We start from the raw sequence: 107,108 nt of genomic DNA, 5'->3' as shown, positions 1-107,108 counted from the left end.
CGACGGCCTGAAGGAGCGCTGGACCGAGGATTTCATTTTCTCCTGGCTCAGGATGTTTCCGCGCCTGCCGCGCCGCTATTTCCCGCTGGTGGCCGACCGCGCCGTGCAGGCCGGCGTGCGCCAGCGCGAGTTTGCCCGTTACCTCCTGCGCGAAGTCGCCGATCTGACGCCGCTGATCACGCCGATGCTGACGGCCGGGCCGGAAACCAAACGCCTTGCCGCCGCCCGCTGGCTGGCGGAGCGGCGGGACGCCAATGCGATCGCGCCGCTGCGTGCGGCCCTCGCCAAGGAGAAATCGGTGACGGTCAAGGCGGCGGCCATGTCGGCGCTCGCCGCCTGCGGCGACGATACCTCCGATCTCTTCGCCGAAGAGACGCTGCTGGCCGAAGCCGAAAAGGGGCTGGCCTCGACCAAGGTCGATTATTCCCCGCTTTTCGATGCCGAAAACCTGCCTGTGCTGCACTGGGCGGATGGGCGCGAGGTCTCGGCCAAGCTGGTCAAATGGTGGTTTGCCCGGTCGCATAGACTGAAAATGGCCGGCGGCGATCCGATGATCCACATGGCGCTCGAACGTCTCGACCGCAGGGATGCCGAGCGGCTGGGGGCGGCGGTCGTCTCGGCCTTCATCTCTTACGACACTCAGCGGCCGACCAGCGAAGAGGCCAATGCCTATGCGGCGCAAAATGCCAAGCAGCGCTACGACTATACCAAGAAATGGCGCAAGGATTTTACCGAGGAACTGGCCTTTGCCGAACTGCGCCGCGAAAAGCTCGCCATCTATTTAAACAGCGCGCTCGATCATCGCGGCCTGCTGGCGCTTGCCCGTTTTGCGCCGCCGGCCGAAACCACGCTGCTCGTCAAGCGGTACCTGCGCGAACACGGCAAGCGGCCGAACCAGTGCCGGGCGCTCCTCGACGCGCTGATGGCAAACCCGGTTCCCCAGGTGCTGCAGCTGGTGCTGATCGCCTCGCAGCGCCACAAGCAGCCGGGTATGCGCAAATATGCCGGCGAGGTGATCACCGCCTTTGCCGAGGCCCGCGGCTGGACGCCGGCCGAGCTCGGCGACCGCACCATGCCCTCTGCCGGCATCGACGAGGACGGCATTCTCGAACTGCCGATCGGCGAACGGCTTTTCCGGGCGCGGCTGGTGGCGGAGCGTGCGAAGAACGGCGCGCAGGAACTGAAGCTTGTCCTTGAAAATCCCGACGGCAAGCCGATCGCTTCACTGCCGACCCCGACCGATCCTGAAGAAGCGGAAGAGGCGAAGGAGGGCAAGAAGCTGCTCTCCAACGCCAAGAAGGAGCTGAAGCAGACGGTGGAGCTGCAGAGCGGCCGTCTCTATGAGGCAATGTGTGCGGCCCGCATCTGGCCGCGTGAGGATTTCGAAACCTTCCTGCTCGCCCACCCGATCGTCGGCCGGCTGCTGCGCCGCCTGGTTCTTGCCGGTCATGACGACAAGGGCAAGATCATCGGAAGCTTCCGGGCACTTGATGACGGCAGCTTCACCAATGCCGAGGACGAGCCGGTCAAACTTGACACTTTTGCCGGCATCTCGATCGCCCATCGCGTCAGCCTCGGCGAGGCGGGCGCCAAGGCCTGGAAGACCCATCTCGACGATTACGAGGTCCAGCCGCTGTTCGAGCAGCTCGACCGGCCGGTGCTTTCCGAGGGCGAACCGAACGCCAAGCACATCGACGACCGCAAGGGCTGGATGATCGACAATCTGACGCTGCGCTCGGCCGCCGAGGCCTTGGGCTATGTCAGGGGGCCGGTCGAGGACGGCGCCGGCTTCTACACCTATGAGAAGGCCTTCGGCGATTGCGGTTTTGCCGCCGTCATCGAATTCACCGGCAGTTATATCGGCGAGAACGAACGTGTGCCGAAGGCGCTGACGGACATGCGCTTTGCGAAAATTCTGCCGGGCGGCCGGGTGATCTATGGCGGCGAGACGACGCTCTCCAAGGTGCCGCCGGTGCTGCTCAGCGAAACATGGAACGACCTGCGCGCCATTGCCGACAAGGGCACCGGCTTCGATAGCGAGTGGCAGAAAAAGGGCGGATGGTAAGCATGGATCAGACAGCACTTCGCCCGGCGACGGAAACCCTGCATGCCGCCGAACTCGCCAAGCTCGATCAGGCCGACAAGGGGCTGCGCCCGCCGGGCTGGCGGCTTTCGGCGCGCGCGGTGCGCTCCTTCGTGCTTGGCGATCCCGCGCTCGGCATCTCGCGCAAATTCTATGGCGACGATGCGCTGGTCGAGCGGGCGATCGTCAGCCTGATGGGCGAGCAGGGACTGCTGCTCGTCGGCGAACCGGGCACGGCGAAATCGATGCTGAGCGAGCTTCTGGCCGCCGCCGTCACCGGCTCGACCCGTCTGGTCGTGCAAGGCTCGGCCGGCACCATGGAAGAACATCTGCGCTATGGCTGGAACTACGCGCTGTTGATCGCCGAAGGCCCGAGCGAAAAGGCGCTGGTGCCATCGCCGGTGCTGCAGGCGATGCGGGGTGGCCTGGTCATGCGCATCGAGGAGCTGACGCGCTGCCCGCCGGAGATCCAAGACGGGCTGATCTCCATCCTGTCGGAAAAGATGATCGCCATTCCCGAACTCGGTGATGGCGCGATCGTCCGCGCCGCACCCGGCTTCAACATTATCGGCACGGCGAACCTGCGCGACCGCGGCGTCAGCGAAATGTCGAGCGCCTTGAAGCGCCGCTTCAATTTCGAGACCGTGCATCCGATCACCGACCCGGCCTTCGAACGGGAGCTGATCGAGCGCCGTCTTGCCGACCGCCTGGCGCCCTCCGGCATCAAGCCCGATATGTCGGAGGCAGCCCTTGGCATTCTCGTCTCCTGCTTCCAGGACTTGCGCGCCGGCCGCACGGCCGAAGGCGTGACGCTGCAGAAGCCGACCGCCGTCATGTCCACCGCCGAAGCGGTCAATGTCGCCCATGCCGCCGCCCTCGAAGCCGCCTATCTTGGCGACGGCAGGGTGACGGGCGCCCATCTCGCCCGCCAGATCGGCGGCATCGTCATGAAGGACGATCCGGAGGACGGCCGCAAGTTCAAGTCCTATGTCGATCACATCGTCAAGGATCGCGCCCGCTCGGGAAGCGACTGGCGCTCCTTCTACGAGGCGGCGCGCGCCTTGAGGCTCGACTGAATGGAGGCGGCAGCGGCAGCGGCGGAACGTCAGGACTTTGCTGCCTACGGGCAGCGGCTGACCTCGGGCGAGGGCGGGTTTTTCTTCTTTCCGATCCGCCACCACAGCCCCGCCTGCGCGCTGCATCTTGCCGCAGCCCTGGCCGAGATCCGGCCGCGCGCCATCGTGCTGGAGATGCCGGCGGATTTTGCGCCCCTGCTGCCGCTGCTCTCGCATCCCGACATTCGGCTGCCGATCGCCATCGTCTCGGTGGCCGACGGGGAAAAGACCTCCGACGAGCGCCTCCCTGTCGGATACTGGCCGTTTTCGACGACCTCGCCGGAATGGGCGGCCCTGCGGCTGGCGGGCAAATTCGGCAGCGCCGTCATTCTGGCCGACCGGGAGAGCGGCGCCCGCCTGGCCGCTGCGCGGGCCGAGAAGAAGGGCGAGGCCGGGGAGGACGGCGAGGATGAGCCCAGACAGGACGAGCGAAGACAGGACGAAACGGGGCCGACCCTTTTGACCGATGAGGGCCAGCTTGCCTATTCGCATTATGCCGATGGCCTGGTGAAGCGCTTGGGCGTGCGCGATTTCAACGAGGCCTGGGATAGGCTGTTCGAATCCCGCGCCGCCGAAAAGGACTGGCGCGGTTTCTTCCGTGACGTCGGCATTCATTGCGCGCTGTCGCGCCTTGCCACACCGGCCGAGGAGATCGCCGCCGACGACACGCTGGCCCGTGAGGTCTGCATGCGGGCGGCCATGGCAAAGGCTGAGGCGCTTTCCGGCGACGGGCCGATCGCCGTCATTACCGGCGGATTCCATACGGCTGTGATGATCGATCCCCCGGCAGAAGAGGCTAAGCTCCAGCCGGAGGCGAGGCCGGGCATTCAGACGAAATCCTATCTGATCCGCTACACCCACGACCATCTCGACCGGATCAACGGCTACGGCGCCGGCATGCCATCGCCGCGCTGGTACGAGCGGCTGCAGCAGCGGATCGCCGAGGGCCATGACGATCCGTTCACCGAGGCGGCAACCGATGTGGTGCTCGACCTCACCCAGCGCCTGCGCCGCGACCGGCCGAATTTCACCCCGCCGCTGCCCTCGCTGTCCGCAACTATCGCCCAGGCCCAGGCGCTGGCCGATCTGCGCGGATTGTTTGGGCCCGGGCGGGCTGAGATTCTCGATGCGGCGCGTTCCTGCCTGCTGAAGGGGGAGGACCCGCGAACGGGTTCGCCGCTGATGGACGCGCTGCTGACCGAACTCACCGGCGAAGGCATCGGCGAGGTGCCCAGCGGCGCCGGCGCTCCGCCGCTGGTGGAAGCGGTGCGCCGGCGGGCCCGGGCGCTCGGTTTCCGCATCGAGGACGGCACCGAGCGCAACCGTCTGCTCGATATCCATCGCAAGCCCCGGCACCTTGCCGCCAGCCGCTTCCTGGATGTGATGACCTTGCTCGGCACCGGCTTCGGCCGTTGTCTCAGAGGCCCGGATTGGGCAGGCGGCGTTGCCACCGACGTGCTCTTCGAGGAATGGACCTATCGATGGTCGCCGGCCGTCGAAAGCCGGCTGGTGGCGCTGTCGATCGATGGCGATACGGTGGAGCGCGCCGCCGATGCCGTTTTCGCCCGCCGGGTCCAGGCGCTCGGCGAGGAAGGCCAGGCGAAAAACGCCCATGCGGCCATCCGCCTGCTGATGATCGCAGCCCAGGCGGGGCTGGCCAGATCCTGCGGCGCGCTGATTGCCGCGATCGGTCCGGCCGTTGCCACCGATCCGGATTTCGGACGGGTCGCCGTCTGCCTGTCGATGCTCGATAATCTCCAGCGCGGCCGCAAGGCGCTGGGTTTTGCCGGCATGCCGGGGCCGGATGAACTGCGCCTCATCGCCTATCGCCGGGCGATCGACCTGCTGCCGGACCTCGAGGGCGCCAAGGACGAGGACGTGCCGCGTTATGTCGATGCGCTGGCAACGCTGAACGAGATCGCCGAAGCCGGCGCGCAGGACGCAGAAGACGAACAGCCGCTCGATCTCGATCTGCTCGACGAGGGGGTCGCCGCCCTCATCGACGCCGATCTGGCGCCACGGGCGGCAGGCGCGGTCGCCGCCATCGGGCATATGTCGGGCAGGCTGAGTGCGGAGGCGCTGGCCACCCGCGTCATCGGCCCGCTGCAATTCAGCGTCGGCGAACCGCCCACCCGGGTGGAGGCGCTGGTCGGCCTGCTGGCGGTGCAGCCGGCCCTGCTCAAGCGCACGCCGGCGCTTCTGGAAAGGCTGGATCTGGTGCTCGCCGGCTTCGACGAGGCTGATTTCATCGAGGTGCTGCCGGCGTTGCGCCTTGCCTTCACCGCCCTTGCGCCTGATGAAACCGACGCGCTCGCCGCCATGATCGCGCAAGTGAAGGGCAGCGATCTCGATCTGGCACCGCGTTTCTCCGGCGGCCTGACGGAGGCCGAAATGCTCGCCAATGCCCGCCTCAATGCCAGCTTTGCCGAGCTGATGCAGGCGGATGGGCTGAGCCTCTGGCTGGAGGAGCAGGCGCCATGAGCGACAACAAGCCCGAGGAGAGTCTTCGCCGCTGGCGCCTGGTGCTCGGCCGCTTTGCCGAGCGCCAGCTTGCCAACTGCTGCAGCGGCGCCGATGCCCGCCGTGATGCCGCGCTCGACCGCATCTACGGCGAATCCTACCGCCGGCGCGGCATCCGCACAGGGGGTCCCGAAGGCAACAGGAAGAACCCCAAGGGCGGTGCGGAGCCGCCGCAGATGACGCTGCCGGAATGGTTTGGCGAGATGCGCTCGCTGTTTCCGAAATCGGTGCTGGAGCGGGTCGAAAAGGACGCGCTCGGCCGCTTCGGCATGACCGAGATCCTCGACGACCCGAAGGCGCTCGCCGAGCTCGATCCCGACCCGTCGCTGCTTGCGGCACTGCTTGCCCATCGTGGCCGCTCCGATCCTGTGATCGCCGGGAAAATCCGCCAGGTCGCCAAGCGCGTCGTCGAGGAGCTGACCAAGAAGCTGCGCCTGCAGACGAGCCGGGCGCTATCCGGCGCAAGACGGCGCGGCGAGACCACCGCGCGCCGCTCCAGCGCCCGCGACATCGCCTGGAACCAGACGATCCGCAAGAACCTGAAGAACTGGGACCAGGAGCGGCGTGTGCTGATCGCCGAACATCTGCATTTCCACGCCGCCGCCCGCCGGCACCTGCCCTGGCGGATCGTGCTCTGCATCGACCAGTCGGGCTCGATGGCGACCTCGCTGATCTACAGCGCCGTGATGGCCTCGATCCTTGCGACGCTGCCGGCGGTGACGGTGAAGCTGGTGCTGTTCGACACATCGGTGGTCGACCTCAGCGACGAAGTCGGCGATCCCGTCGATGTGCTGATGTCGGTCCAGCTCGGCGGCGGAACCGATATCGGCAAGGCTGTTACCTATTGCGAGGCGACCCATATTGCCGAGCCGCAGCGGACGATCTTCGTGCTGGTCTCGGATTTCTGCGAAGGCGCGCCGGCCGCCCCGCTGTTTGCGGCGGTGCGGCGGCTTGCCGGCGCCCGGGTCAAGCTGCTCGGGCTTGCCGCACTCGATGAGGCCGCCCGGCCGGCCTATGATCGCGATAGCGCCGCGCGGCTCGTCGATGCCGGAATGGAGATCGCCGCACTGACGCCGGAGCATTTTGCCGATTGGGTTGCGGGGCATATAAGGTGAAGCGGGGCAAGACCGAGAATTCCCAGCGTTTCGACGCCACAGCTGTCAGCGACGAGGTGCTGGAAGCAGCCTCCTCCAAGGGCCTGCTGCGCCGCGCCCGCCGGGATGTGGAGGCCGGGCTCGTGCGCCTCTCCGGCTGGGATGGCGGAACGGCGTTGGCCGAAGCCGACGGCGAGAGCGTGCGGCTCATCGCCGGTCCGCTCGCCTCAGCACGCTGCAGCTGTCCGGCGACCGGCCTTTGCCGGCATATTCTGGCCGGCATTATTTTCATCCGCGAAGCGGAGGAGGTGAGACCGGCCGATGAGCCAGGCGCAGCCGAGACACGGACGCCGATCCGCGCGGAGGCCATTCCGGATCCACATGCGGAAGTGCTTTCGCTCAAGGAAGACGTCATCATCCGCGCCTTCGGCCGCGCCGCTTTTATCCAGGCGCAAACGCTGCTGGCGGCGCTCGAACCGGGTGGGATCAAAATCGAAAGCAGCCCGAATGCCGTCCGCATCGTGCTGGGCGCCCATCCACCGGTGCTTTATCCCGCCGGCGGCGGTCCTGCCGGCATGCTCTCCAAGGCGGCGGCGTCGCAACGCGCCGCTTTGCATGCGGCAGCGCTTCTCGCCGTCCGCGGGCCTGGTGAGACGGCCGCCGGTGCCGAACAAGCGCCGCAAGAGCCAGGCAGAGCCACGTCAGGCACGCTCGAAGACGCGGCCGCATTGCTGCGCGATGCCGCGCGCCAGGCTCTGTCGAAGGCGCCTGCCGGTCTCGAAGAGCGGATCGGCGATCTCGTCCTGTCCTCGCGCACCGAAGCGATGCCGCGGCTGGCTGCCGAGCTTCGCACCATCGCCGCGATGATCCGGCGAAGACGCGAGCGGCTGGATGCGGCCGATCCTGCCGAACTTCTCGTCATGCTGGCGCGCGCCTATGCTTTGACTGAGGCGCTTCGGGCCTCGCCCGATGAACCGTTGCTCACCGGCGCGGCTGCCGAGGCGCCACAGCCGCTGCCGGCGATCGACCTCGTCGGCTGCGGCCTGCGCCTGTGGCAGGCCGACAGCGGCGCGCGCGGGGTGACCGGCTATTATCTCTCCATGGACGGGCGAAGCTTAAGCGCGACGCTGGCGCGCGGGGCCGGCAGCGATCCGGGCTTTGTGCCGCGCCAGGCGGCCACCGCCGAGCCGGTCTTCGGCCGTTCGCTCACGGCGATCGCCGGCAGCGCCTTCCGCCTCGAGGGCGCCTCCGCCACCGGCGATGGCCGGCTGCAGACCGGCAGCGGCCGCGCCGAGCCTCTCAAGGCCGGCTGGAGTGCGGCGGTGCAAGGGATCGAAGGCGCCGTCATCGATGACTGGAAGCAATGCGCCATCCGTCTTTCGAGCGCCTTCCGGCCGAAGCTCGCGACACCGCCGCGCCGCGCCCTGCCGCTGATCCTGCGCCCGGCCGCTTTCGGCTCGCTGCGCTTCGACGGCGTGGCGCAGGTCGGGCGCTGGCCGGTGCGCGACCGCGAAGGGGCCTGGCTGGAGCTGGAAATCGAAGGCGACGAACGGCTGGAGGCCCATTTCGCTCTGCTTGGCTCGATCGGCGACCGCCAGTCGCCGCTGCTCACCGTCCTCGCCGAAGCCCGCGGCGCCGACATCGTGCTCTCGCCGCTCGCTTTCGGAACCGACAGCCTGACCCTCCTCGACCTGCCGCCGCCACCGCCAAGGACGACCGCGCAAAAGCCGAGCCTGCTCTCGCGGCTGACCAAAAGCTTCGCGCTGCCGGGCGTGCCGGAGCGCAAACCGATGCGCTTCGAGGCGCTGGCCCGCCCACAGGCCGCCAGCCAGCGGCTGATCTCCACCGCCTTAGACGAAATCCTGGCACTCGCCGAACTCGGCGGCCGCATGGAGGATCCGGAGCGGCTGCAGCGCATGCAACGCCTCGGGCGCACACTCGATGAGGCCGGCCTGGCGTTTCCAGGCAACCTCGTCGGCCAGCTCGCCGCCGCCTCCGGCCAGACACGCGCCGACCGCCTGCTGCGCGCCGCCTACGCTCTCAATCTGCTAGCCCGCATCGATCCGACTTTGCCCTTCGTGCGCCTGCTGCCTTGAGGCTGAGTCGCCGGTCTTCTTGAAATTGCGCTTGCGCGGTATTTTGAGAGATTATCTACCGCGCTCAGCGGCTCGATATGCGCAGCGCGCCGGCATCTCCGAGACTGCGCTGGACGGCGGCGATTTGGGTGGATGCGATATCCGCCGAGACCTCGATCTCGCCTTCGAGCGGCGCATCGCGTCGGGCGCCGTCGTCATGAGAGACATCCCCGCCTGATGGCGCTGAACCCGCGCTGTTCCGGTCGCTTGCCGACTGGATAAAGATGTCGGGCCTCGAAATTCCATGCTGCTGAACCAGATGTTCGACCGCGAGATCAGCGGCTTCGCGTGTTTCGAACGTGGCTCGGATGGTGGTCGTGCTGTCGTCCGCCATTGGCTGCCTCCTGATATTGATTCCACAGGATGAGAACGCCTTGGGCGGCTGGTAGTTTCGACGGCAGGTCCGAGCTGCCCATTGGAATTGTTGATATCGCGTCCCAAGCCTGCTATGTTCTGTTTTTGTTTCGGCGCGCAATTTCAGATGCCGATCCCATCGCGATCGCTGAAACCGCCATGAACGAGATAAGCTCACCCCCCGTCCGCAAAATCGTCCATGTCGACATGGATGCTTTTTACGCGTCGGTCGAGCAGCGCGATAATTCCGACTTGCGCGGAAAACCGATTGCCGTCGGCGGGTCGGCCGCCCGGGGTGTCGTGGCGGCGGCGAGCTATGAGGCCCGTAAATTCGGTGTACACTCGGCAATGCCGTCGGTAACTGCCAAGCGCAAATGTCCTGACCTGATCTTCGTGCCGCCGCGCTTTGCCGTCTACAAGGCGGTGTCGCAGCAGATCCGTGAGATCTTTGCCGAATACACGCCGCTGGTCGAGCCGCTGTCGCTCGACGAGGCCTATCTCGATGTGACGCAAAATCTGAAAGGCATGACGATCGCCACCGAGGTCGCTCTGGAGATCCGCGCCAAGATCAAGCAGGTCACCGGCCTCAACGCGTCGGCCGGGATTTCCTACAACAAATTTCTTGCCAAGATGGCGAGCGACCTCAACAAGCCGAACGGCCAAGCTGTCATCACGCCGAAGAACGGACCGGCCTTCGTCGAGCAGCTTCCCGTCCGGAAATTCCATGGCGTCGGACCGGCAACCACTGAGAAGATGCATCAACTCGGGATCGAAACAGGCGCCGATCTCAAGGAGAAGACACTCGAGTTCCTCGTGGAGCATTTCGGCAAGTCAGGCCCCTATTTTTACGGCATCGCCCGCGGGATCGACGAGCGCCAGGTCAAGCCCGACCGGGTGCGCAAATCCGTCGGCGCGGAAGATACTTTCTCACAGGACCTCCACGCTTTCGAGCCTGCTCGCGAAGGGCTCCAGCCGCTGATCGAAAAGGTGTGGGCTTACTGCGAGGCCAACGGGATCGCCGCCAAGACAGTGACGCTCAAGGTGAAATATGCCGACTTCAGCCAGATCACTCGCAGCAAGACGGTTCCGGCACCCCTGCCGGCAATCGCGGACCTCGAGGAACTGGTCAACCTGCTGCTCGCACCGATCTTTCCGCCGCGAAAGGGCATACGATTGCTCGGCGTCGCCCTCTCTTCGCTGGAAGGACGAGCGCCGGCCGTGGCGCCGCAGCTGCGGCTGGCTTTTTAGACCGCCAGCATCAGCTGGGCGAAAGCGGCGTGACGCTTGTTGATGCGCTTTCGGGTTCGCCTGGATTGCCGTCATGTGAATCCGAACGCCTCATCGGATTCCCCGCTGACATGCTGAGGTTTGCTCGCTCTCCTCGCGTCATTGCGCCTGGCGTCTTTGATATCGGTCTTCAACGTGACGCGCCGGCCTCAGCGGATGCGCGGCGGGCTTGGTCTTCCAGGGGGCCAGGACCGTTGGCATACCGGCTTCGAGGCAGGCTGCGATAAAAGCCTCCCGCGCGATCATGCTCGGTATGATGCCGTTGAGGGCGCCACGACACGTCTTCACTGCTCGATCATGGCGTTCGCCATGACGCAGCGGCCACTCGTTCTCGAGAAAATCCAGGGCGTCGTAGACGCTTGTGAAGGTGCGCTCCAAACCGCACTGCAACCGGAGTCTCACCGGCCGAACCCATGGGACATCGTTCAGCGGCATTTTTTCCTCCTTTCTTGCCACCAATGATCCTGATCGAAATGATATTGTGGGTGACAGCGCTCCGTTCAAGAGCCGTCAGGACCAGCCCAATTTTTGATCATCCGATGACGCAACCTTGCGTCTCCGGCTGCCGCAGGCGCCCGCTGCACATCCTTGAACGGCCAGGTGTTCCATGGGATCGCATCCGATGTCGAGCTGGGCCGGAACCTCGACGGGCCTCCGAAGTTTGCGGGACGAGGAGAATTCCAAATGCATCTGATACAGTTGTTTATTCCAGCAGCGCCGCAAGCGGCGATCGACATCGAAGACATTATAGCGATGATTCAGCGCGAGATGACGGAGCGCCATGGCGGGGCGACTTCATACCTCAATTCCCCGGCAAAGGGGTTTTGGTCCACTAGCGAGGGCACTGAAGAAGATACGGTCATCGTGATCGAAGTGATGGTGAACAGTCTCGATCGGGCCTGGTGGCGCCAATACCGGCGCAAACTCGAACAGCTGCTCGGGCAGGAAGAATTGCTTGTGCGGGCGCTTCCAGTCGAAACGCTCTGACCGTCTGGAAGCCTCCATGGACACGCAGTTCCGCAATCTTGAAATCTATCGCAGACGCGGCGAGTTCGCAGCCTGGCCGGCAAATTATGGTCTCTGGTCGTGGGGTGACGAAATGGTCGTCGTCTTCGCGCGCGGCAAACTCGGAGCGAAGGGGGAGTTGCACGAATTGGATCATGATTACCCATTCGTACCCTGGCAGGCACGCAGCCTGGACGGCGGACTGACATGGATGGACGAGCCGTTCCGCGGCCACGTGCCGGGCGGGCTCTCGCTTTCGGCCGACGAGCATTTGAACGCCGACCTCAAGGTCCGCCCCCGTCTGTCGGTCCGCGAAGACCTTTGCTCGATTGGCGATCCCATAGACTTCCTCGACGCCGAGACGATCGTCATGTGCGCCAGAACCGATGTGCGGAGCGATGCCGTCAGCTGGTTCTATGTCAGCCGGGATCGGTGCCTGACATGGCAGGGTCCGTTCCGGTTCGCCGGTTTGCACCTTCCGATCTCGGCGCGCACCGATATCGTTCCTCTCGGAAGGGACGATGCGCTCTTCATGCTCAGCACGTCCAAAGAGGACGGCGCGGAAGGAAGAGTATTCTGCGCGCGCACCGTGGATGGCGGGCGCAGCTTCGTCCTGCAAGGCTTTGTCGATCCGGAACCTGAGGGCTATTCGATCATGCCGGCATCGACGGCACTTTCCGGTGGCGCCATCCTGACGCTGACGCGCTGCATGGGCAGAGGCGGTGGCAAGGGGTGGATAGAGGCCTTCACCTCCCATGACCAAGGGAGGACCTGGACGAAGGAAGGCTGCATCGTCGACGACACGGGCAGCAATGGCAATCCGCCGGCGCTCGGGCGGATCGAAGGCATGCTGCTGCTCGTCTACGGCCATCGTGATCCGCCATTTGGGATCAGGATGCGCATGAGTTTCGATGACGGCCGGACATGGGGCGCCGAGAAGATCATCCGGAGCGACGGCGGCACGGCTGATCTCGGCTATCCGAGACTCGTAAAACGCGGCGATGGATCCCTGCTCGCCGTCTACTACTTCAACGACGGCGACCGGGAGGAGCGTTACATAGCCGCGTCTATTGTCACGCCCGCCAAAGGTCAGGAAAGGCTAGGACGGTGCTGCTTCGGGCAGTCGCTGTTCTGAGCCATAGTGAAGGCGAACGTCCCACAGAGCGTCCTGGAACAAAGCGGGCCATCCGTGGTTTGGGGCTTAGGCAGTTGCCGGCACGAATTGGGAGGTTCGAAATGCAAAACGATTTCACAGATCCCGCAGGGCGGAGCGCGTCCGCCCAGACCCCGTCCTCATCCCCAGCTTCCGGTTCTTCGCCGGGAACGCACACGTCCATTTCCGATCTGGAAGCGAAGGTGAGCGCGGATGTTTCCGCCGCCAAGGAAACGATCAGGGACGGTGCCGACACCGCCGTCGAGAAAGCCAAGGAAGTCATTTCCGAACGCACCAGCTTTGCCGCTCGTCAGGTCGGCGGTGTTGCAATGGCGCTCGAGAAGGCTGGCGCCGAAATGGAAAGCTCCGGTCAGGCGGAAGTCGGACGATACGCCAAGCAGATCGGGCGGAGCGTGCAGACTGTTGCTCGGCGGATGGAAGGCAAGGACATCGGGGAAATCGCCACCATGACCGAGGATTTCGGGCGCAAACAGCCGCTCGCCTTTCTCGGCATCGCCGCACTTGCAGGCCTGGCCGCAAGCCGCTTCCTCACAGCGTCGGCGAAAAGGCAAACAACTGCCGCGTCGCGCGAACCATCAATCGGTCGCTCTGGCCCAGCAACGACCGGAGGTGAGAACAATGGCTAAATCTTCAGAGAACACACCCCTCTCCGAACTCGTCAGCGGCCTCGTTGGTGATGTGACGGGCCTGCTCCGCAAGGAAATCGATCTTGCCAAGACGGAGGCTTCGGAAAAACTTTCGCAGGCGCTCAGCGGCGTCGAGATTCTCCTCTTCGGATTGGTCCTGGCAATCGGGGCGGTCGGCGTCCTGCTGAGCGCCCTTGTCGGCGGTCTCGCGGCCTTCCTCGTGAAACAGGGTTTTACCGAAACCACTGCCAGCGCGCTCGCCTCGCTGATCGTCGGCATCATCATTGCCGGCATCGCGTGGGCAATGGTCTCCCGGGGCCTTGCCGCACTTCGCGGCAACAACTTGACACTGGATCGAACTGCGACCTCGCTTCGCCGCGACGTTGATGTTGTGAAGGACAAAATCTGATGGCAAACTCAATGGAGAAAACATCGGCCGAGCTTCAGCGGGAGATCGACCAGGACCGCCGCCGGATCGGCGACCGGATTGACGCTATCCAGGAACGGATGTCGCCAGGCCAGCTGGTCGATGAGGTGATTGCCTACGCCAAGGGAAGCGGCGGCGGAGAATATGTCAGCAATCTTGGCCACGCCCTCAAGGCGAACCCTCTGCCGGTCGCGCTGATGGGCGTGAGCCTGGCCTGGCTGATGGCAAAAGGCAGCCCGTCATCAGGCGACACGGCGACGTGGAGGGAAGATCCTGAATATCCGCTTTATCCGGCGACGGGCATGGTCCGCAGGATTGGTCCGCCGGCAATGGAAAACGGAGCGCGTTACAGCCACTTTGCCGACGAATCCGGCAAGAGGTTGAAAGCCTTGACTGACGAAACAGGGGGGCGTGCCGGCCATTTCATGGACGAGGCAGGCAAGACCTATCGCGGCTTCGCCGACGCTAGCGGAAAACAGCTCAGTCAGATCACCGACGAGACTGGTGCAATGCTCGACGCGGCAACCGGCTGGGCGGCGGAGAAATGGGAGCAGGCGAAAAACGCCGCGAGCGACCTGACCGCCCGTGCGTCTGGCGCGGCGAGCTCGCTTTCCAGCCGATCCTCCTCGGCGGCAACCAGTCTTCAGGAGCAAACGAGCAAGCTCAATGAGGCGATTCTCATCCATTTCCGCGACCAGCCGCTGGTTGGCGGGGCTTTGGCTTTCGCGGTCGGAGCGGCGATCGGCGCGGCGCTGCCCCACACCGACACTGAGGATGAATGGGTCGGGGAAGCCGCAGATAGCGCGAAAGACACTCTCAGCCATCAGGCGGAGAACGTCGTCACGCAGGGTAAAGAGGTAGCGTCGGAGATCTATCAAAAGGCCGTGGATGCTGCGTCCGATGCTCATGATGCCGTCAAGGAACGCGTGGTGGATGAAGCCGAGACTTTCATAAATCGCAAGGACAGCTTAGGCGGAACCGATCGGCGGTAAAGGATCCAAACCGATCGCTTCCGGGCCAAAAGAGGCGCAGGGCCAGACCCAGTCGGCTTCGATGAAATGAATGAACCGGCGCGGTGACCTGCCAAAACAAAAACAGGCGGCATCCGGGCCGCCTGTTCAGCATGTCGGACAAACCGTCCGTTACTTCTGTTCGGGCGCCAAAAACTCTGCGCAATAGGACGGGCCGTTGACGCCGGGGATGTCGGCGACGGTGCGGATGTCGCGGATGGTGTAATCGGAGCTGGTGGTGATTTCGGCCTGGCAGCGCAGATAGGCGGTGCGGGCGGACGCGATCTGCTTGCCGCGCTTGCCGTCGGCGCCTTCGGCATACTTCGCCGGAATGCGCACGGTCTTGTAGCCGCCGCGCCAGGTATAGACAGTGCTCGAGCCTTGCTCGCTGTCGCTGATCGGCGGCCCGTAGGCGGCAAAGAAGATGCCGGCCGATTTGCCGACCCAGCGGGCCTCGATCGGATTGCCGGCGGAAGGTATGGTCGTGCATCCGGCAAGCGCAATGGCAAGCCCGGCCGCGGTCATGGTGCGGAAATTCATCGTGTCGTCCTGATCTCTAGCGCATTGGCTGGCAAGCCCGCCTCGTGAGCGTTTTCGCCTGTCCCGTCTGCCCTTTAGCGCGGAACCCGGCAAAAGAAAATTGCTCTCAAGAGACTTCCGTTCGATTTGCGGCAGGTGTGGCTTTTTGCTGCAGCAGCCCACGCCCGAACGTGTCACAACCCCGTCAAAATTTCCGCCGGCTTTTTGGAATTTGGTGCTTGTGCAACCAGATAGGCTGTTCTATAGAAGCGCCGCTGGTCACGGAGTGTAGCGCAGTCTGGTAGCGCACCACGTTCGGGACGTGGGGGTCGAGTGTTCGAATCACTCCACTCCGACCAGCTAGAAACCCCGCTCCGGCGGGGTTTTTCGTTTCTGGCGCTGCTATGCCGATTTTGCACGGCAATGACTACGGCAACGATTGATCATCTCTAGTGCATAAACTCCGCCCAGGTCCGCGCCGGTCGGGTAGGGGCCATCGAATGGAACCAACCCCGGCCAGGGCCGTTGTACGCGAGGGAGTCCCACCATGAGCAACGCCGGTCAGGCGCAAACGAGATGGTGATGGTCCTCCCAGGAGAACGCACATGGATCTCACAACCCTTCTCATCATCGTTGTAATACTTCTTTTGCTGGGCGGCGGCGGCTGGTACGGCAGGGGACGCTGGTATTAAACGACGGTCGACGTGGCACGCATCACTGGGTTGACGAGCGCTCCGGCTAACTGAGCGCGGCGGGGCGGGGCCATTGGCATTGGCTGCCAGTTCAGGCTGCCGTCCTCTCAGTGTCTTCATCATGAAGTTCCCTCGACTCCGTCGTGGTCCGTTTGAACCCCGTAACGGACGGCGTCTTCGCCATTTTCCACCATGCCTTCGGCGAGAACGGACATGAGCTGTATACGGCGGTCCGGTCGCATGAATGAGAGTCCGCGCCCTATTGCGTCACGCCACGACTGCCCGCGTTCCCACGCCTCGCAATAGGCCAGCGCAATATCGGAATGGCGGCGTGTCGCGCCCATTGCTTCGAAAAGATGGGAGGCCTGTTGCACGTCCTTTTCGCGCTTGAGCACGCCATTGTCGTCGTTCTGGCGCCGCGAGGCGACGATTAGCTTGTGAACTGCGTAGCGCTCCGGAGCAGGAACATTGACCGTAATGCCGCTCTTGTGAAGGATCACGGTCCTGATTGGGTTGTAGATGAGGTAATCGAGGAATCTCAGCGGTTCTGCGGAAATTCCCCCAAGGGCCGGCATGTCGGCGGGTTTGTGCTGATTGTCGTCGCTGCCCGTATTCGGCGTCAGGAATTCGACCTTGTAGTTCTTCGCATTCACGAACTGGGTCGAGCGTGTGGGATGGTTGAGATGCGGGACCTCTCGGAACGTCGGGTCCAGTTTTTCGAGAACCTCTCGAATGGAAGGGATGCTGTCGTTGACCGCCGCCGAGATCGAATGGAACTGGGCGAAGTCGGCATCGCTCGTCTGCATAAGCGACGCCGGCAGTCGAACGCCGAGAACGCCGGAATAGGTCTGGAATGCCACGGTTCCGACGAGAACCGCGCGCAGACGGAAGAGCCCTGCATTGGCAAGCGCCTCGATGACGTCGCCGGTAAACCTGGGCGGTGCGTTCATGCCGCCTTCTCTCGTAAGAGTGGCCACCATTCGCCGGCGGTTTCGGAGATCATCCTTGATCGCGCCGAAGTCGGTCACTCTTTTCGTAAGCTCCTCGTCATTCTTTGGCCCGACATAAGACCGTTTGACGCCGTCTTGGCCCGGATGATCAAAATACCAGTATTCCTTGCCCTTCACGGGGACGGAGACGAACCGACCCTCCAGCGGGAACTCGGCGACAAAACTTCCGTCCAGCGAACGCTGGCCGAGCTCCGCCAGCATGGTCTGGTACATCAAATCGATCTCGCGGATGGGCACGGATCTCTCCGGTTATAACTTTCCTGCAAAAAGATTATAACATCGAGTTCAACCGCTCGAAAGCCCATCCTTTCGCTCGTTATAATTTTTCTGTAGGAAAGTTATAACCAAGGCGCGGCTGAGTGCGCTTAAGGAAACGCGCCGACGGAATCAAGCGGGGGAATTTTCCAAGGGTGCAGCGGCGGCGGCTTAAGGAAACGCATTCGGCAGATAATTGTCCAGAATATAGAAATGTTCGCCGATTTTTCTGACGCTGACGTACTCGCCCGGACCGGGATCGAGATCCACGCATTCCTTCTTTTCCGAGCATGATGTCTGGACACGCTGTTGCCAGGCCGTGGATTGCTCGCCCCTGGGCAAAGCGACTTCATCACTCTCGTCGTAGACGAGCGTCGAGTAGGTTTTCTCGAGGAACGTATCGTCCCATACGAATGTCCTGAATCGTTGCTCTCCGCCCGGCAGATCGGTTCGTTCGATCTCTGCCAGATACGTTTGCTTGGTCAGCGCAAATCGAAGGCTGTCGGACGTTATGCCGACAGCAGCGAGGATACGGAGCAGGACCAGCAACAGAAGGGGTGCGATTAGGAGAGAGACGAGACGCCGCCAGCGTCGCTGCGCCAGATTGATGCAGAGGGAGCCTGCGACGGCGATCAGCGTCATTACCCATATGATCAGGCTGATCGTCCACCAATCCCATTGGGGATGAAGCCAATATAGCCAATTTTGCGCCAGGAATGGCAACGCCCAGAGGGCATACGTCCAAGTAAACTTATCGCTACGTTTTTCTGGCTCTGGCACGTTTTAGCCACCGGCAAATTTCATTGATTCTCTGATCAACAATAACACGCAAGATAGGCGCCTCAACCGGAGCCAGTCCTGCCGTGTTTCGCGCGAGGTGCCGCGTCATGAGCATTGGTCGCGGTCGATCCTATTGGTTCGGAGCCCCGGCGCTCAACAGCGCCCGGACCAATGCCGCCTGGCTGCGGACGCCGGTTTTGTCGAAGATGCGCTGTAGCTGAGTGCGCAACGTGTTGACACTGACCCCGAGCAGATCGGCGGCGGCTGCGAGGTCATGGCCATCGACGATCAGGCGCGCGAGCCGGGTCTGCGCCGGCGAGAGGCCGAAGACCTCCCGCGCGCTCGCGATCCGGCGCACCAGCGTTTCGGCGTCGTCGAAGGAGACCAGCGCCTTGCCGTCCTCAAGCAGAACCCAGCAGTAGAGCGGAATCCCCGCCGCGTCCTCGCCGAGCGCCACCGCCCAGGCCTGCTTCGGCGCGATGTTCAGCGGTCTCTGGCTCTGCAGCTCGCGGAATGCCAGGCGCACCGCCTCGCGCAGTGCAGGGTCGCGTTCGCGCCGCCGGGCACGCAGGCGGCCGGCGGCGGCGACCAGCCCGGGATGGCCATGCATTCGCTCCCGCGCCAACCGGTTCGTCCAGAGAATCCGCCCATCCGCGTCGACCTCGATCAGCGGGCAGTTCGCCTCCTCGACGCTGCTCTCCATCATCACCATGCAGCCGATCTTCCAGGCGCCGTCGATCCGGTGGAGGATCCGGAGCTGGCGCTTGCGATCCTCGCCGGTGTCGCTGCCGATCTGATCGAAGGTCATCCAGGCCATGTTGCCGTCGACGACGATGTTGACCTTTTCCCAGCGGACGCGCTCCGAAAAGGCGTGTTTCTCCGGGAATCGCTCGACGATCTTCTTGATCCGCGCGGCGATCGGGTCCCAGCCTTCGTCCACGCGGACGCCGAGTGAGGCGAAGTATTCCATCCGCCGGGTCTGCGGTGACTGCACCCAGTGGCTCGCCAGCGCCTCGAAGTCGCGCTGCAGCCAGGCCTCGGTTTCGGCGCGGATCACGGCCATGATCGCCGCCCGGTCAGCCTCGCTGTCGTCCATCGCGCGGTCCCCCACAACGGATCGCAGCATAGCATGATCGCTCTGTCGGAGCATGACGGCACCTCATGCCTTGATGACGCCGGCCAAAAACAGCGTCAGGCCGGCGGTCGCGGCAGTCAGCCCGAGAAGCCGAAGCTTCAGGCGCGGCAGGGTGATCTGATTTCGGTAGTATCGGTCCTCGGCCGCGGCGCCCATCGGCGTCGGGCGGCGGCGGTTTGGCATATGCGCGGCGACGAGACTCTGAAGGTCCATTGTGTTGCCTCCTGGTTCGGGCTTCATCTGCCGCATTCTCGCACGCATCCGAGCCGTGCTCTGTCATGCAGGCGGAGGACATCGGGCTCAGCGCCCGGCTGGCGAACAAAGAATCATCTCAACCGGAACGAGTCCCGCGGTGATTCGTTGAGTCGCGTATTTCCAGCGTGGGGGGATGCATCATGAGCAGGCGACGAAGCTTCAAGCCGGTGAAGATCACCATCAATGGCAAGGTGAGGACGGTCTATAATGTCGTTCAGGCCGGCAACACTTTGCTGAATGACTGGCCCGAGCAGACGCCGGCGGCCAAGGTGGCCGAGCGGCTGGTGCTTGATGTGTTCAATGATGCCGCCGGGCCGGAGCAGGTGCGCCGCGCATTCATTACGGCAGCCAAGGCGAGCGACATCAAGTTCAGCTCCTGACCGGCGGTGTCTGGCAATAACCCTGGCTCACTTCCATGATACTTGCTCCTGGTTTCGCAGATCCCGGGTTTTGAACTGCGTCTCCATCCAGCCGGCCGTAACGATCGCCGCGAGGAAGCCGATGGCGAGGCAGGCGATTGCCTGGGTCCGCCACGAGACGAAGGTGACCGGCGCCGGGACGACCGGCTTTTTCGCGCATTCGCCGGGCGGGCAGGCGCAGCCGGAAAAGGCTCTGATGAGGCAATCGCTCATGCTGCACCGCCTTTCACCGTGTCGATGGCGGCGAGGATCTTCTGGTGAAGCGGGTAGCCGTGATCGGCGCTGCCATCGAAAAAGCGTTCGGCCTCCACCAGCGCCGTCAGCAGATCGGGCGCCCCGGCGGTGACACGGGCCTTGGCGCGGGTCTTTTCGGTTGCCCCGGTCCGCCGGGCGGCAGGAAGGGAAGGGCTCTCGGTCGGTGGCTCTGGTGCGGAACTGGCGGCAGACATCTCCGTTCTCCTCAGGCGTAAAGCTGATCGATATCGGTGATGCCCATGATCTCGCGGGCATAGCGGTAATGCTCCTCGACGCTAGCCGCAGCGCCGCGCAGCCAGGACGGGCCGCGGATCGAATGTTCGGGACGGCGCAGGAAGGCAAAGCCGAGGGCGCCCATGCGCTGGGCTTCGTTGGCCATATAGGCGCGGCAATCGCCCATCGTGCGCGCCGCATTCCAGCGGGCATCCCGCTTGCTCTCCTCGGTCTCGATATTGCGGATGTGCTGCATCGCCTGTCCTCTCGCGCCCCTGATCGGCTTATGAGAGAAAGGTATATATCATACCCGATTGCGTCAACGGTAAAAGGTATAAAAAATACCTCGATGCTTGACGAGGTACGAATCGTAGGTCTATGTCTGGGGCCATTGATTGGGCGACCGGGTGCAACTCCCGAGCTGACGAAGCCCAGCGGCGCGGGAAGCGAAAGTCCTTAAGTGCGCTGTCAGAAAATCAGGACGAGGGTGAAGCGAATGGCCCCTCTGGCACGTGTCCCATCCCGGCTCCGGCCTTCAGGACCTGGCCAATGCTCTCCCGGCTTCATGGGCTTTGCTCATGGGGTAGGGGGAAGCTTTGGCCGGAACCCTCCCTCACCAGCCTTCAGGAACCTTCTCCTCCTAAGCTGAAGAGAGAGGATAGAGAAACTGAAGTTGGAGTACATGATGAAAGCAAAAAGGAGGCCGGCCATGCGCATGAAATCGAAAACCCCAACGAGGTGATCGAGGCTGGATGTCATCACCGAGTTTTTAAGATCCATGGAGGAGAAGCTCCCGAAGGACATGTTCCCCGCAGCCATCCGTTCCATCTCGTGGCGGTGACGAGAGTGGTACGCGAATGGCATCCGGAGCTTCCGCAATTTCTGGTTTCAGAGGATGAATCGTCCCGATACCCCTCGTGATCGCAGCTGGGGATTGGCGCGCTTCGAGCTAATCCTACAGGCCGTACATCTCGCGCGCGGCGCTGTAGGCCAGGAGCAACACCGCTAGTGTGACGATATAGAACCAGATTCGGCCGGCGCGTGAGGAAGGGCGGATCATCCTGTTTTCCCTATTGAAATATGATTGATTGGCGGCATTATTTCCGAGCCTTGCGCTCTCATCCCTACATCTCGATGATCGATCGGCGGACGCGGCCGACGATGGTGACGGCGCCTTGGAATTCCGGCGGCGGCACGTCTTCGTAGGAAGCGGGCTGGAAGGGCGGATCGTCGTTCGGGCGATAGCGCTTGTAGGTTGCTGCACCTGTCTCGTCGGCGACGACATAGAGTGCGTTCGGCGCCAGGCGCTTGTCGCGCAGATTGACGAAAATGATCGAGCCGGGCGGCGAGATCTTGTTCATCGAATTGCCTTCGACCTCGAGCGCGATCCATTCGCCATCGGGCAGATCGAGGGCGGCGACCGTCGGGAATTCCGAAAAATCGGTGATCGGCGCCTGCTCGCTCAGCTGCCCGGCGCTGACCCAGGAGATTTTTGGCACATCGGCGACGGAGGCGGGCAGCTCATCCGGATCGAGCGCATTGCCGGCGCCGAACTGCAGCCAGTTGAGATTGACCTTGAAAGCGCGGGCATACTTCTTCGCGTCGGCAATGCCGAAGCCGTTGCGGCCGGATTCATGCGCCTTGTAGACATTGGCATTCCAGCCGAACCGATCGACGATCGCCTTCGGTCCGGCAAAGCCGGCATTCTTCCTGGCCATGACGAGGCGCTTTGCGCGTTCTTCGCGCTCAAATTGTTCCTGATCTTTCAACATGATATAAAAAATACCCTAAATTAAGGTACATGTCATGCCCTAATGTGCTTGACATTGCGGGTATTAATTGTACCCTAATCGCTATGACAAACACCGACATCATCAACAACGGTCGAGCCTTTTCGGACTGGGGAGACGGCGCCATGAGGTTCACCATCTCAAGCGAAGAGAAGCTCGCCATGGACGTCATGCCGACCGGCGTCGTCATTCACCGGCCGCAAGGCCCAAGGGGAGGGCGCATGTCCGTGATTCCCGTTCGCAACGAGGATATCCCCTTCCTCGCCAAGGCCCTGCAGCAGGTGCTGAACGCCAACCGGGAGGTGGAATCGATATGACCATCGCCACCGCAACAGTCGCCCGCTACACCGGCTGCCCCATCTGCGCAAAGGCGCTGTCGATCGCCGAGGTGATCGAGCGCCACTGCGAGAATTGCAATCGGCCGACGCGCCCGGAAGACATGCGGGAAACGATGATCCCGCCCGGCGCTCTGCCGATCTCCAACCCCGATAGCCCAGCCCCTCCCTGACGGCTATCGGCCGCTGGCGTCGTTGCTCCTCCCTCGGCGACGCCAGCATCTCGGACGCGACTCTGTCGCGCCGAGCGGGCGCGGCTCTGTCGCGCCCACCCAGGCGGCGGCCTGGCAGACGACCGGAGCCCTTGTTTCCAAAGCCGGCTCCGGTCGTCATCCACGAATTTGAAAATGAAGCATATGGCCAGCACCCGCTTCGGCGGGAACGGCGGGCTGCGTTCGAAATCGGAAAGAAGGATCAAGCGATGAGCTTCCAGGTCAACGCCGCCCCGGCGCAGCAAGGTGCCCACATGAACGCGCTCGAACTCTTCCGCACCGGCCAGGACTACATCGAGATCGCCGCCCTCCTTGGGACGTCGGTGCCCTCGGTGGAAATCGAGATCCACCGGCTTCGAAGTGCGGAAAAGGGCGACACCGCCCAGCAGAACCATGCCGGCTCAAAGATCCGGGGATTTCCCCGCCTTCCCGCGAGGCCCGGCGCCCCGGTCAATTTTGCTCGACGGGCGACGGAGGCCGCGGGTTTGAGGCCAACCATTCATGCGGCCGTGGCGGCCGCGAGCGGGAAAGGGACATCGCATGGCTAAGGACATGGTGAGTGAGGAGATCATGGAGATCCTCCGCCCGGTGCTGGGCGAGGAGTTGGCGGCGGCAATCATCGAGCATCGCAAGCGCACGCTGAAGAAGCCGCTGACGGCTTATGCAGCACGGATGCAGGCCAGGGAATATCTGATGACCGGCGATCCGGTCGGCGCCGCCGAGATGCAGATCTTCCGCGGCTGGCAGGCGATCAAATGCGACTGGTACCTCAAGGAGAAGGCGAGGGAGGCCGGGTCGATCAACAGCAGCATGAGAAGGACAGCAGTGGATGCCGCACGAGATTTCCCCTCTGGTGAAGATCATTTCGGGGATGCTTTCTGGCTTCCCGGCATCCGCAGGCACTGATCCCGACATGCAGATCCGCGCCTATCTCGTCGCCGTCGAGGGCCTTCCGGCAGAGGCGGTCTGGCGGGCCGCCAAACGCTTCATCTCCGGAAAGGTGAGGGACCATAACCGCGCCTTTGCCCCGAGCAGTGCCAGCTTTGCCGAGGAGTGCCGGCAGCAGCAGGCGGCGATCGAGGCCGAGCGCCGGCCGCGCCTGGAAGCCGAGCCGGAGGTGCCGCGGCCGAAAGTGCCGGCCTACAAGATGCAGCTGCTGCGCGATGCGGCCAATGGCAGCCAGAACGCCAAGCGGGAGCTCGCCCGCATGTTTCCCGACAACCCGATCATCGCCCGCGCCGCGCGGGACGCACAGGAGGCAGCCAAGTGACCATCACCTTTTGGACGGAAGACAAGATCGTCAAGGCGGAAAAGCTTTGGCGGGAAGGGCTGTCGGCCAGAGAAATCGCCAACCTCTTCGGCTCGAAGAAGAACACCGTCATCAACATGGCGCACCGCAACCGCGACAGGTTCCCCTCGAGGCAGGACACCTGGCATCCGCATCCCAAGGCAGGCCCGCCCATCCAGCCGGTCCGCCACCCCGACCGGGTGACGCGGGTGACCCGGTCTGGCGCGCATGTGACGATGCCGCGCGTGCCCAGCATCGATGGGCCTGTGGAGCCATGAGCCAGGTGACCCCACGCGAAACCGAAGTGATCCGCTGGATGGCGGAGGGCAAGACCGCCTCCGAGATCGGCACCATTCTCGGCATCTCGCCGATCACCGTGAACACCCACATCGCCAACGCCAAGATGAAGCTCGGCGTCTTCAAGGAAACGGCGCTGGTCGCCGCGGCACTCAGAAACGGCATCATTCGATAGAAGGACGATCAGCATGGGCGGCAAAGCCACCAAGGTGAAGACAGGACGGGCAAACAAGGGCGCCGGCCGGCCGCGCAAGGAAAATGTCGAGCGTTTTCCCTGCGGCAAGATCAAGCCCTTCGAAACCGAGAAAGACAATATCAGCGTGGCGATATCAGCCCGCCGCCGCATCCACGGCTTCGGCCGGGCGGTTGATGACGAGACGGTCAGGAGCCCCTTTGCCGGCTACACCCTCGGCCGCATGTTCCTCGACGGCCTGATCACCGCCGAGCAGCGCCAGGCCGGCGACGACTATGCCGAGGCGATCGCCCGCTACCACAAGACCACAGGCATCCCGGCCCCGAGCCCAAGAGCGCAATCGCTGTTCTCAGTCAAAGGCCATGAAGGCGAGGTAACCGAAACTTTCGCCGACCGCGCCCGCAAAGCCAGCAACCGCATGATGGCGCTGCAGGGCATTCTTCTCCGCTGCCCGGACGGACCGCAGGTGAGGAGCATGGTCTATAACGTGACGGTGATGGATTACGACCATCTGCGCCAGATGCCGCCGCAGCAATTGCTGTGGCTGCGGCGGGGGTTGACGGCGTTGCGGGGGGCGAGGAATGGGTGATGATGACGGGCGACGGACGCGAAATTCGCCCATATCCCATCCGCCATCGCTGTACTTGCCGCAGAGCTCACCCCACCCTCCGTCGTCCTCAGGCTTGACCCGCGGATCCACGCCGGCCTCCATAAGCAGCGGCCTGGAGACACGGGCGGGAGCGGGGCGAGGGGCATGCTGCGACATCTGTGATTACAGCCGTCTGCCTTCATAGGAAGGCTTCACGAGGCTGAGAATTTCACCATGACACCGCGCTGCCGAAAGTAGGCCTCCATCCGCTTCCTGCCAGAACGGTTATTCTGCACGAGCCTGGCCGGGTCGAATACGGCCTCTTTTAAACCCGCCCGCGTCAACGCTGCCTTGAGGGCCGCGATATGCACGTCGATGTCGGCGTTGTCCGCGTGGAGCGACTCATAAATGCGGTTTGTTGCATCTGCTACGGTCGGTTCGCTCACGATTACACTCCTGTTGTCGTCTGGCTGGCCTGACCGTATTGGGGTGAAACCTGTTCACGTCAATGGGTGACAATGGATTGGAACATTTCGTCCACTTTCGAAGATGAGCCACCAGAAGCAGCCCTGACGCCGGGTTTGCGGTCGAAACGTCACCGCGACAAAGCGCCAGAAGCGGTCAATGCAGACTTGCTTTTTATCCATGTCGTTCACGGGAGTGAAATGGCAGCAGGCCTATCATCCAATCAGCAATGCAGTAGATATCGCCATGACCCGAAACACTGCCGGTGAAGTTTATGAGTAAGTTTCAGGCTTCGCTCGATCTGTTTTTTGGGTACTCGATTTGTGCGCTGATACTATGCGGCGACCTGATTTCCCCGTTGGCCGATGCACCGATCATGGCACCAGGTGGGTCGAGAGATTTCTGGAACTTGTTCTTCATCGGAAGTTTCGTAGCCGCAGCGATAGTCGCATGGCCATCTGTCACTCCTGCAGTTTGGCCAGAATTTCGCCCGGCGCTGTTCATGGCGACTTGGATGTGTTTGGCGGCGATATCGGCAGGCATTTACGGCACGTGGAAAAGAACCGAAGCGATCGCTGCCTTCCATGCAGACAAGGTCATTCAGCACTCATTTTTCATGTCCCTGCATCAGGTCCCGCGTGATCTCCAATTCTATATTCACGCGGCAGTTTTGAAGAACTGCGTGCCGTATTCGTGGAGCTACACCAGTCTGTCTTTCTATCCGCTGGATTCGGGCGTTGCTGTGAACGTGCTACCGCAGGACTGGATAAAGGAGTGTAAAATCAAGCGTAGCTGACTGTTGTCCTGTCGGTGTCGGTCTTCGAAGGAGAACCGTGCCGATCGAGCCGAAGACCTGCGCCGGATGCAGTTGCTCTCCTGGCCGTGCAGGGGGCTTACGGCGGCGCGAGGGCCGGTTGACGCCGGAGCTTCTCAGCCCGACACTCATCCGCGTGAGCGCTGAATCAGGTCCATCGCATGGTCTTCCATCCAGGCGACCTCAAGCATCCCCTCATCAAGCACACCACGGCTGGCCAATTCCATCTCCCATGCGGACCCCGCTGCAGCAAGATTGCGCATATGTTGCTGCATTTGCCGAACCCGTTCGATTCCGGCCTGCATGATGCCGATCTCCGGCGCTATCCCGTAGGCATCGAGCAACAATTGAAAGCGGCGGGCTTTCTCGCGGACGCCCGTTTGCAAGCCATGCGCCTCGCATTTTTCGTCACGCCAGAACGGCACCCAGCGCCAGGCAACAAAGCCGAGGTCCCAGGCGCGCGGTCCCGGCGCTGCCGCGTCCCAATCGATGAAAGCCACGGGGAGCCCTGCTTGGAAGACCGTATTCCACGGCGTCAAGTCATTGTGGCAGACCGTTTCAACAGGGTGCCGGGCGTCAAGACGCCATTCGCGATCTCTCCATAAGAAGCTGGCTGCGGCATCGTGGTAGGATCGCAGCAATTGTCCCAGGCGCTCGAGGACGTTGTCGCGCCAGACATAATCCGGGAGACGGAGGTCGAAGCGACCGCCTTTGTCGGGAAGGAAACCTTCGCCGTTGCCGACTTCACCTTCGATATAGGTGAGGACTTCCCGTCCCTGGTCATCGAGGCCCAGCGCACGCGGCGACCCATCATATCCCTGGCGCTCGACGTGCCGCAGAAGGTCGAGAACGGCGGGGGACCACGCACGTCCGCCACGCCGCACCGTTTCGCCTATGCGCACGACGTTCGAATCCTTGCCGCCGATAAGTGGAATTTCTGTCTCTTCCATACCCCAGCTTAGGCGCGGGCGAACTGACGGGTCAACGGAGAAGATACCCGCAGAGGCGAGGAGCGTCGAACCGACGTCATCGATGATCGCAGCAAGCAATAGCCGCGAAAGCCCGGACTCCCGCGCTGTCCGGTTCATGCCGAGGGCTGCCTCCGCCCTAGCCTTGCCGGGGTCGAGAGCCACTCGTCTCGACCCGCCCTTCGGACCCGCAAACCGGGCGAGGGGATGTGCCATGCATAGGCCATACCCCTTTTCGTTGCCGCTCCATGGGAGTATTTTCCTCCCAAACTGTCTCAACTTGGCGCTGGAGAGTGCAGTGTTTGTGGACGGCAGTCGCACGTTTCTGCTCTTTTTGGCCGTCGCATCGTGTCAGCTGACGTTGGCGCCACGATTGGGTGCGGCAGACGACACCGTTACGATCGACAGCGGAATGCTGAAGGGTGAGAGGGCGGGCACGGTCGTCAGCTTCAAGGGCATACCCTATGCCGCACCGCCGGTGGGCGATCTGAGATGGCGCAATCCGAGACCAGCGGAGACATGGAGCGGTATCAGGGATGCCCGCGATTTCGGTCCGTCCTGCATGCAGACCGATGACCTGCCGAAGTCAGAGGATTGTTTGACCCTCAATGTCTGGACACCCGCCAAGCGTTCCAGAACACCCCTGCCGGTGATGGTTTGGATTTATGGCGGCGCTCTAGCCCAGGGAAACACCCTTCAATATCCCGGTGACCAGCTGGCGGCCCGGAGAGTTGTGTTCGTCAGCATGAACTACCGTGTCGGCCGATTGGGATACTTTGCCCATCCGGCGCTGATGAAGGAATCCCCTGACGAGCCCATCGGCAATTATGGCTACATGGACCAGCTTGCAGCCTTGAAATGGGTCCAGCAAAATATCGAAGCCTTCGGTGGCGATCCGAAGAAAGTGACGATATTCGGAGAGTCGGCCGGTGGCGGCTCGGTGATGGCGCACATGATATCGCCACTGTCACGCGGGCTTTTCCGCGGCGCCATTCTACAGTCGCCTGGTCTGCCTACAGCGCGTGCTGAGAGCACGCCTTTGTCACCTTTGAAAGAAGCGGAGAAAGCCGCGTTGGACTATGCGGCTTCTCTGGGAATCAATGGCAGCGATGCCGACGCTCTCACCGCCCTTCGGGCGCTGCCTGCGGAAAAGCTGACCGAAGGTGCATCGGCACATGACGTGCTGGCGGGAATGTCGACCGGCAAGCCCGTCATCGGCGTCTCAGGCCCGATCATTGACGGACGGTTTTTGCTCGAAACGCCGGAAGCGGCTCTTGCGGCAGGCCGTCAAGCGACGGTTCCCGTCATCGTCGGGGCCAATAATCGAGATCTCGGTCTCGGTCAGGCCACGACGAAAGACGATCTCTTCGCGCTGTTCGGGAAGCATGCCGCCGAAGCCCGCACCCTCTACGATCCGACCGGCCAACAGACACTCGATGAGCTGAAGCAGCAGGTTCTGGCCGATAAAACGCTTGTCGAACCGTCTCGCCACCTCGCTGACGAGATGATCCGCGCTGGTCAGCCGACGTGGTGGTATCGTTTCTCCTATGTCGCCGAGGCCCTCCGCAACGATCCGGCATGGAAAGGCACTCTGCACGGCTTCGAAATTCCCTATACGCTCAACATTCCAGACGCACTGGTGAAAGACAAGGTTACGCCTGCCGACTGGGCCATGGCCACATTGGCGAGTGCCTACTGGGTCCAATTTGCAACGAGCGGTGACCCCAATGGAGGCTCACGGCCAAAATGGCCTCACCACGACCCCTTCGTCCACAGGGTCATCGACTTCACCAATCACGGCGTGACGTTCGGAGCAGATCCGCTGAAACCCAGGCTCGACCTCTGGCAAAGATATTGGCAGGAAAAGGAGTGACGGGGCCGGTGCCTATCGTTTAGCCCGCCATTCGCAAGACTGCAGTCCCGGCCGTAACAGAAAGGCGCTCGTCCTCCACGTCCTCATGCTTTCAACCGCAGGACCATCGCTCCGTCGGCAAAAACCACGCATTCAAGGCGTCGTCATCGGTCCGGTTTGGGCGGCATCAAATTGCCGAACTCCATCGGAAAAGGAAATATGATCGTCGAGGTCTTTTCGCCGGCGATGACGTTCAATGTACTCAAATAACGAAGTTGCATGGCCTCGGGTTGCCTGGCGAGGATTTCGGCTGCTTCAAGCAGTTTGGCTGCAGCCTGCTGCTCGCCTTCGGCATTGATGATTTTGGCGCGCCGCTCGCGCTCGGCTTCCGCCTGACGGGCAATTGCGCGGATCATCGATTCGTTGATGTCGACATGTTTGATCTCCACATTGGCGACCTTGATGCCCCAGGCATCGGTCTGGGCGTCGAGGATTTCCTGAATGTCGATGTTGAGTTTGTCGCGTTCCGCCAGCAACTCGTCGAGGTCATGCTTGCCGAGCACCGAGCGCAGTGTCGTCTGGGCGAGCTGGCTCGTCGCCATCATGAAGTCCTCGACCTGGATCGTCGACCTCTCGGGATCGACGACCCTGAAATAGATCACCGCGCTGACGCGGACCGAGACATTGTCATGCGAAATGACATCCTGGCCGGGTACGTCGAGCACCCGCGTGCGCAGGTCGACCCGCATCATCTGCTGGACATAGGGGATGAGCAGGATCAAGCCGGGCCCCTTGACACCGGTGAAACGGCCAAGCGTGAAAACCACGCCGCGTTCGTATTCCCGCAGGATCTTGATCGCAGATGCGACGACGACGAGCAGAATAAAGATGATCACAAGATAGAAGGCGAGATCTGCAAACACGCCCATGACTTTTCCTCCTGCATCTGAAGGCCGCTAGGCCTCCTGCGAACTGCGAACCACTTCGAGCGTCAACCCGTCCCGGCCGGTCACTTTCACGCGGTCGCCGGCGGCAAGCGGCTCAGTTGAAACGGCCTTCCAGCGCTCGCCATGGGCGATGACGTAGCCTGAGATGCCCGTCCAGCTGTCGACCTTGCCCGAAATTCCGATCATCTGCTCACTTCCGGTGACGACATCGTGCCGACGCGAGATGAAGGCGAGACGGGCAATGATAAGGCTAAGACCGAGGCAGGCGACGGCGATTGCGCCAAGCACCGGCCAGGAAACCTTAAGCCCGGGTATATCCGTGTCGAACAAGATGGTAGCGCCGAGCACCAGTGCGATGCCGCCGCCGACGCCGAGTGCGCCGAAGGACGGCGAATGGGCCTCGACCACCGTCAGACCCACGCCGAGAACGATCAGCCCCAGGCCCGCAAAACTCACCGGCAGCAAGGCCAGAGCATAGAGACCAAGCAGCAGGCAGATGCCGCCGATCGTTCCCGGCACCAGCGTCCCGGGCGTCAGAAATTCAAAGATCAGGCCGTAGATACCGACCATCATCAAGATCAGCGCGATGTTCGGATCGGTGATCACCGAAAGCAGGCGGGTTCGCCAGTCCGGTTCAAGTTCCTGGACGATGAGACCCGATGTTTCGAGCCGGACATCCATTTGACCGGCCCGCACGACCCGGCCCTGCGCCTGTGCCAGGAGATCGTTTATATCGGCCGCCGTGAAATCTATGACCTTCTCACGCAGAGCCGCGGCGGACGAAAGGCTCGCGGCCTCGCGCACGGCGCGCTCCGCCCAGTCGGCGTTGCGATTGCGCAGTTCCGCCAGCCCGCGGATATAGGCCACCGCATCGTTGATCGCCTTCGCCTCGCCGGCATCGCGCGGCACTTGCCGCTGCTTGCCGGTCGTATCAGGGCTGTCGTTTCGGTCACCATCGGATGGTCGGCCGCCAAGTGCGATCGGCGTCGCCGCACCCAGATTGGTGCCCGGTGCCATTGCTGCGATATGGCTTGCGTAAAGAATATAGGTGCCGGCGCTGGCGGCTCGTGCTCCGCTGGGTGCAACGAAACTCGCGACCGGTATCGACGAGGCAAGGATCGCCCGAATGATGTCGCGCATCGACGTGTCGAGACCGCCGGGCGTATCGATCTGCAGGACGACTAGGCTGGCGCCACGTTCATTGGCCCGTTGAAGGCCGCGTCTTACATAGTCGGCCGTCGCCGGGCCAATCGCCCCGTTCATCTTCAGGACTATAGCGACACGCTCAGCTTCGGATGCGGGCGTCGCCAGGCTCAAAGCCGAGAACAACGTCAGCAAAGCAAGGATTGACGGCATCCACCGCCAAAGCTCCAAACGCCACACAATCGTCCGCCGGACTCTCATATTTTGAAATATATGGCAGAACTGCGAAACGGTAAGAGACAAGTCCCTTCTCTGCGCCGCGTCGAGCACGGCTTCGAAATTCCCTATACGCTCAACATTCCAGACGCATTGGTGAAAGACAAGGTTACGCCTGCCGACTGGGCCATGGCCACATTGGCGAGTGCTTACTGGGTCCAATTTGCAACGAACGGTGACCCCAATGGAGGCTCACGGCCAAAATGGCCTCACCATGACCCCTTCGTCCACAGGGTCATCGACTTCACCAATCACGGCGTGACGTTCGGAGCCGATCCGCTGAAGCTGAGGCTCGACCTCTGGCAAAGATATTGGCAGGAAAAGGAGTGACGGGGTCGGTGCCTGTCGTTTAGCCCGCCATCCGTAGGACTGCGGTCGCGGCCGTAACAGAAAGGCTCCCGTCATCCACGTGCTCAGGATTTCACCACTGAAAAGAACAGGAACCGCGGCTTGGTCGTCAGGCTCTGATAGGCCTGCGGAAAAAGCGTGCGGGCTTGCGGATCGGGCTGGGGCTCGCTGACGGTGTCGATTTGAAATCCGGCCGACTTCAGCGCGTCGAACATGGCATGCAGCGGCCGATGCCAGAAGCGCATGGCGATATCCTTTCCGCCGCGCTGCCAGGTCTCATCGAAGCTGTAGGTCTCGAAATAATTGTCCCGGCCGGTCGAGGCGTGATCCATGAAGGGATGATGGGTGGAAAAAACCAGGCGACCGCCTTCGGGCAGCAGGCGGTTGAATTCCGAAAGGGGCTTCGACCAGTCGGGCAGATAATGCATGACCAGCGAGGCAAGGATCAGATCGAAAGCCTTGTCCGCAAACGGCAATGCTTCGTTGAGATCCGCCGGTAGCAGGCGTGCGCGCCCTTGCAGGCGACGTTGCGCGATATCAAGCATGCCGGCACTGGCGTCGATCCCGGTCACGACAGCCCCGCGCTCTAGGAGCGCTGCTGCATGCGCCCCGCCGCCGCATCCGGCATCGAGCACGGAAAGCCCGGCGACATCGCCAACCAGGGAAAGAATGGCCGGCCGCTCGTAATAGGCATTCCAGGCATTGACCTCGTTATCGGCATCATAGGCCGCCGCGAACGCATCATAATCATTCTCGGCCAAGTTTTTCTCCTTTCAGAAGACTGTTCGAAGACGCGTGCTCATCGGCTTCTGATACGATCGATACTTCCATCCTTTGGCCGGGGTCATAAGGAACTCAGGCACTATTGCGTTGTCAGTGATGACCGGCAATTGCTTCCGCCCGGCAATCATCGACGCGCGGGATGCCATTGGCGAAGATCACGCTCAATGCTTCGTGTCATCATCTCCCTCCCGCAAGGCACTGTGGAGGGTATGCAACGACATCTAGATCCTCTCGGCGACCTTCGCCGCCGCGTCTGCGAACCAATCTGTGGCCGGATCCGGCGCTGTGCCGGCCAGGCGCGCAAGGCCGATCGTCCATGACGGAAGCGGGGGCGCCTGCGGATGAATGGCGATCGCCGCGGCGTCGGCGAGCCGCTGCGCCACACGCTCGGCCAGCAGGGCGACGAGGTCCGTCGCCGCGACGATGAACGGCGCCGCGAGAAAATTCGGCAGGGTCATGACGACGCGCCGGGAAAGGCCGGCATCGCGCAGGCGTTCGTCGAGGCTGCCCGTTGCATCGCCGCCCGTCGAGACCAGCAGATGGTCGAGCGCGGCGAGCATGTTGAGTGACATGTCGGCGGCCAGAGCCGGGTGGCCTTTTCTAGCCACCAGCACCAGACGCTCGGTGAAGAGCGGCGTCAGGACCAGGGCATCCGGCGCCGCTGCGAGCGGGCCGATCGCCAGGTCGATGTCGCGACGCCTCAGATCGCCCATCACAGCCTCCCGGCTGGTCGGCCTGCGCCGGATGTCGAAGCCGGGGGCGGAGATGCGCATCTCAGCCATCAAGGCCGGCATCAGTACCAGGTCCGTATAGTCCGAGCCCCCGATCGACACGGTGCGAACCGCTTGGCCGGGATTGAAGGCGCCGGTCTCCGCCAGTGCGGCGCGCACCGCCGTCAATGCATGAGCGATTGGCGTGTTCAGCGCTTCGGCGCGCGGCGTCGGCCTGACCCCGCCGGCATGCCTGATGAAAAGCGGGTCGCCCAAAAGCTGGCGCAGCCGGGACAGGGCGTGGCTCACCGCGGGCTGGGTCAGGCCGAGAGCTTCGCCGGAACGGCCGACATGCCGTTCCCGCATGACGGTCTCGAACACGACAAGCAGGTTGAGGTCGACGCGACGAAGATCAATTTCATGCATGTATCCTGATTACAATAATCGATTGGATTAATGAATAGAAATCCGCGACAAGGGCCGCGTTGAAGCACGGAGCGTTGCGATGGCGATGATGATTTTGGTTTTAGGCGCCCTGTTCCTAGGGTTTATGGCACTATACTGGCTGACGCCCCTCGGTGTGCCGACGCTGAAGCGGCTGGGGGGCGGCGAGGCCTCGCCAGACCTCCGCTTCGGCTATCAGCCAGACGAGACCTACCGCCTGCTCGCACATTACGGCCCGGCTGGCATCGCCCATTTTCGGCGGCTTCTGTGGATCGACATGGTATTTCCCGGTGTATATGCGGCCCTTTTCGCCTTGCTAACGCTCGAATGGGCGCAGTGGGTGGATGCGAGCCCGGCCTGGGCAGCGGCCGGCGTCGGATGTGCGATGGCCGCCGGCGCCAGCGACTACGTCGAGAACATCCTCCTGATGCGCGTTCTCGGCGCCTTGCCCGCTCGCGCCGACGCCACCGTGCGTGCGGCGAGCATCTTCACCCGCGCGAAGTTCGTCTTCTCCAAACTCACTTTGGCGATCCCTGTAGCCCAATGGCTCGTCGCCCACCTTCTTTGAGGCACGCCTACGGTGTAACCGTCAGCCTGGCTTCCATCCCGGCTTTGTAGTGTCCCTTCATATTGCAAAAGAGCAGGTAGGTCCCTGGCGCCAGCCTGGCATTCAGCTTGCCGCTGGCGCCTGGCTTCAGATCGGAAACCTCCCCAAGGCTTTTCAGTTTTGATTCATCGACGCGATTTTTGGCGGCGTTGAGCGGGATCGGCAGGTCCGGAAATTTCAGGGGAACGACGACCATTTCATGCTGCTCCGTCATCGCATCATTATGGACTGCGAGAGCCCGGACTCCTGCGCTATCTGGTTCACGCCGAGGACTGCCCCTCACCCTAACCTACCGGGGTCGAGCCACTGGTCTCAACCCGTCCTGCGGACCGCCGTAAAGACGGGGAGAGGGGACGTGCCACGCGAGAGCGAGGTGGGAACGGAGACGTTGCGGCACGTCCCTTCGCCCCGCCTGCGGGGAGAAGGTGGCGGCAGCCGGATGAGGGGCGGGCGGCGACCTCTGGGCGAGTGCGCGCGCTGAGCCGGTTGCTCAAGCCAGGGATCATCCGGCGCGGCACGCAGTGGTCGCTGTCGTCATCGAAGGCGCGGGGTTGTCGTTTCGATCGCGGGAAGGGAGGCGTCCACTGCATGCCGCAGGAGAGCTGGTAGCGCGGCATCCTTACGAGTCCTTTGCCGGGATCATACCAATCCGTAAGATTGCAACCTCGGCCGCTCGACCGCCGCACTTTACCAAAATGTATAGTTCCAGCGAGGTCCCCGTGAGGTTTGGGGCGCAGGCTTGGCGCCATCATTGCCAAGTCGAGGTCAGCTCTCTCATGAACATGCGCGCCGCACCTGCCGCCCTAATGCCCGCCATTCATCCGATCAGCCTGCGGGTGAACACCTACCTGATCAATCTCGACCGTGCGCCATTGCGCCGGTTTCGAATGGAGCGCCTGCTGGCAAGCTTCGGCCTTGCCTTCGAGCGCGTGGCGGCGATCGATGGGGCAGGGCTGAGCCTGCCGCATCCGGGCTTTGACGAAGCATCCTATCTCAGCCGGCACGGCCGCCGGCCGAACCCTTTCGAGATCGGCTGTTATCTCAGCCACGTCGAATGCGCCAAGCGCTTCCTTGGCAGCCATGCCGAATTCGCGCTCATTCTGGAAGACGATCTCGATTTCGATGACGATCTGGCCGAGCTGCTCGAGGCCGCCCTCGAGCACCAGGCGCGCTGGGACATCCTGCGACTGTCGACTGTCAATTCCGGCCGAAAGCACAAGGTGGAGCCGCTGACAGCGTCGCGCTCGCTTGCCATCGCGCTGACCCGCGAGAAGGGGTCCGGCGCCTATCTGATCAATCGCAAGGCGGCGGGCTGGATTGCCGGCGTGCTTGTCCCCATGCGCCTGCCTTATGATCTCGCCTTCGATCTGGAGTTCGATGATGGGCTGAGCGCCTGCTTCGTCGATCCGCTGCCGGTCAGCCAAAGGGCCGATCCCTGCTCCCAGATCCAGGCAGGGCTTTCGACCTACCGGCTTGGCCGCCGCCGGCCGTGGAGCGTGCTGCCGTATCGCGCCGCGGCTGAAGTGCGCCGCTTCACCGCCCGCTTCAGCCGGCTCGCGGCATGGCGGATGAGAAGTTAGGACTTCTCCGCCGGCATCAGCGGGAAGCCGATCGAAACGATGAGGCCGGGATGATTGTCGGCCATGGTGATCTCAGCCGAATGCAGGTCGGCGATCGCCTTGACGAGGCTGAGCCCGAGGCCGCTTCCTGCTGTCGCGCGGCTCTTGTCGAGCCGGTAGAGACGCCGGAAGACCTTGTCCCTTTCACTGGCGGGAATGCCGGGGCCGCTATCGGCGACCGAGACGATGGCGCGGCCGCCCTGGCAGCGGAGCGAAATGGTGATGCCGGTTCCGGCCGGGCAATGGTTGATCGCGTTTTCCACCAGGTTGGCGATCATCTGCGTCAGCAGATCACGGTCGCCCCGGATGAGCGCGGGACAGCGCTCCGTGATATCAAGCGACATCAGCGCGTCTTCCGCGACATCGACATAGACCTCGGAAATGACGGCAAGCACGGCGTCGATATCGGTCGTCTGGAATCGCTCCTTGCGGGCGCCGGCCTCGATCTGGGAAATGCGCAGCAGCGCCTCGAAGGTGGCGTTGATCCGGTCGCTCTCGTGTCTCGCTTCGTCAAGCAGAGCCGAAACATCTGCCTGCTGGTCGTTTCCGGCCACCGCGGCATCCAGCGTCAGGCGCAGCCTGTTGAGCGGCGTCTTCAGATCATGGGCGATATCGGCGCTCACCTGCCGCATGCTCTCGACCAATCTTTGCAGCCGCTCCAGCGCCGCGTTGATCTGGAGAGCCACCGTATCGAGATCGTCGCCGTTGCCGGTGATGGCAATGCGGGCGTCGAGCGCGCCGTGCGAGACGTCGTTCATGGTCAGCGCGACCCTGTCCAGCCGCGCCTGGGCCCGTACGGCGAGAAAGACGCCGCCGCCGATCGCAGTCGCGACGACGATCGCGGCGGCCCATTCGAAGCTGACCAGCACGATCCGCAGCATCTCGTCGACGTCGTTGAAGTTTTCCGCCACCACCAGGCTGTAGGGGCCGATAGTCGAGACCTGCATCCGGTAGCGTTCATGCCCCTTCAGCCCGACATCCCTGGAGGTGACGGTATAGACGCCGTTCGGGATGCGGGGTGCGGCGAAGTTGCCGGCAAGTTTGCGCCCGCCTGCATCCGTCAGCGAATAAAGCCCGTCGGAGGTGGACTGGAAGCTCGCATAATTGTTCAGCGTATTGACCAGGTCCTCGGTGTCGCCGGGATTGTAGGTCGAGACAATAAGCGAATTCATCTCGGTCAGCGACTGTTCGAGATCACGCGCAAGGCCGAGGCGCAGCATCTGATAGATGATCGCGCCGCTGAAGATGAAGGTGACGACGAAGAGCACGCCGAAGGTGACGGCAAGCCGGAACGGCGTGCTCCGGCGTAAGCTAGCGAGGCGCATGCAGGCTGTATCCGGTGTTGCGGACCGTATGCAGAAGCTGGACCTGGAACGGCTTGTCGACCTTGGCTCTCAGCCGGCTGATATGGGTCTCGACGACGCTGGTCTTCGGATCGAAGTGGAAATCCCAGACCCGCTCCAGCAGCATCGTCTTGGTGATGACCCGGCCTTCGCCGCGCATCAGCACTTCGAGCAGGGTGAACTCGCGCGGCTGCAGCTCGATCACCTGGCCGGCGCGGCGGGCCTCCCGCCGGATCAGATCGAGTTCGAGATCGGCAACCTTCAGCACCGTCCTCTGCTCCTGCACCGGCGGCCGTCGGCCAAGCGCATTGACGCGCGCCATCAGCTCGGAGAAGGCAAAGGGCTTGACCAGATAATCGTCGCCGCCCGCTTCAAGCCCTTCGACCCGATCGTCGACGCCGCTGATCGACGTCAGGAACAGCGCCGATGTGCCGACCTTGGCAGCCCTCAGTGAACGCACGATCGCCAGCCCATCGAGACCCGGCAGCATGCGATCGACGACGATGACGTCATAGGCCTCGCGCTGTGCCTGAAACAGCCCATCGCGGCCATCGCCAACCACGTCACAGACATGCCCGGCCTCGGAAAAACCCTTGGCGATATAATCGGACGTCTTGGTATCGTCCTCGATAAGCAGGATTCGCATCAGCCCGATCATTCCCGGCATGCCTGGGGCGAGATCTAGCCGAGAGGACGGCTTGGCCGCAACTTACGGATTGGTAAGGCGGACGTTCGATTCAAAAAGATGTTCTTGGGTGTGGAGTCAAACTGATCGCTCGATAGATGGCTTGACAGTGTGATCAGCATACAGTTAGCGCTTTTGGCCATGCACTATCACCATATGGTCGTTTCGCTTTTTCACATTTGAGGGGCCACGCATGGATGTGCAAGCCGAAGTCGACCTTCCAGCTCAGAGACAAAAGCGGGCTTGGGCACCGGCGGTGTTGCTTTGTATTCTGGCATCGCCAGTCTTCCTCGTTCTGAAAACACTCGCTTTTATGCTTGGCCTTAAGCCGTTCCTGTTTTTATTCGGGGCATTCCTCGTCGTCGCTGTCGTGGGGTTTCTTCTTGGCCCGGTGTCGGTGGTTTGGAGTGGGTATATAGCGGTGACCGAGGTCATTCTTGGGCTTTCGGAAGACCACAAATACTTCTTGTGCTGTTCGTCGAAAGACCGATTTGAAGCAGAAGTTTTTTCATGGGTGCCAGTTTTAATGTTTCCGGCAGGAATGACGAACTCCCTACTTCTAGCTCGGTCTATGTTTTGGAAATCCCTCACGCTCCGACAGATGATATTGGTTGTCGCGGTTTCGACTGTTATCGCGCAAGGTCTGTTGTGGTATTACGAATGGCAAGAGGTGATTGTGAACTGTTCGGCCGTTCAGTGTAATTTCTGAGATGATTTGCGAATTCATTGAGGTAGACCAACTCACGGCGACTAGCCTGAAGCCATAGGCATTAACCAGCCTAATCCCGAACGAAAAGAGCCAAAGCCGTGTGTGAGTGAAGCGTGTCGCCATGCTCCACTCGCCTTTCTCGGTGGCGAGGAGACCATGAGAGCGGGAACCTCCTCCTCCTCGAGCGTTTGCAATCCGTCTTGGCGTGTGAAATTTCCGCGCTACCTCTGCATGCGGCAATGGAGGAAGACGATGAAGATGCGTAAGTTCACGATCGCCGATGCGTCGTTGGAGCGTTCCCCAGGACAGGAGGCAGACATCTCCGTCGGCAATCTGGTCGACGAGCGGCACGGAGGGCCGATCACCATCGGCTATGGACGCTACGCACCCGGCCAGAGCCTTGCCGAGACGATGGCGGTAGACGACGTGATGATCGTTCTGGAAGGCCGGCTTTCGGTCTCGACGGACGGGGGAACGGTCACCGCCGGGCCAGGCGAGATCGTTTACATGCCCAAGGGCGAAGCGGTGACCATCCGTTCGCATGAGGAGGGCGCGCTCACCGCCTATGTCACCTATCCGCATTGGCGGCCGGCACACGCCTAAACCGCGGTCTGCGGCTCAGCGCTTGTATTCGGGCTCGCTGCGATCAAGCGCGCGCTTCACGGACTCCAGATGGAGCCGGGCCGACTCCGGATCGCCTTCGCGCATTTGCCGGTATGCCGCTTCCGCGATCTCAGGCGCGACGGCAAGGACTTCGCGTCCGGTCGACAGGGCGAGCGTCTGCACTTCGCAGGCGCGCTCGAGGTAGTAGAGATCGTCCCAGGCCTCGGCGATATTGGGAGCGCAGACCATGACGCCGTGGTGCTTCATGAAGACGATGTCGGCATCGCCGATCGCCGCCGCGATCCGATCGCCTTCGCGCGCGTCGAGCGCCAGGCCGTTATAGTTGCGGTCGACGGCCGTGCGTCCATAGAATTTCAAGGCGGTCTGCCCGGCAAAGATCAGCGGATCGCCCTCCGTCATGGAAAGGGCGGTGGCATAGGGCATGTGGGTGTGGAACGCCGCCTTGGCGCGGGGAATGTTCTTGTGAATCCTGGCGTGGATGTAAAAAGCGGTGGCCTCGGGCTGGCCGCTGCCCGACACCACGTTGCCGTGAAAATCGCAGATCAACAGCATCGAGGCCGTCAGTTCGGCAAACGCGTAGCCGTACGGGTTGACGATGAACAGGTCGTCATATCCAGGAACGACGGCCGAGAAGTGGTTGCAGATCCCTTCCTCCATGCCGAGCCTTGCCGCCATCCGGAAGCAGGCGGCAAGATCGACGCGGGCCTGCCAGATGTCGTCCGTATCGAGTTTCGGCTGGTTGGGGCCGCCGGCGGGCGAGGGGGCTGTATTGAGGGAGTGCGCCATGGGTTCGTTTCAGATCGGTGTCGAGGAGAGGGTGTATCCTGAACTACGCCCGGATCAGCTTCGCATCAAGCCGGCTGGAGACAAACATGGTTCGCTTCAATTGCATATTTTGGGGTGGGTAGGCTGCTCTGAGGGTGAGATGGTTGGCGGTCGAGGTCGGCCGTCGAGTTAGAGCGGTTCAGCTTTTAACGGAAGCGCAGAACCGCTCTATCCTTTTGTTTTTACGCAATTCCGGACGGAAAACCGCTTCGCACTTTTCCTGGAATTGCTCTAGTAAAGCGTCCTCTTGTATTCATCTTCGAGATCGTCATCGATTTTGCGCATCGCATCCTCGTCGCTTGGCGCGCCAGTCGTCTGATCCAGAATGATCTTTACAATTGACGGCATCTCAGTGCGATCCTGGAAATGATCGGGGTTCCACAAGTGAGAGCGCCGAAATGCCTTGGCGCAGTGCATGAAGACCTCGCTCACCTCGACCACGATTGCGAGTTTGGGGGCGCGGTCATTGACACGCATGCTCCCCAGAAGTTCAGGATCGGTCGTCAGAGTGGCGCGCCCATTCACCCGCAATGTGTCGTCAAACCCCGGAATGATGAACAATAGTCCGACGGTGGGATTGGCGAGAATATTGACCAGCGTATCGAGACGGTTGTTGCCGGGTCGATCCGGTATCGCCAGCGTGCGCTCATCGAGAATTTTGACAAAGCCGACAGGGTCGCCGCGGGGACTGACGTCGGCCTTTCCATCCAGATTCTGGGTGCCGATACAGAGGAATGGCGAGCGCCGGATAAAGGCTTGCGCATGCGTGCTGAGCGTGCCCTGACACTTCTGTATGGCCAGAGCATGTGTCGCGTCAAACAGACTTCGAAGAGATTGTTCATCTGTTATGGCGAAGTCTGGATTGACCTTGAACTCCTTCATTCCACTGCCTTTCGAAGCTCTGTTGTTGGCTTGATCAGCCCCGCTCGCGGGTTCGGCTTGATTGTTGGTGCAGCGCAGATCGCAGCTCGGACGGAATGATGATGTACGTACCTCAGAATGTCAAAAACTGTCAAGATCCGATAGCGCAGATGAGGACCACGTCTTGATTGACGCACCATTCTCTGGCGATTGCGCCGGGAGGACGCTACGCGCCCAGACCCCACAGTCGAAAAACACTTAGTTTAGCAGCCAGTCTTATTCTGGATCGACAGCAGATGCGCCATTGCATCGGTAATCGCGTGGCTGTCGTAGGGTTTCGAGAAGAACCGGCTTCCCGTGGGGAGACTGCTCTCTTCGAGGATTGCTTCGCCGGATGCGACAATCAACCTGACAGGTGGCCACCGATCCCGGATGTAATGGGATAGCTTGATGCCATCCATTGTGCCTGGCATCTGAACATCGGTGAAAACCAGATCGATGTCGTCTCGGGATTCGAGGATGCCAATTGCCTCGTCCGCATCGCAGGCCTCCAGCGCTTCGTATCCCGCAGAGAGTACCAGATCGACGGCACTCATCCGAATGATCGTGCTGTCTTCGACGACCAGGACGACCGCCTTGCCATTTTTCATCACTCACTCGGTCAAATTGGAGTGTGAACCTCGGGGGGCTCCGATGGGATAGCGCGTAGGAAGCCAATCGGTTCCTACGCGGCCGTAGAAATGTCGCGGGAACCGGCGCTTTCCCGGTGGCTGATGGTGACGGCGGTGCCGGGACCCGCATCGCTCAGCTGAATGTCGCCATCCAGGGTCTTTACCAGCGCCTCCACAATGCCGGTCCCCAGGCCCGCCTTTGGTGCTTCGCTGCCCGCGGCCATGCCGATGCCGTCGTCGGTAACGGTGAGAGTCCAGTCGTCGCCGGATGATTGATAGTCGATGACGATTGCGCCCGGTCGTTCATCGGGAAAGGCGTGCTTGAGGGCGTTGATGACAAGCTCGGTCACAACAAGCCCCAAGCGAACGGAAACGTCCGCGTCCACGGCGCTGTCGTCGACCGTCACTTGAATCGAAAGCCTGTCAGGATCAGCGATCATCGACGCACCGAGGCTTTGGCAAAGCTGAGTGAAATAGGCACGCAGTTCAACCTTGCCGCCGTTAGACGTCGAGAGTTGCCGCTGCAGGGCCGCAATCGACATGACCCGGTGATGGGCGTTGTGGAGGTGCCCGCGCGCTTCCTCCGATTGGACCCGGCGGGCGCTCTGCATGAGAACGCTGGCAATGATCTGGAGGCTGTTTGCGACCCTGTGCTGGACCTCCTGCAGCAGGATCGCATTATCGCGAACCAGATCATCTTTCAGTCGAGCCTCGGCGCGCATATCGGTCACGTCGGTGATGGCGAGAAGCAGGCGAATATGATCGATGTCGCCGTCATCGAGCGTCCGTGCATTGACGACCAGCTGCCGTGTTTTCTGGTTTGGCCGTTGAAAGTCGATTTCGTAAGCCTCGATATTGGCACTTCCCGAGGCAGTGGCCTTCAGCAGTGACGCAAGCTTGGGCGTCGCCCATTCGCCGTTTCCAATTTCGCTGAGGCTTTGGCCGCAAACTGTCCCGGGGTCGATGTCGAAGGCCCGGCAAAAGGATGCGCTCGCCGCGATGACCTTCAGGTCGTCGGACAGGAAAAGCAGCGGCTCATTGGACGACACCACCACGGCAAGAGTGCTCGCCGCTTCGAAATGCACTGTGGGAATCTTTTGCATGGAGAGGCCCTCATGGGCCGGAGACTCACGAAGCAAGTCATCACTCGGCAACAATGCCAACCGGCCGGAAGGCTCAGCTAGACAAAGGCACTGTAACACGCCTGACAGGGAATCGCTTCATGCTAAATATCGCGGCCATATCGACGCGATGAGCCGATGATGACGACGCTCGCAGGGGCTTTCGCCCCCCGGCGATCTCCGACGGGGACTTGTCCACTGAGGATCCCAAGCACCGAGATCAACGCTTCAACCCTCCTTGCGACGTGCAAGGAGGGTTGAACTCAAGGCCGGTTAGATCGTCCGGCGATACCGGTTACGCTCCTGCTCGATCTGCTCGGGGGCGTATGGATCGAGCGTGTCGTCGAAGCGGGTCCATCCCTGCTCGTTATAAGCACGCCGGCGTTCGATCGGGTCGACCCAGTTTGAACCCTGGAGAATGGCCTGCGCCTCGGAGGCGCGGGCGTCGTCGACCTTGGCCGTGACCAGGCTGCCGCCGCGGCGGACACCCTCGGCATAAAGGTGGGCATCATCTTCCGGGACGCCGGAATCGGTGAGGGCACCGATCAGGCCACCAGCGGCACCGCCAGCGACGGCGCCGGCGACAGCCCCGGCCGCAGTCGCGGCAAGCCAGCCTGCGGCAACCACCGGTCCGACACCGGGAATGGCCATCAGGCCCAGTCCCGTGAGCAGGCCGCCGGCGCCGCCGACGGCAGCGCCGATGCCAGCCCCCGTCGCGGCATCCTCGGCAACATCATTGTCGCGATCGATGCGGCCGGCCTTGTTGGAGACGATACTGATGTCGTTCGAGGGAATGCCTGCCGCTTCCAATTTGCTGACGGCGGAGCGAGCGTCCGAATAATCATCGAATAGTCCGGTTACAGTTTTCATCATGCTTCTCCTTGGGGTTACTTGGCGACGATGTTGCCTTGATAATCGAGGGCGATGGAGACGGCTTTGCCGTCCTTCATGCCGGCGGCCATCCAGATCCCCTTGTCATCGAGCTTGAGATCCTTGACGTCGGTGTAACCCGCTTCCGCAATGCGATCCTTCGCCTGAGCTTCGGTAAAGCTGTTGGCACCCTCAACGGGCGCAGTCGGATTCTTGGTGTCTGGGGTTGCAACCGCAGGTGTATTTCCATCCGGAGATGGAGCCGGTGTTGTCTGAGCAAGGGCTGCAAAGGCAGATGCGCCGAAAATTGCCGCCGCGAAGATGATCTTCTTCATATGTGTTTCCTCCATTTGCGGATCAGGTGACGATCCATGCGGTGAAAACACGCAGAGGAGATCTTTGTTCCCCGAGATTATGCAATTGATTTTTCTAAATATATGGCAATGCGTCGCGCAGCGGAGCTATTCCCTGAGGCGCCGGGGCAATGTAAGCAGGCAATAACGGGGAGGGTAACCGGCGATCCACGGGCGCCTTGAGGCAGGCTCTCGGAGTGAGGCCGGCGCTTTAACTCCTAAGGTTGTGCTGCTGTTTAAAGCTCCACGGGGTGGTAGCGCGGGGCCGCACTCCTGCCGGCACTTCCTGCGGTGGCGGAGGCGGCCCGGCGATGTCAGTGATTGGCCGGAATGCGGGCGATGACCTTGATCTCGAAGTCGAAGCCGGCGAGCCAGTTTACGCCGATGGCAGTCCAATTCGGGTAGGGCGGCTTGCTGAACATCTCCTGCTTGACGGCCATGATCGTTCCGAACTGGTTTTCGGGGTCGGTGTGGAAGCTGGTGACATCGACGATATCATCCAGCGTGCAGCCCGCGGCACTCAGCGTGGCCTTCAGGTTTTCAAAGGCCAGCCGCACCTGGCTTTCGAAATCGGGTTCGGGTGTTCCGTCCGAACGGCTGCCGACCTGCCCGGACACAAACAACAGATCACCGGATCGGATGGCGGCGGAATAGCCGTGCTCCTCGTAAAGAGCGTGCCGGTTGGCAGGAAAGATTGCTTCACGTTGGGTCATTCTGATCTCTCTATATTGTTGACAACGACCGTTGAGCGCGGCGTTTCGCTTCACATCTCGCGCCCCATTTGGTATACGGTACGTATGTGAAATGTATGGCATGCGTCGCGCATGTCAAGTCCATATACGCCTCGTATATGAAATTGAGGGATTGAATGGCGAAGAAACGCAGCGAAACGATGCAGGAAAACCGCGTCAAGCTGATCGCGGCGGCGCGCAAGACCTTTGCGGAAAAGGGGTATTCCGCGGCATCGATGGACGAACTGACGGCTGACGTCGGTCTGACGCGGGGCGCGCTCTACCACAACTTCGGAGACAAGCGCGGGTTGCTGGCGGCGGTGGTCGATCAGATCGACACGGAAATGGCGGTGCGCGCGCAAGAGATCGGCGCGCGCGCGGGCAACGATTGGCAGGGCCTGCTCGCCGAGGGGGCGGCCTATATCGAGATGGCGCTCAATCCGGAAGTCCAACGCATCGTCCTGCTCGACGGACCTGCGGTGCTGGGTGATCCCTCGCAGTGGCCGAGCCAGAACAACTGTCTGCAGGTGACCAAGAGCACGGTGGAGCGCCTGATCGCCCAAGGCATCCTCAAGCCGCTTGACGCAGAGGCGGCCGCCCGATTGCTGAGCGGCGCGGCTCTCAATGCGGCTCTCTGGATTGCCGCCAGCGAAGATCCGCAGGGCGTGCTGCCGAAGGCGGTCGAGGCTTTCCATGCCCTGGCGGCAGGTTTGCTGGTGGAGCCTTTGTGATCCGGGAGCTGGGTGGCAAGCCTTGCAGTGAGGTCTTTGACGCCGAATGACCCCAGGGGCGGAAGTGAAGCTCGCCCATATCCCATCCGGTTTGTGCATCCGCAGCCTGACAATAGCCTTGCGAATCAGATAAGTGTGTGCTTATCTGTTGGCATGATCGAGAACGAGATTTTCAAAGCTCTGGCCGACCCGACACGCCGCGTGATCTTCGAGAAGCTGGCGAGCGGCAGCATGAACGCCAGCGCCCTGCGTGACGGCATGGACATCAGCCAGCCGGCGATGTCCCAGCACCTTTCCGTGCTGCGCAATGCGCGGCTGGTCCGCGAGGAACGGCAGGGGCGCTTCGTGAACTACGAGGTCGATCCAGACGGACTCGCGCTCATAGCCGGATGGTTGGCGAAGTATCGGGCTTACTGGCCAGCGCGGATTGATGCGTTGAAGGCCTTACTGAAGGACATGGACCAATGAGCGATACGGAGGCCGAAAGGCAGGAAAAAGATCTGGTGTTTGAATACGAACTCGACGCCCCTCCGGAAAAAGTCTGGCGGGCGGTCAGTATCCCAGCCTTTCGGGACAAATGGCTGCCCGAGCAGCAACTGGCAGACGCCGAGCCGATCTCCACGGCACCGGGCGAGGAAGTGAGCTACAGGATGCGGGACGATGAGCCGCCCTTCCTTGAGAGCATCGTCACGTTTCAGGTCAGGCCCGATGCCAACGGCGGCACGATACTCAGGATCGTTCACGGGCTGGCGGATGCGAGGCTGGCCCTGCGGATGCCGCCAGCGGCGAACAGCAATGGGCCGTGGATGATGCTGGCCGCCTGACGCTTTGGAGCGGTTCAGCTTTTAACGGAAGCGCAGGACCGCTCCAGCCCTTTGTTTTTACGCAATTCCGGACGGAAAACCGCTTCGCACTTTTCCTGGAATTGCCTAGCTAGCCAGTCACCTTAAATCCGAACCTACAGGAGTTCGCCCATGCGCGAAGCGATGCAACTCGTCCCTATGGTCATCGAGCAATCCAGCCGTGGCGAACGCTCCTTCGACATTTATTCCCGCCTTCTGCGCGAGAGGATCATTTTCCTGAACGGTGAGGTCAACGACACCGTTTCCGCACTCGTCTGCGCGCAATTGCTGTTTTTGGAAGCCGAGAATCCCAAGAAGCCGATTCAACTCTACATCAATTCCCCCGGTGGCGTCGTCACCAGCGGCCTCGCCATGTATGACACCATGCAATACATCCGCGCGCCGGTTCATACGCTCTGCATGGGCACCGCCCGTTCGATGGGGTCGTTCCTGTTGATGGCAGGCGAACCCGGCGAGCGCACCGCTTTGCCGAACACCAGCATTCTCATTCATCAACCGTCAGGCGGATTCCAAGGACAGGCATCGGACATGCAGATCCATGCCGAGGAAATCCTGAAAACCAAGCAGCGCATGACGCGGCTCTACGCCGAGCATTGCAAACGCACCTATGAAGAGTTCGAGCAGGCGATGGACCGCGACCGCTTCATGACGGCCGAGGAAGCGCTGGAGTGGGGGCTGATTGATCGCATCCTGACAGAACGCGAGACAGTCGCAGCGCCGGAAATCACCGCGTGACCGCGCGTTGGGAAACTCACGCGGCAACCGACGCGATAGCCTTTACTTCAGACGCTCGCCGTTGCCGAATATCTCAGCTTTCACCGCGCGGCGGAGGCGCTCGTCTCGTCTGCGCTCGGCCCGAAGCGGCCGCTCGCTGGTGCCTTTGATTGCCCAGGCTCTAAGTTTTTGTTTTTACGCAATTCCGGACGGAAAACCGCTTCACACTTTTCCTGGAATTGCTCTAGAATCTTATCGCAAGCCCGAGGATCGGTCCCTGCTGGACAACATCAAACACGAAGCCGTCGTCACTGTAGTCGACACCGAGCGCCCGATATCCGGCAATGGCGGAAATCCTGTCGTTGAAATCGTAGCCGACGGCGAGTGCGACATCCCAGTCGATGTCGGCTCCACCGCCGCCGACCAGTCCCCATCCCGTCAGGTAGACCTCAGGAGTGAAGGAGTATTTCCCACGCAAGCCGACCATGCCATCGAGCCATGTGGCGTCGTCGCTTCTCTCGATGCCACCGAGCAGACCGCCATTGAACGAGAGCGTCGTATCGACCGACCACAACCTCACGCCACCGACGACGTCCAGATGTCCCGACGGGCCGTCAAGGACGGCGTAGCCCACGCCGAGCAGGCCCGCGAAGGTCTTCGAGGTTACCTCGACATCGGTCGCTAGGACTCCAAAGGGGGTCTCGCCATCAGCGGACAATTTTGTGTAGATGATGTCGCCGATGATGCTGAAACGGTCATATCGGGCTTCGCCTGCCGCCATGAAGGCGAAATCGAGATTGCTCAGGATATCGCCAAAGTCGGCATCGATGTGCACGGTGGGTAGCCCGAATTGCGCCGTATCGCCCGATATCCCGGCCATCCATAGATATGGAGCAATCGAGAACGTCCAGCCGTCCGCGGTTTCGGCAGCCTTTGGTTCCTGGGTCAGGAGAGGCGATACGTCGGCCGCCTGGGCACCGGTGGATATCAATGCCGCCAAGGTCAGGCCGAGCTTCAAATATTTCATCGCCATCGACTTCTCCTCTCATCTGCCGCGCGAGTTCGCCGGTTGTCACTGTACCACAGCGCACGTCTGTCCGCGTGATGCCGTTCTGGCGGAACTGCATCTCGTGTTTTCCTGCTTGCCCGTCTGCCCTGACACGCTATTCAAGTGATGGGCGTAGTTGTCTCGCGTATGCGGATCCATCGCTGCGATCGGGGCAGCGAGGATCAGACCTGCAGTACTGCCTGCAACCGCGGCCGCTCCCGTCGTTCCGGCAATCAGGTGGTCCCCGAGACCCATCTTGCTGTCGGTCAACGTCTGGCCTTCGGAAATCCGCGCGCCGATGAGCCGGACGATCTGCGGTGATTGCGCAAACTTGCTATGGTGGAGTCGGTCGCCGGCCTTGATTTTGGTCAAGTCGATCACGGCGATCTTATTGGCTTCGAGTTCGGCCTTGAAAGGAGCTTGCTCAGGATCGATGGATCCGAGCCGGGCGATATCACCCCAAATCCTGCGTGAGAAGGCCAGCGCACGATCGTCGCGCGATACGAACAATGTGAACCTGGGCTGCTGCTTGCCCATGTCAGCGATCTGTGAGCGGAACACGTCTACGTCGACGTCCGGAGCCGCAAGCATCACGTTCTTGAACTTCGGTGGCAGGCCGCCGTTTCGTATCGCCATTTGGCGCAAACCTTCGAGAGCCAGCCAATTGCCCATCGAATGCGCGAGGATGGAGACCTCCTTGATCTCTGAATCGTTCGCCAGATATTGAAACAACCTCTCCAGAGCGTTGCGCGTATAGTTTGTGCTTTCACGGTCGTATCCGTAAGCGAGAAGGCTGCCCCGCGACGGCCAGGTCACGAGAATGGGCGCACTGCGGACACCAGAATCGTGGACGATCTGCGCAAAGCGGTAGACGGAGTCCTCGAACCGGTTGTTGAAACCATGGATGAACACGAATGCGCTGCGATCGGGGCTCTTCTTGACGCTGGCGTTGAGCCAGGTCTTTGCCTGGTCCAGGCTGATCTCCTCCGCCTTCAACGTTGCAAAGTCGGTCGCCGGATTCGATGGGAGCCTCTTCGGCCAAGCGACGTCGCCGACCTTGCGAACTCCTGCAGGCGGTATCGAGACGGTGATGTCGGCAAAGGCCGGAGCAAGCGCTCGTTCGCCAGTGAACATCTCCCCCTGACTCGTGGAGCGGCTGCGGGTCGTCGCGATCAGCATGCTCACGCGGCTGGAACCGGACGACGTGTCTGCGACCGGCGTCAGTACACCTTTAGGATGTCCGCCGCACCCGGAAGGCAAAACGAGCGCAACACAAAGAATAAGCGACCGATATCGTTGGAATGGCGAACTCGAGCGGTGGCGATCAACAGAGTGCGGAACGTTTCCTGCACTTCCACTCGTAACCTTGAAGTACATTGAAATTGTTCCGCTTTACTTTTGCAAATTCCGAACCAAATCGCCGCAACGGCGAGCGGCATCTACGGTGTCGAAAGTTTAGTTCCGAACTGGCCTCGGCGATATTGTCCTTTTGGGCAGATTGACGCGACCGGCATTCTGTCGGCCATTTGAGAATGTTCTCGGTGACACTAACTTATCATCCTGCTAGTGTCGTTTGACTTTCAGGTGCTAGGCGCGTCAGTATGCTTCGCTCGCTCACGATCCCGTCGCGCCAGAATGCATCCGTCTTTCTCTGTTGTCTGTTCGGCGCGATATTCGCAACCGCCGGCATCTGTTCCGCGCAAGTCCCGGGCCGGGTTCCACGTGTTCTGATCCTCTATCCCTATGACGAGCGAATCCCGGCAACGAACATCGTCGGCGAGTCCACGAGAGTTCGGCTGCTGGAGGCGACGGCCGGCAAGATCGAGCTCTTCTCGGAATTTCTCGATCTTTCCAGATTCCCCGAGACGCCTCACGTTGATCGGATGGCGCGCTATCTTGCCGAGAAGTACATCGATCGCCGTCCCGACCTGGTTATCGCACTGGGCAAGGAGTCAACCAGCTTCATTGTCGCGAACCGGAATGCAATAGCACCGAATGCAAAGATCGTTTTCGGAGGTTTCGGAAGCGCGACTGCGAATGAACTGCACCTGCCCGACGACGTGGTCGGCGCCTTGACGGAATTTGAGATAAGAAAAACCGCGGAGATGGCGATCGGACTTCAGCCGAACGCCCGGCAGCTTGTCGTGATTGCGGGATCGGCGGAATTCGACAAGGCATGGATCGACTCGGCGCAGGAGGACCTGACCGGTCTGCCGCCGAATATCCAGACGACTTATCTCACCGGATTGTCGATCGATGAGTTTGTCGAGCGCGCGACAGCTCTTCCTCCGGACACAATTATCATCGTCTTGACCGTGTTAAGGGACCGAACCGGCCGGAACTTCGTCCCTGTCAACTCTCTGGAGAGGATCGCGAGCGCGGCCAGCGCTCCGGTCTATGGTCCGTACTCAACATATTTGGGACATGGGATCGTCGGCGGCAATGCGGCGACTTTCGAATCCACCGGCGCCGCGGTCGCCAGTCTGGCCATCGATGCCCTTGCCGGCAGGGCGATCACCGACGTGACTGTGCCGCAGAGCTACATTGCCGATGCCCGACAATTGCAGCGCTGGCGGCTTTCGGAAGCCGATCTTCCTCTGGGCACCGTTGTGTCCTTCCGCGAAAGATCCCTATGGGAGGAATATTGGAAGGAGATTGTAGCGATTTCTGTCTTTGTCGCGGCTCAAAGCCTCGTCATCGTTTGGTTGGTTTTCGAGCGTCGGCGGCGGACGGCTGCGGAGCTTCAGGCGCGCCGCCGCCTTCTCGAAGTTATCCATCTCAACCAATCAGCTACCGCAGGGGCGCTCTCCGCCTCGATCGCCCACGAGCTTAACCAGCCGCTCGGCGCCATCCGTATCAACGCCGAGACCGCAGCCATCATGCTTGAAAGCAAACAGCCGGACCTGAAGCTGATCCAGCAGATTCTGGCCGACATCCGAGACGACGATCAGCGCGCCGGCGACATCATTGACCGGATGAGAGGATTGCTGAAGAAGCGGAGTGAGGTCGACTGGCAGGAATTCGACCTGAACGATGTGGTTCGGAGCGTTATCCACATACTTCATCCCGAAGCTCTGCGACGAAATGTGGTCGTCAGCTCCGTTTCGTCTACACAGGGGCTGCCGGTTCGCGCTGATAGAGTTCATGTCCAACAGGTTATCCTCAACCTTGCGACGAACGCGATGGACGCCATGCTCAACGCGTCCGCGGCCGAGCGGAATTTGGTCATTCAAACGGCAGTGACTGAGACAAATGAAAAGGTTGAAGTGTCGATTTCCGACACCGGCTCCGGGATTCCGACCGACAAGCTCAGCAGCATATTCGATGCCTTTTACACCACCAAGCCCGCCGGTACCGGGCTTGGCCTTTCGATCGCGCGTGTGATAATAGAAATCTACGGGGGGAAGATCTGGGCGGACAACCGCCCGGAAGGGGGGGCGGTATTCCGCTTCGTCCTGCCGCTCGCGCAATATGGATGAAGCCGGTGGGTCCGACTGTTCACATCGTCGATGACGATAAATCGTTCCGCACGGCGGTGGGGCGATTGCTGGAGGCTTCAGGCCTCCGGGTCGAATCCTATGAATCGGGTCAAGAGTTGTTGGCACGTTTGCCAACGGAGCCCGGTTGTATTCTGCTCGATTTGCAGATGCCTGGTCTGTCCGGCTTGGAGCTGCAAGCTCGCCTTGCCGAAAGGGCGTCTCTTTTGCCGATCGTATTCCTGACCGGGCGCGCCGATATCGGAACCACAGTGCAGGCGATGAAGGCTGGCGCCTTTGACTTTCTCGAAAAATCGGCCTCGAGCGCCGCGTTGCTTGAAGCGGTCGAGCGGGCGTTGCAGCTTTGTGAGAGGCGCCGGCTGGAGCAAGATCGCGCCCAAGCTCTTCATACTCTTGTTGCCAACCTCACACCGCGGGAGTCACAGGTCTTCGGCCTGATCGTCCGCGGCAAGCGCAACAAACAGATCGCCTACGAGCTCAGCACATCCGAGCGAACCGTCAAGGCACATCGGCACAATGTCATGGAAAAGCTCGGAGCCCGATCTTTGGCCGAGGCTGTGTCGATGGCGGAACGACTGGGATTGCTTGAAAAAGCGCATGACGGACGTGCCAGCTATCCGATCGGGCCCCGCTTCCCCTAAGGACAATAGGCGACACCGGGATTTTGCCTCCTAATGGCCCCTCGTGGTCGTATTCCGCGGCCAACCGGCTCTGGAAAGGCAACACTTTGGAAACCCGGCGACGCACGGTTGCGGTCGTGGAAGACAATCCGAGCATGCGCACAAGCGTTGAGAGGTTGCTGAACGCTTATGGTTTGATGACTGAGAGCTATCCGTCGGCCGAAGCCTTTCTCAGCGATGCGAAGACGGCGGGTTTCGGCTGCATCGTGCTCGACATCCATCTTGCTGGCATCTCGGGCATCGAGCTACGACGCCGACTGAAAGGCGCGCAACCCAAGCTCCCGGTCATTTTCATCACCGCAGTCGATGATGACGCGCTTGAACTTGAGGCGCGCAGAATTGGCTGCGTCGCTTATCTCCACAAGCCGTTTCCCGCTGCCTCTTTGATCGACGCCATCAACGAGGCATTCGCGGGAAGTGCGACAGATTGAATGTTTGAAACGTCTCGACCACGCATCCAGGAACTGCCCTTCCCCAAAGTACAATAGCGCCGGGAGCTACATTTCATAAAATTGCCGGCAGAAAAGCGGCCGCAGGACAGAAGGGAGGGCTTCGTCAAATCCGCATTCATCGGCGGTGGTGTGTTCCGGTCGAAACGGCCCGGACGCCAAGGCTGCATCGGCATGTCAGTGCATTATTCAATCCAGTCAGGGAGGAGAAGAAAGATGAGCGACAAGCAAGAAAATCCGCGCCGCCATCCAAGCCGGCGTGAGGTTCTTTTGGCGGGCGGATCTCTGCTTGCCATAACGGCTCTGGGGTCGATAGCCAGCGGGGATGCGAAAGCGCAAGCACCAGCTACCAAGCCGAATATCCTGGTCATTTTCGGCGACGATATCGGCTGGTGGAACACCAGCGCATACAACCGCGGCCAGATGGGGTATCAGACGCCCAACATCGACCGCATTGCCGACGAAGGCGCGATCTTCACCGACCTTTACGCGCAACAGTCATGCACCGCGGGACGCGCCGCCTTCATCACCGGCCAGAGCTGCTTCCGTACCGGTCTGCTCAAGGTCGGCCTTCCAGGCGCCAAGGAAGGCCTTTCGGACAAAGACCCGACGCTTGCGGAATTGCTCAAGCCGCAGGGATACGCGACCGGCCAATTCGGCAAGAACCATTTGGGCGACCGCAACGAATTCCTGCCGACGGTGCATGGCTTCGATGAGTTCTTCGGCAATCTCTATCACCTCAACGCCGAGGAGGAGCCTGAAAATCCGGATTATCCTAAGGATCCGCAGTTCCGAGCGAAGTTCGGCCCGCGCGGCGTGCTGAAATGCGTAGCGACCGACACGGATGATCCGACGGAGGATCCGCGCTTCGGCAGGGTGGGCAAGCAAATAATAGAGGACACCGGTCCGCTCGACAAAAGGCGAATGGAGACGGTGGACGAGGAATTCCTGGGCGCCGCGATGAATTTCATCGATAAGAACCAGAAGGCCGGAAAGCCGTTCTTCTGCTGGTTCAACGCGACCCGCATGCATATTTACACGCACCTGAAGCCAGAGTCGCAAGGCAAGACCGGCCTCGGTCTTGTGGCCGATGGCATGACGGAGCACGACGGCATGGTTGGCCAGCTTCTGAAGCAACTGGACGACTTAGGCATCGCCGACAACACCATCGTGTTGTGGACGACCGATAATGGCGCCGAACTCTTCTCCTGGCCCGACGGCGGTTCAACGCCGTTTCATGGCGAGAAGAATACAAACTGGGAGGGCGGCTACCGGGTTCCGGGTGCGATGCGTTGGCCGGGCGTCATTAAGCCGGGCACGGAAATCAACGACATCGTATCCCATGAGGATTGGGTTCCGACGCTGGTGGCGGCCGCAGGTGAGCCAAACGTCAAGGAGAAGCTTCTGGCGGGCTATGAGGCTGCGGGCAAGACATTCAAGATTCATCTCGACGGATACAATCAGCGGGAGCTCCTCGCCGGCACTGGGCCAAGTTCGCGCAAGGAATACTTCTATTGGACGGATGACGGCAATCTCGCCGGGTTGCGCTATGACCGCTGGAAGATCGCGTTTATGGAGCAGCGAGCCGAAGGTCTCGATGTGTGGCAGGATCCGTTGATAACACTGCGCTTTCCAAAGCTCATAGACCTGAGGGCGGATCCCTTCGAGATGGCCCAGCATGTTGCCGGCGACTATGCCAGATGGCGTGTCGAGCATGCCTTTGCGCTCGTCCCGGCCCAGGCCTTCGTGGCCCGGCACCTGCAGACCTACGTCGATTTTCCGCCGCGGCAAAAGCCCGGCAGCTTCGCGTTGAACGAGGTGCTGGCGAAGCTGCAGGAGGGCGGGAGACACTGACCATCGCTCCACGGTCGCGCCAGCCAAGCAGCTGGCGCGATCTTCAGAGCGAATAGAGGCAGAGCAATGACGGTAGAGAAAACCCGCTCGACTGCGACAATTGCCCAGCGAGCAAAGCGCGAGCTTCAGGAATACGCCCTTTTGTCCGCATATTTGTACGTCTGCTTCGGCGCGCTCGTTCTATACAAGATGGCAATTCTTGGCAGCCAGGGCGTGCATTTCTCGGCATTCGGCATCCCCGTCGTCAAGGCGCTGATCCTGGGGAAGTTCATCCTTCTCGGCCACGCAGTCAAATTGGGGGAACGATACGGGAGGCTGCCTCTCGTTTCCGTCATAGCCTACAAGGCCGCGCTCTATCTTCTGCTGCTCATCGTCCTTTCCATCGCCGAGGAAGCGATCGTCGGGCTCAGCAAAGGCAGAACGATCGCGGAAACCCTCGCGGAAATTGGAGGCGACAAGCTGCCCGGGATGCTGGCGACGAGCCTGATCATGCTGCTGATACTCATCCCCTACCTGGCCTCGAGGGAATTTGCCGTCGCACTTGGTGAAGGGCGGCTTTGGGGTCTGCTTTTCGAATATCGCGACGGCGTTGATCACGAGAGGTCGACACGTGTCGCGAAAGAGTGACGCTGCCCGTGGCATGCCGGCAGACGATAACCGAAGGGAGACCAAGCCATGACCTCTTTCATTCGCGTCGTAAAGAACCTGTTGCCTGTCATTCTGCTGGTGGTGGTGGCTTCATCCGCGCAGGGCGCAGATGCGCTTCCCTCCTGGAGTGAAGGCAAGACCAAGCAATCCATCGTCGCGTTCGTCGAGCGCGTGACCGCCGAAGGCTCGGCGGATTTCGTACCCGTGCCGGAGCGCATCGCCGTCTTTGACAACGATGGCACGCTCTGGGCCGAGCAACCGATGTACTTTCAGCTTCTGTTCGCACTGGATCGAGTGAAGGTGCTCGCCCCCCAACATCCGGAATGGACGTCAAAGGAGCCGTTTGCCTCGCTCCTAAAGGGCGATCTGAAGGGGGCGCTCGCGGGCGGCGAACCGGCAATCATGCAGATTGTCATGACCACGCATTCGGGCATGACCACCGCGGAGTTTGACCAGATCGTCCGCGACTGGATTGCCACCGCCAAGCATTCGAAAACCGGGCAGCTCTATACGAAGATGATCTACCAGCCGATGCTGGAGTTGCTGGCCTATCTGAGAGCCAACGGTTTCAAGACGTTCATTGCTTCCGGAGGCGGCGTCGATTTCATGCGCGTCTTCAGCGAGGAAGTTTATGGCATTCCGCCCGAGCAGGTGATCGGCAGCAGCGGCAAGACCAATTTCGAAATGCGAGGCGGAACGCCGCTGCTGATGCGATTGGCAGAAATCAACTTCATCGACGACAAGGCTGGCAAGCCTGTGGCCATCCACCAGCACATCGGCCGCAGACCGATAGCGGCGTTCGGAAACTCCGACGGGGACCTTCAGATGCTGCAATGGACGTGCAGCCCTCCCGGGCCGCGATTTTGCCTTTTCGTTCGTCACACCGACGCCGACCGGGAATGGGCTTATGACAGGGCCTCGTCGATCGGCCGGCTGGACAAGGGCCTCGACGAAGCCGGGAACATGAACTGGACGGTTGTCGATATGAAGACGGACTGGACCAAGGTGTTCGCGTTCGAACAGTGATCTCGAGGCACGACGCGAAGACGACATGGAACGAGGAATCCAAGGCCATGGCAAAGCTTGCCGATAATGAGGGAACGTTTGCAGGATCTTCGTCGACACCCTCCCTCGATCAAGTGATGGCGTGGATTCCCGGCGGCACATTCCTCATGGGGTCGGACAGGCACTATCCCGAAGAGGCACCGGCGCACAAGGTGGCAGTGACGAGCTTCTGGATGGACATCTGTCCGGTCACCAATCGCGACTTTGCGGCATTCGTCGAGGCGACCGGCTATGTCACGGTCGCCGAGCGCCCCGTCGATCCCGCAGACTATCCGGGTGCGAAACCCGACATGCTGGCTCCCTCCTCGGTGGTGTTCAGCAAGCCCAGGGCGCGTGTCGATCTCCGCAATCACTACAACTGGTGGGTCTACGTCCGCGGCGCGAACTGGCGGCATCCTTATGGGCCGGCAAGCTCGATCAAGCGCCTGCAGGATCATCCCGTCGTCCATGTCGCCTACGAGGATGCGAAAGCCTATGCCGCCTGGGCAAAAAAGGAACTGCCCACCGAGGCGGAATGGGAATTTGCGGCGCGCGGCGGGCTCGAAGCGGCGGACTATGTCTGGGGTGATGAACTGGCGCCTGGGGGCAGACAGATGGCCAACACCTGGCAAGGTGAATTCCCCTGGAAGAATCTCCGCGAAGACGGCTACGAGAGAACCTCGCCCGTCACCGCCTTTCCGGCGAACGGCTACGGCCTTTACGACATGGCCGGAAATGTCTGGGAGTGGACCTCTGATTGGTATCAGGAACATGGCAAGATCGACAGCCCATGCTGCACGATCTCCAATCCGATCGGGGGCGATCAAACGGACAGCTTCGATCCGCTTCAGCCGCACATTAAAATCCCGCGAAAGGTCATGAAAGGCGGCTCGCATCTCTGCGCCCCGAACTATTGCCGGCGCTACCGCCCGGCGGCCCGGATGGCACAGCCCGTCGACACTTCGACGTGCCACGTGGGGTTCCGCTGCATCTCGCGCGATGCGACAAGAGATGCTTGAGAGCTAGGAAGACGCGATTCGGAAGTTGAAGGCCGAGCGCGACGGGAGATCGAAGTTGCCGGCCCGGATCTGGGGCAAAGCCTCACCGAACTTGGCTTGATCGGATGAGTATCAAATCTACCTGCACCCCGTCGTGCCTGGGCATCCCCCATAAAGGAGTTTTCAACTCGGAATGACGCTACGGCGCTCCGTTACGGGACTGACCGGCGATGCTAGAGCCTTTCCGGGTTAGATTGCAGCATTCTGCCGGAGCAGGTTTTCGTCAGGGCAGAGGCGATTGGCGACGGGCATACCTCTTGGTACGTCCGAGCCGATCGCCTTTGATCCTGGCGGAAAGATGCCCGGCCCTTCGGGTTGGCTGAAACGGGCCGGCTGATCGACCGGCCGGCTTGGCCGTAGAGCCGGGCTACGACGCGCGCCGGCCGGTCGACCATCCGACTCCGTTGGAGCCAACAGGATGCTGCAATCTAACCCGGAAAGGCTCTATCGGTCACACCGCCGCTGCACGTCTCGGCAGAACAAGATCGCCGACCGTGTAGGTATGGAACTCGCTTTTAGAGACCGCATCGAGCCTCCGGAACTTCTCGACGAAGACCGGGTCGGAGAAGAATTCGTCGACGTTGCCGGCGCCCTGGATCGCCTCGATGTTGACGACCGTCTGGCCGTCGGTGCTCTTTGCCAGACTGCTCCACAGAAAGCCTTCTTTCCGGTCGGCGACGTAGTGCACGACATCCTGGATGATGTCGAAGGCTTCCTCCTGCTTTCCCGGATGGGCGTGGATGACGTTGACGATAAAGGTCGTTGGCGCGGGCGCGCTCGCAAAGGCGGCAATGAGGTTCGTTTCCATGTGTGTCTCCATCTGAAGCTCGGGCCATTGCGGCCGCGGCGACATCTGGATATTGCGATCGAGATAGCGGATAAATGGGCGCCTATTCGCAACACATCGGATAAAAATTCCGCAATAGGATAGTCATTGGACAAGCTCGGCACGCTCGGCATCTTCATTCAGGTGGCAGAAGTTGGAAGCTTCGTGGCAGCCGGCCACCGCCTCGGCCTCTCCGGCTCGGCTGTCGGCAAGGCGATCGCCCGGCTCGAAGACGAGCTGCGCGTCCGGTTGTTCAATCGCTCGACCCGCAGCATGGCCCTGACGGAAGAAGGCAGGTTCTTTCTCGAAGCGTGCTGGCGCATTCAATCGGAATACGAGTCCGCCCAGTCGCGGTTGTCGAACGCGCAGCTCATTCCCAGCGGGCAGCTGCGTGTGAGCCTTCCGCTGGCCGGCATGCTCCTGATGCCGACCATCTCCGCCTTCATGCAAACCTATCCGGACATCAATCTCGACTTGGACTTTTCCGATCGCCTGGTCGACGTCATCGAAGAAGGGTTTGACGCCGTCATCCGCACCGGCGAGATGAGGGACACCCGGCTGATGAGCCGAAAGCTCGGTACGTTCAGGCACAGGATCGTTGCCGCACCGGAATACCTGATGGCCCATGGCCACCCGCAAGTGCCGGAAGACCTTCTGGAGCATCGTTGCCTTCACCATCGTTTCGCCAACTCCGGCAAGCTCGAGCCCTGGCCGCTGGCCCGCAAAGGAGATGAGGTCAAACTCGACCTGCCTGTGACGACGGTCGCGAGCACCCTGGAGCCGCTGATCTACCTTGCGGAGCGATCCTTCGGGATCACCTGTCTTCCGGCATTTGCCGTGGCCTCCGAGGTCGCAGAGGGCAAACTGGTTTCGCTGCTGGACGATTATCTGGCCGATACCGGAACGTTTCGGATCCTTTGGCCGACAAACAGATATCTTTCTCCCAAGGTTCGGGTGTTCGTCGACTATATGGCCACTAACCTCTTCGCTGAATGATGGTTTTGAGCGCTGGGCGAAGTGTTGTCTGCCTTCGCGTGCGACGGCTTTGCGCCGGAGACCTGCCGTTGCTATGGTCGCAATGGCTTTTAAAGTAGGTGCGGCGGATCAAGCGGGAACCCAAAGTGATTGAGACGACGCGCCTGAAATTGCACCATTTCGCCGACCATCACCGGTCACCATTTGCCGAGATGCACGCCGACCCAGAGGTCATGGCGGACCTCGGCGGCCCAATCGACAATGTCGAGAGCGACCTCAAATTAGCCCGCTACCTCGCCGCACAAGCCGAACATGGTGTCGCGCGATGGGCTGTGGAAGACGTGAATGGCAATTTCGTAGGCTATTGCGGGGTGATGCCGCGGATGGACCCAAAACATCCGCTGGATTCCCATTACGAAGTGGGTTGGCGATTCCGACGAGAGGCCTGGGGAAATGGCTACGCTTTCGAGAGTGCCAGAGCAGCCCTCTCTCACGCAATCCATGATGTCGGGCTAGACCAAATCGTCTCATACACCAGTGGTGACAACCTCCGCTCCCAAAGCGTAATGCGGAAGCTCGGACTTGTCCGCGATTCATCGCGAGATTTCACGATACGAACGTCAACCTCTCGACCTTGGCAGGGATTAGTATGGTTGGTACCGGTCGGGTCTTGGCCACGTCCTTGATGCCTTGTCTAGGTGAAGCGTATCGCCATGCTCGCTACTCGCTCTTCGAAGCGAGAGGAGGCAAGCGGCACCGGCTCGATCGGTGGTCGTCGGGTTGCCTTCGCCATTGAATGATAATGGGGCGATGGGTCTGCTTCCGGCCAGAAAATCCCTGGAAAATCAGCGCTTCCGGTGTCGCGGAACTAGGATATTTGCGACGTCATGCATTATCTCGGGATTTCGCCTGTTCATAGGCCATGAATAGATCGGTTACGAGAACGCCGTTGATCCGCATCCCAGTCAAATTGGCATCTTTGATGTCCGAATCTGCCAAGGTGACGCCGCTTATGGTGAGTCGCGATAGGTTTGCATTGGTAATGGCGGCTCCAGACAGATTGACGTTATTAAAGCGCGCGTCTGCAAGGGTGATATCGTCAAAAACCGCTTCGCTTAAATTGGTGTCAGTGAATCTTGCCTTGGTCAAAACAGCGTAAAACCGTGCGTCTGCGAGGTTTACGCCATCGAAATTAGCGCCTGACATATCGGCGCGCTCGTAATGCGCTCCCTGCATCTGAGGGCCATCAAATTGGTTGTGTTCTTGGTCATCGCTCATTGTTGTACCTCACAGCCCGAAAAAGGTTACCAGGCCCCTGCTTTGTTCGGCGTTGAACATTAGTGACACGTCTACGTATTCATATGGTCCTGCGCCTTGATCTGTTGAGTACTCATAGATCACGGAAACGGGAAATGGCGTCCCGACTTTGAGTCCCCATCCATATTGGTGGCTGCTGTCAGCCAACTCAATCGGTGGCTTATAGGGCCAACCTACAGCCAAACGCTTGGCATCCGCAGGATCGATGTCGAAAGAGCATGTGGTAATGGTGTCCTGCGACAGCAGGGAACTGCATTCGCTATTGCGCAATGAGCTGGGGAGTTCAGACACGTTGAGCAAAGCGGCAGTGATTCTGCTAGGTCGAGAGAGGTATGCGGGGACACCGATTCCGGCCACCAAGACCGTAGTCGCGATAACGCCAAACACCCGCCGAGCCTTCACCAGACCTATATCCCTTCGGCCGACCAAAGGCCAAGTACTATCTTCACAGACTACTTTGACCTTTGCAACCAGCCCGGAGCGTCCACGAATAGCGCTCATATCCAGCCCCTTTCGGATCCCCCCTGCGACTCAGATAAGGTGCAATCCAGCTTGAAAATCCGCGATTCATACGGCCAGTAGCTGCACTACATCTTGGGCTGCCGGAGCTAACGGGATAAGCCGTTTACGCGACGGTGATGCCGATCCGTTGCCTAAGCATAGGCTAGGCACCAGCCGGGAGCGCGAACCCAACATCGCTCGGCCGGCAACTCATCATTGCGGTACAGCCGCGTCACCCGCTTGTGCTCCCCGCTCTCGAACGCCGCTGCAAGCGCTTTTTCCGATTCCGCGTCGCGCATCCCTTCACAGGGGAAGATGGCCACCGGCGAAATCCATTGCGCGTGAAAGTCATCACCGCTGCGCGTCACCAGGAACACCGCCCCGCGAAGGTGCATGTTGCTCCAATTGCTGCTGGTAAATCCAAGATCGGTCGTAAGCGGTAGAATCAGCCTTCCGCCATCATTGAGCCGGTCCAACCAGATATTCGCGGGCCGGGTCGCGCCGGCGTTCACATAGATCACATCGGCTGCATCGAAAGCCACGGAACTGCCATCGCCCGGGACTACGGAAACATTCCGATAGGCAGCGAGATTTGCTTTTGCCCGCGCAGCAAGCTCCGGCTCGAACTCGATCGCCGTCACCCTGCCGGATGCGGCAACGAGTTTCGCCATGATCGCAGAATAGTAGCCGGCACCGGCGCCAACATGCACGATATGCTCGCCTGCTCGCGGCGCAGCCTGCGAAAGCAGGAAGGCATGAAGCGACGGTTGTCCGTTGTTGATGTGGCGCTCAGGGACGATACCAACAACGTCATCCGTATAGAGGTAGACCGGGTCGGCGGCCGGGGTCGGAACATAGGCTTTTCGCATCCGGAAGATCGGCCACGGACCGGGACCAAGGAAATCTTCTCGCGGCACGTCGGCAAAAGCTGTTTCAACACGCTCATCGACAACTCTCACAGCCGCCGTGATCTGCTTCGCATAAGCTCGACGCACGATCTTCAATTCGTCCGGTGTCATCAGCAGATCAACTCCGATGAATAGTTCCCTGTCGCAAAATTCCCGAAACCTGCGACACCTTTTGCGACTAAAATCTGTGACCTAACAAGTCTTGGGATTTGTGCGGCGAACCATCCTCGTGGAAGGGCAACACCGGCCTACAGCGGCTTTCGGAAGAACACGACGCGCTGTGTTTCCTCAAATCCTAACGCGGCATGGAGCGCATGGCTGGCTGAATTCTCGAGCCGCGCGTCAGAGCCAAACTCACTACACCCAAGCGACTTCCCCCAATCGGCAACGGCATTGCAAAGCAATCGTGCGATACCCTTTCGCCTGTCAACGGGCCGGACATAAATCCCTTCGAGGAAGAGAACGGGCGAGCTGCTGCATCCGTTCACATAATCATGTCGCAAAGTGGCCTCAGCAAACCCGACGGCTTCATTCGCAGCATTTCGAGCGATGAACGCGACGGCTTCTCCACTTTCTGAAAGAAACGCCCGGCCCAACTCAGCTCGATGATATTCGAGCGAGTGATGCGGCCACAGCGCAACGCGAAGCTCCGCCCACGGCTCAACATCTTTTATGGTCCCAATCTCGATAATCGATTCCATATTGTGGTTCTCTTTTGTCGCGAAATTCCCGGAAAGCCAGACGTGAACACCTAAGCCGTTCGTATCACAAGGCAGTTCACTCCCCTAGATTTCGCCGGAAGAACACGACCACTTCAGCATTGAACTCCCTGTGGAAAGCGGCACGGTCGAAGCCCGGAGCATCGATGCACACTTCCGAAGACAGTTGGGTTTTAGGGCACATCGTCAAAAACGACAGATGGACGGCGTTGGGGACGATTCGGAAGTCAGGCTTTTCCGGCAATACACGCGCAAGTGTCGCGACATTTTCCGGCGATGCGCCGCCACCCCCTCCCAGCTCCGATCCCCATAGCTGAAGCGGAATCGTGATGTCCCTCACGCTATCTGTCGTCTGAAAGACGATGCTGAGAGGGTCTGCGACCACCATCGCCCTGATGCGGGGATCATGCGTTAGCGTCTGGGGCAACGGAGGTTGTTGCGGAGGTCTGGTTTGATTGACCTGCGGGCAGCCGACTGCTTTCGGGTCGGCGCAACGCGGTGGCAACTTGCTGAAATCCGGATTGGCCCCAGCAAGAAGAAGACCAGTATAGCCGCCCTGAGAGAAGCCATAGAAGCCGATCCTTTGCGGGTCGATCTTGGCAGAATCCGGGAAGTCGGTAAGCATGAAATCAATGGTTCGCTTGATATCGACGGGCCGCCCGATCAGGGGGCTCAAGCCATTCGCGCGGCTCATGTCGGCATAGTTTGCATGCGGATGATTGATGGCGACCACGACAAAGCCGGAATCGGCCAAGGCCTCGGCCGTGTCATGATGGCCAAGATACCAGCCACCATAGCCGTGCGAAATAATCACAAGCGGCAACCCTTCTCCAGCAATCGGGCAATCCGGAACCGCTGGAATCGTGAGCGCTCTGATCTGCACTTCTTCAGGCGCTTTGATGCAAGGCGACCACATCGCCGCGTCGATTGCCGGACCATTCCGCCCGCCCGGGATGTGAAGGTATTTCAGGCCTGCCGCCTGCGTAGTCGACATAGTGAGACAAAAAGCGGCCGCGAGGGCCAAGCATATGCGTGTCATGGTGATTGCTCCGATCCGAGAGAATTATGCGGCGGCCCGGCCTTTCGCCGCGCGGCTCGTGTCGAAATCGAGAAGTTAGGCGAAGTTGGTTCGATACCTTGCAATAACAGGTAGCGTGTTATAAACAGTCTGTAAATATCGGAAATGACATGGTTGACTCGATCCAAATCCAATTGAGAAAAGGCGCGCTCGATCTGTGCGTCTTGGCCGTGCTGTCACGGGGTGAGAGCTATGGCTATGAAATCGCCAGCACCCTGGTCGCGGCTGTCGGCATGGGCGAAGGGACTATCTATCCCCTGATGCGCCGCATGCAGAATGATGGCCTTGTGGCCACCCGACTTGTCGAATCCAGCAGCGGGCCGCCCCGCAAATACTATCGGCTCACGCCACTCGGCCAGACCGTTTTCGAGGCGCATCGCAGCGACTGGCGCTCCTTTACGGCTGCCGTCGACAAACTTCTTGAGGATTTATCATGACCAAGGATGCCTTTCTGAACACGCTGCGGCGTGGGCTTCGCGGTCTTCCAGGCGAAGAGATCGAAGAAATCATGTCCGACTATTCGGCCCATTTTGCCGAATCCGAGAGCCGGGGACGCAGCGAGGCGGAGGTAGTCTCGGCACTCGGTGAGCCTGCCAGGATCGCGCGGGAACTGCGGGCCGACATCGGACTGAGGCGTTTCGAAACGCATTGGAGCCTCTCGAACCTCATCGCTGCGGTCATCGCATTGGCCGGACTGGTTATTGTCGATCTCCTTCTCCTGCTGCCGTTGTTGTTACTGGCAATTCTACTGGTGGTGGGGTTTGCGGCTGGACTGTTGGCGATTGGAGCAGCCGGATTGAATGTCATTGTCACGGCTTTGCTCCCTAACCCAGATGATACGCTGACGGCTCTGCTGGCCCGCCTTTGTATCGGCGCTGGACTTGTGAGCGGCTTCCTCGGAGGCGGCGCTTTGCTTCTAATGGGGCTGGGGGCCGGTATCCGCGTACTCGGCCAGTATGCGCGATTGCATTTTCGTCTGGTCCGGCCGGATCGGCTCGGCAACTGAGAATTTCAACCAAAGTTATCGAAGGGACGAGACATGACCCGCACACTGGCATTCATCGCGACAGGTGGACTGATCGGTGCTGCCGCCTTTCTGACGCTCGGAACCGTTCTTTCCGGATCTGGCTGGGCCAGCGCAGCATATCTATGGAACGGGGGATCGACGTGCGAGCCTGCGAGCGGCACGCAGCAGCAAATTGCGCTGCCTTTTATTGCGGGCGACAGGCTGGTGATAGACTTGCCGGGCTCCATACACTACCGACCGGGGGAAAAGGCAGAGGTTGTCGTCAGCGGAGACTCAGCACTGCTCAGCCACTTGCGCATCGAATCCGGCCGACTGGGCCTGGATTGCGCGCCTGGCTTGTCTGCGTCGCAGCTCGATGTCAAGCTATCGGGGCCAGCCATCACCAGATGGGATTTGCTCGGCAATAGCGACCTGACTCTGTCGCAGATCAACCAGCCGGAGCTTCAGGTGAACATCAAGGGGAGCGGGAATTCCTCCGCGACCGGAATTGCAGACGCAGTTAATCTCAGCATTTCCGGTTCTGGCGAAGCCCGGTTTGAAGGCCTGACTGCACAGTCGGCGACGGTGCAAATCCGTGGGAGCGGCGATGCAAAGGTGACCGCAAAGGTAGATGCGGATGTTTCGATTTCCGGGAGCGGCAATGTCGAGTTGTCGGGGCATCCGGCGATGCGGCGTGCAGAGATCAAGGGTAATGGCCGCATCGTGCAGGTGCCGTGAACAAGGACGTCATCCGGCTCGGCGGGTCAATGTCAGCAAATGGCGCAAATCCGCCACGCGCACAGCGGGAAATATGCCGAGCTGGACCGGGAATCCGCGGACGCTAGGGAATAGCCTTGGCATAGTCTCGGGCTCGAAATAAATGCCGGACTTGCATTTCGGCTCCAGCGGTGAAGGCGAGACACTGTCACGGACCCAAAGAGTCCAGGCCGGGCGGAACCTTTCCTGCGGCTGCCGGTTAATCCGCCGAGGTCGCGGCGTGCCAATCGGACGTGACGGAGATGGTGAACGCACCGGTTTTTCCGATTTCTCGGTGCGGGCAACGAAACGCCAGGCGAGCACCTTTACCCGTTCGCCGCGACCTCATCCCGCTGAACGACCTCATCCCGCTGAACAGGATCTCGCGATGATCGAGCCGCCGACCAGCACTTCTCTTGGAACGCAGAAGCCGCCGCCCGCCTGTCAACGGCGGTGGGAACTGTCAGGCAGAGGAGGAGAAGGTCATGAGCAAAAATAATTGGAAGGTCGGACTTCGCGCCAAGCTGGAGCATCTCGTCGACGACTGCGTTGTGGCCGGGGCCAGGCAGCAGGACGTCTTCGATGCGATCATCAAGGAGATCGGCATTCTGCGCGCAGCCCTTGAGCGCGATCCCGATCCCGCGGACGACGACGCTGCTGTGATAGAGGAGCCTGCGAACGATTGGCCCGCGGCCGACAAGTGACTGAATCAGATCGGGAGGGGCACGTGACCTCCTGCGGACGGGGCTTATGGAACCAACTGGCGCCGCGGAAGGTTATAGTCGTGTCGCTTGGCAATCGGTTTAGCCTAGATCTGCGAGCCGTGATAGCCGGCGCCGGCCGCTCAATAATTCACAATGGGGAATTGCCATGGAAAATGCAGGTATTGGCTGGATCGCCGCCATCATCATCGGCGGCATTGCCGGCTGGCTCGCCGAATTGCTCATGAAGAGCAACATGGGCGTGCTCATGAACATCATTCTCGGTATTGTCGGCGCCATCGTCGCCAACTTTATCCTGTCTCTCTTCGGCGTCGCCCTTGGCGGCTGGCTGGGTTATCTGATCGCGGGCTTCATCGGTGCCTGCATCCTGATAGCTATTGCGAGAATGGTCAGACGTACGGCCTGATGAAACAGAAGGCGGCCCCGCAAACCGGCCGCCTTCTTCACGTTTTCGGGTTGCGCTCACGCGTTGAGGCGCGGTAGTCCGATATCAAAAGCGCCCCGCGGATCGCGTCATGGCGACCAGAGCCGATTTCAGAACAGGCGATCGACACATCGCTCGGTCTCCCACGTCTTGAGGTGGAGAGCGGACAAAGATGGGCCAGTCCTACAATTTGAACGTAGACTGCTCCGTTGCAACAATTACCTTCTTGTCGGCAATCTGCATCGCAGCTTCCGTCATCTTCTGGCTGTGATTAACGAGTTCCAAATCGTTCGATAAGCATCTCAGTGAGGGTTCGCACTTTTCGAGAGGGATACTGGCCGGGCGGCCTCACGACGAAGATGCCGGCTGGCGGAATCGGATGACGCGTCATGATTGGCACCAGCGCACCCGAACAAATATGGTCCGCGACAAGCGGTTCTGGCAGATAGGCGACCCCGAGCCCATCCAGAGCGGCCGCTACGAGGGACAACGCGTTATCAGCTATGAAGCGTCCCTGGGGACGCACCGTGACAATCTCGTCGCCATCCATGAATTGCCACTTCTCGGCGTCCCGCATAACGATTTGGTGATTCACAATTTCGTCCGGTGTCTCGGGGGCGCCGTGAGCCTCGATGTAGGCAGGACTCGCAACCAGCTTGCCGAAGATCGGTCCGATACGTCTTGCGACGAGGTTCGAGTCCGGCAGATGCCCAAGCCGAATCGCGCAATCAAAACCCTCTCCCACGAGATCGACGAAGCGATCAGTATAGGAAGAAAGGATTTGCAGTTGCGGGTGTCGGCTAGCCATCTGGGAGAGGACGGGAGCAAAATAGGTCGGACCAAATGACAGGGGCGCGGCCACGCGCATGCGGCCTCGAAGCTCACCGGCGGGCAGGATCGTTTCGCGCACCACATCCAAGTCAGCAGAAACCCGTGCTGCGTAATCTCTGAATGTAAAACCTGCTTCCGTGAGCGCTATACCACGGGTCGTCCTTGCAAATAGCTGTGCGCCGAGTTCCGCCTCAAGCCTGGTGATCCGCCGGCTGACCATCGACTTGGAGATGCCCAGTCGCAGCGCTGCAGCCGATACTCCGCCCGCATCAGCAACTTCGACAAATATTCTCAGATCCTCAAGTTCCACAAAGCGTTCCTTATTTTGCAACACGGCTTTACACGACTGAGGACTACCAAGGCAAAGAGGAGAATGACAACTTCGCTGCGGCTGACTCTTCCGTAGGGCATCCTCGCGACCTGCCTCAGGAACCGCCAATATAGGGCCCCGGCTTGTGCATGACCGCAATTCATAAAGATCAGTCGAACGAGGGTAAAATGATCAGAAAAATATTCATCGCGTTTGTGACGAGTTTTTCTTTCTCTGCGGTTCAGGCACAAACGACGCAGGAGCAGCCCGGTGCTGATCTGATCATTTTCAACGCAAAGATCTTCACCGGCAACCATGCTCAGCCCGAAGCTTCAGCTTTGGCGATCAAGGAAGGCCGCATTTATTCCGTCGGCTCTGATGTGGATATTCTCGGTCTGAAAAAATCGGAGACCACCAGGGTGATTGATGCGCGCAGCCGGCGGCTCATCCCCGGCATCATCGATGCTCATACGCACGTCCTCAACGACATGGCTTACAACTACAATGTAAGATGGGATGGTGTGCCGACGTTGCGTCGCGCGTTGAACATGCTCAGCGAGCAGGCCGCACGCACGCCGGAGGGCCAATGGGTCAAGGTAATTGGAGGCTGGTCCCCCTACCAGTTTGAGGAGAACCGCTTTCCCACGCTGGGCGAACTGCACGAGGCCGTGCCCGATCGCCCCATAATCGTGCAATATGCCTACAACCGCGCCTTCTTGAACAAACAGGCGATGGAGGCACTTGGCGTGGGCACCGATCGGTTCCCAAAGTTGCCGGACACCGAATTCGAAAAGGACAGCCGCGGCAATCCGACCGGTGTGGTCCACGGATACACGTGGTTGTTTCTTGCTTTGGAGACCATGGTGCCGCAGCCCACATTCGACGAACAAGTGAGTTCGATAGTCTATAGCATTCACGGTCTGAACCGGGTCGGCGTGACCTCGATCATCGATAACGGCGGCAGGTGGCCATACCCGGAGGCCCAGGCGAGGGTAGACGTGCTTGCACGAGACAACCGCCTCAATGTGCGCATGCCCTTTGTGGACTTGCAACTCGGCGACGGCGGGCCGGTAAACATGGTGGATCTGGAACTCGAGGCGATCACGAAAACGGCGCCGATAAGTCCAGGACAAAACCTGCACCCCACCCTGGCACATGGCCATGAATATCGAGGGGCCGGGGAGGTTCTGAGCGGGGAGGTGCACGATCATGAGAACTTCGACCGGCCGGCGGTCATCATCGAGCCCGAGAAGATGCGACGCTTCGTCGAGCAGGATGTGATGAAGCTGGTCCAGAGGCGTATCCCGTTTCGCATGCACATCAGTTACAACGAGAACATCTCCCCCTTTCTTGACGCTCTGGAGAAAGTAGACGAAACGATCCCGCTCGATGGCCTGAAATGGAGTCTCGAGCACGCTGAGACCATCAATCCGGAGAACATCGATCGGGTGAAAAAGCTGGGTGGAGGAATTGCCCTGGATGCCAAAATGGCGCTGCACGGCGATGGTTTCATCAAAACCCATGGTCGCGAGAAGGCTCTGGAGACCCCGCGTCTGCGCAAGCTCGTGGATAGCGGCATGCCGCTGGCCATGACCACCGACGCCTTCCGGGCAGCTACGTTCAACCCGTGGGTCGGTATAAGTTGGATGGTATCTGGCAAGTCTGTGTCCGGATCCGAAATTCTTGCTAAGGACAATCGCCTATCCCGCGCCGAGGCGCTGAAACTGTTTACCAATGGTGCGGCGTGGTTCATGAATACAGAATCCGAAATGGGCGTAATCGCTCCCGGATACCTGGCGGACCTTGTTGTGCTCGACAGGGATTACTTCACCGTGTCGGAAGATCAGATCAATTCCATCTCTTCCGTGCTCACGATCATGGACGGAGAGGTCGTGTTTGGTGCGCAGGACTATAGCGCTCTATCGCCAAAACTGCCCGAGGTCCTTCCGGCTTGGTCACCCGTAAAATCCTTCGGCAGCTATCATGGGGAAAAATGAACCCAGCGGAAAGGTTCTCCCGCTTCCACGCCAAAGAGCCAGCTTCCGTCGTCTTTGGCTGTAATTAACGAGTCCTGACCTAGGCGAACCTCCGCCGGCAGTGGCCATTGGGGCTGTGCTGCTCTATCTCTTTGTTTTCACGCAATTCCGGACGGAAAACCGCTTCGCACTTTTCCTGGAATTCCTCTAGGGGCGATCAGTCCGTCTTCGGCTGCCCGGGAAGCTGGCCGTAAGCCGTCAGAATAGCCTTGATCAAGCCCGGGAAGCGTTCGTCCAGCTCGGTGCAGCGCGTTTGATTGCGCATCTCCACACCCTGGCGCTCGCTCAGGATCAGCCCAGATTCGCGCAGCACCTTGAAATGGTTGGACAGCGACGACTTTGGAATGATGCGGTCGCCGAGATCGGCAAGCGCAGAGCACGTCCCGCCACCGCCGGCGCCGGCAAGCTTTGCATAGATGGCAACGCGCTCCGGATCGGACAGCGCATAGAGGATCGCCTCGGGCTTGATGTCCTCCAGGGCTGGGTGAAAGAGCGGTCTCATGAATTTTATATAGCGCCCCTTGACATCGAGATCAACAGTTCCGAATTTCCGAACTACGGAACAGTGCCGCCAATCCCGGCGGCTGTCCGGATCGGAAGGAACAAGAATGGCCAAGCTCACAGGAAAGGTCGCTGTGGTAACGGGAGCCTCCAAAGGCATCGGCGCTGCGATTGCCAAGGCACTCGCGGCGGAAGGTGCGCAAGTGGTGGTCAATTACGCATCGAGCAAGGCGGGAGCCGACGCCGTGGTTGAGGCGATCAGCGCGGCCGGGGGCAAAGCCATCGCAGTGCAGGGCGACGTTTCCAAAGCCAGTGAGGCGCAGGGATTGGTCGATGCGGCGGTCAAGGAATTCGGCAAGCTCGACGTGCTGGTCAACAATTCCGGCGTCTATGAATTCGCGCCGATCGGTGAGGTGACCGAGGAGCAATATCGCCGCATCTTCGACGTCAATGTTCTCGGTGTTCTTCTGACCACCCAGGCAGCGGTCAAGCATCTCGGCGAGGGCGGCAGCATCATCAACATCTCCTCGGTGGTCACCAGTCTGGCGCCGCCGGATTCCGCCGTCTATACCGGGACAAAGGGAGCCGTCGAGGGCATCAACAGCGTGCTTGCCAAGGAACTCGGCCCGCGCAAGATCCGCGTCAACGCCATCCTGCCGGGGATGGTCGAAACCGAGGGCACGCACTCGGCCGGCGTTATCGGCTCGGATTTCGAACAGACCATCATCGCTCAGACGCCGCTCGGCCGCATCGGCCAGCCGAATGATATCGCCGGTGTCGCCGTCTTCCTCGCTTCCGACGATGCCCGCTGGCTGACCGGCGAGCGATTGGCTGCCAGCGGCGGTTTCCGTTAGAACAGGATGATGTGAGGCCGGGTCGGCCTCAAACCTGAATCCTGTTCTGAATTAAACTGCTAGAGCATGTTGCGCAAAAGTGTGCTGCGGTTTTGCGGCAACGACATGCGTAAAAACAAAGACCTAAAGCGCGAAGAGCGAATCTGAAAGTTCGCGACGCGCTTTAGAGCATGAAGTCGTCCGAAAACCGCTCACGCTTTTCGGCATCATGGCGGATGACAGGGACGCAATCCTGTTCGAAAGCATGGTGATCTGCGAATATCTCGAAGAGACGCAGGGCGGCGGCAAGCTCTACTCTGAGGACGCGCTGTCGCGCTTAACAGCGCGCGTGGATCGAATATGGTACGGCGACTCTAGCCGAAGCCTGGCAATTCCTAAACGCCAAGGATCGCACGACCGCAGACGCCAAGCCGGCAGCGTTGGCCAGGGGGCGAACTTCTCTGGATCGACGTTCAGCATGGTCGATGCGGTGTTCGCGCCTCTGTTCCGGTATTTCGACCTCATCAACCCGACCGTGACGCAGATGATATTTCAGGGTCTCCCACGCGTATCCCTATGGCGTGAGGCTTTGGCATTACGAGAGAGCGTCGTCGCGGCCGTGGGTCGGGACTACAGTCACCGTTTCAAGCAACATCTGGTCGAGCACCAAGCGATCTTGGCGGATTGAAGCCCCCCAAGCCTGCCTTCGCTCTCTCGGTATCTTGACCCGGCGGCGCTCCGAAGAGACGCTTGTACTCACGGCTGAATTGCGAGGCGCTTTCATAGCCGACCGCAAATCCCACCTCGGCTGCACTCACCTGGTTCGCGATCATGCGACGGCGGGCCTCGTGGAGCCGGATATATTTCTGATACTGAAGCGGGCTGACGGCGGCAACGGCTTTAAAGCGATCGTAAAACACGGATACGCTCATGCCGGCGAGCGCAGCGACCGCCTTGAAGTTGAGGCGCTCGGTGTAGTGATCGCGGATCCAAGCCATGGCCTTTCGGATGTGCATCAGGCGCGAGTCAGATCCGGCAATCTGACGGAGCAGGCCGCCGTGCGGTCCCATCAGCAGCCGAAACATGAGCTCGTGCTCCAGAGACTGTGCCATGACCGGGATTTCGGTTGGGCGATCGAGCAGTTCCAGGAGTCTTCCCCAAGCGCCCAGAAGCGACGCGCTCGCGGTGCTGACGCCATATCCCGATTCAATCGGCAGCTCTGGTATCGCTGCCATTTCAAGTACGAGATCCGACAGCAGGGCTGGGTCCAAAAACAGACCGACTGCGAGAAACGGTTGATCCTCAGACGCCTCACAGATCTGACCCAACGCAGCGATCTCAGCCGCGACGATCATGCTTTGGCCAGGGCCGTACTCAAACATCTTGTCGCCGATAAACATGCGCTGAGTTCCCTGGATCACCAGGGACGCCGCAGGATCGTAGATCAGCGGGTCGATCTCGGTTGTATGGTCGAGGGTGTAAGCGAACAGTCTCGGCAGTTGAGGACTCTGACGGCCCGCGTGGCGCACCGCCATGGCGCGAATTTTGTCGAGTTCGCTCATCATGGCAACTTAACTCGATTGCCCAGAATTATCAATCATTCCGGAAAATCAGGCAATCATAGCGGAAGATCTGGCATCGTGGCGGCGCGATTCAAGGCCTATCTTCAGGCTGAACACAGAGGCCGTTGAGGCTTCGAAATCATCCAGAAGGGAACTGCCATGCCCACCCCAACCGAAACTGTTTCGGCTTTTTGCTCCACATTCTTGGAAGACGGCGGAAGGCCAGCCGTCCGTCGCTGGTTCACACCCAACACGCGCTGGGTCAACGAAGGCGTTTCAGTCACGAACGGCGTCGAAGAGGCTATCGCCATGATCGACGGACTGGAGACGTCGTTGGGCATCTCGACGGTCCATATCGACATGCTCGCGATTGCCGCCGACGGATCTCGCGTTCTCACCGAAAGGCTCGACAGGTTCGAGCGTGCCGACGGCAGCGAAATCGGACGCGTGATGATCATGGGCATTTTCGAGATCGAAGGTGACAAGATTGTCGAGTGGCGGGATTATTTCGACGTTACAGCCGTCCAGAAGTTCTCCGCCGCCTGAGACGCCGGCTTGTGAACGATGGGGCTGGACGCGGAGGTTATTGTCTCCGCGATCAGCACAACGCGCCAAATTGGGAACGCAGCCGTGCGGTGGGCTTTAAGATGAGTCGCGTCGACACGATGCGCTCAGGCCTGGGCCGTCCGCCGGTGAGCCCGGCGAAGATGGGGTCGAAGACGCCGAGCGCCCGCGCGACAGCGGGAAGAACGGCGATATCTGCGCCATCTGGCGCTCGCTCAGCAGAAACTAATCACCCTGAGCCTAGTAGGGCGAGACGCACGCCCGTCGCGGACCGTAATAGGGCTGGAACGTGTTGTCGTAGGCCCTGTAAGACCGGTAGCGCGCATAGCACCAACTCGTATGTCCGTTGCCGCCACTATAGACCTGGCGGTAACGCGGCGCGTAGTAGCGCGGACGGTAAATGGTCGAGCCGTAGTAGCGCGGCGGACCGTAATAGGGCGATCCGTAGTAGCCCCCGTCGTAGTAGCCCCGACCGTAGTAGCTCGGGCCATAATATCTCGGCTGCGCCAGCATTCCGCCGATGATTGCGCCGGTCGCGAGCCCGCCGAGTGCCCAGGCCCAATCGTCGCCACGATGGCGGTATCCACGCCCGCGATAGCCTCGATAGCCGCCTCGGTATCCACCGCGATAATTTCTGTACTGGACCGGCTGCGCCTCCGGGGCTTCGATCTTAGGCACGGCAATGGTGGGAAACGCCATGGCCGGCGGAACGCTCGTCAGCGCCGTCACCAGCGACAGGATAACGATTGCTAACCTTTTCATTGGCTCATCTTTCCTTCGTAAGCGCTGCGCGACGCATGCGGCGCGCAAGGACGTTTCCGCCCTCTCGATACACTGGTTAATTTTACCCTAAAAGTGACTAGGATTCGAGGAATTTCGCAGGAAGGCTTTTCGTCGACGGCGGGGTCGCGGCGAAAGCACGCCCCCATCCTCCGTCATCTCATATGAGCCGGTGCGCGGTCCGTGAAAAATGCGACGTGGAGCTCGTCAGTGACGCCGGCAAAGCGCGGTCATCACCTAGCAATATAGGCGGCCAGTTCCTCCGGCGTCCCATTGGGGAAGGCCTGCTTGAGAAAGTCGAGGAACGCCGAGACGCGCGCGCTGAGCAGCCGCCTTGAGGGGTAGAGCGTCCAGAGAGTGACCTCGGGGCCGTCGATATCCCCCCAGTTGACCAGGGTACCGTGCGCCAGGTCGTGGCTGACCAGCGAAATGGGAAGACGGCCTGCGCCGACGCCGGCGCGCACCGCATCGCGGATGGTGATGAGCGTTGACAAGGTGAGGACCGGCTCGATCCTGATCGTCGACCGGCCGCCTTCTGTCTTCACCTGCCATGTTTGCGCTTCGCTTGCGCCGCGCGCAACGCCGGGAGCGGCGCGTCCGCCAGTCGGGCGCGGAAGGTCGGGGCTTGCCACCACCACCAGCCGGTCGCGCAGAAACGCTCGTCCGACCAGGCTTTCGTCGGGATCGGGATTGACCCGGATGACCAGATCGTAGCCCTCCTCGATCATATCGACAGACCTGTCCTCACTCGTCACCTCGAGCCTCACCTCCGGATATTGGAGGGCAAAGCCGGCGGCGATCCTGCCCATTGCGGTCTGGGAAAAATGCAACGGTGCGCTGATCCGCAATCTTCCCTTGGGTTTTTGACCGCCGGACGCAATCGCCGCAGCCGTCTCGTCCAGTTCGGCGAGCAACGCCCCGGTTCGCTCGAAGAGCGCCCGTCCTTCCTCGGTAAGCTTCAGGTTACGCGCACCACGTTCAAATAGCCGCAGAGCGAAACCGCTCTCCAGCTCGGCGACACGCCGCGACAGGGTTGCCTTCGGCCGGCCTGTCGCCCGTGCCGCTTTGCCGAAGCCACCATGGCGGGCAACGAGATTGAAATCGGCAAGCGCAAGAAGATCCATCAGTGTTCCACCAGCGAGACGGCGTGTCCAAAATCACCGTCTATCGGACTACCAGTGAACCACACATATTCGCCGTGTCAAGCAACCCAACACGGAGAAAGACCATGACCATTCTCGTCACCGGCGCCACAGGCAATGTTGGCCGCCAAGTCGTCGAACACCTCGTCAAGCGCGGCGCCGATGTCCGTGCTCTTGTCCGCGACCCGTCGAAAGCCGAATTCCCGGCTGCCGTCAGCGTCGCCCAGGGCGACTTCCTCGACGTCGACACGCTGCGCAACGCCATGTCAGGCGTATCGACCCTGTTCCTGCTCAACGCCGTGGTGCCGGACGAATTCACCCAGGCTTTGATCGCGCTGAATGTCGCCCGATCGGCCGGCATCGAGCGGATCGTCTATCTCTCGGTGATCCACGCCGACGTCTACGTGAACGTGCCGCATTTCGCCGGCAAGTTCGGCGTCGAGCGGATGATCGAGCAGATGGGTTTCAAAGCGACGATCCTGCGCCCGGCCTACTTCATCCAGAACGATCTGATGGTCAAAGACGTCATCACCGGCTACGGCGCCTACCCGATGCCGATCGGGCCCAAGGGTCTCGCCATGATCGACGTCCGTGATATCGCCGAGATCGCCGCCCTTGAGCTGCTGCGCCGCGAACACTCTGCAGAGCCGCTGGCGCTCGAGAGGATCAACCTCGTCGGTCCGGAGACACTGACCGGAGCCGATATCGCCGCCATCTGGTCGGACGTGCTCGCCCGCCCGATCCACTATGGCGGCGACAATACCGAGGGCTTCGAGCAGAATCTCAAGCAGTTCATGCCCGCCTGGATGGCCTACGACATGCGCCTGATGGGCGAACGCTTCATCACCGACGGGATGCTGCCTGAGGCCGGCGACCTCGAGCGTCTGACAAAGCTGCTCGGACGCCCGCTGCGCAGCTATCGCACCTTCGCCTCGGAAACCGTTGGCTCCGCCTGAGACAACACCGTGATCTGACCACAAGGAGTATCGTCATGATCTATTCGACCGCCACAGTTCCGGTGAACCCGGAAGGCGAAACCCCGTTGACGCGCGCCGAGGTCTGGAAAGGTCTCGAACGCAAGGCGCGCGACGCCCGGCTCTTTCTTCCCGCCGGTCTCTGCACCCGCTGCGATGTCGTGGAGGAAAGCCCGACCCATTTCGTGCGCGAGGCGACGATTGCCGGGCAGGATCTGCGCGAGATCATCACCCTCGAACAGCAAAGCAAGGTCACCTTCTTTCAGGCGACAGGGCCACGCGAGGGAGCTATTATCAACGAGCTCTTCGAGGATGAAGAAGGTCAGCTGCAGCTGCGCTTCTACTGCTACATCGGGCTACGCGGCAAGGAGCCGAACGGCCCGGAAGAGCAGGCCGAGCAGGCACAATTCGACGGCGAAACGGGCTATAAGGCCGCCCTGCTATCGACACTGAAGCGGACTCGCGAACTGCTGGCAGAGGGAAAGCTCTAAACATCAAGAGAAACACAAAGAGCAGGGCTGCACCTTTCTCCAGCCTCATCCTTGAGGTGCCCCGGAAGGGGCCTCGAAGGACGGGGCTGGCCATGGGCCGAGCCGCCTGTCGCCTCCGAAGTGGACGCACCGATCATGTCCGGATACGTCGCTATCCTTGCTCCAGACGCCACCCAATCCTCCGTCTTCCTCGGGCTTGACCGAGGATCCACTCGCGCCTCCATCGGGCATGGATCCCAGGCTCAGGCCGTACATCAAGGCCCGGGGGAGGTTGGGGAGCGGCCTTCCCCGACAAGCTCCCATAGATCGACCGTCTCGGCGCGTCCCTTGACCTGCACCAGGCCAAGCGGGCGAAGATCGAAGCGGTCGGCGACGGCCTCGTGGATGGCGGCGCTCACCAGGATCGAGGTGTTGAAGTCCTTGTTCAGTCCTTCCAGCCGTGAGGCGACGTTGATCGTATCGCCCATGGCGGTGTACTGCTGACGTGAAATCGCGCCGAAGCTGCCGACGACGGCCGCGCCGGTGTGCAATCCAAATCGCGTGATGAGCGCGGGACGGCCATTCCGGCGGTTGGCTTCATTCAAGTCGTCGACCGCCGCTTTCATGGCAATGGCGCATCGGCAGCCGTTTTCGGCATGTCTGGCATCCGGAACAGGGGCGTTCCACATGACGAAAATGGAGTCGCCGAGATATTGCACGACAGTCCCGCCATGGCGCTCGGCAATGGTGTTTAAAAGTTCGAAATAGGCCGAGAGTGTATCGACCACGTCCTCGGGCGAATGTTGCTCGGATATGGTGGTGAAGTCTCTGATGTCGGTGAAGAGCGCGGTCACATCCTGCCGCTGCGCCTTGACGGCGGTTCTTCCCTTGGGATCGATGATCCGCCTGACGACTTCCCGCGGAACATAAAGGGCAAACTGGCTGATAGCATGGCGGCTTGCCGCCAGCGCGCCTGCGAGCGTGTTGATCTCCGTTATGAAGGAATGAGAGACGCCTTTCTCGCCGACGTCGAGATCGCCGATCCTGCGCGCCTCGTCGGCGAGGCGATAGAGGGAGCGGCTGACCATGCGGGACAGCAGCACCGATGCAGCAAGGCCCGCGATCACGAATGCGCTGGCAATCAGGAGATTGTGCATGAGCAGCCGATTGGCCTCAGCCACCAGATCTTCCAGCGGCACGACGATTGCAGCGACGCTTCCCTTGAACAGACCGGACACGCCGACGGGGGCGATCTGCAGGATCTGGCGTTCGCCATCGAAATCGATCCGCACCACGCCGCCATCTGCAAAGGCCGGATCCCGCCTGAGCCTCGCCACCGTTTCGAGGCTTGTGTCGTAACTGTCTGTCGTCGTATCGACGGCAACGGCGCCATCGGCATTTTTCGACCATATGCCGAGAAGCCTGTTCATGATTGCCGGGTCGGAATGGGCGATCAGATCATCGGCATCATCGATGATGTAGGCGCGCGCCCGCGGCGAAATCTCCTGAGCATCCAGCAGGCGACTGACAGTCATCAGGTGGATGTTGATGCCGACGACAACCCGACCGTCGTCTCTCATCGGTGCTGCGATCGTCAGCGTTGGAAGCTGCAGCGTTCCCGCAACATAGGGTCCGACGGATACTTCCTTGCCATGCTGGATGACGGATTTGTACCAGGGGCGTTGCCGCGGATCGAATGATGCATAGTCGACGTCACGCTCGGCGATCGGCCTTGCCTGGGGGTCGAGGAAGCGAATTGTCGATATGACGTCCGGGCCTTGTCTGCGTGCGATCGTGCGGATCGCGAAAGCCGTGCCATCGGGTGCTGCGAGGATCCGGCGGACATCCTGCCTTTGCGTGTTGATGACCTGCAGATACGAGCCGTCAGGATAGCCGGTGTAGACGCTCGCTGCGTTGGGGACGTTTCGCAGAACCTCCAGAAAGAATTGCTGTTTCGCCGTGATATCCTGGGGCAGCGGGGAGGCGAGCAGCGGCAGGGTGGAAGCGAGCGCCACCGCCTCGGTGCCGCCATGCAGCGTATTGCGATACCCCTCGATCAGCCGCAGGCTCATCTCGCGCATCTGCTGCACGCCCGCATTGACCGCAGCATCGCTTCCTTGCCTGAACGCCAGCCAGATGATCGGCGTCGACGTGAAAAGCAGCGATGCGACGACCAGAACGCCGAGATGCAGTCTTAGGGGTTTGGACCAGTGCACGAGATTTCCCCCGAAATGCAGACACGTCTCAGCACACCAAGCATAGCCAACGATGCAGCTAACCGCTTTTCGAAAACTTACACAAGGCGGTGAGTGCGGTCACACCGCCGCTGCACGTCCAGGCAGAACGAGATCGCCGACCGTGTGAGCTGTCGCCGATCATCTCCGCATACGTCGCCGTCCTTGCTCCAGCCGCCACCCCACGCTCCGTCTTCCTCGGGCTTGTCCCGAGGATACACTCCTATCTCCGCCGACATGCGTCTTTTCGGGGACTCCGAAAGGTTCAGGATAAGGCGCCGGTTTATGCGATTGGATGAGGACCGTTTCAGCCTCACGCAATCGAGGCGAAATAGACACGCCTATGCATAAGGAAAGATACCGATGCCGAGAGCCCTCCTGAACCCGCAAATGCGACTGGGCTTCGCAGCAATTCTTGCTTTGTTGGCTATTGGTCTAAGGCCCGCAGCAGGAACGCCGAAATGCCCTCCTCAGGATGAACTGCTGGCGAAAGCCGAGATCGTGGTTGAGGCGCGCGTGAAATCCCTGTCGATCGGCGAATCCGGTTTGCTCCTGGCGGAAGGTGTTCCGACGCGCATGATACGGATGGATTTGGAGATCGAAAGAGTCATTAAAGGCAAATACCCTGGAAACGACGCGATCGTGTACGGATCCGTGTTTCCTCCCGGGCCGTTCACGGAACTGACGAGGATGGCGTTGTTTGCCGGACTCGGTGGCGACGACACCTTCGAATGGGAGCTTTATCGCCTAGAAATAAGTACTGGTGTGGAGTTCTTTTCGATGAATGCCTGCAGCTACTACAAGTTTCCCGATTATGCGGCTGGTCCCCGCTGATTGATGGTTTCACGCCGCAATCGACGCACGACGACGTCTCACCACCAATCATGAAATGACAGGAAATAAGGGGCAGCGGGCGAGCCATTCCGACGATGCCCGCCGCCCCCGCCTAGGAGATCCCTTCCTTCGCTCGGCTCAGGCCCGCTTCCGCCGCATCTGCGTGACGCTTCGCCAGACGGCCGACACCAGGAAATAGAAGGCGCCGAGGCCGGCATAGCCGGCGATGTTGGCAATGGACGGTGCTTCCGGCATTTGCGCCTGGGCGATGAAGAAGGCGCCTGCCACCGCGGATTGGCCGCCGCTGAGGATCATCGCCCACTGGCCGCCATGGGTCTTCCAGCGCCGGACAGCGGCTCCGAGCTGCAGCAGGCCGGAAAAGATCGCCCAGAGGCCAAAGACGCCGAGAACCCAGTTCATGCTCATCGTCAGCGCGACGATCACGGCAGCGGTCGTCACCGCACTGACGGCGACGTTGATCGCCTGGCTGCGGTTGTTTGCCAGGCCGCCACTGCGCCCTGCGTCGATGAGGTTGGCGGCGGCATCCCAGGCCGGGTATAGGATCAGCAAGGCGGCCGCGACCGCGAGCGACTGGTGGCCGGCCGTCAAGGCTGCCGCGACCCAGATGGCGGAAAAGGCTGCGCGGGTGAAGTAATAGCGTGTCAGCCACTCTTCCCTGTCGCCGGACGCGACGGTGGTTTGATCGGTGGTCATCATGATCTCTTCCTGAATGTGATGGTGTTGGTCTGATAGGGACGGCTCACCGTCATGAGCGGTGCCGTCCGTCATCGCGATTGGATTTCCTGGGCTTGCGGGAACCGCCCCGGCACCGCCGGTTGCCGTCGAGACGGTGTTCTCCGTCGTTCGGGTCCATCGGCCGCAGTCAGGCGGCATTCCCTGGCAAATCGCCGGTCGAACCGGGGGCGGCCCGGCCGACCGGCGACGACGTGGTCACATGGGCGGGACCACGCCATTTTTCCCGACAAGGACCTGATGGGCGAGGGGACCCGAGGCAGCCTTCTCGGCGGGGATGAAGACGACGGCGCCGGGAACGAGATCGTCCTTGGTGGCTGGAGCGATGGTCACGACCGGCGTGCCGTCCGGAATGGAGATCTTCTTCTCCTTGCCGTGATAGGAGACGGTGACGGTGCGGCCATCGACGCCCTTGACGGCGTCGGCCACGGTCGCATTGGTCATGCTGCTGTTGGGCTTGAGGTCCCAACCATAGCTGCCTTCACCGGCGCCCTTCATCGCCGGCGGGAAGATCAGTACTTCAAGCGCGCCGTCGCCGCCGCCTTTGCTGGGCAGGGATGCGATGCCGACGAAGTCGCCCGGCTTGATGTCGGTGACCGCGGCATTTGCGACGCTCGCCAGTTTCCAGCCGTCGGCAAGGGTGACATCGACGGTCTCTCCTTCACGGGTCTTCACCTTGAGAGCCGACCCGCTATAGGTGACGATGCTGCCCCTGACATGGATCTGCTCGGGTTTCTGGTCTTCGGCATGGATGGGCGCCGGTAAGATAGCCGCCGACGCGACAGCGCTGAGCCCCAGCACGAGGGCGGGAAGAATGGTCTTGATCATGTTTGTCTTCCTACTAGTTGGTAGTTTTACTGGTCGTGTTTGTCGCTCCGGGCGTTCATCCCGCCCGGAGCTTTATCGAGCGGCGGCCGGAGTGAGCCGCTGCAAGGTGGGCGCCAGAATGGTGGCGAAGACCTCCGGGGTTCCGTAAGCCCGGGCTGAAAGCATGGCGCCATGGACGGAGGCCATGAAGGCTTCAGCCTCGACGCGCGGTTCGCTCGACAATGTCAAACTCCCGTCCTTGGCGCCCCGTTCCATCACCGAGGTCAGCCATGCCGACGCGAAGCGGAAGAAGGCCTTGACCTCGGCCGCGACCTCCGGCGGCAGCGCCGGCAGCTCGCTCGCCAGCAGGGCGCAAACGCAAAAAGGCCGGCTTGCATCCTCGATGCACTGGGCCCAGTGCCCTGCATAGGTTTGGAGAAGTGCCAGGGGATCCTGCATCTGCTGCTCCAGACCCGCGATACCCGCCTCGGCGTCCTGGCGATATCGCACGACAAGCGTGCGCACCAGGTCGGTCTTGCTGGGAAAATGGTGATGGATGCTGGCCTTGCGGATCCCGACGACGGCAGCAATATCGGCATAGCTGAAGCCGTTATAGCCTCCGGTCATGATCAATGCTCGGGCGGAGGCCAGGATTTCGTCGGAGGTCGTCAAAAGGTTGCTCATAGCCTTAATCTACCTTCCAGTAGGAAGGCTGTCAACCGGAAACAGATTTTCTGCCGTCAGCGGTCGTCGAGACGGTGACAGGCTTCACTTTGACTTGGATGAAAATGATGGCGGCATCGGTTGTAGTGACCGGCCTTGACTCGCCTCGAGCCACCAGAACATAGTTAGAACATCTAATATACGGGATGGAGTTCTGGATGTGCGGCCGCGTCTATATCAAGACATCGCTTGAAGAACTGGTGCGCAATTTCGCCTTCGCAGAGCGAGGCGCGATCGATGCGCTCGGGAACCGATTTCCGCGTTACAACGGCGCGCCGACGCTGGATTATCCGATCATCATTCGCGACATGATCCGCGAGCCTGATATCATGGGGCCGGTGTTCGCCTCGGCGCGCTGGGGTCTGATGCCGGCATGGATGAAGCCGGGAGGGCGTCCGCCGCCGATCAATGCGCGCTGCGAGGGTATCAGTATTAATGGCCTGTTCCGCTCGACCTACAGGTCGCGCCGTTGCCTAGTGCCGATCAACGGCTTCTTCGAATGGAAGGATATCTTCGGCACGGGCAAAAACAAGCAGCCCTATGCGATCGCCATGGCTGACGGCTCGCCCTTTGCGCTCGCCGGCATCTGGGAGACGCGGCGCGAGAATGACATAGAGATCCGGAGCTTCGCAATTGTCACCTGCGAACCGAATGAAATGATGGCGCAGATCCATGACCGCATGCCGGTCATCCTGCATCGTGAGGATTATGAACGCTGGCTATCGCCGGAACCCGATCCGGCCGATTTGATGAAGCCGTTCCCGGCGGAACTGATGACCATGTGGCCGATCGGCCGCAACGTGGGTTCGCCCAAGAATGACACGGCTGACATTATCGATCCGATCGACCCCGATCCGGAACCGACGCTGATCTGAATTCACCGGCTCGGGCGGGAGCCATCCATCAACCATGCGGTCAAAGGAATACCTCGCGAGAGGACAGGACGACGCATGCCAGAACAAATCACATGGAAATCGTGGGAACATGTCAGTGGCCGGGAAATCAGATTTAAATGGCGGCACGCCTGGAAGGAGAAGCCCGGCGACGATTACGTCGCTTTTGACGGCGATACTCAGATCGGAAGGATATTCCGGTCACAGGCAGGCGGAGGGATCGATAATCGATGGTTCTGGATCGTGGCGACTGACGGCAGCCATCGACTGGATTGGCCGTCGGCCGGATACGAGGACAGTGCCTATGTCGCCTCAAGACGGCTGGAAATGATCTATGAGAGCATCAAGAGCGGGAAACGCAGGACGGTGCAGCCATGAGCATCGAAGGCCATTCGAGCGCACCAGGCGCCAATGTGATCGTCGAGCATTATTGCGAACACCACGATGCTGACGGCACACGCTGCAAGGAATGGGGAGGCTGGGGCCACAGCCCATCCCCGGCCGTGCCAAAGCGCTGGTGGTGCTTTGAGCATTTCCCGCATAAATCATACGAACAGGAGCAGGCGCTCAGGCGAAAGCTGGAGGCGGCCGAGGGTGGGAAAATCATCCAATAGGAGCTGGCTGATCATCTCGATATCGTTAAAGCGGAAAGCAGATGTTCCGCCGTCAGCCGTCAGCCGTCGGTCGAGACGGTGAGGGACCGCCACGCCTCGATCTCCTGCTGCAGGCGTCCGATCCTCTCCGTCACATGCTTGAGGGCGTCGCTGCCGAGCAGCAGCTGCGGCGGCGGATTATCGGATTCGATGAGTTCTAAAACCGCTGCTGCCAGTTTGGCGGGATCGCCGAGCTGCTTGCCGCTGACGGCTTGTCGCGCCTCGCGGATCGGATCGAACAGGCCATCATAATCGGCGATCGACCGCTCTGTTCGGACCATTGATCGTCCGGCCCAGTCCGTCCGGAAGGAGCCGGGGCAAAGGGTCGTCACATGGACACCGAACGGAGCCATTTCCGAACGCATCACCTCCGATATGCGTTGCAGCGCAAATTTACTGCCGCAGTAATAGGCGATGCCGGGCATGGTGATCATGCCGCCCATCGAGGTGACGTTGACGATGAAGCCGCGGCGTCGCGCACGAAACCGCGGCAGAAATGCCTTGGCAACGGCGACGGCGCCGAAGACATTCACGTCGAACTGCCGCCGCATCTCTTCGATCGGCGACTCCTCGAGCACCCCTTCATGGCCGTAGCCGGCATTGTTGATCAGCACGTCGACGAGCCCATGCTCGTCCTCCGCGTGGCCGACGACATCATCGATCCGGTCGAACTCGGTGACGTCGCAGAGGACCGGCCGCAGGGCGGGCAGGGTTTTAGCAAGCGCCGTGCGCGCGGCTTGCGAGCGCACGGTGCCGATGACCGTGTGGCCCGCCTGAAGGGCCGCGGACGCAATGGCGAGGCCGAAGCCGGAATTCGATCCGGTAATGAAGAAGGTCTTTCGTGTCATGAGCGAAGATTCCTTGATTGAGGATAGGATTTGACAAATAGTATGGAGAAACCGTCGCATCGACTGCGGATTCTCTCAAAATGTTGCCAAATCCTATGAAGGGCGATCGCCGCCCATCCAGGCGAGGGGAGATGGTCGCCTTGGCCGGACGTCTCGCGCCTCGTCACGGATATAATCCGACCGCGCTTGCTTCCGTCCGCATCTTGCGCACCGAAGCCGTGCTCCACGACATCCCGGTGCTCTATAAGCCGGGCGCGGTTTTCGTCCTGCAGGGGAGCAAGCAAGGCATCCTCGAAGGCGAGGTCTTCCTCTATGACGAGGAGCATTATCTGGCGGTGTCGCTGCCCGTTCCATTCCGGATGACGTCGACGGCCAGTCCCGAGCGGCCATTGCTTGCGGTCTATGTCGAGTTCGATATGCAGATGGCGGCCGAGATCGCACTGCAGGTGGAAAACCATGCCGAACTGCCAGGCGACGAGCCGAGAAGTCTCGTGTCGAGCAGGATGTCCGGCGATATCGAGGATGTCCTGCTGCGCCTGCTGACGGCGCTTGGCAGCAGCATCGAGACGGATGTACTTGGCGCCGGCATTCTGCGCGAACTGCACTACCGGGTCCTGGTCGGTCCGCAAGGCGGCGCGATGATCGCTGCCCTTCACCAGAAAGGCAGATCCGGAAAGATCATTCAGAGCCTGGCCTGGTTGCGGGAAAACTATGGCCTGGAGATCGCGGTCACCGATCTGGCAAGGGATGTGGGGATGAGCGTTCCCTCCTACCATGTCCATTTCAAGGGTCTGACCGGCAACAGCCCGATGCAATACGTCAAGGCGATGCGGCTTCACGAAGCGAGATTGATGATCGCGCGCCGGACGAGAACGATCGCCGAGGTCGCGGCTTCGGTCGGCTACGCCAGCCCCGCGCAGTTCAGCCGCGACTTCAAACGGCATTTCGGGCGCACGGCATCGGAAGAGATCAAGTGGGTCCAGCGCCATCTTGGCGAACTGGGCGACGATCACGGCTAGGCCGCCTGCGCAGCCGTCGGCTTCGCCCATCGCGACGTGAGGGTCTCACGTCCCCGACGGTGCAACGGCCCGCAGCGCGGTCCTGACGATCGCATCGCCGAACTCCGGCGAGACCGGGCGATGGCCGACCAGCAGCCGGAAGAAGACCGGTCCGTAGATCATGTCGAGCAGCGCCTCCATATCAGGCGGCGGAACGATCTCTCCTCGAGCCAGAGCCTCCTCCAGGATGACACGACCCGCGTTGCGGCTCGACAGGATCACCTGATTGCGGAAGGCCTTGGTGAATTCGCTTTCCGGGTCGGCGGCCGCAAGTGCCATGGTGATCTGCCGCCCGCGCGTGCTCGCAAAGGCAGTCACCAGTCCGCTCATCTGTGCGCCGAGAGCCGCCTGCGCCGTGGCCCCTCCGACCTCCGCTTCCGGTAGCCGGTTGACCAGAAGAGCGGCCATCGCCAGTTCCTGCGCGTTGGCCCAGGAGCGGTAGATCGTCGGCTTGCCGACACCGGACCGCGCCGCCACGGCTTCGATCGTCATGCGGCCAAAACCTTCGGCCATCAGGATTTCATGGGCGGCCTCCAAGGCACGCCTCTGCGCGGCCGCGCTTGGCGGCCGCCCTCGTTTCTTCGGTGTTGCGTTATTCTCTTGACTCATATCATTACGATACGTAACGTTAATAAAGGAACCAGTCAAGGAGGATCATCCATGCCGAGTTTTGCCCGAAAAGTGAGCGCCTACTTCATCGTCAAGGATGCGGCACGCGCCATCGATTTCTACAAGGCGGCTTTCGGCGCCACGGAAGTCTTCCGCATGACCGATCCTTCGGATGGGCGGATCGGCCATGCCGAGCTGCGTTTCGGAGAGACGCTGATGATGCTGGCAGACGAATATCCGGACTTCGGCGCCCTGTCTCCCGATACCATCGGAGGCTCACCGGTAACCTTCCACATGGACACGGTGTCGACCGACGAAGCATTGGCGCAGGCGCTGTCGGCCGGGGCGACGATGTTGCGCCCGGCGACCGACCAGAGTTTTGGCGAGCGGGTGGCGCAGGTGCTTGATCCCTTCGGTCATCGCTGGATGTTGTCGCAAACCATCGAGCAGGTCACGCCCGAGGAGATGCAACGCCGCTGGAACGAGGACATGTCGGCGTGAGTGCCGCAGCCCTTGCAGCGCTCGAGGCGGCTGAGCGCGCCTTCAACGCGGCGATGGTTTCCAACGATCCCGCCCGGATCGCCGCCTGCATCACGAAGGACTGGGTGCTGGTGACGCCTGAGCGTGGCCCAATCCCTGCACAGGCTATTCTTTCGGCGATCGGATCCGGTGTCCTGAGCCATGACACGATGACCAAGACGACGCATCACGTCCATCTGCTCGGCAATGTCGCCACGGTTACCGGTCGCGGGCAGAACACCGGCATGTTCCGCGGCGAACCGATATCAGCCGACGAATGGATCACCGACGTCTATCACCGGGAGGGTAACAGGTGGCGCTGCGTACTGACCCACCTCAGCCCTGCCAGGAGCGGTGCCTAGCGTGACGGCGCAGAATGCGGTCGCAGCCGGAGCCCCGGGCAAGGTCGTGCTCAAGCGGGGTTTTAAGGCAGGGCCGGGGGACGGTGCAGATCTCTTGATCATGCCCGTTCTCTGGCGGTTGCACTGGAGGGCAGCGCATACCAAAACATCCGTCTTGACTCTCCCCGCTATCAGAACATAATAAGAACATCGGCGCGGCGGCCGCCATCTGAAAACCGAAGATGTGGAGAGCGGATATGCGCGAGCAGCCGATCGGCGAAGCCGTGGAAGATGATGAGTGGCCTGCAAGTGATGTGATGTGGCCGCCAGAGAAGGAGATTGAGGTCTCCGAGGCGCATGCAAGCCTGGTCAAGGCCGTGGCGGGGAGCCGAGGCGTGAGATTTTTCACGGCCTTCATCATCGACATCCCCAGCGATACCTATCTTGGCGATGTCCAGATGGCGATCGACGAGACCGCCGGCGAGGCCTGCGGCATCCTGCTGACGAAGCATGTCACCGGCCGTGATGCCGCAACAGGCGAGCCGGTTTTGACCGAGGAAGCCACGCGACCGTTCAAGTTTCCCTGCAGCGAGGGCGTCGCGAAAGCGATGTCGGTATTCTGCGGCAAACTCAAAATGGCGGGCATCTTCCCTTGAGCGCCGCCATGCATGTCCATCTTCAAAGCGATAGAAATACCGTCGCTGGAATCAAGAATCGCTCACTCAGCGCACGAGCTTGTCGGACGTTGATTTGTCTCTTTCCTCTGAGAATCTCGGACACGACGGACTGAGCGCCGACTTCCGGCACCTCGGACTGGCCAAGATTCCGCTCTTCCATGATGTAACGCAGTGCATCAGCTCCGGTCACCGGAGGCATTGGGCGGTTTTGCTCGTCATAGGCCTCGACAAGGTCTCCCATACGCGATGCAAGCAACGCCAAAGGATGACCCTCGTCGTCGCCGACTTCAGCCAGGATCTCGTCAAGTTGCTCCACGAGACGATCATATTCAGCGTCATTGGTCGGCATGGCAAGAAGAGGGGCTACATGCGTCCAGTGCTCGCTGATCAGTTTTACAAGTGCGCTCATCGGGCTAAGCCTTCCATGTTCCTTTGTCGTATTCCGCATGGTCCATAATCTTCTGGAGATAGACCTTCTTGAATGTGTAATGGACCACCGCGATCAATCGCAGCTTGTTGCCGCCAATGTCGAATACATGGTGCCGTCCGACCTTGTCGGTTGCCGGAAAGAGTGACTTCATGTCAGCGAAGTCAGTCGGCTCCGACGACTTCATGAGCCGATACCAACTATCCAGGGCATTGGTCGCCTGCGGCCATCGGTCTTTCGCTTCCCAGATCTTTTTCTGTGTAATGACGTGCATAGATCCGGAATCGCGCATCGCATTTTGCTATGGCCGCAATCTAGCTCAACCATGTGATTATAGCAAGTTGCTATGGCGCCGCCGCCTTGTTTTCTCCGGCATCCGAACTACGGTGCCGGTGGGTTTGATGGTGATGATTTGGGGGATGGTCGAGTGCGTTTCTTTGCAGCTTTGGTGATTGCGATCGTGTTGAGTGGGGAGGGGGTGGTTGCGTGCACTCTCAATGATACGTTGAAGCTTTGCGTGTTGAATGGCCGAAGCCTGGCTGCCCTGCAAAACGGCGTCGATCGAGGCGATTGGACCGTTGAAGCGCCTTCTTCTCCCGTCAACCGGACCTCTGAGCCTCGAACCGGCAGCGAGCAATACACGATGTCGAGCGGACTGCGGTTCGCCATGTTTTATCGGGAATACCGAAACCTCTTTTCTGCCACCTGTTCACTCGATTATTTTGGCGTCCTGGCGGCGGATCGTTCCGAGGATCTCCGTTGTTCGAGCGCTGAGTTCGAAGCCTTCGAAGCCGGGCTCGCGGCAGCCTCGTTGGGTTCAGTCACGAAAGACCGCAAGGAAAGCGGCACGGCCTATTTGATCGAGGGTGAGAATACGTGGATGACGGTCGTCGTCGTTGGTAAAGACCTGTTGAATACTTGGGTCGAGACGTCGGTTCTCAAAAAACCGTAGAATAAGCCGCGGACGTGGCAGGCGCAAAAGTGACCAAGAAAAACTGCAGCAACCCGCGCTCGGGAAACCCCACCGCCGAGGCTCCAGCGGTCGACGCGTTCACCCGCAGCGCGCTCGCATCGGATCTGACCTGGCTGCCGGATAAAAAGCGCTTGGCCAACTGGGCGCCGGGCCTTGTTGACAGCGCGATCAACACAGGGTTGTATCAAGTATCGACGCAGGAGGTACGGACGCGAATGAACCTCGTGAGGTTTATTGGTTTATTGGTTTCGATGGCATGGATTGTTTGCGGGCCGTTGGCCAATGCTGCTTCCTTGGATGACGATGCTTTCAAAAGCATCCCAATTGGCAAGACCGCGAAGTTTTCGGATCTATCGTCCTTTGATGCCCAGGTGGTCTGCCTGCTCCAGCCCTACCAAGACCGATTGCCTTCCAAAGATGCGTTAACTGCCAGAGTGAATATGTATCTCGCCGCGAACAACTACGTTGCGGATGAGGGCCATTTTGCATTCGTGCTCGTTGGGAAGGAGACTATCGAGATTGCGCCGTTCAGACGGTCTGAAAAGCTTGATGTCTTGGCAAAGCATGAGGTTTCCTCATCGATCGATGTGATGTTGCCGAAGGGTTATACCCCACACGACTGCGCAAGTGGTGAATCTGCAGGCTTTATGAAGATCGGACTGCGAGCAAGAAGCTACGTCGTGCTTGGTGAGCTACGCTAGGCGTTCAACCGGTGATGTGATCTTGTATTTTGATCCTATGGAACGTGACTGAGATAGCCGGTTGGCGCTCAAGCGGACAAAGCTCGGACTCTAGTTCGAAAGGTACTCTCGAAGGAATGTGTGAACGCTGCGGATGGACTTTCCCGCGGCGTCTGGATTGTATTTTTCGATGTGGCCCAACACCCTCCTTCCCACCTTAAATTCCGGGGCATCAAAATCGTGGTAGGTACCCTTGTAGATGTTGAGCTCGATGGGCGGACTATTGTCACTCAGACGGGCAAGCCTCTTCCGGCATCGGTCGGCCGGGCTCCAATTGTCTCGATCGCCAGTCAAAATCAAGATCGGCACCGTCGCATCGCCCTGAGTTGCCGCGCAGAGAGGATAGTAGGCAATGGCCGCCTTGAATTTGTCGTCCATCAGCTGTTCGTTGCCTTCAATTTTTGTCCCCTCCAGCGTCGCCGTGGCACCCGTTGAAAAGCCCATCAAGGCAACGCGCCTGATATCGACAAAGCTTTGTTTCGATAAAAAATTCAAAGCGCCATAGGCGTCGAAGACGCGATCGGGGAGATGGCTTTGACACGTGCCCTTGAGGTTGCGGGTGGTGAGGCTATCGACGGCGAGCACGACGTAGCCCCATGCGACCAGTCGTTTCGGCCAGAGGTCTTTGATGCTCAGACGCATACCCTCGCATCCATGCAGGAGGACGACCGCCGGGAAGGGGCCATCACCCCGGGGGCGGGATAGATATCCCAGCAGGGGCGTACCTTGCGGTTGAGGGAGGCTCTCTCCCTGTTCATTGGCCTTGCGGATTCGAAACGGGCTGAGTTTGACGGGCGCGCTTTCGAAGTGAACCAGTTCGTCGGCATCAGCCGGGTTTTCAGCGAAGGTGACGCTGAGAAAAGCGACGAGGCAAAGAAAAAGTCTCGTGGTTTTCACTGAACTTCTCCACCGTTGGATCAACAGCCTGCTCATTGTACGCCGGAGCTGAAGGCTCGCAAAGCGGTGAGGCTTTCTGCCGTCGATTGGGTCGGGCTGGGTCGTTTCAAACCGGCACGTAACCCGCGATGAAAAAGCCCTTGATCACCCCCTGGCACATCCGTTATGACTACCGTAAATCCAAGCTGCAAAATTTGAAATCAGAGGTGATGTCGACAACCACGTCGGCAGCGCCCGCCGATCAACGGTGACATGCCGAACCGGATCGCGAGGCTGACCAAGACCACGCTGATCGCCAATACATCCGTCAGCGTCACTGAGCCACCACCGCAGATTTGCCGCAGAGCTTACCCCTTGCTCCGTCATCCTCGGGCTTGTCCCGAGGATCTACGTTGGCCTCCCTAGCAGCGGGCATAGATCCTCGGCTCAAGGCCTGGGATGACGGAGGTTGGGGAGCGCGTTTTGCCAAATCCGTCGTCGGTGCGGGTAGAGTAATCTGGCGCCCACTTGATCGAGCAGGCTTGGTTTCGAACTGGCGCGAGAGCCACAATCAGTTCTTGATCACCCCCCGGCAAATCAGTTAAGACTACCGCAAATCCAAGCTGCGAAATTTGAATCCAGAAGGTGATGTCGACCAAGTCGGCGCCGCCCTCCGATCGGTGTGTCTGTCACCGTCCGTCCAGCTTCCGCAGATCATCATTGATCTCCCATCCTCATTGCCTGAACTCTCATGTTCGATCACTCGGGATCGGGCCGGGTAGCGCTCGCCTCTTTCAAGGAGAACTGCAATGGACCCTTCGATTGCTCCGGCCTCGCGGGCGGCAGTGGTGACGCCGAACGATACTGCCATTGTCGGCGCGCGCGCACTCTATATCGGCACGACGGGCGATGTCGCCATTGCGCCGCACCGGGACATGGATCCGGTCATCTTCAAGAGCGTGCCGGCCGGGACGATCCTGCCAGTTCATGCTGCCATCGTGGCGCTGACCGGGACCACGGCATCCAATATCGTCGCGCTGTTCTAGAACCCTCCAGAAGCGGCGCCTCATGGGCAGACCCACGAAGTTCACCCAGGCGATTGCCGACAGGATTTGCGAGCGCATCGCCGACAGGGAAAGCCTGCGGTCGATCTGCCGGGATGAAGGGATGCCGGCGATGTCGAGCGTGCTGTCCTGGCTCGCCGATCAAGAGAAGGCCGGTTTTCGGGCCAAATACGCCCTGGCGCGCGAGATTCAGGCGGATGGTTTTGTCGACGAGATGGTCGAGATTGCCGATGACCGCGCAGACGACTGGATCGAAAAGAAGAATGCGAGCGGCGAGACCACCGGCTGGCAGGAGAATGGCGAGGCCATAAGGCGTTCGCAGCTTCGCATCGCCACCCGTCAGTGGGTCGCCGAGAAGCTGAGGCCGAAGAAATACGGTTCCAAGGTCGAGCCCGACCATGGCGTTGTCACCGGCGAAGTTTCGCAATTGCTGGAAGATATCAATGGCAAGACGCGCGGACTTCCAAACGGCGGTTGACCAGTTTTCCGACTGGCGCTGGCGTCTGAACAACCTCTATTGGATCACCGACAAATCGGGCAAACGCGTCAGGTTCGAGATGAACTGGACGCAGATGACCTTTTTCGAGCAGATGCATTACCTCAATGTACTGCTGAAAGCCCGCCAGCTCGGCCTGACCACCTTCATCCAGATCTTCATTCTCGATGCCTGCGTCTTCAACCGGGATATCCGCGCCGGCACGATCGCCCACACGCTGGGCGACGTGCAGACGATCTTCCGGGACAAGATCAAATACCCCTATGACAATCTGCCTGATGGTATCCGCAACGCCGTGCCTGTCGTCAGAGCCAACCAGACCGAACTGCTGCTTGGCAACAATTCCAGCATCCGTGTCGGCACCTCGCTACGCTCGGGAACGCTGCAATATCTTCATATTTCCGAATATGGAAAGCTTTGCGCGAAATATCCCGACAAGGCGAGGGAAGTCCGCACCGGCGCGCTGAATACGGTGCAGGCGGGCCAGCTGGTCTTCGTCGAAAGCACGGCGGAAGGCCAGGAAGGGCATTTCTACACGCTCTGCGAAGATGGCCAGGTCAAGCAGCGCCAGGCGGCAAAGCTCACCGAACTGGACTTCAAATTCCATTTCTTCCCCTGGTGGAAGGAGCCGCAATATGCGCTCGCGCCCGAAGGCGTCATCATCACCGATGCTTTCGCAAAGTATTTCCGCAACCTGGCCGACCAGGGCATCACGCTGACGGACCGGCAGAAGGCAGTTGATGACGCTGGAGAAGATTCCCTCGCCGTTCGCCCGCGCCTACTTCCATCCACGGATTGGCAGCAGGAACGCCGTGAACGGCGTCCTGACGAGGATATCGGCGGCCTATTTCATAAGGTCCGGAAATCGTCTCGCATCGGGTCGATCGAAGGTTCGGAAGGCCGGAACGCGCAACGCGCACTCTGTCGCCCGATGAAGAAACAAATCGGCCCCGCCGTGAAAGCGCCGGCGAGAAACTTGGTCAACTCGATCGGAAACTGATCAACCACCCGCCTGACGGGGCCGGTCCTGAGCTGGGACCCTGAGGCAAGCGTCACGATGGCGATGACCATCGCGACGATCTTGATCGCTCTGTGTGACGGTTGGTTCGGCTCGGGATCACTCTGCACGCTGCAACCGATACTATACGATTCGAGGCCTCGCGATGCGGGGAGCCTTTTCCTTTGGAGAAGGTGAATGCCCAGAAACCCATCCACCGGCGTTTATTCCAAGCCCGCCGGCACGACACCCTCCGTCGGCCAGGTCATCGACCCCGTCTCGTGGAACGCGCTGACCACCGACCTCGGCAATGAAATCACCAACTCGCTGCCGCGCGACGGCTCGGCGCCGATGGTCGCACCGGAATAAACAAGCCTCTGTGCTCCCCGGAAATAGGAGACCGGTAGGTACTATAAATTGAGGGAGCGCTGATCTGAAACTATGGGTAGCGGGCCGGTCGTTTGTGTTGTAGGGGGTCAATTCATCCTCGACTAGCACTTACCAACAATTGAAACGCAGGCTTTTATGCTCAAACGTCTCGTCAAAAAGGTTCTACCTGGTTCCGCAGTTGCAGCCATCAATCGGTGGCGGAGGCGGGAAAAATCGTACGACTCGTGGAGCAAAGCAGCGGCGGCAGCTCCGGCGTATGGGGATAAGCATCTCACGGCATTCCGGATAGAACGGTCGCGGCAGATCGTTGGTCAGGAAGAGTCATATGTTCAACCTCCCGCGGATCTCCTGCCGATCATGGATATCCCGTCCGGCCGGTTCGTTGATTTCGGCGGATCCGCTGGTGAGATGTGCGCCGTCTTGCGAAAGCAGTTCCCAGCCTGGTCATTCACAGTCGTAGAGACGAAATCCATGGCGGATGCCGCGCAGGTCTTAAGGCCGGGGATAGTGTACTCTGACCGATTGCCGGCTGCGTTTGATGTATTCTACAGCAGCGGGACGCTTCAATATCTTGCGGATCCAGAGACTTTGTGGCGTGAGGCTTTGAGCAGGACAACTCGATATGCTTATTTGGCGAGGAACTCCTTCTCGAACAGGAAGCTCTTCACCGTCCAGTCGTCCCGGCTCTTCGACAATGGTGCTGGTCCTGTTCCTGAAGGATTCGACAACGTTGAGATACGTTACCCCCACCAGACCATTTCAGAAGCGTCATTGAGCGGGATAGCCGATGAAATGGGCTTTGATCTGGCCGCTCGGTTTGAGGGCCGCAACAGTGGCGTGACAGGCACCCGCACCGATGTCTATGGAGTCGACCTCTTGTTCAAGAGACGGTAGTCCCACGTAGGTCAGGACAGCCGAAAACCGGGCGGCTCTCTCGGGTCCGGCCTTCCCCCGTTGCCCGATCTCAACAAGGGGCAAATTCAAATACCTGCCTTAGAAGAGACGGGTGCATTGCCATATCCGCGATCTTGAGGTGGCCGATCCAGGCTGTCGATCTCCGGGTGCTCAACCGGTGCAAAATACGGCCGCCCATGCACGCGCCGTCGCCACACCACCCCAATGGCCTCGCAATCCGCGGGGCCTTTTTTCTTTGGAGACGATGAATGCCCAGAAACCCATCAACCGGCGTCTATTCCAAACCCGCCGGCACGACACCTTCCGTCGGCCAGGTCATCGACCCGGCGCCGTGGAACGCTTTGACCACCGACCTCGGCAACGAAATCACAAATTCGCTGCCGCGCGACGGCTCGGCGCCGATGGTGGCACCGCTGAAGGCTGCAAGCGGGACCGTGTCTGCGCCCGGTATCGGGTTTGCTCCAGTTCCTCAGACCGGCCTTTATCTCAAGGGTGGCGGGCTACTCGGCTTCACGCAGAACGGCGTTGATGTCGCGTTCGATCACGCCATGGTCTTCGCCTCGAAGTCAGGGGATTACACAGCTGTAGGATCCGATGATGCCGCAGTACATCGTTTTACTGCAGTCGCTACCGTCACCTTGACAGCAGCCGCAACACTCGGTGCCAACTGGCATTATATGGTGATCGCCGACGGCGCCGCCGTGACGATTGACCCCAGCGAGGCAGAGACGATCGACGGTGCGGCTAAGCTCGTCATTCCGAACGGCTGTTCGGCATTCATCATCTGCAGCGGTACGGCGTTCTTCACTGACAGGATAGCGACAACGCTCAAGACGGTAGCGGCATCCGCGCCGGCTGGACATATCTACGGGCTGACTCTTTCCAACAATGCCGGCGATCCAACAAACTCGATCGATATCGCAGCCGGTGTGGCAGCAAGCGATGGTGCAACCCCAGCTCTCATGAGCCTTGCAAGTATGTTGATCAAGGCCGGAAGCGTCGCGTGGGCCGTGGGCTCCGGCAATGGCTGGCTTGATACCGGGGCAATCGCGGATGGATGGTACTACCCTTATATCATCGCTCGATCGGACACAGGCGTTGTCGACTCGCTTCTTTCCGCAAGCGCGACCTCCCCCACTATGCCTGGGAGTTATGACAGAAAGCGCCGTATTGGAGCTCTCCTGAGGGTATCTGGGGCATGGGTGAGTTTCGTCCAAGATGGGGATTTCTTCGCATACAAGGTGCCGACGACTGACGTAAGCACGATTGCCACAGCCGCCGCCTTGAGAACGTTGAAAGTGCCCCCAGCCTTCCCGGTAATGGCTCGCATTGTGGCTCAGATAGTCAACACTGGCGGAGCGATCGCGAATATCAACCATTGGGATCCAGCATTGGGGACGAGCTTACCCTCTGCGTCAACCGGGTTTGGCCAGAACTTCGTCAATACCGCTGTGTCGCAGGCATTCTCACGACAGATGGATATTCGGACCAATTCTGCCGGTCAAATCTACAACGTTGCCTCTTCCACGTCATTGACTTCTTACACCATTTCGACGCAGGGATACTTCGACACGCGCGGTCGCTTTAACTGAGGTCTATGTCGGATGGGTCTACAGGCAGCCTATGGGTATGTACTGATGGCTTCCACTTCCCATGCGGGAGGATTTCGTAGTAGAGCTCCCGCATGAAGATCGACAAGGCATCATATCGAAACAGAGGCGGACCAATCCAGCGGATCACTACCGCCTATAAGCGGTTTCGCTACTTCACAGCGGCCGGTAACGATCTCGTGGTAAAGCGCAGCGCAGAGTTCCGCATGGTGAAGCATGCGGTTCTCAAAGTCGGGTCTGGCGTCACAATCCAAGACGAAGCGTTCTTTCAACTGACAATGCCGGAGCCGAAGGTCTTCATCGGCAACAATACGGTGATCGGTCGACGCAATGTCATCACGGCCAAGAACCGCATTTCGATAGGCAACGATGTGCTTATCGGCTCAGATGTCCAGATCATCGACCACAGCCACGGCATGAGACGAGACGTACCAATCAGGCTTCAGAAGGCTGAAATCGGCTTTGTCGAAATTGGCGATGATGTCTGGATTGGCGCGGGTGCCAAAATATTGATGAACGTTACGATAGGAGCGGGAGCCGTGATCGGAGCAAACTCAGTCGTTACGACCGATATTCCCGCCTATGCAATCGCCGTTGGCTCGCCAGCGAAAGTCGTTAAATACCGTATGTAACACATATGATTGCACGTCCGTAGTGTTGGGGCAGTGCTGCCTCAAGCATTTCTTAGGCGGCTTCTTCGCAGTAGCATAACACCTTCTGGGGCCAAGAGTTCAGCGGCGCCTTGGTTTGTCGCTGCGCTAGAATCTGCGACGGCGGAGCTCACGGTGCTCCAGTGATCATGCGCGATCGTTGCCGCAGGCATCGGGGTCCTCAGCACCTTTGAGGGGCTACGCACCGTCGCCTATCGCGATCTGATCGCTCTCTTCCAAGCGACGTCTGGCCGCTAACTGCTCCATTCTCTCTTTGGCACGGCGCGCGGCGGCGTGGCATGGCTTCTCGATCCATCGATAGAACGGGTAGACGAGTCCCAGTGAGAGGGCGCAAACGACAATCGGCGGTGTCACGAACCGTTCAACAGCCGCCGCCGCGATGACGTGGATAAGGTAGATGGAAAAGCAGGCGGCGCCGATCTTTTCCAGAGCCTTGACAGGGCCTCGATCAGTCGCGCTCCTGATCTCTGCCAGTATCCAGCATCCCGCCAGCACCGCGAAGGGCACCATAGTCAGGTAAAAGCCGGCGGCAGTGTTCATCGTCGCCCAATAAAGTGCGGAAGCACTTACGGCAGTCACGACACGCCAGCCCCAAACATTGCCTGGAAGTTTCAGGCGCTCGAGATTTTCAGCGAGATAGCAGCCAAGAAGCCAGGCAGGTAGTCCGACGACCCAATTGAGTTGCGGCCCATATTTCATAGCGTTCCCATATTGGTCCGAGCCGAGGCCAATTGCTACGCCATAGGAGGCAAGGACCGAAACGGCGATAAGAACCGGCCATCCGATCCGGCGCGATATCGGTAGGATCAGCGGATACAGGCAGTAGTAGACGGCTTCGCAGACGACGGACCATAGAATGTAGCCGTCTATTGGATTGTAGGCCCTCATGCCCATCGCTTGAGCCAGGATGAAGGCGGCGGCCGCAGGCGGTACGATCCGGATGAAGCGGCCGGAGAGGAATGGCGCAACCTGCAGGTCACGGAACCGATACGGATAATGGATGCAGAAGCCGGAAACCACGAAAAAGGCGATCACGGCAGGGTGGCCGGTGAAAATGTACTTCGCAACCCCAGGCAACGACGGCCCGAGAAGATGAGCGAATACGACGGAAAGGGCTGCAATCGCCCTAACGGTGTCCAGCCCCACAACTCTCTGCTGATCGGATTTCATTCCCCACCTTATCCGACTGGCGACAAACACCACAATAGGAAAACAATGATCCGACCTGAGCGGGTCCGATCGCTCCCGTCTATAATCCGGACTCCCCATGCTCGTCCATAACTTACCCGAGGTGCTGAAGCGTCCCTGGTCGGTGCGGCTGATGGCGCTGGTGCTGCTCCTCATCATCATCGAGCCCGTCTACAGCTTCGTCGCCGCACCTGGGTGTCCCGCAAGATTTACATCCAGCTCGCCATGTCGGTGGCGACAGAGCTTCTCGCCGTTGCGCCGATCATCACCCGCATCGCGGAGCGCTGCGAGGCGCTGTTCAGGTGAAACGGCGCGCCGCCATCGTCTTTCCCGATCCGACCGGCGCCGGCCTTTGGATTAAGAAGGCGATCGACGCGGCAGCCGATGCAGAGGAGGCCATAGGGGCAGCAAGCGTCGTCAACTGGCCATCTTGATGCACCGCATGCAATAAACTCCTGACGCGGGTAACGTTTAGGAGCGCTTTCAATCGCGGCAGGATTGCGTCGCCCGTCTCCTTCGACACGGGTGCGTCGTCACATCCAAAATCCGGAGCCCACCCCATGCTCGTCCATAACTGGCGCGCGGTGCTGAGGCGCGCCTGGAGCGTCCGCCTTATGGTGCTGGCGCTGCTCTTCATCACTATCGAGCCCGTCTACACCTTCGTCGCCGCCACCTGGGTGTCCCGCAACATCTACATCCAGCTCGCCATGTCGGTGGCGACAGGGCTTCTCGCCGTTGCGGCGATCATCGCCCGCATCTTCGTTCAGCAGAAAATCTCAGGAGACCTGAATGGCAAACCGCCTGCAGAAGGGTAGTGCCGCCGCTGCGATAGCCGTGGCGCTCGTCGGATCGTTCGAGGGGCTGCGCCAGAATGCCTATCCCGATCCGGCGACGCAGGGGAAGCCGTGGACGATCTGCTATGGCAGCACCAATGGCGTGAAGCCGGGGGACCGCAAGACGGTGGAGCAGTGCAGGGCGCTCCTGGCGCTGGAGCTGCAGACCTATGCCGGGGGCGTCGAAAGCTGCGTGCGCGTGCCCCTGCCGGATGCCCGCTTCGTGGCGCTGACCTCATTCGCCTATAATGTCGGCGTCAAGGCGGCCTGCGGCTCGAGCGCGGTCAGGCTGATCAATCAGGGCAGGACGGCCGAGGGCTGCGAGGCGCTTTTGAAGTGGAACCGTGCGGCCGGCATCGTCTTTCCGGGCCTCACCCGGCGCCGGCAGAAAGAACGCCAGTTCTGCCTCGAGGGTATCTGATGTTCGGCCTCCTCGACACCCTCAAGATGGGCGCCGGCCTCGCCGCCGGTCTTCTGCTCTATCACCTCTATGCCGTTTCGATCGGCTATCCCTCGGCGGCAAGGCAGGCGCGTGCCGGCTATGTCCTTGTTGCCGAGAAGGCTGCTGCCGATGCGAGGGCCGCCGAGATGGAACGCCAGCGCAATGCGGCGACGGCGGCCGGCGAAGAGCACCGCAAGCGCCTTGCCGCGGCCGCGGCCGCCGAGCAGGCCGCCAGAGACACACTCGAAACCGAGATCCAATCCTATGAGCTTCAGCTTTCGCAAAAGAACCGCGCTTGCGCTGTCACTGCTGCTGATCGTCAGTGGCTGCTCCGCCACTGAGCGATTGAACAAGGCGGCGGTGACGAAGGGGCAGGCGGCGGCCGGCGTCTCTCTGCCGCCTTTGCCCGATGATCTGCGCCGGCAGGAAGCGCATGCGCCTGTTGTCGAAGGCGAGCCGGTGATTTCGATCCTCGCCCGCGAGCGTCAGGCGCTCGACCGCGCCAACGCCCGCCAGGGGCGCACCATTCAATTCTACGACGACCTCACCAGCAGATTGGAAAAACACCGATGATGAATGCCATCTCGCTTGCCCTGGCGAATCCGATGCTGAGCGGTGGGGGCGGGGCCGGCGGAGACCCCGACCGCTACATGTTCTTCGCCACCCGCAACCGCATGCCATCAGGCAGTCTCGTCACCGCCGCATCCGGCACGAATTATGTCTGCAGCAAGATTGTCGTCAATACGCCGCAGTATAAGACCAGGACCTTCCGCTTTCACCTCTCGGGCTTCGCCTCGACGGAAGGCGGAAACTCGCCGCAGGAAACTGTCGTCACCGGCACGATCGGGACGCCGGGCAATTCCGTGGTCGCCGATGCGATGTTCATCAGGGCGGCCGGCGTCTTCTACCAATGCACCTTCGCCGGCCTGAACACGGTGACCGTCGCCGACCAGACGAACGGCGCCTGGACGGATGAACTCACCATTCCCGATGTCGACCCGGAAAGCGAAATCGAAATCTGGCTGTTTTATCATACCGCCGTCGGCGAGAAGATCTGGCCGGTCTATCGCATCCAGAAGCATCGCGGCGAGCGCGTCTGGGGTGCGGGCGATCTCGCCACGCTGCTCGCCTTCAAGGACACCCCGCTCGCTGACAGCACGGCCGCACTCGACACGAATTACGCGACCATTACCCAGCCGCAATATTACGGACCTGACTTCATGGTCGCCAAGGGCGATTGGGATGGTCGCGCGATCGTTCTCGGCCTTGTGGACAGCATCGGTGAAGCACGCCAGCAGTTTTCCGCGGCTGCCGATGCGCGCGGCAATCTCGGCTGGTTTCGCCGCTGGCTCGATAGGGACGGCGGCGTCGGCCGCATTCCGCATCTGATGATCGGCATGCCGGGAGCCGGTTCGGTGCGCGAACTCACCGGCACCGGTGCTGCGATCGCGACCCGGCGCTGGGCCATTCTCGACGAGATCACCGCCTTCAACAACAACAAGCCGTTCACCGTTATCGCCAACCAGATGGGGCAGAACGACACGGCGGCGACCTATACGCAGTTCTTCAACACCAACTACAGAAGCCTGATTACCAGGCTTCGGGCGCGTTACCCCGGCGTCAAAATCGTCGCATTCCCGCCGCTCGGCCGAACCGTGTCCACCCGCGCGGTCACCCTGACATCTGTCGGCACCGTCGTGACGGCAACGATTGCCTCGGGCGTCAACGGCCTCGCCACCGGCCAGACGGTTTCGATCTCCGGCGCTGCGCAGACGGAGTATAACGGCAATGTGGTGATCACGGTCACCGGGCCGAACAGCTTCACCTATAATTTCGCCGGATCGGCGACATCGCCGGCGACCGGCACGATCACCGCCAACGACCTCTATCTCAGGGCCGCCTACCAGAGCTTTTCGGCCAACAACACCTGGCCGGCGGACGGCACGGATGCCTCGGGCAAATGGCGGCTGCGCGCCGATATCCTGGCGAAGACCTCGGCCTGCTGCGACGACGCGATCGATACCTATGCGGCCTGGGTCTCCGGTGAAAGGGATGGCGTCTGGCCCGGCATGCTGGAGCTGCCGAGCACCACGGTGACGGTGCAGTCTGGCACGGACGGGGTTGCGACCTACACGACGATCGAGGTTGCGGATGCCAGCATCTTCGGGCCGGAGCAGGAGATCAGCACCTATGCCGGGCCGGATGGCCTTGCCCGCCTGTCGACCACCTCGATCGGCAGCATCTCCGGCAACACGATCACCATCTCGATCCCGCGCTCCACGGTGCTGCCGGTCGGCTCCATCGTCCGTCCGAGCGTCACGCCGGATGGTGTTCATCCCTATGGCACCGTGATCGACCGCGTCGTGGGCGACATTCCCCAATCTGAAAAGCTGAAATTCAATCCATAGTCATGTTGCCCGGAAGTGTGCAGCGTTCCGGGGTAACGAGATGCGTCAAACAAACAAAGCGGGTCTGGGCAGAGATGACATCCAATGACGATATCCTGCGCGCTCTCGGGCGCGTCGAGGGCAGGCTGACCGGCATCGAGGAAAACGTCGCGCTTCTGCGCAACGAGGTCAGCGACGAAAAGGCCAACGCCCACGACAGCCGCGCCGTGATCCACAAGCGGCTCGACGAGCAGGCCAGGCAGATCGCCCGCCTCGACACCCGTGTAGCGATCAGCGGCGGCGCGGATGTGCAGATCCGCGAGGAGATCAAGAGCCTCAAGGAGACCGTCGAGAAGAACCAAGAGGCGGTCGGGCCGGCGCTTGAAGAGTGGAAGCGGATGAAGACGATCGGCTATGGGATATCGGGGTTGATTGCCTTTGCGGGACTGACGATTGGGGGCATCATTGCCTATGCGAGCGATGGCGCGGTGGCGGCGCTTCGGCATTGGTTGAAGATCAATTGATGGGCTCGATCTGAATCCCTGGCGAGGAAGACAGGCGCTCTTCAAGCAGAGATGACCGATTGGACCGAAGCAGACCGCCTCGGTGGTTTTTCGATCAGCGTATCGAGGGTTACGTTGAGGAAGGCAGAACCCTCATTTGATCTTCCCTCTAAATTTTAGCATTCGCTAACGAACAAAACGGCGCCCTGCTGGTTTTCCTCTCAGGAGGAAACAGTCATGAAGAGCATGAGCAATCGCCAAGTTCGCATTCCCGGCCCACGAGAGCACGATGTTGCGGAACATTGCCGCAAATTCGGGATCGGCCCGGCGGAGGAGAAGAAGCTGAAGAAATTGCTCGGGTCTCGGGCGCCGCTGCATGAAATCCAGGCCAATGCTCCGCCGCGCCAGCCAAGGTGGCGTTAGGTGGGGAGGGCCTGTAGCAAGTAATCATTACACGCCACATTACAGCAATGATTCAAAGATTGAGCGGACCAGAGCAGCGCCGTGAACGCTCGCGAAAGAGGTGCTTTTGCCGGATTGAAATGATCGATTTTGTTTAAAACGCGGGCCGAATGTTCGGCTTGCTCCACTTGGAACTGCTGAAAGCCCCGCTCCGGCGGGGTTTTTCGTTGGCGTTCTAATGTGCCTGTCGGTTTTCGCCCGGCGGGAGCTTGTCGGTGTGACGTCGCAATGTGCCCGGGCAGGTTGTCGATGATCCTCGGCGGAATTTCCGGGGTCGTGGCGCCGTTTCTCTGCCGGGAACTTCCGGCAATATCAGGGGTTTTGCCGGCGGATCGCGCGGCAGGTCTCGTCTCCTGTACCACTGCTACCCCTGCAGTTGCTGCGCGGTCCACTTCAAGCAGTTCACGGAAAGACTTTGCTCCCGGCTATTGGCAGCGGGCGAAGCCATGTTTTTCGTCCGTCATGTGCGATGGCTCAAGAAGGCACAGCTGCGCGCTCAGAAAGCGTGTCAATGCCGTGGTTGCCGCGACAGCATCAGGATGTAGTCGTCGGCGATATCGGCAATCACCATGGCGGCTTCCGCGGCCGTGTATCCCCTGCCGACGGCGTCGCTGACGATTTTCATCACGGCCGGTTCAAGCGCGTCCCGGCAGTCGGACAGGCTTTCGACATGCGGGCATTTTGGACGAAATTCCAAGACGTTGTTCATGGCGCACCCTCCATTTGATCGAGCTCGGGCCCTATGAAGGCAAGGCGGCCTCTCCAGGGAAAGGCGGGCCCACGGTTCCGGCGAGCTGCTTCAGGAACCAGAAGTGTTTTCGTGACGCTACGATGGCATAGGCGCGGATGTATTCAAGCGGATGCTGATGTTAAGGTAAGCCAGTAGGGTTAATTCGTCCGGCGATGTTGCATCGTGGCATCGCCGGCAGATGCAAAGCCGGCAGTCGCTAGCGCATCGTGCTTCCGAAAATCGGAATCGATTTTCGGAAGCACGATGCGTCGATTGAAAGTGTTACAGCGTCCTTTGCGCGTCTGAAAGACGCGCGGCGCTGTAATACACGTCATCCAAACGTTGCAGCGGTTTGCGGACGACGACGTGCATTTAACGTCTGCCGGGCCATTCAAGCTTCAGGCGCTGATGCGCCGGCCGGCCTTGTCCGCCTCTTTGCGATTGGCGCCGTGTTTTTCGATGATGTCCCTGGCATCCTCGCTGGAAATGCGGTGTTTCTTGGCGAAATAGATGACGTCGTAGGGTGCGTCAGTCACGGCCGCTTTGGCCGGCTGGACCTTTTTCGTTGTTTCATTGGTCATGATTTTTCCTTCCATGGAAATGTTGAGCTGGACGTGTCAACGCCGTCGTCTCCGAACCGAGGATCGGAGAACCGGCGCGCTCAAGTCGGCATCAGCCGGAGAATCGGCTTCGGGGCGTCTTATCGATGCGCTCGGGCCGTCATATGTTTTTCCCAGATCTGCGTCGCCTGTGCTGCCGTGCCGGTCTTGTGGAAGCGCAGCAGGTGCAGTCCTTCCGCCCGTCGTTTTTCGTTAAAGGCGCTGTTTTCGTAGTCGGTGCCTTCGACAATGCTCTCGCTTTGAAGAACGGCCTTCAATTCCTGCACGTAATGTCCGGTGATGTTGAAAAGCGCGTCATTTTCAGGTGCGTCTGTCATCGTTTTCCCTGTGGGTGGTCGTGTGGCATTGAACGCGATGCTGGTTCAGCAAACCGCGTTGGTAAGATGCATCATGCAATCCGCGCCCCTATGGGAAGGCTGGTATCGGACAGCGCTTAGCCGTGTCTGTCTGGAGTTCCATATATCGTGCAGCAAAGCCGCGCTAAGAATCGGTGATCGAGGCGCGGCAGGTCTGAAGGCTGCACCTTAAACCACTTGGCTTCCCGATACCACGTCAATCGAAATATCAAAGATGAACAGACGGGAAGGGCTGTCTTGCTCTCCGCCTTAAGGCAGGCAATCCGGGTTCCCGCTGTTTGCTGAAGCAGGAGAGACCAGGCGTAGATGCGTCTTGGCCTTGCCGGGCGGGTGGCAGGCCTGGCGAAGCGCGGGCAGCGCCATGCTTTCATTCAGCATCGCTTCGATCAGCTTCAGGCGGGCGAGCTTCCGTCGTTGATTGTCGTAGAGCCTGTCCAGCAGCGCGTAGGCCGCTCCGGCGGGCGCGCCTTTAAGCGATAGTGTCCGGATCACCTTTTCCTGGTCGGCAATGCGGTGCGCAGCCATCACGATATGGCGGCGTGCCAGCTTCAGGTCTTTCGGGCGATATCGCGTGCAAACCATATGTTTTGCTCCTCCTCTCAGGCTCTCAGGCGGCAGTGCGGGACGATGGCCATTTCAGCGCGCCGGCGCCATGCGCCTTCCAGCGTTCAGCGAAAATCTGCGGCCGTCAGCGTAAAGTTGTTTCCGCGTCGATGCTGATAGGCTCTCGATGCCGCCTCCTGAATGGAAGAACGCGCCGCATCAAAGGCATTGAGATAGGCGGCCTCGGAAGAGTTCTGGGTGATTGCGCTGCCGAGGGCTGCCTCTTCGACCAGAAACCTGACTTCGAACATGCCGTCATAGCCGGTGAAACGGACGCCTTTTCGCGCTTCGTCGAAGCTGCGGCTTCTGTTGGGGAAAATAAGTGTCATTGCGGTTATCCTTGGAAGTGGGCTCGGCCGATCTGCGGAACTCGGGCACCGGTGATGATGATGGATGCACGAGGGAGCGAATAGCTTGACGCCGGATATCCGCGATCAGCCTGCCTGAATGTCAAAGCGTCGGCAGATCTTAGTGGATGGTCTGCACGATAACCCGGTTTTCAAGCAAGGCTTCCGATGTCTTGATCAAGCGCATCGTACCCGTGATAACCTCATCGGAATAGAGCGAATCCGCACTGGATATTTCGTCCGTCATATCGCGGAGAAGTTTGTTGATCTCCAGCAGTGGCGGCACGAATTCCACCAATCCGGCGGCCGCCAGCCCGTGCGTCAGGCGTGCGATCGCCTCTCGCAGCTGATCGACCAGCGCACGCCTTTCCACCGGCAATGCCGACGGCTTTGTGAGGGTCGCTTCATCGTTGAACTGCATGATGCGTATCCTCCTCTCTCTAAAATGGGTTCCGTCCCGCCATTATCAATGGCGGCCGCCGAATGAGGTTGCGGTCAGATGGCAAAGAGCGCAAGCTGAACTATCGGCGGGCACGATACGGGCACCGCTGCTTGGGGCGCGCCAGTAAATCCTGGCGCCAGCGAACCCTAGCCCCAACGAAGGAGGACACCATGTCTTCCACATCAGATCAGTTTTTCGATATCCACAATTTGAGAATGCTGGACCGCATTCTCCGAAAGGCCGGCTTTCGCGGCGGCGAAACCTACGCGACCGATGATGGCGAGATCAGCGCCACAAGTTTCCTCATTCATTGTTTCCAGATGGGGATCGTCGACGAGGCCGCGTTGAAATCGGCTCTGAAAATGTATCTCGCGACACAATTGAGTTCAGGCCCGCTTCCGCAGGCTTTGGAAGACGGTTCCTTGGCCCGATGGCAGGATGACGGGGGCGCCCCGGTGAAAGCCTATCGGATCGCGCGATATACGGCGTCTGGGCGTGCGGATGCCTCGCTGCGGCCGCCAGCTTACCGCTTTCCCAAAACCAGGCTGCCTGAACGACTGTCCGAGATCCCGTGAACGGGCCGGCTGCCACAGGCCGCCAACCGGGGTCGAGACGAGTGGCTCAACCCCGGCAAGGTTACGTGGAGAGGCAGCGATCGGCGCGCCCGCTTTAGGGGCTTTCCCGAGGTCATTTCGTCTCAAGCAGCCCCAAACGGCACGGCGACGAAGGTCTTGTTGCCGTCGCGTTCGACGAGCAGCAGCACCGACTTGCGGCCGGCCTTGCCGGCGTCTGCAATCGCGGACTTGACGTCGCGGGCATTGTGGACCGGTCTGTCGTTCACCGAGACAATGACATCGCCGGACTGGATGCCGGCGGCAGCCGCAGACTTGTCCGGGGCGACCTTGGCGACCACCGCGCCATTGACGGAGCGCGGCAGGTTGAGCTGCTGGCGCACGTCGGGCGTGAGATCGGCAAGGCCGATGCCGAGGCTCGGCTGGCCGCTGCTCTGGCCTTGGGCGTCGGGGCTTTCGGCAGCAGCCTGCTTCTGCCCTTCCTCATTGGTGCCGACCGTGACGTTGAGCTCGATCGTCTGGCCGTCGCGCCAGACGCTGAGCGCTTCCTTGGCGCCCGGCGCAAGATCGGCGACCAGGCGCGACAGATCCTTCGGCGTCTTGACGCTCTCGCCGCCGACTGAGATGACGATATCGCCGGGCTTCAGGCCGGCATGGGCGGCCGGCGTATCGGCGGTGACGGCGGCAACCAGCGCACCGCCGGTCTTATCAAGGCCGACGGCATCGGCGACATCCTTGGTGACCGGCTGGATCTGCACGCCGAGATAGCCGTGATCGATCGAACCGTTCTTCTGCAGCTTGGCGACGATCGCCTTGGCCTCATCGGAAGGAATGGCGAAACCGACGCCGACGCTGCCG

Annotated in this window: 130 protein-coding genes, 1 tRNA gene and 6 pseudogenes (2 of these 137 running past the window's edge); 80 read left to right on the top strand and 57 right to left on the bottom strand. The window is 60.6% G+C overall.

Annotated features, from left to right (window positions below; genetic code table 11):
• The 5 genes in view from OIU37_RS13845 to OIU37_RS13825 are tightly spaced (at most 2 nt apart) and all read left to right on the top strand, a layout consistent with a single transcriptional unit that may run on beyond the window.
• Positions 1-2,065 carry the 3' portion of a DUF4132 domain-containing protein gene (locus OIU37_RS13845; protein ID WP_264257746.1) on the top strand. 1,799 nt of this gene lie to the left of the window's left edge, so the window shows 2,065 of its 3,864 coding nt (coding positions 1,800-3,864); its start codon lies beyond the left edge, outside the window; its stop codon occupies positions 2,063-2,065.
• A gap of 2 nt (positions 2,066-2,067) precedes the next feature.
• A complete protein-coding gene (locus OIU37_RS13840; RefSeq protein ID WP_240602147.1) occupies positions 2,068-3,159 on the top strand; it encodes an AAA family ATPase in 1,092 nt (363 codons plus the stop codon).
• The gene (locus OIU37_RS13835; RefSeq protein WP_264257745.1) at positions 3,160-5,679 is read left to right on the top strand and encodes a DUF5682 family protein; all 2,520 of its coding nucleotides are present in this window, start codon (positions 3,160-3,162) and stop codon (positions 5,677-5,679) included.
• The gene (locus OIU37_RS13830; protein WP_180693582.1) at positions 5,676-6,833 is read left to right on the top strand and encodes a VWA domain-containing protein; all 1,158 of its coding nucleotides are present in this window, start codon (positions 5,676-5,678) and stop codon (positions 6,831-6,833) included. Before OIU37_RS13835 ends, OIU37_RS13830 begins: the two co-directional genes overlap by 4 nt.
• Positions 6,830-8,908 carry a hypothetical protein gene (locus tag OIU37_RS13825; protein WP_264257744.1) on the top strand — a complete coding sequence of 693 codons (2,079 nt, stop codon included), beginning with the start codon at positions 6,830-6,832 and terminating at the stop codon, positions 8,906-8,908. Before OIU37_RS13830 ends, OIU37_RS13825 begins: the two co-directional genes overlap by 4 nt.
• Positions 8,909-8,972: 64 nt before the next feature.
• On the opposite strand, the gene OIU37_RS13820 is transcribed toward OIU37_RS13825, so the two are convergent.
• A complete protein-coding gene (locus OIU37_RS13820; protein ID WP_180693580.1) occupies positions 8,973-9,281 on the bottom strand; it encodes a hypothetical protein in 309 nt (102 codons plus the stop codon).
• A 179-nt stretch (positions 9,282-9,460) separates the two neighbouring features.
• Here OIU37_RS13820 and dinB point away from each other — a divergent pair, with 179 nt between their 5' ends.
• Positions 9,461-10,549 (top strand): DNA polymerase IV, encoded by a 1,089-nt coding sequence (dinB, locus tag OIU37_RS13815; protein WP_264257743.1) that lies wholly within the window; start codon positions 9,461-9,463, stop codon positions 10,547-10,549.
• Between the two features lie 138 nt (positions 10,550-10,687).
• Here the strand turns inward: dinB and OIU37_RS13810 are convergent, their stop codons facing one another.
• Entirely contained in the window at positions 10,688-11,023 is a 336-nt protein-coding gene (locus OIU37_RS13810) for a DUF982 domain-containing protein (RefSeq protein WP_171601339.1), read from the bottom strand.
• Between the two features lie 249 nt (positions 11,024-11,272).
• Here OIU37_RS13810 and OIU37_RS13805 point away from each other — a divergent pair, with 249 nt between their 5' ends.
• From OIU37_RS13805 to OIU37_RS13785, 5 genes are all read left to right on the top strand, one after another.
• Positions 11,273-11,575 carry a hypothetical protein gene (locus OIU37_RS13805; RefSeq protein ID WP_180693578.1) on the top strand — a complete coding sequence of 101 codons (303 nt, stop codon included), beginning with the start codon at positions 11,273-11,275 and terminating at the stop codon, positions 11,573-11,575.
• A 16-nt stretch (positions 11,576-11,591) separates the two neighbouring features.
• Positions 11,592-12,728, top strand: a complete 1,137-nt coding sequence (locus OIU37_RS13800; RefSeq protein WP_180693577.1) for a sialidase family protein — start codon at positions 11,592-11,594, stop codon at positions 12,726-12,728.
• A 101-nt stretch (positions 12,729-12,829) separates the two neighbouring features.
• Entirely contained in the window at positions 12,830-13,393 is a 564-nt protein-coding gene (locus OIU37_RS13795; protein WP_180693576.1) for a nutrient deprivation-induced protein, read from the top strand.
• Positions 13,386-13,802, top strand: coding sequence for a phage holin family protein (locus OIU37_RS13790; RefSeq protein WP_180693575.1), 417 nt, complete (start codon positions 13,386-13,388; stop codon positions 13,800-13,802). The genes OIU37_RS13795 and OIU37_RS13790 overlap by 8 nt, the downstream gene beginning before the upstream one ends.
• Positions 13,802-14,812 (top strand): DUF3618 domain-containing protein, encoded by a 1,011-nt coding sequence (locus OIU37_RS13785; protein ID WP_180693574.1) that lies wholly within the window; start codon positions 13,802-13,804, stop codon positions 14,810-14,812. Before OIU37_RS13790 ends, OIU37_RS13785 begins: the two co-directional genes overlap by 1 nt.
• 150 nt (positions 14,813-14,962) lie before the next feature.
• Here OIU37_RS13785 and OIU37_RS13780 read toward each other — a convergent pair whose 3' ends face one another.
• On the bottom strand, positions 14,963-15,370 hold the full coding sequence (locus OIU37_RS13780) for a hypothetical protein (RefSeq protein ID WP_180693573.1): 408 nt from the start codon (positions 15,368-15,370) through the stop codon (positions 14,963-14,965).
• Between the two features lie 261 nt (positions 15,371-15,631).
• Between OIU37_RS13780 and OIU37_RS13775 the strand changes: the two genes are divergently transcribed.
• A tRNA-Pro gene (locus OIU37_RS13775) sits at positions 15,632-15,708 on the top strand.
• A gap of 452 nt (positions 15,709-16,160) precedes the next feature.
• Here OIU37_RS13775 and OIU37_RS13770 read toward each other — a convergent pair.
• The 4 genes from OIU37_RS13770 to OIU37_RS13755 all read right to left on the bottom strand — a co-directional run bounded on the left by OIU37_RS13770 (position 16,161) and on the right by OIU37_RS13755 (position 19,434).
• Positions 16,161-17,282: a GSU2403 family nucleotidyltransferase fold protein gene (locus tag OIU37_RS13770; protein ID WP_180694244.1), complete on the bottom strand. Its 1,122-nt coding sequence runs from the start codon at positions 17,280-17,282 to the stop codon at positions 16,161-16,163.
• A 195-nt stretch (positions 17,283-17,477) separates the two neighbouring features.
• The gene (locus tag OIU37_RS13765) at positions 17,478-18,086 is read right to left on the bottom strand and encodes a hypothetical protein (protein ID WP_180693572.1); all 609 of its coding nucleotides are present in this window, start codon (positions 18,084-18,086) and stop codon (positions 17,478-17,480) included.
• 130 nt (positions 18,087-18,216) lie between these two features.
• Entirely contained in the window at positions 18,217-19,236 is a 1,020-nt protein-coding gene (locus tag OIU37_RS13760; RefSeq protein ID WP_171601332.1) for a LuxR family transcriptional regulator, read from the bottom strand.
• Positions 19,237-19,245: 9 nt separating this feature from the next.
• On the bottom strand, positions 19,246-19,434 hold the full coding sequence (locus OIU37_RS13755) for a hypothetical protein (protein WP_171601331.1): 189 nt from the start codon (positions 19,432-19,434) through the stop codon (positions 19,246-19,248).
• Positions 19,435-19,616: 182 nt separating this feature from the next.
• Between OIU37_RS13755 and OIU37_RS13750 the strand changes: the two genes are divergently transcribed.
• Complete coding sequence (locus OIU37_RS13750) at positions 19,617-19,856, top strand: DUF982 domain-containing protein (protein WP_003557262.1); 240 nt, start codon at positions 19,617-19,619, stop codon at positions 19,854-19,856.
• 27 nt (positions 19,857-19,883) lie between these two features.
• Here the strand turns inward: OIU37_RS13750 and OIU37_RS13745 are convergent, their stop codons facing one another.
• The 4 genes from OIU37_RS13745 to OIU37_RS13730 form a co-directional block, all read right to left on the bottom strand.
• Complete coding sequence (locus OIU37_RS13745; RefSeq protein ID WP_264257742.1) at positions 19,884-20,108, bottom strand: hypothetical protein; 225 nt, start codon at positions 20,106-20,108, stop codon at positions 19,884-19,886.
• The gene (locus tag OIU37_RS13740) at positions 20,105-20,344 is read right to left on the bottom strand and encodes a hypothetical protein (RefSeq protein ID WP_264257741.1); all 240 of its coding nucleotides are present in this window, start codon (positions 20,342-20,344) and stop codon (positions 20,105-20,107) included. The genes OIU37_RS13745 and OIU37_RS13740 overlap by 4 nt, the downstream gene beginning before the upstream one ends.
• An 11-nt stretch (positions 20,345-20,355) precedes the next feature.
• Positions 20,356-20,619 (bottom strand): hypothetical protein, encoded by a 264-nt coding sequence (locus OIU37_RS13735; protein ID WP_168315584.1) that lies wholly within the window; start codon positions 20,617-20,619, stop codon positions 20,356-20,358.
• A gap of 868 nt (positions 20,620-21,487) precedes the next feature.
• Complete coding sequence (locus OIU37_RS13730) at positions 21,488-22,135, bottom strand: S24 family peptidase (RefSeq protein ID WP_003546093.1); 648 nt, start codon at positions 22,133-22,135, stop codon at positions 21,488-21,490.
• A gap of 143 nt (positions 22,136-22,278) precedes the next feature.
• On the opposite strand from OIU37_RS13730, the gene OIU37_RS13725 reads away from it, so the two are divergent.
• The 8 genes and pseudogenes from OIU37_RS13725 to OIU37_RS13690 all read left to right on the top strand — a co-directional run bounded on the left by OIU37_RS13725 (position 22,279) and on the right by OIU37_RS13690 (position 25,067).
• Positions 22,279-22,470, top strand: coding sequence for a hypothetical protein (locus tag OIU37_RS13725; protein ID WP_094086523.1), 192 nt, complete (start codon positions 22,279-22,281; stop codon positions 22,468-22,470).
• A complete protein-coding gene (locus tag OIU37_RS13720) occupies positions 22,467-22,661 on the top strand; it encodes a hypothetical protein (protein WP_264257740.1) in 195 nt (64 codons plus the stop codon). The genes OIU37_RS13725 and OIU37_RS13720 overlap by 4 nt, the downstream gene beginning before the upstream one ends.
• 248 nt (positions 22,662-22,909) lie before the next feature.
• Positions 22,910-23,189: pseudogene (locus tag OIU37_RS13715) on the top strand (sigma-70 family RNA polymerase sigma factor).
• Positions 23,190-23,240: 51 nt separating this feature from the next.
• On the top strand, positions 23,241-23,606 hold the full coding sequence (locus OIU37_RS13710) for a hypothetical protein (protein WP_131645800.1): 366 nt from the start codon (positions 23,241-23,243) through the stop codon (positions 23,604-23,606).
• Positions 23,572-23,970: a hypothetical protein gene (locus tag OIU37_RS13705; protein ID WP_264258485.1), complete on the top strand. Its 399-nt coding sequence runs from the start codon at positions 23,572-23,574 to the stop codon at positions 23,968-23,970. The genes OIU37_RS13710 and OIU37_RS13705 overlap by 35 nt, the downstream gene beginning before the upstream one ends.
• Positions 23,967-24,266, top strand: coding sequence for a GcrA family cell cycle regulator (locus tag OIU37_RS13700; RefSeq protein ID WP_264257739.1), 300 nt, complete (start codon positions 23,967-23,969; stop codon positions 24,264-24,266). Before OIU37_RS13705 ends, OIU37_RS13700 begins: the two co-directional genes overlap by 4 nt.
• A complete protein-coding gene (locus OIU37_RS13695) occupies positions 24,263-24,460 on the top strand; it encodes a helix-turn-helix transcriptional regulator (RefSeq protein ID WP_171601324.1) in 198 nt (65 codons plus the stop codon). The genes OIU37_RS13700 and OIU37_RS13695 overlap by 4 nt, the downstream gene beginning before the upstream one ends.
• A gap of 13 nt (positions 24,461-24,473) precedes the next feature.
• Entirely contained in the window at positions 24,474-25,067 is a 594-nt protein-coding gene (locus OIU37_RS13690) for a hypothetical protein (protein WP_264257738.1), read from the top strand.
• A gap of 212 nt (positions 25,068-25,279) precedes the next feature.
• Here OIU37_RS13690 and OIU37_RS13685 read toward each other — a convergent pair whose 3' ends face one another.
• On the bottom strand, positions 25,280-25,516 hold the full coding sequence (locus tag OIU37_RS13685) for a hypothetical protein (RefSeq protein ID WP_264258484.1): 237 nt from the start codon (positions 25,514-25,516) through the stop codon (positions 25,280-25,282).
• A gap of 290 nt (positions 25,517-25,806) precedes the next feature.
• On the opposite strand from OIU37_RS13685, the gene OIU37_RS13680 reads away from it, so the two are divergent.
• Complete coding sequence (locus OIU37_RS13680; protein WP_264257737.1) at positions 25,807-26,328, top strand: hypothetical protein; 522 nt, start codon at positions 25,807-25,809, stop codon at positions 26,326-26,328.
• Positions 26,329-26,474: 146 nt separating this feature from the next.
• Here OIU37_RS13680 and OIU37_RS13675 read toward each other — a convergent pair whose 3' ends face one another.
• A complete protein-coding gene (locus OIU37_RS13675) occupies positions 26,475-27,296 on the bottom strand; it encodes a phosphotransferase (RefSeq protein ID WP_180694242.1) in 822 nt (273 codons plus the stop codon).
• Between the two features lie 316 nt (positions 27,297-27,612).
• Between OIU37_RS13675 and OIU37_RS13670 the strand changes: the two genes are divergently transcribed.
• Positions 27,613-29,187 carry a carboxylesterase/lipase family protein gene (locus OIU37_RS13670; RefSeq protein ID WP_264257736.1) on the top strand — a complete coding sequence of 525 codons (1,575 nt, stop codon included), beginning with the start codon at positions 27,613-27,615 and terminating at the stop codon, positions 29,185-29,187.
• A 143-nt stretch (positions 29,188-29,330) separates the two neighbouring features.
• On the opposite strand, the gene OIU37_RS13665 is transcribed toward OIU37_RS13670, so the two are convergent.
• Positions 29,331-30,095 (bottom strand): slipin family protein, encoded by a 765-nt coding sequence (locus OIU37_RS13665; RefSeq protein WP_264257735.1) that lies wholly within the window; start codon positions 30,093-30,095, stop codon positions 29,331-29,333.
• Between the two features lie 27 nt (positions 30,096-30,122).
• The gene (locus tag OIU37_RS13660; protein ID WP_171601318.1) at positions 30,123-31,469 is read right to left on the bottom strand and encodes a nodulation protein NfeD; all 1,347 of its coding nucleotides are present in this window, start codon (positions 31,467-31,469) and stop codon (positions 30,123-30,125) included.
• Between the two features lie 57 nt (positions 31,470-31,526).
• On the opposite strand from OIU37_RS13660, the pseudogene OIU37_RS13655 reads away from it, so the two are divergent.
• Positions 31,527-31,862: pseudogene (locus OIU37_RS13655) on the top strand (carboxylesterase family protein); the annotation flags it as partial.
• A gap of 83 nt (positions 31,863-31,945) precedes the next feature.
• On the opposite strand, the gene OIU37_RS13650 reads toward OIU37_RS13655, so the two are convergent.
• The gene (locus OIU37_RS13650) at positions 31,946-32,641 is read right to left on the bottom strand and encodes a class I SAM-dependent methyltransferase (RefSeq protein ID WP_264257734.1); all 696 of its coding nucleotides are present in this window, start codon (positions 32,639-32,641) and stop codon (positions 31,946-31,948) included.
• A 243-nt stretch (positions 32,642-32,884) separates the two neighbouring features.
• Entirely contained in the window at positions 32,885-33,799 is a 915-nt protein-coding gene (locus tag OIU37_RS13645) for a LysR family transcriptional regulator (RefSeq protein ID WP_264257733.1), read from the bottom strand.
• 79 nt (positions 33,800-33,878) lie between these two features.
• On the opposite strand from OIU37_RS13645, the gene OIU37_RS13640 reads away from it, so the two are divergent.
• Positions 33,879-34,385: a hypothetical protein gene (locus OIU37_RS13640; RefSeq protein WP_264257732.1), complete on the top strand. Its 507-nt coding sequence runs from the start codon at positions 33,879-33,881 to the stop codon at positions 34,383-34,385.
• A 7-nt stretch (positions 34,386-34,392) separates the two neighbouring features.
• Here the strand turns inward: OIU37_RS13640 and OIU37_RS13635 are convergent.
• Positions 34,393-34,674: pseudogene (locus tag OIU37_RS13635) on the bottom strand (copper resistance protein); the annotation flags it as partial.
• Positions 34,675-35,200: 526 nt separating this feature from the next.
• Here OIU37_RS13635 and OIU37_RS13630 point away from each other — a divergent pair.
• Positions 35,201-36,004: a glycosyltransferase family 25 protein gene (locus tag OIU37_RS13630; protein WP_264257731.1), complete on the top strand. Its 804-nt coding sequence runs from the start codon at positions 35,201-35,203 to the stop codon at positions 36,002-36,004.
• Here the strand turns inward: OIU37_RS13630 and OIU37_RS13625 are convergent.
• Complete coding sequence (locus OIU37_RS13625) at positions 36,001-37,368, bottom strand: HAMP domain-containing sensor histidine kinase (protein WP_264257730.1); 1,368 nt, start codon at positions 37,366-37,368, stop codon at positions 36,001-36,003. The genes OIU37_RS13630 and OIU37_RS13625 overlap by 4 nt on opposite strands.
• Entirely contained in the window at positions 37,355-38,032 is a 678-nt protein-coding gene (locus tag OIU37_RS13620; protein WP_264257729.1) for a winged helix-turn-helix domain-containing protein, read from the bottom strand. The genes OIU37_RS13625 and OIU37_RS13620 overlap by 14 nt, the downstream gene beginning before the upstream one ends.
• A 232-nt stretch (positions 38,033-38,264) precedes the next feature.
• Between OIU37_RS13620 and OIU37_RS13615 the strand changes: the two genes are divergently transcribed.
• Complete coding sequence (locus OIU37_RS13615) at positions 38,265-38,780, top strand: hypothetical protein (RefSeq protein ID WP_264257728.1); 516 nt, start codon at positions 38,265-38,267, stop codon at positions 38,778-38,780.
• Positions 38,781-39,032: 252 nt separating this feature from the next.
• On the top strand, positions 39,033-39,383 hold the full coding sequence (locus OIU37_RS13610; protein ID WP_264257727.1) for an AraC family ligand binding domain-containing protein: 351 nt from the start codon (positions 39,033-39,035) through the stop codon (positions 39,381-39,383).
• A 15-nt stretch (positions 39,384-39,398) separates the two neighbouring features.
• On the opposite strand, the gene OIU37_RS13605 is transcribed toward OIU37_RS13610, so the two are convergent.
• From OIU37_RS13605 to OIU37_RS13575, 7 genes are all read right to left on the bottom strand, one after another.
• Entirely contained in the window at positions 39,399-40,190 is a 792-nt protein-coding gene (locus OIU37_RS13605) for an aldolase (RefSeq protein ID WP_129418267.1), read from the bottom strand.
• Positions 40,191-40,460: 270 nt separating this feature from the next.
• Positions 40,461-41,111: a pyridoxamine 5'-phosphate oxidase family protein gene (locus OIU37_RS13600; RefSeq protein ID WP_171601309.1), complete on the bottom strand. Its 651-nt coding sequence runs from the start codon at positions 41,109-41,111 to the stop codon at positions 40,461-40,463.
• Positions 41,112-41,353: 242 nt separating this feature from the next.
• Entirely contained in the window at positions 41,354-41,740 is a 387-nt protein-coding gene (locus tag OIU37_RS13595; protein ID WP_171601308.1) for a response regulator, read from the bottom strand.
• A gap of 74 nt (positions 41,741-41,814) precedes the next feature.
• Positions 41,815-42,864 carry a sensor histidine kinase gene (locus OIU37_RS13590; RefSeq protein ID WP_264257726.1) on the bottom strand — a complete coding sequence of 350 codons (1,050 nt, stop codon included), beginning with the start codon at positions 42,862-42,864 and terminating at the stop codon, positions 41,815-41,817.
• Between the two features lie 291 nt (positions 42,865-43,155).
• On the bottom strand, positions 43,156-43,752 hold the full coding sequence (locus tag OIU37_RS13585; RefSeq protein ID WP_171601306.1) for a general stress protein: 597 nt from the start codon (positions 43,750-43,752) through the stop codon (positions 43,156-43,158).
• Between the two features lie 17 nt (positions 43,753-43,769).
• Positions 43,770-44,087, bottom strand: a complete 318-nt coding sequence (locus OIU37_RS13580; protein ID WP_180693553.1) for a PepSY domain-containing protein — start codon at positions 44,085-44,087, stop codon at positions 43,770-43,772.
• 332 nt (positions 44,088-44,419) lie between these two features.
• Positions 44,420-44,818 carry a RidA family protein gene (locus OIU37_RS13575; protein ID WP_264257725.1) on the bottom strand — a complete coding sequence of 133 codons (399 nt, stop codon included), beginning with the start codon at positions 44,816-44,818 and terminating at the stop codon, positions 44,420-44,422.
• Positions 44,819-44,973: 155 nt separating this feature from the next.
• Between OIU37_RS13575 and OIU37_RS13570 the strand changes: the two genes are divergently transcribed.
• The 4 genes from OIU37_RS13570 to OIU37_RS13555 all read left to right on the top strand — a co-directional run bounded on the left by OIU37_RS13570 (position 44,974) and on the right by OIU37_RS13555 (position 47,165).
• On the top strand, positions 44,974-45,567 hold the full coding sequence (locus tag OIU37_RS13570) for a TetR/AcrR family transcriptional regulator (RefSeq protein ID WP_180693551.1): 594 nt from the start codon (positions 44,974-44,976) through the stop codon (positions 45,565-45,567).
• A gap of 153 nt (positions 45,568-45,720) precedes the next feature.
• Entirely contained in the window at positions 45,721-46,035 is a 315-nt protein-coding gene (locus OIU37_RS13565; RefSeq protein WP_168312855.1) for a helix-turn-helix transcriptional regulator, read from the top strand.
• A complete protein-coding gene (locus tag OIU37_RS13560; protein ID WP_171601304.1) occupies positions 46,032-46,391 on the top strand; it encodes an SRPBCC domain-containing protein in 360 nt (119 codons plus the stop codon). Before OIU37_RS13565 ends, OIU37_RS13560 begins: the two co-directional genes overlap by 4 nt.
• A 150-nt stretch (positions 46,392-46,541) precedes the next feature.
• Positions 46,542-47,165 carry an ATP-dependent Clp protease proteolytic subunit gene (locus tag OIU37_RS13555; protein WP_180693549.1) on the top strand — a complete coding sequence of 208 codons (624 nt, stop codon included), beginning with the start codon at positions 46,542-46,544 and terminating at the stop codon, positions 47,163-47,165.
• A 223-nt stretch (positions 47,166-47,388) separates the two neighbouring features.
• On the opposite strand, the gene OIU37_RS13550 is transcribed toward OIU37_RS13555, so the two are convergent.
• Both OIU37_RS13550 and OIU37_RS13545 read right to left on the bottom strand, forming a co-directional pair.
• Positions 47,389-48,177: a hypothetical protein gene (locus OIU37_RS13550; RefSeq protein WP_372353415.1), complete on the bottom strand. Its 789-nt coding sequence runs from the start codon at positions 48,175-48,177 to the stop codon at positions 47,389-47,391.
• Between the two features lie 39 nt (positions 48,178-48,216).
• Positions 48,217-49,569, bottom strand: coding sequence for an alpha/beta hydrolase (locus OIU37_RS13545; RefSeq protein WP_372353414.1), 1,353 nt, complete (start codon positions 49,567-49,569; stop codon positions 48,217-48,219).
• A gap of 224 nt (positions 49,570-49,793) precedes the next feature.
• Here OIU37_RS13545 and OIU37_RS13540 point away from each other — a divergent pair, with 224 nt between their 5' ends.
• From OIU37_RS13540 to OIU37_RS13505, 8 genes and pseudogenes are all read left to right on the top strand, one after another.
• A complete protein-coding gene (locus OIU37_RS13540; protein WP_264257724.1) occupies positions 49,794-51,671 on the top strand; it encodes a HAMP domain-containing sensor histidine kinase in 1,878 nt (625 codons plus the stop codon).
• 5 nt (positions 51,672-51,676) lie between these two features.
• Positions 51,677-52,330, top strand: coding sequence for a response regulator transcription factor (locus tag OIU37_RS13535; RefSeq protein ID WP_372353362.1), 654 nt, complete (start codon positions 51,677-51,679; stop codon positions 52,328-52,330).
• Between the two features lie 134 nt (positions 52,331-52,464).
• On the top strand, positions 52,465-52,800 hold the full coding sequence (locus tag OIU37_RS13530) for a response regulator transcription factor (RefSeq protein ID WP_246812971.1): 336 nt from the start codon (positions 52,465-52,467) through the stop codon (positions 52,798-52,800).
• A 234-nt stretch (positions 52,801-53,034) separates the two neighbouring features.
• Positions 53,035-54,672, top strand: coding sequence for an arylsulfatase (locus OIU37_RS13525; RefSeq protein WP_180693544.1), 1,638 nt, complete (start codon positions 53,035-53,037; stop codon positions 54,670-54,672).
• A gap of 66 nt (positions 54,673-54,738) precedes the next feature.
• Entirely contained in the window at positions 54,739-55,299 is a 561-nt protein-coding gene (locus OIU37_RS13520) for a hypothetical protein (RefSeq protein ID WP_264257722.1), read from the top strand.
• Positions 55,300-55,347: 48 nt separating this feature from the next.
• Positions 55,348-56,346, top strand: coding sequence for an HAD family phosphatase (locus OIU37_RS13515; protein WP_264257721.1), 999 nt, complete (start codon positions 55,348-55,350; stop codon positions 56,344-56,346).
• Between the two features lie 116 nt (positions 56,347-56,462).
• Complete coding sequence (locus OIU37_RS13510; protein ID WP_264258482.1) at positions 56,463-57,383, top strand: formylglycine-generating enzyme family protein; 921 nt, start codon at positions 56,463-56,465, stop codon at positions 57,381-57,383.
• Positions 57,384-57,396: 13 nt separating this feature from the next.
• Positions 57,397-57,528 (top strand): annotated as a pseudogene (locus OIU37_RS13505) (dihydrofolate reductase); the annotation flags it as partial.
• Positions 57,529-57,873: 345 nt separating this feature from the next.
• Here OIU37_RS13505 and OIU37_RS13500 read toward each other — a convergent pair.
• The gene (locus OIU37_RS13500) at positions 57,874-58,230 is read right to left on the bottom strand and encodes an antibiotic biosynthesis monooxygenase (protein ID WP_264257720.1); all 357 of its coding nucleotides are present in this window, start codon (positions 58,228-58,230) and stop codon (positions 57,874-57,876) included.
• A gap of 126 nt (positions 58,231-58,356) precedes the next feature.
• On the opposite strand from OIU37_RS13500, the gene OIU37_RS13495 reads away from it, so the two are divergent.
• Both OIU37_RS13495 and OIU37_RS13490 read left to right on the top strand, forming a co-directional pair.
• Positions 58,357-59,244 (top strand): LysR family transcriptional regulator, encoded by an 888-nt coding sequence (locus tag OIU37_RS13495; RefSeq protein WP_264257719.1) that lies wholly within the window; start codon positions 58,357-58,359, stop codon positions 59,242-59,244.
• A gap of 98 nt (positions 59,245-59,342) precedes the next feature.
• Positions 59,343-59,909 (top strand): GNAT family N-acetyltransferase, encoded by a 567-nt coding sequence (locus OIU37_RS13490; RefSeq protein WP_372353361.1) that lies wholly within the window; start codon positions 59,343-59,345, stop codon positions 59,907-59,909.
• Positions 59,910-60,108: 199 nt separating this feature from the next.
• Here OIU37_RS13490 and OIU37_RS13485 read toward each other — a convergent pair whose 3' ends face one another.
• From OIU37_RS13485 to OIU37_RS13465, 5 genes are all read right to left on the bottom strand, one after another.
• On the bottom strand, positions 60,109-60,501 hold the full coding sequence (locus OIU37_RS13485) for a pentapeptide repeat-containing protein (RefSeq protein WP_264257718.1): 393 nt from the start codon (positions 60,499-60,501) through the stop codon (positions 60,109-60,111).
• Positions 60,502-60,510: 9 nt separating this feature from the next.
• Positions 60,511-61,041 carry a hypothetical protein gene (locus OIU37_RS13480; protein WP_240602181.1) on the bottom strand — a complete coding sequence of 177 codons (531 nt, stop codon included), beginning with the start codon at positions 61,039-61,041 and terminating at the stop codon, positions 60,511-60,513.
• Between the two features lie 152 nt (positions 61,042-61,193).
• Positions 61,194-62,060, bottom strand: coding sequence for a protein-L-isoaspartate O-methyltransferase (locus tag OIU37_RS13475; RefSeq protein WP_264257717.1), 867 nt, complete (start codon positions 62,058-62,060; stop codon positions 61,194-61,196).
• Positions 62,061-62,197: 137 nt separating this feature from the next.
• Positions 62,198-62,650 carry an aminoglycoside 6'-N-acetyltransferase gene (gene aac(6'), locus OIU37_RS13470; RefSeq protein ID WP_264257716.1) on the bottom strand — a complete coding sequence of 151 codons (453 nt, stop codon included), beginning with the start codon at positions 62,648-62,650 and terminating at the stop codon, positions 62,198-62,200.
• 76 nt (positions 62,651-62,726) lie between these two features.
• Complete coding sequence (locus OIU37_RS13465; protein WP_264257715.1) at positions 62,727-63,707, bottom strand: alpha/beta fold hydrolase; 981 nt, start codon at positions 63,705-63,707, stop codon at positions 62,727-62,729.
• 149 nt (positions 63,708-63,856) lie between these two features.
• Here OIU37_RS13465 and OIU37_RS13460 point away from each other — a divergent pair, with 149 nt between their 5' ends.
• The 5 genes from OIU37_RS13460 (at position 63,857) to OIU37_RS13440 (ending at position 66,636) form a co-directional block, all read left to right on the top strand.
• A complete protein-coding gene (locus OIU37_RS13460; protein WP_264257714.1) occupies positions 63,857-64,183 on the top strand; it encodes a PadR family transcriptional regulator in 327 nt (108 codons plus the stop codon).
• Positions 64,180-64,752 carry a DUF1700 domain-containing protein gene (locus OIU37_RS13455; RefSeq protein WP_264257713.1) on the top strand — a complete coding sequence of 191 codons (573 nt, stop codon included), beginning with the start codon at positions 64,180-64,182 and terminating at the stop codon, positions 64,750-64,752. Before OIU37_RS13460 ends, OIU37_RS13455 begins: the two co-directional genes overlap by 4 nt.
• A 33-nt stretch (positions 64,753-64,785) precedes the next feature.
• On the top strand, positions 64,786-65,490 hold the full coding sequence (locus OIU37_RS13450; RefSeq protein WP_264257712.1) for a DUF2807 domain-containing protein: 705 nt from the start codon (positions 64,786-64,788) through the stop codon (positions 65,488-65,490).
• A 503-nt stretch (positions 65,491-65,993) separates the two neighbouring features.
• Positions 65,994-66,212: a hypothetical protein gene (locus OIU37_RS13445; RefSeq protein ID WP_180693535.1), complete on the top strand. Its 219-nt coding sequence runs from the start codon at positions 65,994-65,996 to the stop codon at positions 66,210-66,212.
• A 166-nt stretch (positions 66,213-66,378) separates the two neighbouring features.
• Entirely contained in the window at positions 66,379-66,636 is a 258-nt protein-coding gene (locus tag OIU37_RS13440; RefSeq protein WP_129418285.1) for a GlsB/YeaQ/YmgE family stress response membrane protein, read from the top strand.
• 289 nt (positions 66,637-66,925) lie between these two features.
• Here OIU37_RS13440 and OIU37_RS13435 read toward each other — a convergent pair whose 3' ends face one another.
• Positions 66,926-67,795, bottom strand: coding sequence for a LysR family transcriptional regulator (locus tag OIU37_RS13435; RefSeq protein WP_171601293.1), 870 nt, complete (start codon positions 67,793-67,795; stop codon positions 66,926-66,928).
• 188 nt (positions 67,796-67,983) lie between these two features.
• Between OIU37_RS13435 and OIU37_RS13430 the strand changes: the two genes are divergently transcribed.
• Complete coding sequence (locus OIU37_RS13430; RefSeq protein ID WP_319004745.1) at positions 67,984-69,792, top strand: amidohydrolase; 1,809 nt, start codon at positions 67,984-67,986, stop codon at positions 69,790-69,792.
• Between the two features lie 196 nt (positions 69,793-69,988).
• Here OIU37_RS13430 and OIU37_RS13425 read toward each other — a convergent pair whose 3' ends face one another.
• Complete coding sequence (locus OIU37_RS13425) at positions 69,989-70,333, bottom strand: helix-turn-helix transcriptional regulator (RefSeq protein ID WP_264257710.1); 345 nt, start codon at positions 70,331-70,333, stop codon at positions 69,989-69,991.
• A 106-nt stretch (positions 70,334-70,439) separates the two neighbouring features.
• Between OIU37_RS13425 and OIU37_RS13420 the strand changes: the two genes are divergently transcribed.
• Positions 70,440-71,186 carry a glucose 1-dehydrogenase gene (locus OIU37_RS13420; protein ID WP_264257709.1) on the top strand — a complete coding sequence of 249 codons (747 nt, stop codon included), beginning with the start codon at positions 70,440-70,442 and terminating at the stop codon, positions 71,184-71,186.
• 208 nt (positions 71,187-71,394) lie between these two features.
• Complete coding sequence (locus OIU37_RS13415) at positions 71,395-71,853, top strand: glutathione S-transferase family protein (RefSeq protein ID WP_264257708.1); 459 nt, start codon at positions 71,395-71,397, stop codon at positions 71,851-71,853.
• Here the strand turns inward: OIU37_RS13415 and OIU37_RS13410 are convergent.
• Positions 71,810-72,727: an AraC family transcriptional regulator gene (locus tag OIU37_RS13410; protein WP_264257707.1), complete on the bottom strand. Its 918-nt coding sequence runs from the start codon at positions 72,725-72,727 to the stop codon at positions 71,810-71,812. The two genes, OIU37_RS13415 and OIU37_RS13410, sit on opposite strands and share 44 nt — an antisense overlap.
• Positions 72,728-72,886: 159 nt before the next feature.
• On the opposite strand from OIU37_RS13410, the gene OIU37_RS13405 reads away from it, so the two are divergent.
• Entirely contained in the window at positions 72,887-73,273 is a 387-nt protein-coding gene (locus OIU37_RS13405) for a limonene-1,2-epoxide hydrolase (RefSeq protein ID WP_168312844.1), read from the top strand.
• Positions 73,274-73,531: 258 nt separating this feature from the next.
• Here OIU37_RS13405 and OIU37_RS13400 read toward each other — a convergent pair whose 3' ends face one another.
• Positions 73,532-74,053 (bottom strand): BA14K family protein, encoded by a 522-nt coding sequence (locus tag OIU37_RS13400; protein WP_264257706.1) that lies wholly within the window; start codon positions 74,051-74,053, stop codon positions 73,532-73,534.
• 251 nt (positions 74,054-74,304) lie between these two features.
• On the bottom strand, positions 74,305-75,195 hold the full coding sequence (locus tag OIU37_RS13395) for a LysR family transcriptional regulator (protein WP_264257705.1): 891 nt from the start codon (positions 75,193-75,195) through the stop codon (positions 74,305-74,307).
• Between the two features lie 104 nt (positions 75,196-75,299).
• Between OIU37_RS13395 and OIU37_RS13390 the strand changes: the two genes are divergently transcribed.
• Entirely contained in the window at positions 75,300-76,169 is an 870-nt protein-coding gene (locus OIU37_RS13390) for an SDR family oxidoreductase (RefSeq protein ID WP_264257704.1), read from the top strand.
• 35 nt (positions 76,170-76,204) lie between these two features.
• Complete coding sequence (locus OIU37_RS13385; RefSeq protein WP_264257703.1) at positions 76,205-76,678, top strand: AtaL-like protein; 474 nt, start codon at positions 76,205-76,207, stop codon at positions 76,676-76,678.
• A gap of 254 nt (positions 76,679-76,932) precedes the next feature.
• Here OIU37_RS13385 and OIU37_RS13380 read toward each other — a convergent pair whose 3' ends face one another.
• On the bottom strand, positions 76,933-78,873 hold the full coding sequence (locus OIU37_RS13380; protein WP_264257702.1) for an adenylate/guanylate cyclase domain-containing protein: 1,941 nt from the start codon (positions 78,871-78,873) through the stop codon (positions 76,933-76,935).
• Positions 78,874-79,254: 381 nt separating this feature from the next.
• Between OIU37_RS13380 and OIU37_RS13375 the strand changes: the two genes are divergently transcribed.
• On the top strand, positions 79,255-79,725 hold the full coding sequence (locus OIU37_RS13375; protein ID WP_240602192.1) for a hypothetical protein: 471 nt from the start codon (positions 79,255-79,257) through the stop codon (positions 79,723-79,725).
• Positions 79,726-79,863: 138 nt separating this feature from the next.
• Here OIU37_RS13375 and OIU37_RS13370 read toward each other — a convergent pair whose 3' ends face one another.
• The 3 genes from OIU37_RS13370 to OIU37_RS13360 form a co-directional block, all read right to left on the bottom strand.
• Entirely contained in the window at positions 79,864-80,442 is a 579-nt protein-coding gene (locus tag OIU37_RS13370) for a DUF308 domain-containing protein (protein WP_240602193.1), read from the bottom strand.
• A 234-nt stretch (positions 80,443-80,676) separates the two neighbouring features.
• A complete protein-coding gene (locus OIU37_RS13365; RefSeq protein WP_264257701.1) occupies positions 80,677-81,306 on the bottom strand; it encodes a hypothetical protein in 630 nt (209 codons plus the stop codon).
• Positions 81,307-81,378: 72 nt separating this feature from the next.
• The gene (locus tag OIU37_RS13360) at positions 81,379-81,969 is read right to left on the bottom strand and encodes a TetR/AcrR family transcriptional regulator (RefSeq protein WP_264257700.1); all 591 of its coding nucleotides are present in this window, start codon (positions 81,967-81,969) and stop codon (positions 81,379-81,381) included.
• Between the two features lie 197 nt (positions 81,970-82,166).
• Between OIU37_RS13360 and OIU37_RS13355 the strand changes: the two genes are divergently transcribed.
• The 3 genes from OIU37_RS13355 to OIU37_RS13345 all read left to right on the top strand — a co-directional run bounded on the left by OIU37_RS13355 (position 82,167) and on the right by OIU37_RS13345 (position 83,515).
• Positions 82,167-82,883 carry an SOS response-associated peptidase gene (locus tag OIU37_RS13355; RefSeq protein WP_264257699.1) on the top strand — a complete coding sequence of 239 codons (717 nt, stop codon included), beginning with the start codon at positions 82,167-82,169 and terminating at the stop codon, positions 82,881-82,883.
• A 75-nt stretch (positions 82,884-82,958) separates the two neighbouring features.
• Positions 82,959-83,279, top strand: a complete 321-nt coding sequence (locus OIU37_RS13350; protein WP_171601274.1) for a hypothetical protein — start codon at positions 82,959-82,961, stop codon at positions 83,277-83,279.
• The gene (locus OIU37_RS13345) at positions 83,276-83,515 is read left to right on the top strand and encodes a hypothetical protein (protein ID WP_264257698.1); all 240 of its coding nucleotides are present in this window, start codon (positions 83,276-83,278) and stop codon (positions 83,513-83,515) included. Before OIU37_RS13350 ends, OIU37_RS13345 begins: the two co-directional genes overlap by 4 nt.
• A 59-nt stretch (positions 83,516-83,574) precedes the next feature.
• Here OIU37_RS13345 and OIU37_RS13340 read toward each other — a convergent pair whose 3' ends face one another.
• Entirely contained in the window at positions 83,575-84,402 is an 828-nt protein-coding gene (locus OIU37_RS13340) for an oxidoreductase (protein WP_264257697.1), read from the bottom strand.
• Positions 84,403-84,482: 80 nt separating this feature from the next.
• On the opposite strand from OIU37_RS13340, the gene OIU37_RS13335 reads away from it, so the two are divergent.
• Positions 84,483-85,421, top strand: a complete 939-nt coding sequence (locus OIU37_RS13335) for an AraC family transcriptional regulator (RefSeq protein WP_264257696.1) — start codon at positions 84,483-84,485, stop codon at positions 85,419-85,421.
• A gap of 45 nt (positions 85,422-85,466) precedes the next feature.
• On the opposite strand, the gene OIU37_RS13330 is transcribed toward OIU37_RS13335, so the two are convergent.
• The gene (locus OIU37_RS13330) at positions 85,467-86,069 is read right to left on the bottom strand and encodes a TetR/AcrR family transcriptional regulator (RefSeq protein WP_168315632.1); all 603 of its coding nucleotides are present in this window, start codon (positions 86,067-86,069) and stop codon (positions 85,467-85,469) included.
• A gap of 51 nt (positions 86,070-86,120) precedes the next feature.
• On the opposite strand from OIU37_RS13330, the gene OIU37_RS13325 reads away from it, so the two are divergent.
• The 3 genes from OIU37_RS13325 (at position 86,121) to OIU37_RS13315 (ending at position 87,585) form a co-directional block, all read left to right on the top strand.
• Positions 86,121-86,570 (top strand): VOC family protein, encoded by a 450-nt coding sequence (locus tag OIU37_RS13325; protein WP_264257695.1) that lies wholly within the window; start codon positions 86,121-86,123, stop codon positions 86,568-86,570.
• Positions 86,567-86,950, top strand: coding sequence for a nuclear transport factor 2 family protein (locus tag OIU37_RS13320; RefSeq protein ID WP_264257694.1), 384 nt, complete (start codon positions 86,567-86,569; stop codon positions 86,948-86,950). The genes OIU37_RS13325 and OIU37_RS13320 overlap by 4 nt, the downstream gene beginning before the upstream one ends.
• A 236-nt stretch (positions 86,951-87,186) precedes the next feature.
• Positions 87,187-87,585 (top strand): hypothetical protein, encoded by a 399-nt coding sequence (locus tag OIU37_RS13315; RefSeq protein WP_264257693.1) that lies wholly within the window; start codon positions 87,187-87,189, stop codon positions 87,583-87,585.
• A 22-nt stretch (positions 87,586-87,607) separates the two neighbouring features.
• Here OIU37_RS13315 and OIU37_RS13310 read toward each other — a convergent pair whose 3' ends face one another.
• A complete protein-coding gene (locus tag OIU37_RS13310; RefSeq protein ID WP_264257692.1) occupies positions 87,608-88,015 on the bottom strand; it encodes a type II toxin-antitoxin system HigA family antitoxin in 408 nt (135 codons plus the stop codon).
• A 4-nt stretch (positions 88,016-88,019) separates the two neighbouring features.
• Positions 88,020-88,325, bottom strand: coding sequence for a type II toxin-antitoxin system HigB family toxin (locus OIU37_RS13305; protein ID WP_240602204.1), 306 nt, complete (start codon positions 88,323-88,325; stop codon positions 88,020-88,022).
• Between the two features lie 54 nt (positions 88,326-88,379).
• Between OIU37_RS13305 and OIU37_RS13300 the strand changes: the two genes are divergently transcribed.
• The gene (locus OIU37_RS13300; RefSeq protein WP_264257691.1) at positions 88,380-88,985 is read left to right on the top strand and encodes a hypothetical protein; all 606 of its coding nucleotides are present in this window, start codon (positions 88,380-88,382) and stop codon (positions 88,983-88,985) included.
• A gap of 152 nt (positions 88,986-89,137) precedes the next feature.
• Positions 89,138-89,707 carry a hypothetical protein gene (locus OIU37_RS13295; RefSeq protein ID WP_319004744.1) on the top strand — a complete coding sequence of 190 codons (570 nt, stop codon included), beginning with the start codon at positions 89,138-89,140 and terminating at the stop codon, positions 89,705-89,707.
• 90 nt (positions 89,708-89,797) lie between these two features.
• On the opposite strand, the gene OIU37_RS13290 is transcribed toward OIU37_RS13295, so the two are convergent.
• Positions 89,798-90,679: a dienelactone hydrolase family protein gene (locus tag OIU37_RS13290; protein ID WP_264257689.1), complete on the bottom strand. Its 882-nt coding sequence runs from the start codon at positions 90,677-90,679 to the stop codon at positions 89,798-89,800.
• Positions 90,680-91,431: 752 nt separating this feature from the next.
• On the opposite strand from OIU37_RS13290, the gene OIU37_RS13285 reads away from it, so the two are divergent.
• From OIU37_RS13285 to OIU37_RS13255, 7 genes and pseudogenes are all read left to right on the top strand, one after another.
• Positions 91,432-91,668: a hypothetical protein gene (locus OIU37_RS13285; RefSeq protein ID WP_264257688.1), complete on the top strand. Its 237-nt coding sequence runs from the start codon at positions 91,432-91,434 to the stop codon at positions 91,666-91,668.
• 22 nt (positions 91,669-91,690) lie between these two features.
• Complete coding sequence (locus OIU37_RS13280; protein WP_264257687.1) at positions 91,691-92,164, top strand: terminase small subunit protein; 474 nt, start codon at positions 91,691-91,693, stop codon at positions 92,162-92,164.
• Positions 92,130-92,975: pseudogene (locus OIU37_RS13275) on the top strand (terminase); the annotation flags it as partial. The gene OIU37_RS13280 and the pseudogene OIU37_RS13275, both read left to right, overlap by 35 nt.
• A 402-nt stretch (positions 92,976-93,377) precedes the next feature.
• Positions 93,378-93,548 carry a hypothetical protein gene (locus OIU37_RS13270; RefSeq protein WP_168315480.1) on the top strand — a complete coding sequence of 57 codons (171 nt, stop codon included), beginning with the start codon at positions 93,378-93,380 and terminating at the stop codon, positions 93,546-93,548.
• A gap of 156 nt (positions 93,549-93,704) precedes the next feature.
• Positions 93,705-94,463 carry a hypothetical protein gene (locus tag OIU37_RS13265; protein WP_264257686.1) on the top strand — a complete coding sequence of 253 codons (759 nt, stop codon included), beginning with the start codon at positions 93,705-93,707 and terminating at the stop codon, positions 94,461-94,463.
• Positions 94,464-94,732: 269 nt separating this feature from the next.
• Entirely contained in the window at positions 94,733-96,076 is a 1,344-nt protein-coding gene (locus tag OIU37_RS13260; protein ID WP_264257685.1) for a hypothetical protein, read from the top strand.
• A 92-nt stretch (positions 96,077-96,168) separates the two neighbouring features.
• A complete protein-coding gene (locus tag OIU37_RS13255; protein ID WP_264257684.1) occupies positions 96,169-96,726 on the top strand; it encodes a DapH/DapD/GlmU-related protein in 558 nt (185 codons plus the stop codon).
• Positions 96,727-96,942: 216 nt separating this feature from the next.
• Here the strand turns inward: OIU37_RS13255 and OIU37_RS13250 are convergent, their stop codons facing one another.
• Positions 96,943-97,935 (bottom strand): acyltransferase, encoded by a 993-nt coding sequence (locus OIU37_RS13250; RefSeq protein WP_264257683.1) that lies wholly within the window; start codon positions 97,933-97,935, stop codon positions 96,943-96,945.
• Positions 97,936-98,032: 97 nt separating this feature from the next.
• Between OIU37_RS13250 and OIU37_RS13245 the strand changes: the two are divergent.
• The 9 genes and pseudogenes from OIU37_RS13245 (at position 98,033) to OIU37_RS13205 (ending at position 102,541) form a co-directional block, all read left to right on the top strand.
• Positions 98,033-98,259 (top strand): annotated as a pseudogene (locus OIU37_RS13245) (hypothetical protein).
• Complete coding sequence (locus OIU37_RS13240) at positions 98,256-98,387, top strand: hypothetical protein (protein ID WP_264257682.1); 132 nt, start codon at positions 98,256-98,258, stop codon at positions 98,385-98,387. Before OIU37_RS13245 ends, OIU37_RS13240 begins: the two are co-directional and overlap by 4 nt.
• A gap of 126 nt (positions 98,388-98,513) precedes the next feature.
• Complete coding sequence (locus OIU37_RS13235; protein WP_168315653.1) at positions 98,514-98,768, top strand: hypothetical protein; 255 nt, start codon at positions 98,514-98,516, stop codon at positions 98,766-98,768.
• Entirely contained in the window at positions 98,743-99,207 is a 465-nt protein-coding gene (locus OIU37_RS13230; protein WP_264257681.1) for a lysozyme, read from the top strand. Before OIU37_RS13235 ends, OIU37_RS13230 begins: the two co-directional genes overlap by 26 nt.
• Positions 99,207-99,569, top strand: a complete 363-nt coding sequence (locus OIU37_RS13225; protein ID WP_264257680.1) for a DUF2486 family protein — start codon at positions 99,207-99,209, stop codon at positions 99,567-99,569. Before OIU37_RS13230 ends, OIU37_RS13225 begins: the two co-directional genes overlap by 1 nt.
• Before the next feature lie 19 nt (positions 99,570-99,588).
• Positions 99,589-99,801 carry a hypothetical protein gene (locus tag OIU37_RS13220; protein ID WP_182210020.1) on the top strand — a complete coding sequence of 71 codons (213 nt, stop codon included), beginning with the start codon at positions 99,589-99,591 and terminating at the stop codon, positions 99,799-99,801.
• Entirely contained in the window at positions 99,798-101,636 is a 1,839-nt protein-coding gene (locus OIU37_RS13215; protein WP_264257679.1) for an SGNH/GDSL hydrolase family protein, read from the top strand. The genes OIU37_RS13220 and OIU37_RS13215 overlap by 4 nt, the downstream gene beginning before the upstream one ends.
• A gap of 74 nt (positions 101,637-101,710) precedes the next feature.
• Positions 101,711-102,139, top strand: a complete 429-nt coding sequence (locus OIU37_RS13210; protein ID WP_264257678.1) for a DUF1515 domain-containing protein — start codon at positions 101,711-101,713, stop codon at positions 102,137-102,139.
• A 216-nt stretch (positions 102,140-102,355) separates the two neighbouring features.
• On the top strand, positions 102,356-102,541 hold the full coding sequence (locus OIU37_RS13205) for a hypothetical protein (protein ID WP_003546334.1): 186 nt from the start codon (positions 102,356-102,358) through the stop codon (positions 102,539-102,541).
• Positions 102,542-103,088: 547 nt separating this feature from the next.
• On the opposite strand, the gene OIU37_RS13200 is transcribed toward OIU37_RS13205, so the two are convergent.
• From OIU37_RS13200 to OIU37_RS13175, 6 genes are all read right to left on the bottom strand, one after another.
• Positions 103,089-103,289 (bottom strand): hypothetical protein, encoded by a 201-nt coding sequence (locus tag OIU37_RS13200; RefSeq protein ID WP_171601241.1) that lies wholly within the window; start codon positions 103,287-103,289, stop codon positions 103,089-103,091.
• Positions 103,290-103,708: 419 nt separating this feature from the next.
• Positions 103,709-103,891 (bottom strand): DUF3606 domain-containing protein, encoded by a 183-nt coding sequence (locus OIU37_RS13195; protein WP_180693495.1) that lies wholly within the window; start codon positions 103,889-103,891, stop codon positions 103,709-103,711.
• Between the two features lie 119 nt (positions 103,892-104,010).
• Positions 104,011-104,247 (bottom strand): hypothetical protein, encoded by a 237-nt coding sequence (locus OIU37_RS13190; protein ID WP_171601239.1) that lies wholly within the window; start codon positions 104,245-104,247, stop codon positions 104,011-104,013.
• Between the two features lie 288 nt (positions 104,248-104,535).
• Positions 104,536-104,868 carry a hypothetical protein gene (locus tag OIU37_RS13185; protein ID WP_240602210.1) on the bottom strand — a complete coding sequence of 111 codons (333 nt, stop codon included), beginning with the start codon at positions 104,866-104,868 and terminating at the stop codon, positions 104,536-104,538.
• Between the two features lie 86 nt (positions 104,869-104,954).
• Complete coding sequence (locus OIU37_RS13180) at positions 104,955-105,218, bottom strand: DUF1488 domain-containing protein (protein ID WP_003546348.1); 264 nt, start codon at positions 105,216-105,218, stop codon at positions 104,955-104,957.
• A gap of 139 nt (positions 105,219-105,357) precedes the next feature.
• On the bottom strand, positions 105,358-105,657 hold the full coding sequence (locus tag OIU37_RS13175; RefSeq protein ID WP_180693493.1) for a hypothetical protein: 300 nt from the start codon (positions 105,655-105,657) through the stop codon (positions 105,358-105,360).
• 191 nt (positions 105,658-105,848) lie between these two features.
• On the opposite strand from OIU37_RS13175, the gene OIU37_RS13170 reads away from it, so the two are divergent.
• Positions 105,849-106,253 carry a hypothetical protein gene (locus OIU37_RS13170; protein WP_180694235.1) on the top strand — a complete coding sequence of 135 codons (405 nt, stop codon included), beginning with the start codon at positions 105,849-105,851 and terminating at the stop codon, positions 106,251-106,253.
• Between the two features lie 122 nt (positions 106,254-106,375).
• Here the strand turns inward: OIU37_RS13170 and OIU37_RS13165 are convergent, their stop codons facing one another.
• Positions 106,376-107,108, bottom strand: the final stretch of a protein-coding gene (locus OIU37_RS13165; protein WP_264257676.1) for a DegQ family serine endoprotease. Its footprint extends 773 nt past the window's final position; 733 of the gene's 1,506 nt are visible here — the last part of the coding sequence; its start codon lies off the right edge, out of view; its stop codon occupies positions 106,376-106,378.

This window comes from Rhizobium sp. BT-226 (assembly GCF_025847085.2).
Taxonomy (GTDB): Bacteria; Pseudomonadota; Alphaproteobacteria; order Rhizobiales; family Rhizobiaceae; genus Rhizobium; species Rhizobium sophorae.
This window is presented reverse-complemented; position numbering and strand designations above follow the sequence as displayed.

Excerpts from the sequence above, each read along its gene's own strand:
- OIU37_RS13840 (WP_240602147.1), top strand. The coding sequence starts at position 2,068 with ATGGATCAGACAGCACTTCGCCCGGCGACGGAAACCCTGCATGCCGCC.
- OIU37_RS13835 (WP_264257745.1), top strand. The coding sequence starts at position 3,160 with ATGGAGGCGGCAGCGGCAGCGGCGGAACGTCAGGACTTTGCTGCCTAC.
- OIU37_RS13830 (WP_180693582.1), top strand. The coding sequence starts at position 5,676 with ATGAGCGACAACAAGCCCGAGGAGAGTCTTCGCCGCTGGCGCCTGGTG.
- OIU37_RS13820 (WP_180693580.1), bottom strand. The coding sequence starts at position 9,281 with ATGGCGGACGACAGCACGACCACCATCCGAGCCACGTTCGAAACACGC.
- dinB (WP_264257743.1), top strand. The coding sequence starts at position 9,461 with ATGAACGAGATAAGCTCACCCCCCGTCCGCAAAATCGTCCATGTCGAC.
- OIU37_RS13810 (WP_171601339.1), bottom strand. The coding sequence starts at position 11,023 with ATGCCGCTGAACGATGTCCCATGGGTTCGGCCGGTGAGACTCCGGTTG.
- OIU37_RS13805 (WP_180693578.1), top strand. The coding sequence starts at position 11,273 with ATGCATCTGATACAGTTGTTTATTCCAGCAGCGCCGCAAGCGGCGATC.
- OIU37_RS13800 (WP_180693577.1), top strand. The coding sequence starts at position 11,592 with ATGGACACGCAGTTCCGCAATCTTGAAATCTATCGCAGACGCGGCGAG.
- OIU37_RS13795 (WP_180693576.1), top strand. The coding sequence starts at position 12,830 with ATGCAAAACGATTTCACAGATCCCGCAGGGCGGAGCGCGTCCGCCCAG.
- OIU37_RS13790 (WP_180693575.1), top strand. The coding sequence starts at position 13,386 with ATGGCTAAATCTTCAGAGAACACACCCCTCTCCGAACTCGTCAGCGGC.
- OIU37_RS13785 (WP_180693574.1), top strand. The coding sequence starts at position 13,802 with ATGGCAAACTCAATGGAGAAAACATCGGCCGAGCTTCAGCGGGAGATC.
- OIU37_RS13780 (WP_180693573.1), bottom strand. The coding sequence starts at position 15,370 with ATGAATTTCCGCACCATGACCGCGGCCGGGCTTGCCATTGCGCTTGCC.
- OIU37_RS13760 (WP_171601332.1), bottom strand. The coding sequence starts at position 19,236 with ATGCTCCGACAGAGCGATCATGCTATGCTGCGATCCGTTGTGGGGGAC.
- OIU37_RS13755 (WP_171601331.1), bottom strand. The coding sequence starts at position 19,434 with ATGGACCTTCAGAGTCTCGTCGCCGCGCATATGCCAAACCGCCGCCGC.
- OIU37_RS13750 (WP_003557262.1), top strand. The coding sequence starts at position 19,617 with ATGAGCAGGCGACGAAGCTTCAAGCCGGTGAAGATCACCATCAATGGC.
- OIU37_RS13745 (WP_264257742.1), bottom strand. The coding sequence starts at position 20,108 with ATGAGCGATTGCCTCATCAGAGCCTTTTCCGGCTGCGCCTGCCCGCCC.
- OIU37_RS13740 (WP_264257741.1), bottom strand. The coding sequence starts at position 20,344 with ATGTCTGCCGCCAGTTCCGCACCAGAGCCACCGACCGAGAGCCCTTCC.
- OIU37_RS13735 (WP_168315584.1), bottom strand. The coding sequence starts at position 20,619 with ATGCAGCACATCCGCAATATCGAGACCGAGGAGAGCAAGCGGGATGCC.
- OIU37_RS13730 (WP_003546093.1), bottom strand. The coding sequence starts at position 22,135 with ATGTTGAAAGATCAGGAACAATTTGAGCGCGAAGAACGCGCAAAGCGC.
- OIU37_RS13725 (WP_094086523.1), top strand. The coding sequence starts at position 22,279 with ATGAGGTTCACCATCTCAAGCGAAGAGAAGCTCGCCATGGACGTCATG.
- OIU37_RS13720 (WP_264257740.1), top strand. The coding sequence starts at position 22,467 with ATGACCATCGCCACCGCAACAGTCGCCCGCTACACCGGCTGCCCCATC.
- OIU37_RS13710 (WP_131645800.1), top strand. The coding sequence starts at position 23,241 with ATGGCTAAGGACATGGTGAGTGAGGAGATCATGGAGATCCTCCGCCCG.
- OIU37_RS13705 (WP_264258485.1), top strand. The coding sequence starts at position 23,572 with ATGCTTTCTGGCTTCCCGGCATCCGCAGGCACTGATCCCGACATGCAG.
- OIU37_RS13695 (WP_171601324.1), top strand. The coding sequence starts at position 24,263 with ATGAGCCAGGTGACCCCACGCGAAACCGAAGTGATCCGCTGGATGGCG.
- OIU37_RS13690 (WP_264257738.1), top strand. The coding sequence starts at position 24,474 with ATGGGCGGCAAAGCCACCAAGGTGAAGACAGGACGGGCAAACAAGGGC.
- OIU37_RS13680 (WP_264257737.1), top strand. The coding sequence starts at position 25,807 with ATGAGTAAGTTTCAGGCTTCGCTCGATCTGTTTTTTGGGTACTCGATT.
- OIU37_RS13675 (WP_180694242.1), bottom strand. The coding sequence starts at position 27,296 with ATGGAAGAGACAGAAATTCCACTTATCGGCGGCAAGGATTCGAACGTC.
- OIU37_RS13665 (WP_264257735.1), bottom strand. The coding sequence starts at position 30,095 with ATGGGCGTGTTTGCAGATCTCGCCTTCTATCTTGTGATCATCTTTATT.
- OIU37_RS13660 (WP_171601318.1), bottom strand. The coding sequence starts at position 31,469 with ATGCCGTCAATCCTTGCTTTGCTGACGTTGTTCTCGGCTTTGAGCCTG.
- OIU37_RS13645 (WP_264257733.1), bottom strand. The coding sequence starts at position 33,799 with ATGCATGAAATTGATCTTCGTCGCGTCGACCTCAACCTGCTTGTCGTG.
- OIU37_RS13640 (WP_264257732.1), top strand. The coding sequence starts at position 33,879 with ATGGCGATGATGATTTTGGTTTTAGGCGCCCTGTTCCTAGGGTTTATG.
- OIU37_RS13630 (WP_264257731.1), top strand. The coding sequence starts at position 35,201 with ATGAACATGCGCGCCGCACCTGCCGCCCTAATGCCCGCCATTCATCCG.
- OIU37_RS13625 (WP_264257730.1), bottom strand. The coding sequence starts at position 37,368 with ATGCGCCTCGCTAGCTTACGCCGGAGCACGCCGTTCCGGCTTGCCGTC.
- OIU37_RS13620 (WP_264257729.1), bottom strand. The coding sequence starts at position 38,032 with ATGCGAATCCTGCTTATCGAGGACGATACCAAGACGTCCGATTATATC.
- OIU37_RS13615 (WP_264257728.1), top strand. The coding sequence starts at position 38,265 with ATGGATGTGCAAGCCGAAGTCGACCTTCCAGCTCAGAGACAAAAGCGG.
- OIU37_RS13610 (WP_264257727.1), top strand. The coding sequence starts at position 39,033 with ATGAAGATGCGTAAGTTCACGATCGCCGATGCGTCGTTGGAGCGTTCC.
- OIU37_RS13605 (WP_129418267.1), bottom strand. The coding sequence starts at position 40,190 with ATGGCGCACTCCCTCAATACAGCCCCCTCGCCCGCCGGCGGCCCCAAC.
- OIU37_RS13600 (WP_171601309.1), bottom strand. The coding sequence starts at position 41,111 with ATGAAGGAGTTCAAGGTCAATCCAGACTTCGCCATAACAGATGAACAA.
- OIU37_RS13595 (WP_171601308.1), bottom strand. The coding sequence starts at position 41,740 with ATGAAAAATGGCAAGGCGGTCGTCCTGGTCGTCGAAGACAGCACGATC.
- OIU37_RS13590 (WP_264257726.1), bottom strand. The coding sequence starts at position 42,864 with ATGCAAAAGATTCCCACAGTGCATTTCGAAGCGGCGAGCACTCTTGCC.
- OIU37_RS13585 (WP_171601306.1), bottom strand. The coding sequence starts at position 43,752 with ATGAAAACTGTAACCGGACTATTCGATGATTATTCGGACGCTCGCTCC.
- OIU37_RS13580 (WP_180693553.1), bottom strand. The coding sequence starts at position 44,087 with ATGAAGAAGATCATCTTCGCGGCGGCAATTTTCGGCGCATCTGCCTTT.
- OIU37_RS13575 (WP_264257725.1), bottom strand. The coding sequence starts at position 44,818 with ATGACCCAACGTGAAGCAATCTTTCCTGCCAACCGGCACGCTCTTTAC.
- OIU37_RS13570 (WP_180693551.1), top strand. The coding sequence starts at position 44,974 with ATGGCGAAGAAACGCAGCGAAACGATGCAGGAAAACCGCGTCAAGCTG.
- OIU37_RS13565 (WP_168312855.1), top strand. The coding sequence starts at position 45,721 with ATGATCGAGAACGAGATTTTCAAAGCTCTGGCCGACCCGACACGCCGC.
- OIU37_RS13560 (WP_171601304.1), top strand. The coding sequence starts at position 46,032 with ATGAGCGATACGGAGGCCGAAAGGCAGGAAAAAGATCTGGTGTTTGAA.
- OIU37_RS13555 (WP_180693549.1), top strand. The coding sequence starts at position 46,542 with ATGCGCGAAGCGATGCAACTCGTCCCTATGGTCATCGAGCAATCCAGC.
- OIU37_RS13550 (WP_372353415.1), bottom strand. The coding sequence starts at position 48,177 with ATGGCGATGAAATATTTGAAGCTCGGCCTGACCTTGGCGGCATTGATA.
- OIU37_RS13545 (WP_372353414.1), bottom strand. The coding sequence starts at position 49,569 with ATGTACTTCAAGGTTACGAGTGGAAGTGCAGGAAACGTTCCGCACTCT.
- OIU37_RS13540 (WP_264257724.1), top strand. The coding sequence starts at position 49,794 with ATGCTTCGCTCGCTCACGATCCCGTCGCGCCAGAATGCATCCGTCTTT.
- OIU37_RS13530 (WP_246812971.1), top strand. The coding sequence starts at position 52,465 with ATGCGCACAAGCGTTGAGAGGTTGCTGAACGCTTATGGTTTGATGACT.
- OIU37_RS13525 (WP_180693544.1), top strand. The coding sequence starts at position 53,035 with ATGAGCGACAAGCAAGAAAATCCGCGCCGCCATCCAAGCCGGCGTGAG.
- OIU37_RS13520 (WP_264257722.1), top strand. The coding sequence starts at position 54,739 with ATGACGGTAGAGAAAACCCGCTCGACTGCGACAATTGCCCAGCGAGCA.
- OIU37_RS13515 (WP_264257721.1), top strand. The coding sequence starts at position 55,348 with ATGACCTCTTTCATTCGCGTCGTAAAGAACCTGTTGCCTGTCATTCTG.
- OIU37_RS13510 (WP_264258482.1), top strand. The coding sequence starts at position 56,463 with ATGGCGTGGATTCCCGGCGGCACATTCCTCATGGGGTCGGACAGGCAC.
- OIU37_RS13500 (WP_264257720.1), bottom strand. The coding sequence starts at position 58,230 with ATGGAAACGAACCTCATTGCCGCCTTTGCGAGCGCGCCCGCGCCAACG.
- OIU37_RS13485 (WP_264257718.1), bottom strand. The coding sequence starts at position 60,501 with ATGAGCGATGACCAAGAACACAACCAATTTGATGGCCCTCAGATGCAG.
- OIU37_RS13480 (WP_240602181.1), bottom strand. The coding sequence starts at position 61,041 with ATGAGCGCTATTCGTGGACGCTCCGGGCTGGTTGCAAAGGTCAAAGTA.
- OIU37_RS13475 (WP_264257717.1), bottom strand. The coding sequence starts at position 62,060 with ATGACACCGGACGAATTGAAGATCGTGCGTCGAGCTTATGCGAAGCAG.
- OIU37_RS13465 (WP_264257715.1), bottom strand. The coding sequence starts at position 63,707 with ATGACACGCATATGCTTGGCCCTCGCGGCCGCTTTTTGTCTCACTATG.
- OIU37_RS13460 (WP_264257714.1), top strand. The coding sequence starts at position 63,857 with ATGGTTGACTCGATCCAAATCCAATTGAGAAAAGGCGCGCTCGATCTG.
- OIU37_RS13455 (WP_264257713.1), top strand. The coding sequence starts at position 64,180 with ATGACCAAGGATGCCTTTCTGAACACGCTGCGGCGTGGGCTTCGCGGT.
- OIU37_RS13450 (WP_264257712.1), top strand. The coding sequence starts at position 64,786 with ATGACCCGCACACTGGCATTCATCGCGACAGGTGGACTGATCGGTGCT.
- OIU37_RS13445 (WP_180693535.1), top strand. The coding sequence starts at position 65,994 with ATGAGCAAAAATAATTGGAAGGTCGGACTTCGCGCCAAGCTGGAGCAT.
- OIU37_RS13440 (WP_129418285.1), top strand. The coding sequence starts at position 66,379 with ATGGAAAATGCAGGTATTGGCTGGATCGCCGCCATCATCATCGGCGGC.
- OIU37_RS13430 (WP_319004745.1), top strand. The coding sequence starts at position 67,984 with ATGATCAGAAAAATATTCATCGCGTTTGTGACGAGTTTTTCTTTCTCT.
- OIU37_RS13425 (WP_264257710.1), bottom strand. The coding sequence starts at position 70,333 with ATGAGACCGCTCTTTCACCCAGCCCTGGAGGACATCAAGCCCGAGGCG.
- OIU37_RS13420 (WP_264257709.1), top strand. The coding sequence starts at position 70,440 with ATGGCCAAGCTCACAGGAAAGGTCGCTGTGGTAACGGGAGCCTCCAAA.
- OIU37_RS13415 (WP_264257708.1), top strand. The coding sequence starts at position 71,395 with ATGGCGGATGACAGGGACGCAATCCTGTTCGAAAGCATGGTGATCTGC.
- OIU37_RS13410 (WP_264257707.1), bottom strand. The coding sequence starts at position 72,727 with ATGAGCGAACTCGACAAAATTCGCGCCATGGCGGTGCGCCACGCGGGC.
- OIU37_RS13405 (WP_168312844.1), top strand. The coding sequence starts at position 72,887 with ATGCCCACCCCAACCGAAACTGTTTCGGCTTTTTGCTCCACATTCTTG.
- OIU37_RS13400 (WP_264257706.1), bottom strand. The coding sequence starts at position 74,053 with ATGAAAAGGTTAGCAATCGTTATCCTGTCGCTGGTGACGGCGCTGACG.
- OIU37_RS13395 (WP_264257705.1), bottom strand. The coding sequence starts at position 75,195 with ATGGATCTTCTTGCGCTTGCCGATTTCAATCTCGTTGCCCGCCATGGT.
- OIU37_RS13390 (WP_264257704.1), top strand. The coding sequence starts at position 75,300 with ATGACCATTCTCGTCACCGGCGCCACAGGCAATGTTGGCCGCCAAGTC.
- OIU37_RS13385 (WP_264257703.1), top strand. The coding sequence starts at position 76,205 with ATGATCTATTCGACCGCCACAGTTCCGGTGAACCCGGAAGGCGAAACC.
- OIU37_RS13375 (WP_240602192.1), top strand. The coding sequence starts at position 79,255 with ATGCCGAGAGCCCTCCTGAACCCGCAAATGCGACTGGGCTTCGCAGCA.
- OIU37_RS13370 (WP_240602193.1), bottom strand. The coding sequence starts at position 80,442 with ATGATGACCACCGATCAAACCACCGTCGCGTCCGGCGACAGGGAAGAG.
- OIU37_RS13365 (WP_264257701.1), bottom strand. The coding sequence starts at position 81,306 with ATGATCAAGACCATTCTTCCCGCCCTCGTGCTGGGGCTCAGCGCTGTC.
- OIU37_RS13360 (WP_264257700.1), bottom strand. The coding sequence starts at position 81,969 with ATGAGCAACCTTTTGACGACCTCCGACGAAATCCTGGCCTCCGCCCGA.
- OIU37_RS13355 (WP_264257699.1), top strand. The coding sequence starts at position 82,167 with ATGTGCGGCCGCGTCTATATCAAGACATCGCTTGAAGAACTGGTGCGC.
- OIU37_RS13350 (WP_171601274.1), top strand. The coding sequence starts at position 82,959 with ATGCCAGAACAAATCACATGGAAATCGTGGGAACATGTCAGTGGCCGG.
- OIU37_RS13345 (WP_264257698.1), top strand. The coding sequence starts at position 83,276 with ATGAGCATCGAAGGCCATTCGAGCGCACCAGGCGCCAATGTGATCGTC.
- OIU37_RS13340 (WP_264257697.1), bottom strand. The coding sequence starts at position 84,402 with ATGACACGAAAGACCTTCTTCATTACCGGATCGAATTCCGGCTTCGGC.
- OIU37_RS13335 (WP_264257696.1), top strand. The coding sequence starts at position 84,483 with ATGTTGCCAAATCCTATGAAGGGCGATCGCCGCCCATCCAGGCGAGGG.
- OIU37_RS13330 (WP_168315632.1), bottom strand. The coding sequence starts at position 86,069 with ATGAGTCAAGAGAATAACGCAACACCGAAGAAACGAGGGCGGCCGCCA.
- OIU37_RS13325 (WP_264257695.1), top strand. The coding sequence starts at position 86,121 with ATGCCGAGTTTTGCCCGAAAAGTGAGCGCCTACTTCATCGTCAAGGAT.
- OIU37_RS13315 (WP_264257693.1), top strand. The coding sequence starts at position 87,187 with ATGCGCGAGCAGCCGATCGGCGAAGCCGTGGAAGATGATGAGTGGCCT.
- OIU37_RS13310 (WP_264257692.1), bottom strand. The coding sequence starts at position 88,015 with ATGAGCGCACTTGTAAAACTGATCAGCGAGCACTGGACGCATGTAGCC.
- OIU37_RS13305 (WP_240602204.1), bottom strand. The coding sequence starts at position 88,325 with ATGCGCGATTCCGGATCTATGCACGTCATTACACAGAAAAAGATCTGG.
- OIU37_RS13300 (WP_264257691.1), top strand. The coding sequence starts at position 88,380 with ATGGCGCCGCCGCCTTGTTTTCTCCGGCATCCGAACTACGGTGCCGGT.
- OIU37_RS13290 (WP_264257689.1), bottom strand. The coding sequence starts at position 90,679 with ATGAGCAGGCTGTTGATCCAACGGTGGAGAAGTTCAGTGAAAACCACG.
- OIU37_RS13285 (WP_264257688.1), top strand. The coding sequence starts at position 91,432 with ATGGACCCTTCGATTGCTCCGGCCTCGCGGGCGGCAGTGGTGACGCCG.
- OIU37_RS13280 (WP_264257687.1), top strand. The coding sequence starts at position 91,691 with ATGGGCAGACCCACGAAGTTCACCCAGGCGATTGCCGACAGGATTTGC.
- OIU37_RS13270 (WP_168315480.1), top strand. The coding sequence starts at position 93,378 with ATGCCCAGAAACCCATCCACCGGCGTTTATTCCAAGCCCGCCGGCACG.
- OIU37_RS13265 (WP_264257686.1), top strand. The coding sequence starts at position 93,705 with ATGCTCAAACGTCTCGTCAAAAAGGTTCTACCTGGTTCCGCAGTTGCA.
- OIU37_RS13260 (WP_264257685.1), top strand. The coding sequence starts at position 94,733 with ATGCCCAGAAACCCATCAACCGGCGTCTATTCCAAACCCGCCGGCACG.
- OIU37_RS13255 (WP_264257684.1), top strand. The coding sequence starts at position 96,169 with ATGAAGATCGACAAGGCATCATATCGAAACAGAGGCGGACCAATCCAG.
- OIU37_RS13250 (WP_264257683.1), bottom strand. The coding sequence starts at position 97,935 with ATGAAATCCGATCAGCAGAGAGTTGTGGGGCTGGACACCGTTAGGGCG.
- OIU37_RS13235 (WP_168315653.1), top strand. The coding sequence starts at position 98,514 with ATGCTCGTCCATAACTGGCGCGCGGTGCTGAGGCGCGCCTGGAGCGTC.
- OIU37_RS13230 (WP_264257681.1), top strand. The coding sequence starts at position 98,743 with ATGGCAAACCGCCTGCAGAAGGGTAGTGCCGCCGCTGCGATAGCCGTG.
- OIU37_RS13225 (WP_264257680.1), top strand. The coding sequence starts at position 99,207 with ATGTTCGGCCTCCTCGACACCCTCAAGATGGGCGCCGGCCTCGCCGCC.
- OIU37_RS13215 (WP_264257679.1), top strand. The coding sequence starts at position 99,798 with ATGATGAATGCCATCTCGCTTGCCCTGGCGAATCCGATGCTGAGCGGT.
- OIU37_RS13210 (WP_264257678.1), top strand. The coding sequence starts at position 101,711 with ATGACATCCAATGACGATATCCTGCGCGCTCTCGGGCGCGTCGAGGGC.
- OIU37_RS13205 (WP_003546334.1), top strand. The coding sequence starts at position 102,356 with ATGAAGAGCATGAGCAATCGCCAAGTTCGCATTCCCGGCCCACGAGAG.
- OIU37_RS13200 (WP_171601241.1), bottom strand. The coding sequence starts at position 103,289 with ATGAACAACGTCTTGGAATTTCGTCCAAAATGCCCGCATGTCGAAAGC.
- OIU37_RS13195 (WP_180693495.1), bottom strand. The coding sequence starts at position 103,891 with ATGACCAATGAAACAACGAAAAAGGTCCAGCCGGCCAAAGCGGCCGTG.
- OIU37_RS13190 (WP_171601239.1), bottom strand. The coding sequence starts at position 104,247 with ATGACAGACGCACCTGAAAATGACGCGCTTTTCAACATCACCGGACAT.
- OIU37_RS13185 (WP_240602210.1), bottom strand. The coding sequence starts at position 104,868 with ATGGTTTGCACGCGATATCGCCCGAAAGACCTGAAGCTGGCACGCCGC.
- OIU37_RS13180 (WP_003546348.1), bottom strand. The coding sequence starts at position 105,218 with ATGACACTTATTTTCCCCAACAGAAGCCGCAGCTTCGACGAAGCGCGA.
- OIU37_RS13175 (WP_180693493.1), bottom strand. The coding sequence starts at position 105,657 with ATGCAGTTCAACGATGAAGCGACCCTCACAAAGCCGTCGGCATTGCCG.
- OIU37_RS13170 (WP_180694235.1), top strand. The coding sequence starts at position 105,849 with ATGTCTTCCACATCAGATCAGTTTTTCGATATCCACAATTTGAGAATG.